The organism is Mucilaginibacter gilvus, assembly GCF_004054195.1.
GTDB classification, from domain to species: domain Bacteria; phylum Bacteroidota; class Bacteroidia; order Sphingobacteriales; family Sphingobacteriaceae; genus Mucilaginibacter; species Mucilaginibacter gilvus.
Genome location: NZ_SBIW01000007.1, coordinates 346,029 through 461,371 on the forward strand (window position 1 = coordinate 346,029; position 115,343 = coordinate 461,371).

Genomic DNA, 115,343 nt, shown 5'->3' on the forward strand with positions numbered 1-115,343 from the left:
AAGGCTTTCATTTATTTCCAGTTTTAATATGATACGCTTAATAAAGAAAATAGCCCTGTTTTTATTACCCCTTTTTATAATCAGCACCTGCTACTTACTTACCGACCCGTATAAAACGATTTATTCATATACGTACTATACTTCGTCTTACATGTTGCTTTCAAGAGGAAATGTTTCTACTATGGTTTTTCTGAAAAATCGGGACAGATACCATTACGATTCATTTATTTTTGGCAGTTCGCGTGCTACAGCATTTACCGCGAAAGAATGGTCTAAGTACCTTCCAGCTAAAAGCCAACCTTTTTCATTTGAAGCATGGAACGAAAACCTCTCATGCATCTACAAACGGCTTAAGTTATTGGATTCGTTAAACGTGCCAATAAAAAACACCCTGATAATACTCGATGTTGACCGTGCATTTGAATACTTTGGAGACATTACAGCCGACCACTACCTGATTAGGAACGATTCGAAATTTGAATACTACAAAAAGGACTATCTTTATTATGTAAAAACTCCCCATTTATTTATCAGCAGTGTGGATTATGCCATTTTTAAAAAGCAGCGCAGTTACATGAACGGTTTTGTTGGTATGAAAAATACTGATATCGACCCTATAAATAACGATTGGTTCCCGTTATCTGAGCAGGAGATACAACATGATACGGCGGCTTATTATAAAGACACGGAATGGAAATTTTATAAACGCCCAATTGTGCAGCAATATTCTTATGGACAACTTAACGCCAAGCAAATAAGCTATCTCATGAAAATTGCTGCCTTATTTCGCAAACACCACACGAATTACAAGATAGTTATAAGCCCTTTGTATAGCCAGAAACAGCTAAGCAAGCAAGATCTTCGTTTTATGAAAACAATTTTTAAAGCGGATAATGTTCACGACTACTCGGGCATCAATGCGATAACTAACAATCAGTTTAACTACTGTAATGATGTTATACATTATCGCAAAAAAGTAGGTAATATAATAATGAGGGAGTTATACAATAAAAGTGGCGAGGCATCGCCGTTTAAAGGTCAAATTGCTTTATTCAATTAATAATCTGCCAGCACATTAAACCCAACACCGGCAATTCCTTCTTTTTCCCATTCTGCCTGGCTGGTTTCGCGCGAGATCACGGCGCTGCTAAGCAGGCTTGCCGAAAACATAATACCGTGCCCGCGAGCGTTTATTATCCACTCCAGGCTCACAAAAAACTTATCATCTACCACTATAAAATAGGGTTCGAGGTCTACGGTGATTTTTTTGTCGCCCTTTTTTACGTTGACAAAAATACTTTGCAGTTGCAGGGGCTTATCGGGCAGCCCGCCTTTTACCGTATAAAAGTTGAGGCGAAGCTTTACCGAATCGGACACATCGCCGGCTATTGAAGCGTTGAATTGCTTAAGATAAGTTGGCGCACGCTTTATTTTAATGATCGCGCCGATCTCGTTACCCAACTTATTGCTGGTGAACCCGGCGTTAGTGGATTGCGAATGCGTGGTATTACCCAATACAACCTGTTTCCATTTGTGGTTGGTAACGCGCACCTCTTTTATTTCGCGCAGGTCGGGCTGCAGGTTAGTAGTTTTATAAGTGCTGTAGCCTTTTATGAGATCGGCAATTAAAAACGATTGCGGGCGATAGCCGACCATCGAAATACGCAAGCTATCAGCATCATGGCCGGTTAACGCAATACTATATTTACCGTCTGTATCAGAAACGGTACCCGTCGCCTTGCCAATAATGCCCACATTAACGTAGGGCAGTAACTGGTTGGTTTTCGCATCTTTTACAATGCCTTCAAATAGCTGTGCGTTTGCAAAAAAACTAAACGAAGAAAACAAGCAAACAAAAAATAAATACTTCATACCTGCAAGTCGGATAAAAACAGCCATTAGTTATGCCTATACGTACATTTCTTCGCGTTGTTTCTGTACCACATCGCTGTTAATATACTCGTCGTAAGTCATTAGCTTATCAATTACGCCGCCCGGTGTTAACTCTATAACTCGGTTAGCAACGGTTTCTACCAACTCATGATCCCTTGAGGTAAATAGGATAGTGCCACGAAAGTCTTTTAAGCCATTATTAAGCGCTGTGATCGATTCCAGGTCGAGGTGATTGGTTGGTTCATCAAACAACAAAAGATTGGCTTGTTGCAGCATCATGCGGCTAAACATGCAACGCATCTTCTCGCCACCCGAGAGCACGTTGCTTTTCTTCAATACTTCCTCGCCGCTAAACAGCATCCGTCCTAAAAATCCGCGGATAAACTGGTCATCCTTTTCACCGGGCGAGTATTCGCGCAACCAGTCGATCAGGTTCATATCCTTGCCCTTAAAGTATTCGGCGTTGTCAATAGGGATATCGGCAGCGTTAATGGTAACGCCCCATTTAAAGGTGCCTTTGTAATCGGTATCGCGGCCGGTTAAAATATCGTACAAGGCCGATGTAGCCAAACTGTTGTTGGAAAGGATGGCAATTTTATCGCCTTTGTTCACCAACAGGTTTATATTAGAGAACAGCAATTCGCCGTTGAGGCTTTTGCTTAGTTTCTCAACTTGCAATATCTGGTCGCCTGCCTCACGGCCAAGGTTATTGAAGATGATGCCCGGATACTTACGGTTTGATGGCTGTATCTCATCCAGATTTATCTTATCCAAAGCCTTTTTGCGGCTGGTAGCTTGTTTTGATTTTGACGCGTTGGCGCTAAAACGACGGATAAATTCCTGCAGTTCTTTTACGCGGTCTTCGGTCTTCTTATTCTGGTCGCTGCGTTGTTTCAGCGCCAGTTGGCTCGATTCGTACCAAAAGGTATAGTTACCGGTATAGATGGTCATTTTAGAGAAGTCGATATCCACCACGTGGGTACAAACGGTATCCAGAAAGTGCCTGTCGTGCGATACTACCAAAACAATGGCCTCGTAAGATGCCAGGAAATCTTCCAGCCAGGTAACGGTGTGGATATCCAAATCGTTGGTTGGCTCATCCAGCAGCAAAATATCGGGTTTACCAAACAAAGCCTGCGCTAATAACACACGCACTTTTTGGGTGTTATCCAAATCTTTAACCAGTTGATAGTGAAATTGCTCTTTAATGCCCAAATTGCTTAGCAGGGTAGCGGCATTGCTTTCGGCGTTCCAGCCATCCATTTCTGCAAAAAGATTTTCCAGTTCGCCGGCGCGTTCGCCGTCGGCATCGGTAAAATCCTCTTTCATGTAAATGGCGTCTTTTTCCTTCATTACGGCGTACATCTCTTTGTGCCCCATCATAACGGTTTCCAAAACAGTATACTCATCAAAAGCATAGTGGTTTTGACTCAGCACGGCCATACGTTCACCGGGCGTAAAACTCACCGAACCGCTGGATGGATCGATCTCTTTTGATAATATTTTTAAAAAGGTTGACTTACCCGCGCCGTTTGCGCCGATTATACCATAACAGTTGCCCTGTGTAAACTTAAGATTGACGTCTTCGAACAGCGTGCGTTTGCCATAACGAAGGGATAGATTAGAAACCGTGATCATTGCACTTATAATTTCCGCAAAAATACGGTTAAATACTTAATTTATTAGCATGAAAATACGTAGTGTATTGCTAACATGAAGGGATTTTAAACGGTGTGAATAGTACACTTTTAATTTCCGTAAAAATTTGGCTAAAAATCCTCGCATTTAGCATCAAATTCAGCTGTAGATTGCTAAGAAAAAAGTTTTTTAAGGTTCCGGCTGAAATTCCCCAAAAAGTGATATTTTGTGTGTAACTTATTACACAAATTACTCTTGATATTGAAAACTAAATGTATTTTTAGTCCGTTATTAAACACATAAACCAATCTACCTTTTTGGAACAACCTTTGACTTGTAATTTTAAGAGTGTACTTAATTTAAACCGATTTTATTTAAAAGTTATGGGATCTGTAATTATCTGTTTAGTTGTCATCAACATTGTGATGGCCTTGCGCAACAATCACGAACGAGAAGTATATTAATCTTATATAATACACTTTGTGCCCCCAAGCAAGCCCAAAGATCAGCTGAAAATCTCAGTTAGTCTTTGGGTTTCGTTTTCTGTAAGCTTTTGTAACGGGCCAGATGCCATCATCTTCATCAGCATATTTAAGTTTGCTGTTATAGTGAAGGTGGCTTCAGTATCGGTGCCGCTCTCGGCAAGCAGCCATTTCAATTCCATATCGAACGGTGGTTTTTCGGCAGGAATGATGATTATTTCGCGGTTGGTTATGCGGTTGTGTATCTTGAGGCTTAGCTTGGTGATGTTTTGGATCTCAAAACTCGCTAAATCAGCGTCAGATGTCCAGCCGATAACATTTTCTGGCATTAGTTTCCCGTGATTGCTCATATCTGCCAGGAACGCATATACTTCGCTTACGGGCTTTTTTAGGAGTACTTTGCTTTCAAATACGCTCATGTTTATTGTCCCCAGGTTGAAGGTTCTTCGCGCCATTTTTTTAGTACCGCTATATCGCTTTCAGAAATGTATTGTTTTTCTTCGGCGTATTTCAGCAAGGCACTGTAATTAGACAGCGTTACAAACGGGCATTTAGCATTTTTAAAATTCTCTTCAGCCAGGTCAAAACCATAGCTGAATATGGCGGCAAGGCCGGCAACATTATAACCTGCATCTCGAAGGGCGGCAACGGCCTGTAAACTGCTTTTACCTGTAGAGATAAGGTCCTCTATTACCACAACGCGTTTATCGGTTGATATTTCGCCCTCTATTAAACTACCGGTACCATGTTCTTTTGCTTTAGCGCGAACATAGATAAACGGCAAGCCTAATTCCTGCGCTACCAATGCACCCTGGGGAATCCCAGCGGTGGCAACACCGGCTATACAGCCCACGGCGCCAAATTTCTCTTGGATTACAGATGATAACTGCTGCCTGATATAGGTACGGATAGTTGGGAAAGAAAGGGTAATGCGGTTATCGCAGTAAATTGGCGATTTCCATCCAGAGGCCCATGTAAAAGGATTATTAGGTTGTAATTTTATTGCTTTAATTTGCAGCAGGAACTCGGCAACCTGCTGTTCGGTCTCACTATTGGTAAACATGGCTCAAAAATACAGAATTTATATTAACGAAAAAGTGATTTTGCTAACCGCTGAGGCGCCTGAGCAAACGGAAAAATTTCAACAGATTGATGCTGAGCATTTTGATCTGAAATTAATTTACCCATGGGTAGATAATCATCCCGGAGATTACTTTTACGTGCTAACGGATGACCCCAAAGATTTTCTTAAAAAAGCGACTAAAACCGTTAAGCTGGTTGAGGCAGCAGGCGGTTTGGTGCAGCATGAAGACGGCACCCATTTGTTCATCTATCGGAACGAAAAATGGGACCTGCCAAAAGGTAAAATAGAAAAAGGTGAGAAAACCAAAGTTGCCGCTGTGCGCGAGGTAGAAGAGGAATGCGGTATAAAAGTAACCAAGCTGGAAGACAAGATCTGCAAAACATACCACATGTACCAATGGAAAGGCAACACGGTGTTAAAGAAAACGCACTGGTATTTAATGAAACATAAAGGTAAAGCTAAACTGGTACCACAGATAGAAGAGGGCATCACCGCCGTGCGCTTTTTTAACCGCGAACAGGTGGCTGCCATTATTAGCAATACCTTTCCATCTATTATGGATGTATTAGAGAAAGCGGAGCTGATTAAAGAAAGGGAAGTGCCTCTTTAGGCATAAACTGGGTAACATCGCCATTGTAGCGGATAATTTCGCGCACGATGCTGGAGCTGATGGACGAGTAACCCGGCTTGCTCACAATAAAAATACTTTCTATTTCGGGCTCCAGGGCGTGGTTCATCTGGGCTATGGCTTTTTCGTATTCAAAATCGCTTACGGTACGTATGCCGCGGATCATATAATCGGCACCGATGCTTTTACAAAAATTGACGGTAAGGCCTTCGTACGCTATAACATGGATGCGCTCATCATGCGCGAAAACGGCCCGTAGCATATCTTCGCGCTTGCCCACGCTAAGCAGGCCCTGTTTATTGGTATTTACACCGATACCGATGTAAAGTTTATCAAACAGGCTTACACTTCTTTTTACAATATCTACGTGGGCCTTTGTAACAGGATCGAACGAACCGGGGAAGAGCGCAATTTTCATAAGCGGGATTTACGCAGGCAAATATAAGCGATACTTTATTACCCTTATTTTAATTTTTCTATGAAGCCATAATGCTTTGCCGGGGTTTTGCCATCGGGTATTTGGTTAAAGGCCTGGTAAACTACATACGCTTTATCTTCGTCAATTCCTTTAAATGTGTCGCCAATAACTTTCTGTATCGCATTGTTCTCTACTTTCAGGGCAACTGTATCGGCAAGGTTTATAGCCGATTGGTATTTAATGATGGGGTATACGCCTTTGTACTGGTCTTCACCCAAAAACTGCGGACTGATAGCAAAAACCTTTGGCGCAGTTTTCACCCGCGTTAGGCTTACCGGGAATTTATATTTGGTGTTGGCCTCGTCAAGCATTTTGTTATAGAAGGCTTGCATTTGGGTTTCCACTTTATAGGTAAGGTATTTATCGCCGGGCGCCCTTAACTCGGCCGCCATAAACATCGTATTGGCCGCATCAATTATGCTGCCCTTATCATAAAGCTTTAATGCCTCAGCGTAATAATCGGGTGCGGCTTTGCCGAGGATGGTATACTCACCAACATGCAGGATGTTTATCTTCCAGCCATCGTCATACTTACCATAAATAGCCAGTATCATACAGTTTACCGAAAGGTCTTTGGGTGCCAGCAGTGATGCATACATCTCCTTATTTAAGGCTGTATAGGTAAGTGTGTAATCGTTATTGTTACCCTTATTGGATGGCAGCACGACATTGATACCCGTAGTAGTATTTTTTGTGTAATACTCATCTATAACATCATAATCCGCAGCCTGGAATGACTCGCCTACAGCACTAATAATGGTATCAATTTTTGCGCCCGTTTGTGCAAGCAGCGCGGGCGACATTAGTTGTTTCCCGGAAGCTGCATCCTTAGCCATGAAGGCTTGGAAAAGTTTTTTGTTCAGCGCGTGGATCTCGGTGCGTACGCTCTCGTCTATATGGTCGTTAGCCCAGGTTCGGTTGCCGCCGAGATGGCAGCTTTGACAAAAGATACAGGTTATAAAGGTAAATAAAATGAGGGCAAAGCTTTTTTTCATTGCTGAGTTAGATGTGTTACAATAAAGAAATGAAAAAAACAGTTGCGATGCTAATCTTTTTACATAAATGGTATCAAACCTCTGTCGCGTTCAAAATATCATCCAGCTTATAATATACCTTTAGTCCCAAATCTTCCGCAAACTTCACATCGCCATCGGCGCCTTTTGATTCGCCTTCTATCCTTAAAATTGCATCGCAGCGGGTAATTAAACGGCGGGCGATGGGATAGGAGATCTCCTCGTAAATTTCATCACCGGCATACTTGCAGCCTGCTTGGTTTAGTAAGGGCAATGCAAACCACTCGCCAATGATAGGAATATGCCCGGCACGGAATAAGGGCAGCGCGACTTCTTCCATGCGTTGTAAATTTTGCGCCATCAGGGTGGGGTCGTCATTTGTGCCGGAGCGATAGGGGCCTGCGATAAGGATGGTTAAGGATTTTTTCATGGAAGTAAATTATTGATCTGTGCGTATTGTAAAAGCATTATGGTCTTGGCATCGCGGATCTCCCCGGTTTTGATTATGGCCAAAGCATCCGCAAAGGGGAGTTCCATCACCTCAATGTTCTCGTGCTCATCAGCGGCGCCACCACCATCGTTAACCTTCATCCCGCTGGCGTATTCTGCAACAAAAAAGTACAATATCTCGGTAACCGAACCGGGCGACATATACACTTCAAATACCTTTTGTACCGATGATAGTTTGTACCCGGTCTCCTCTTCCGTTTCCCGCCTGATGCATTCCTCTGGGTTATCATCATCCAGTAAACCCGCGCAGCACTCTATCATCATACCACCCTCATTTCCATTAATATAAGTAGGTATCCTAAACTGTTTGGTGAGTATTACGGTGCCTTGTACAGGGTTGTAAAGCAAGATGGTTGCACCGTTGCCGCGGTCGTACGCCTCCCGTACCTGGGTAATGGTGGTGCCATCATTTTGCGTGGCCTCAAAGGTGAGCTTCCTGAGCGTGTACCAGTTATCGGAAAGTATTTCGTTTTTAAGTATATTGATATTTTTCATCTATAAATTGAACAATAATGATTGATATTGATTATATTTGAACAAATAAGGCAAAATAAAATGAACTTTCAAAAAAGGAAGCAAAAAATATTGGCAGGGCTTGAAAAACAGGGGGAGGTAGATATAAAAAAACTGGCTACAGAGCTGGCCGTCTCAGAGATCACCGTCCGGCGCGACCTGAACCAACTGGCTGCCGACGGGCTGCTTTACCGTACACACGGTGGAGCTGTTAAGGTAAATCCAAACGAAAAGCCGCACACCTTTGCCAACAAAACCGCGCAGAACGCGGCAGTAAAAGATGCCATTTGCCGTGTAGCCGCAGCGCAGATACAGGATGGAGATATCATTTTTATGGATTGCGGCAGCACTGTTTTTCGCTTGTGCCAGTTCATTAAAAACAAGAAGATAAAGGTGATAACAAACTCATTACCTGTAATCTATGAGCTACAGGAGAGCGCTGTGAGTCTCAATATTATAGGAGGGGAGCTTGATGGCGACCGGCAAGCCATACACGGCACAACCGCCAACGAGCACATTGCCAGATACAGAGCCACTAAAGCGTTTTTAGGGGTGGATGGGATTTCTGTTAACGGCCTTTTTGCCAACAGCGAAAAAGAGGCGGGTATTACCACCGCCTTTGCTACCCAAAGTGCCTATACCTATATGCTGTGCGACTCGGCTAAGATAGGCAAGGAAACCTATCTTAACTTTGCTGCGCTCGATCTGATCAACGCCATAATAACCAACGCCCCACAGGAAAAACTGGCCGGATTTGAAGAGCAGGGAATTACGATATTCCACGCAAAGTGATCTTATCGATCAAATAACAAACGCGTTGTTCCCTGCTTTCAATGCATACTGTTTTGCCTTCCAAACCAGGATACCTGTGGTGGCTTTTGGCAGACTGATGTTGATCTTCCATTTACCGTTTTCCAATTTATAACCGGCGGCAACCTTACCATTGGGATGCGGGATATCACCGCTGATATTGGTGAGCGTTCCCAAATGTGGTTCTATCTTAACTTTACTAAAACCCGGCGCATCGCTGTCTATCCCCAATACTGTCCTGAAAAATTCGATATTAGGACTTGCACCCCAGGCATGGCAATCTGATCTTGAGGTGTTAACATCAGAATATTCGGCCCAGGTAGTAAGGCCCATGGCCATATTTTCGCGGTAGATGCCCAGCCAATTCATGTAATCGTTACCCAAACCGGCCTTCACCAACGCCTGATTGAGGTAATACTTGAAGTAAACCGAGCATTGGGTTAAGCTGGTATCTTTCAATAAGCCATTTGCCACGACTTGCATGGTAGTGCCGCTAACCATACCGGTGAGTATAGCCAATGAGTTGGCATGCTGCGAGTAAGCCCTTTTACCTATGTTATCGGCATATAAGTTTTTAGCAGCAACCCAATATTTGCGCTGTATGGTAGCCTTTAATTGTGTAGCTTTTTGGTTGTATAGTTTGGCATAATCGGCCAGGCCAATTTTTGCTTCCATGTCTGCCGCCCATTGGTATGCTAACAGTAACTGCAGATCGTAAATGGCAGCACTGCCATCCTTGCCGTTTATACCGCCGGCCATATTGCCCGCCCAGTCCACAAAGGCCCAATACGGGGTGTCTTTTAGCGAACCATCGGCTTGCTGATACTTGCTGAAAAAATCCAGCACGCCACGTTCGCCGAGGAGTTTGTTCCTGATGAACTCGTTATCGCCGCGGTACATCCAGTAATCGTGCAGCATCCCAATATACCATAACGAGAACGGCGAGATCACCTGGGTGCCGCGCGATGGGTAGCAGCTGGCGGTAACGCCTTCGGGTAAGCGCGAATGATCCATCTGGTTGAGGGCGTTCCGTGCCAGCCGGTCGTCGCTGGTGTTGTAGTACGATACCATGGCTTGTATGCGGGTATCGCCAATGTATTGCAGCTGCTCGTAATATGGGCAGTCGGTATACGTTTCCCAGGCATTGAGCCTGGCCGTAAGCCAGCCGATATCCAGCATTTTGGTCATTTCGGTATTGTCGGTATTCAACACGGCGGTGCGTTTAAAGGGATAGCCCGTAAAAGTGCCGTAGAGGTCATCAATAACCAACGGCTCATCCTTGGTTCTAACAATGAGCCTGATGTACCGGTACGTACGAAAGTTCAACGTAGTGAACGATTGCCCCGCACTACCGTCTGCGGTAAGGCTGTCTATCCTCGCCACAAAATCTTTTCCATCCACATCATTGCGGTTACCTTTAATAACGCCGTTACTGCCTTTTTTGTAGAGCGATTCCGCATAGCCGAGAGAGATCCCGGCATCTTTACCGCCGCTAAAGTTTAAGGTAACGTAAGCATTTGTTAAAAAGGTTTGGTCGAGTATTAAGGTTGCGAGGGTGTTTGCCGGAATAGTCACAGGTGCTTTTTCCGCGGGAAAGGCAGCCGGAGCATTTATACCAACCGCACGGCGCACTTTAACAAGGCGCTGGTAAACCATATCCCGCGCCGGGAGCGACGAGGGCACCAACGCCCATTCTATTCCCCATGCGGTTCCCTTGGCTCTTCCATCGACCAGTTTAGAGGTGCATGGCCATGCGGTGTCATCAAACGAAGTAGCTGTCCAGTCGCCTTTAACTGCCCTGTTCAAATCTACCATCTCGCCTTTGCTGGCGGCAAAAAAGTACCCGGGCACGGGCTGATGGCCTATATCACGGATGCCTTTCCAGGTATCATTCGTATTAAGTATTTCCTCCGCTGGTGAATTTCCTTGCAAAATAAAGCCTGTACGCACGCTGATCTGCGCCGCCGGACTATAATTAGCCTCGTTCCAAACCAGCGCCGCTATGGTGTTTTTTCCCGCCGAGAGATAAGGGGCGAGGTCTACCGTTTCATAGTTCCAGTAATAAGTATCGCCGCGTGCAGGGCCCAGCGAAACCAGCTTACCGTTCACATACAACTTATAGCGGTTATCTGCCGATACGTGCACAATGAATGAACCCGGCTTGGAAGCCAGTTCAATATTCTTCCTGAAATAGAAAACGCCGTAGCTGGTACCGTTATCGCCCTGCGCGGCTATCCAGTAAGCGTGCCACTGTTTAGGGGCAACGGGTGTACCGACTGTTTGTGCAGCAGCGAATTGAACCGAAAAAGCGAATAATAGTAATGTAAAAAAGGCTCTCATGGAGATTATGAATTGGATTGACAATAATAAGAAAAGATTTGATAAATCGATTTAGCAAAATGAAAATATTTTTTAGTCTGAAACAAAATTCATTGTATTAGGTCGTTTTCAGAATAATACGTCTATATAATTTCCGAGAAATGATCGCTTAAACCTTTACACTGATTTTGGCTAAAGCCAACTTTATGTATTACACAATCCGTCCCCTAAAGAGGACGGCAATAAATGTAGAAATAAACTTTTTTTAAATCATTGCCGTTCGGCTTTATCCAACGTTTGAATAAAGGCCAAAGAATTGGCTTTAGCCGAAAATTAGCTTTCCTGAAATGCATAGAAAAGCGTTCTGTTTTCTAAAATTCTAATTCTCCGCTTCCGTTACCCTAAAAAACGAAAAAGAAGAATGCCCGTACTTACGTTGCTCTACAAAAGCAGGGTGGTTGCTCAGGTTTTGCATAGATTGGTGTTCTACAATAAGCAAACCATCTGGTTTCAGCAGGTTTTTGGCGAAAACTATTTTGGGGATCTCGGGGATCTTATTGAGGTCATAAGGCGGATCGGCAAATATGAGGTCGTATTGCTCAGTTTCCATATCGAGGTACTTAAACACGTCGGCTTTAAAGGTTTGCACTTGCGTTAAGCCATGCTGGCGGGTGGTATCCTTCAAGTAAAAAACGCATTGCTGGCTACGGTCTACACTGGTTACCTGCGCGGCACCGCGCGAGGCAAATTCCATGGAGATGTTCCCCGTGCCGCTAAAAAGGTCGAGCACGGTGATATCTTCAAACTCAATCTGATTGAGCAGGATGTTGAAGAGCGCCTCCTTGGCCATATCGGTAGTTGGGCGTACGGGCAGATTCTTTGGTGGATTAAGCCGCAGTCCCTTTAGTTTTCCTCCGATGATGCGCATAGCGATAAAGCAGCAAGGCTGAGTATTTTATGTGGAACAACCTGCTCGGGCAGTACAAGTACTTTGGTATCGTTTATTTTAACCTTGCCAAAAAACTCTGCCAAATAGGTAAAACTTTTATCAGAAGCATTTACGTCACCGCTCAGCACCAGCGTGAGGCTCTCGGGACTCATGCCCAGTTCATCGGCGACAAAAGCGGCGAAATAAGCCAGCTCTTCGTGATTTTTATAGGAGAACAGGTTGTAAAAACGCAGCTTATTGTAGGTGAAATTTAGTATCTCTACCGTGCCGTTCTCAATATTGAGGTAAAGATCCGTACTGGTAGGGTAGTTGTTGGCAACGGCGGTTATCCAGCCTTTTGCACGGTATACGATGGTTTCGTTCTCAAACACCCCCTGTGCGGCAGACGCGGTTTGGTCAACCTTATAAATAATGGTATTTTTGCTATCCAGGGGCTGCGCGTAAACACGGTCGGTTTCGGCAACATCCAGCAGGCGGGCAATGTTGGCGGCATACTCGTTATCAAACAGTGCCTCCGGCATCAGGGTAAAAGCACCGGATGTTAAGCCGGTAATAACCTGTTTGTAGTTGGCCGTTAAAATCTCCTCCAATTCCTGTGGGTTAGCTAATTCGCCAAGCGGGCAATTTTCGGCCCAGGCCAAAAGCTTCTTTTTATGGGCAATAGCGTAACTAAAGCTATGCGGATCAACTTGTAATAACAAATTGTAGTTAGCGGCCTCGCTAAGGCTCAATTGCTCGTCGGTGTATTTATAGTTATGCTCGCTCATGCAGGTTTAACAAAAGTAATATTTTTTCGCAGTACTTAAATAGGATAGTTTTGGGAGAATTTTGCGAGAATCAACTTGTAGTTATAAAATCTAATGGGCTTTGGAAGGGTAATTCATTGCCATGTTATCTTCATCTTTAAAGTACGTCGGGGGCTTAGGTACCATCAGGGTGAATCTTTTTATGCTCACGTTCAATGTAATCATCGTGTCGCATTTTAGCCAAAAATTTCACTTTTGCTTTTTCGACACTATCTGTAAATTTGGTGGGTAAAAGTGATCTTAAATCTTGACCCTTACTATTTAATATCTTAAAAGTCCTACCTGAATCCTGAACAAAAGTTTTTGATGGTTGTGTCTTATAAGCATTTACTAAAATATCATTAACGAGTTTTTTCCAGATAAATTTATCCGCAGCCTGCGTAAATGCTACACTATCATTTATAAATTGCAATGTATCAATATCTTTTTCCCCAGCCATAGCCGAATCCAGATTTAGTTGAATCTTATCATCAATATATAATTTATAAGAATATAATTTTTGATTTTTGATTTTGGGTTTCTCTCCATTACATCCGCATATCATTAAAAGGACAACAGAAGCAATCGAGGATATAAGAATGTTTACGTGGTTCATTCTGCCAATATAAATAAAGCCCCTCATCTTTCATAAGGGGCCCAATGTCACATCAACTTCTTAATTAGCTTACCTAAACCACCATGTGGTCTATCAGATATTTGAGTTAATGCAGATGCGGCAACCGATTTGATCTCATTCCAAAGTTGAGAAGTCATTACCTAAGGCATGTTCATTGTAAGTAAATTAGAAGCTTTTCTTGCCACTAATCCTGATGTAAATTCAGATAAATTCATGTTAAAATATGCAGTTTTTATTATAACTACATACAAATTTACACAATAAAAGAACGTGTTTTTGTTACGTTAATTAGTGTAAAAATTCACCATTAAAAGCTTTCAGAAAAATATTTTCCTCTTTAAAAGTAGTTTTAAATTTGGATTCCAGATAATATTTTTTCGCAGTACTTAATTAAGATACTTATCAGCATTTTTGCCCCGTGCCCGCATCAGAACAAATATCCGCATCCTTCCCGCATCAGCCTAATGCCCAGCAGGCCGAACTGTTTGGCAAGCTGCACCGCTTTCTGTTAAGCGATGATGGCAACGAGTGCTTTATCCTGCGTGGCTACGCCGGTACGGGTAAAACAACCGTGGTGGGGGCACTGGTGAATTCATTAAGGGCTTATGAATATAAGTCGGTACTGTTGGCACCCACGGGCCGGGCCGCCAAGGTGATCACCAATTACAGCGGGCGGAAGGCTTTTACCATCCATAAGCGCATCTATCGAAAAAAATCTGCAGTGAATATGGATGAGGCCTTTAAACTGAACGACAACCTGCAAACCAATACGCTTTTTATTGTAGATGAGGCCTCCATGATCTCTGATGAAGGCGGCAGCTTTAGCGGCTCCACCTTATTGCAGGACCTGGTAAGCTACGTGTACAACGGCCGTAACTGTAAACTGATGCTGGTTGGCGATACCGCGCAGCTGCCGCCCGTTGGATCGATAGATAGCCCGGCGCTGGATGCTAAACTGATGAAGGATAAATTTATTATGGCTATACACAGTTACGAACTGACCGATGTATTACGCCAGCAGCGGGAGTCAGGTATCTTATACAACGTAACCGAAGTGCGCGATATCATCCGCCGCGAGGAAGAGGAATATCCGCAAATTGTTACCGATGGCTTTAAAGACGTGATCCGAATGACCGGCGCCGACCTGGAAGAAGAGTTAAGCACCGCTTATCACAAATATGGTTATGATGGTACGCTTATCATTTGCCGCAGTAACAAAAACGCCAATCAATATAACATGCAGATCCGCAACCGTATTTTAATGCGGGAGGAAGAACTCACCGGCGGCGACCAACTGATGGTCGTCCGTAACAACTACTTTTGGCTGCAAACCGAGGAGGAGGGCAGTACCGCCTTCATCGCCAATGGCGATATAGTGAAATTGCGCAAGGTGCGCCGCATGGAAGAAATGTACGGTTTTCGCTTCGCGGATGTGCAGCTGGAGTTTATTGATTATGCCGACGACCCGGTTTTGGATTGCAAGATCCTGATAGATACACTGTACTCGGAAGCACCGGCCTTGACGCCCGATAACCAAAAACGCCTGTACCTGGAGGTGATGAAAGATTATGAGCACATTCACAACAAACGCGAAAAACACGAACAATTAAAGCTAAACCCATATTACAACGCCCTACAGGTGAAATTCGCGTACGCCATCACCTGCCACAAAGCCCAGGGTGGCCAATGGGAAGCCGTTTTTGTAGACCAGGGCTACCTCACCGAAGAAATGGTAAACACCGATTTCCTCCGCTGGTTCTACACCGCCTGCACCCGAGCAACCGAAAAATTGTATTTGGTGAATTTTAACGAGAAGTTCTTTTTTGGTTCATAGTCGATGGTTGATAGATCATAGTGAGCACGGTAATTCGTCTATGAACCATGAACTATCATCTATGAACTAAAACCTACTCCACCTGCGGCAATTCTATCGTAAACATACTGCCTTGGCCTTCTATGCTTTGCACGTATATTTTGCCGTTGTGGCTCTCTACTATCTGCTTCACAATGCTGAGCCCGATGCCGGTAGATTGCTCGCCGTTTAAGCCGGTACGACCCGCGCCGCTGAAACGGTCGAAAATTTTAGGCAGCATTTCTTTGGGGATGCCTAAGCCGTGGTCAATTACTTTGATAATAACGCGTTCTTTTATCCTGTTGAGATGGATCTCCACCTTATCGTTCTCCTTAGAAAATTTAAGCGCGTTGCTCATCAGGTTATCAATCACCCTCGGGAATTTCTCGTGGTTGATCATCACGTGAACGGCCTTAATGTCGCTCATAAGCACTACGTTATTTTTACATTTTTGATGTATGTGCCAGATGTTTACAATCCCTTGCAGCATTTGGTTAAGTTCGGTACGGCGGGTATCAAAATCGGCTTCACCATCGTTGCGCGCGGCTTCCAGCAGGTCGTCAATAATGGTACGTGCCTTCACGCAGCTTTCGCGCATCATGTTCAGGTTATCCTGGGTGTCTTCATCTATATCCTCCAGTTCCATCATCATCGCCAGCGATTCTACCGCGGCAATAGGGTTACGCAGATCGTGCGCTACGGTTCCCAATACCTGGTTTTTAAAGATATTAGCTTTTTCAATAACTGTATTCTTCTCGCGGATCTCAACGATCTGCAGGTAGTAGCTCGCCTTGTAGGAGAAGAAGTAACGCGACGTTAAAAAGAAGCCCGCCGCCAATATCATGGATATCATCTGGTTATAGGTCATCTCGGTAGCATCGGCCTGCGCGTGGAAAAGTAGTATGGTAAACAACAGCTCAATACTCATCAGCAACACCACTGTCTCATAATACTCAAACACAAAAAGTACGCTCACCATACTTAATGCCAGCAGGTAAAGGGTAAGTGCGTTGCTTGGGTCGGCAGTGGCAATAAAGCTGGAGTACATGCCGCAGATAATAATATAAAGCGAAAACGAGAATACAAACAATGCCATTACGGCCGTACCTTTTTTGGTTGCCTGGAAAGTGTTGATGAGCAGGTGGCTGGCGAGGTAAAAGAAGGGGGTAACAATAATATAGATCCAGTTGGTAAAGCTAAATTCGGGGAAGTTTTGCGCCTTAGTTAAGCTTTCCGGGAAAATGTGATAAAGAACCCTAAGGATAAGGTTCAGGATCAGGAAAATAAAGCTTGCGGTACGCACCCCCAGCAAATTCTGGTACGTATAATAATTGCGATAAGCATTAGCATACCTGGCCGGTAATTTAGAAAAAAAGTGAGTATCCAAGGTTTAATTAGTAAGGGTTCTCCAAAAGTACCATTTTGTAATCAAAAATAATATTTTCCGTTTAAAGCAATACAATATGGCCGATTATGAACATACTGGTTGTCAAAATGACCGAACGCAGCAAATTTAAATGTCAAATTTTCCTGAACGCATCCGTGGCAATAGTTTTGAGCCTACCTTGATACCATGAATTTCAACAATTTTACCATAAAAGCACAGGAGGCCGTGCAAAAGGCATCCGAAATTGCAACCGGCAACCAGCAGCAGGCCATAGAGACCGCGCACCTGCTAAAAGGGCTGCTTTTGGTTGATGAAAACGTAATAACCTACCTGCTTAAAAAGCTGAACGTTAACCTGAATAGGTTAAACGAAACGCTCGACGCGCAGATAGCATCGTTCCCAAAAGTGAGCGGGAGCAATGTATACCTGTCGTCGGCAGTGAACGGCGCTTTACAAAAAGCGCAATCATATCTTAAAGAATTTAAAGACGAATTTGTATCGGTAGAGCATTTATTGCTGGGCGTATTGGCTGCCGGCGATAAAATAGCATCGGCATTAAAAGATTTCGGCGTAAACGAAAAAGACCTGAAAAAGGCCATCGTAGAATTGCGCGGCAGTAATAAAGTTACAGACCAAAACGCCGAAGCTACCTACAACGCGCTTAACAAATATGCCCGCGACCTGAACGAATACGCAGAAAGCGGCAAGCTTGACCCGGTGATCGGCCGCGACGAGGAGATCCGCCGCGTGATCCAGATCTTATCGCGCCGTACCAAAAACAACCCGATACTGATTGGTGAACCCGGCGTTGGTAAAACCGCCATTGCCGAGGGTATTGCTTTCCGGATCATTAAAGGAGACGTGCCCGAAAGCCTGAAAACAAAAACCGTTTTCTCGCTGGACATGGGCGCGTTGATAGCCGGAGCCAAGTATAAAGGCGAGTTTGAAGAACGTTTGAAAGCCGTTATTAAAGAGGTTATCCAAAGCGATGGGGAGATCATCCTTTTCATCGATGAGATTCACACCCTCGTTGGTGCAGGTGGTGGCGAAGGTGCCATGGATGCGGCCAACATATTAAAGCCGGCCTTAGCCCGTGGCGAATTAAGGGCCATTGGTGCAACAACCTTGAACGAGTATCAAAAATATGTAGAGAAGGATAAAGCGCTCGAGCGCCGTTTCCAAAAGGTGATGGTGGGCGAGCCGGATACTGCCGACGCCATTTCCATTTTGCGTGGCTTAAAAGAACGTTACGAGGCACACCACAAGGTGCGTATCCGCGATGAAGCCATTATTGCTTCGGTGGAAATGTCGCAACGCTATATATCCGACAGGTTTTTGCCTGATAAAGCTATCGACCTGATGGATGAAGCCGCCTCTAAACTACGTTTGGAGATGGATTCGGTACCGGAAGCGGTGGATGAACTGGAACGCCGCATTATGCAGTTGGAAATTGAACGCGAAGCCATTAAACGTGAAAAAGACGACCGCAAAGTTGCCGAACTAAGCGAAGAAATTGCCAACCTGTCTGCCCAGCGCGATTCGCTTCGGGCCAAATGGCAGGGCGAAAAAGACATTGTAGATGGTATTAACCTTAAGGTTGAACAGATAGAGAATTACAAACTGGAAGCCGAGCAGGCCGAACGTGCCGGCGACTATGGTAAAGTAGCAGAATTGCGCTACGGTACCATTGTACAGGCGCAACAGGAAGTCGAAAAGCTAAAAGCCGCCCTTGCCGAAAATGACGACGACAGCCGGATGCTGAAAGAGGAAGTTACCGCCGATGATATTGCCGGCGTTGTAAGCCGCTGGACAGGCATCCCGGTAAGCAAAATGATCCAGAGCGAGCGCGAAAAATTGCTGCACCTGGAAGAAGAACTGCACAAACGCGTAGCAGGCCAAGAGGAAGCCATAGAAGCCATCAGCGATGCTATACGCCGCAGTCGTGCCGGCTTACAGGATAAGCGCAAGCCTATAGGCTCGTTCATTTTCCTGGGCACTACAGGTGTTGGTAAAACAGAACTGGCCAAGGCTTTAGCCGAGTATTTGTTTAACGATGAGAACTCGCTGGTGCGGATAGATATGAGTGAGTACCAGGAACGCCATTCGGTTTCACGATTGATAGGCGCGCCTCCGGGCTATGTGGGTTATGATGAAGGCGGGCAGTTAACCGAGGCCGTACGTCGCAAACCTTACAGCGTGGTATTGCTGGATGAGATAGAAAAAGCGCATCCGGATGTATTCAACATCCTGCTGCAGGTTTTAGACGATGGGCATTTAACCGATAACAAGGGCCGCGTGGTAAACTTTAAGAACACCATCATCATCATGACCTCCAACATCGGCTCTAACATTATCCAGGAAAACTTCCAGGATTTGGACGACAAGAACCGCGATGAGGTGATCGCCAAAACGAAGAGCGACTTGTTCAACGTGTTGCGCGCCACCATCCGCCCCGAGTTTTTGAACCGGATAGACGAGATCATCATGTTTACCCCGCTCAGTCGCGACGAGATAACCGACATTGTGAAACTGCAGTTTAAACAATTGCAAAACACACTGGCCGAACTGGGCATCACTATAGAAGCATCGGAAGACGCTTTGGATTGGCTGGCCCAACTGGGTTACGATCCGCAATTTGGCGCAAGGCCATTGAAACGGGTAATACAGAAAAAAATAATGAACGAACTGTCGAAACAGATCCTGTCCGGTGCAGTAGATCGCGACAGCAAGATAAAACTGGATATGTTTGATAACAACTTTGTGTTCATGAATTCGTGAGGAGGGTTGTGAGTGGTGAATAGTGAATGGTGAGTGAGTAGAACGCAAAGTTCAAAATAAGTTCAGCATAGAGAGCTGCCCGTGAGGGCGGCTCTTTTTTTGTATAGCGCAGTTTATTTGTACATTTATATTAATGAAACCTATAACCTTATTAGCGATAACAGTCTGTTTGTTCACTGCCTGCCAACAAAAGCCCAAAGCTAATTCAGCCAAGCAGCCTTACGAGTTAGTTATTAATCAAGATCAGATTCCTACCGTGAGTGATATAACATCACCTTATCAAATAGAAACGTTCAGAGGCATAACAGTTCCAATAACCCTCATGAACAACAGCAACGATACGTTAAAATATGTTAATATGAGTTGCTCGAGCGACGAGATTTTCTCCACCAACACAGATAGGGTAGTGCTGTTTAGGCATGGTTGCGAAAAAAATGTACTCGAAGTTCATAGTGTACCGCCGCATCAATCAGAAAATATCAGAATTGTTTTAGTCGTTGGAAAACGGTCTAAGGGCAAGGAAAGAATTAGGGTAGGTATGTGTTTAGTTCTTGTTAAGAAGAATAACTCATGGCCATCGTTTGAGGATATTTCACAGCATAGAGGCGAGACCATTTGGTCTAACAAGGTTCAAATCCCCTAACCCCTACGCCAGCACCTCATTCTCTACCGCTTCCAGCTTTTTAACGGGTTCGCGGCGCAGGAACATATAGGCGAGGGCTATTACGGTAATGCCCGCCGTGGCGTAGATAATGAAGGGCACTTCGGCTATCACATTCTTATAGTACCAGCCGGCAACCAATGCTCCAAGTCCGATACCTGCTTCCAGCGACATATACATGGTGGCTATGGCCTTGCCGCGGTGGCTGGGCTGGCTCATATCAATCGTCCAGGCGTTGAGGGCGGGAGAGAGTATACCCTGCGATATACCATAAAGCACAGCGCCAATCATTAAACCGGCAATCGTATGCGCATAAGCCACTACGGCAAGCGCCAGTACAAGTATCACCAGCCCGATTTTAATAACTACCAAACGCCCGTATTTATCAGATACCTTGCCAGCAACAAAACGGATGACGAGCGACGCGATGGTGAACACCATAAAAAACAGGCCTTTATTGGGGATGCCGAGGTGATGGCTCCAATCGGGTATAAGCGTTAATATGGCACCATACGACATATAGGATAACAGTGTTACGATAGCCGCAGGCAAAACTTCCACAGCGATGATATCATTGCGGGAGATCTTAAACATATTCAAGTTCAAGCGCTGCCTGTTCTTAAGGGTTTCGCGCATATTCATGAGGATCACAATCGATGCCAAGGCAAAAACTGAGGACGTATAAAAAAGGGTGTTCAGCGAATGTGATATCCGTATAACGCTGCCAATGTACGGGCCTATAGCCATGCCTGTGCTAAAGCAAATGCCGTGCATGCCCAGGGCTTCGCCCCAGCGTTCGCGGGGCACTATATCTGCCACGTAGGCTGCAGTGGCTGTGGGCTTAAACCCGGTGGAAAACCCATGCAATAAACGTAGAAATAACAAGCCCGATACAGTACTGAGCACCGGGTATAAAAAACCGCAGGCAAAACAAACAATGGAGCCCACCGCCATAACGGGTACACGGCCAAGCCTATCGGTAAGCCGCCCGCTAAAGGGGCGCGAGATACCGGCAGTTAGCGTAAACAACGCTACTAAAAGCCCTTTGTTTACATCTTTGCCGCCGTGCAGGCCATGGAGGTAGGCCGGCAACTCAGGGATCAGCATATTATAACTCGCGGAAAACAAAAGCGAACTGAGGCAAACCAACCCGAAATGGATATTATAAATAGGATTTGCGGATTTAGTCATTAAACTTTATACGTGTAAGGGCCCGCAATTTAACCTTTCTGTTTATTATTGACGATTGAAATTGAATACACTTATTTCACGAATTAGGACTAATTTCACAAAGTGGGGATCCGTATTGCAGTAAAATTCGTGAAATTCGGTTTAATCCTTGAAAATTATTGCCTAATAAAAAACGCCCCTGCTTTTGGCAGAGGCGTTCACCATTATCACAATACCAATTATTGCAAAAACACGTAGGTTTTTTGGCCGAATTCGTTATAAACACTCAATTGTTTGGTAACCACTTTGTTGTTTGATGTTACCGCCATAGTGTAGGTACCAAAGGGCAATTGCGACAGGTTGTAACCTTTTTCTGTCGACTGTTTGCTTGACAGGTAATCGGTCATTACTTCGTTGTTATCCTTATCGTAAAATTTCACGTAAGCGCGGCCTGTTGTTGCTTTTTGGATGCTAACGCCTATTACTAAGTTTTTAGAGGATGCCTGTACGGTTATTTCGTCTTGTGCGGTTTCGGTTTTAGCAGGAGTTGCAGCAAAAACGCTTGTGCTTACTAATAATAAAAGGGCTGCTAATTTGATTGAATTTTTCATGATATTTTTTGAATTTTGATTGCTAAATAAATTGTTTTCGTTTGTTTCAATACCCAAAACAACAACAATAAATTCAACCCCAAAAACTAAATAGACCACCACGGGGAATATATAGACGTACTGCCGATAACACTCGTTAAAGCCTAATTATCAGCATTTATGGTAAGAAATTGGGTTTGTCGACTGCTTTTAGCGGTTTGTCGGGCGGGAGCAAGGGCTGGTCGAATTTAGAGCGATTTTCGCCGGCGGTGGATGCAAAAAAGCCGGATATGTTTTTACATCCGGCTTTCCATATTCTTATACAATAATTTACAACTTAGTGCCTTGCCCGTTTTTTGAGCACGCCACCGGCGGCTTCTTTTATAGTGCTGGTGAAGATAAAGGCTTTAGGGTCTATCTCGTGTACCAGGTTGCGCAGGCGCCTTACCTCTAACCGGGTTATTACGGTAAAAACAATATCTACCGGCTGGCTAATGTCGAAACTATCCTTTAAAAAACCACGCTCGCCTTTGTATACGGTTATCCCACGGCCAAGCTCCATCACCAAACGTTCTTTTACAAACTCGCTCTGGGCCGATATAATGGTTACTCCGGTGTATTCCTCCAGGCCTTCTATAACAAAGCTGATGGTTTTTGATGCCGTGTAATATGTCATAATAGAATATAATGCCGTTGGCAAGCTTATTTCAAAGGCTGCAATAAGAAAGATGATGATATTGATACCGAGGATGATCTCGCTGATGGTAAAACTGATCCGCTTGCCGGTGTAAAGCGCCAAAACCTCTATACCATCTAACGCGCAACCACCGCGAATGGCCAAGCCAACACCTATTCCCATAAATACCCCACCAAATATTGATACCAGTAATTTATCGGATGTAATATCGGTTGGGTAAGGCATAAACTGCAGGCATAACCCAAGCATTATAATGGCCGCAAGCGTTTTGGCCGCAAAGGTTTTATTTACCTGGTAAGCACCCATAATAATAAAGGGAATGTTGGCCAGTACAATAACCACCGCGATGTTAAAATGGTAAAGTTCGTGCAGCAAAAGGCTCATCCCGGTTACACCGCCATCAAAAAACTGGTTGGGGATAAGGAAACTTTTAAGCGCGAACCCGCAAAAAAGGATGCCTGCCAAAGTATATGCTATATCTGTTGCCCAATGCTTTATATCAGTGCTTTTCATTCAGTGTGCTGGTTTTCAGTAGCTTTTTATGGTAATGCTTAAAACATAAACCTGCGCCTTTATGCCAGCGCTTGTGCTTAGTTTTATGGGCTAAGATATTAAATGTTTACTTGTTTGCCCCCTTAAGTTTGCTTTTTCATAAATTAGAAAAATATAGTTTGCCGCAGTGCTTATTGGGCCCGCCGCATTTGATATTTACCATATTAATTAGTTAATTAACCAATTAATTAAAACCAATTCTTTCTGATGAAGAGACCTTTGTTGATGGTGTTGCTGCTTGCCATTTGCTTTTACAGCAAGGCGCAAACTTCTCATGTTTATTTTGATAAGCTGGATATCAAAAAGGGGCTGCCCGAATCGTATGTGCGATCGATGGTGGAGGATAGCGAAGGTTATATGTGGATAGCCACGCAAAACGGGCTGGTACGTTACGATGGGTATAACTATAAAGTTTACAACCTGGGCAGCGATAAGCTTAATGTTGGAGCCGTAACCAATGTGCTAAGCATTGCCAAAGGCGGTGATAACAGCCTTTGGGTTAGCGTAACAGCTAACGGGCTGTTTAAGTACAATAGGGCTAAAGATAGTTTCGACCAGTTTGTTTACCCGCCCGGTAGCACTTATCAGTATTTTGGTATAAGGTTTATAGATAACGATGGAAACGTTTGGGGCAATGTGAAGGATATGAACGGGGTGAGCATTGCCAAATTTAGCCCTCAAACTAAAAAGTACGAGTTTTTTGGGAATAAAGTGAAAGGCAACAACCATATTGACGCCGACCTAGTGATGAACGTTCAAAAAACTGCCGACGGTAAAATATGGATAGGTACCACTAATGGTTTATTTAACTACATGGGGCCGGGCAGGCCATTTAAAGCTTACCTGTCTACTACCGACACCTCTAAAATGATTGGCGCGAACCCCGTTTATGAGGCACCCTCGCAGCCCGGGCTTTTATGGATGAACCTTTTTCATGGCAACAACCTCGACCTAAGAGTGAGTTGTTTCGATACAAAAACAGGTAAGATCATCAAAGCGTACCACGCGTCAAAAAGCCCGGATAGTATTTTAGATGCCGGTATAAACACTATTTATGAAGATAAAAAGCAGCGTTTGTGGTTTTGTACCGAAACGGGGCTGTCAAAATTGGATAGGCAAACCGGTAAGTTCACCAATTATTTAACCAACGACACCGCGATAACGCAGTTAAGCAGAATTGTAGAAGATAAAAACGGTAAACTGTGGATCTCTCCATTAAGCAGCTTGCTCTACTTCGACCCGGAGACGGCGCATTTTGAATATTACAAGCCCAAACTTGCACAACCTGGCGCTTTAATATCCAGCGATGTTACCGTAAAACTGGTAGACCGCGCCAATAACTTATGGCTTGGATTTGGGTACGGGGGCGTAAACAAAATAAGCAAGGTAAAAAGCGCTTTTGATTATATTGCACAGAGTAAAGATAACCTTAACGGTTATCCGGGTGGTTCGGCGCACATTGTTTCTTCTACCAAACTGCACACAAAAATCAAGACCACTAAAGGCATATTTAACTGGGATACCGTTACCGGGCGTTTTACTAAACTCTACAGCGCCTTACCCGGGCAGGTGATTAACAATGTTTGGGAAAATGGCAATATACTTTATATCGGCACCACTACAGGGTTTGTGGTTTACAATGTTGCAACCGGTTCAAAAGTAACTTACCGCAACAACCCCGCAGATGCCTCAAGTATACCCGGTGATTTTATATCCACTGTTTACCAGGATCATACCGGCGCGGTTTGGATGGCCATAAATGATAAAGGAGGCCTTGGTGTTTGTTCCTTTGAGCCAACCACAAAAAAATTCACCAGGTACCCCTTTCACAGCGACTTTCACAACCCATTTAAAGTTAACGATGGCGCGTTGGACGATTCGCGTGCAATTGTCATCTATGAGGATATGCAAAATACGCTCTGGGTGGGCACCAACTCGGGCAGTTTGAATAAATTCGACCGCAAAACCGGCAAGTTTTTCTCATACCTCAATACACAAAACAAAAAAATGACCTGCGTATCCGAGATATTTGAAGACCGGGCAGGCAGGCTGTGGGTGGGTACTTACCAATCGGGCCTGTTCGAGTTCGACCGAAAAAAGGGTACCTATACCCGGCAGATAGACGAAAAGTCCGGTCTGTTATATAACGGCATCATTGGTATAAAAGAAGATTCAGCAGGCCACATATGGATAGGCACCGATAGGGGGCTTACACGTTTAGAACCTAAAACCATGGTGCTTAGAAATTATAAGCTGGATGATATACTCCCCGGAGCAGAACGATCCCACCTGGAAGCCAGCAATTTGGCCGACAGTCGTTTTGTGTTATCAACCAGTAATGGGCTTGTCTTGTTTAACCCTAAGGGCCTTGATGATGACGAGTATCCACCTGTGGTACATATTGAAAGCATCAGATATAACAGCCCCGGTACAAACGATAGCCTTGCCACGCAAACCCTAACTTACGGGCTTGGCAAATTGGAGCTTGCCCATAACCAAAACAGTGTTCAGTTTAACTACATAGCATTGCATTACGAAAACCCGGCGGCCAACACCTACGCCTATATGCTGGAGGGTTACGATAAACAATGGGTACAGGCGGGCACCAGCCGTACAGTAACTTATAACAACTTGCCGGCAGGCATCTATACATTTAAGGTAAAGGCCGCCAATAGCTCCGGCGTATGGGATGAAAAGGGAGACAGCATTGTAGTGGTTATTAATCCGCCGTGGTGGTTTGCCTGGTGGGCATTGGTGCTTTACGCGGTACTTTTGGGTGCAGCCATTTACGCTTATGTACAATACAGATCGCGGCTGCTAAAAGAAGAGAACCAACTGCTGGAAGAAAAAGTACAGGAGCGAACTGATGAACTACAAGTTGTTAATAAAGAATTAAGCGAGCAGCAGTTAGAGATCACCTCGCAGCGCGATCAGCTGGCAGCAACCGTAAACGAACTGAAAGCGGCGCAACAGCAGCTTATTCAATCAGAAAAACTGGCATCGCTGGGCGAACTTACCGCCGGCATAGCTCACGAGATACAAAACCCGCTGAATTTTGTAAACAACTTCTCTGAGGTTAGCATTGAGCTTGCGATAGAAATGAAACAGGAACTGCGCAGCGGTAGTAAAAAGGAGGCTCTATCCCTTGCCGATGACATTGTACTGAACCTCGAAAAGATAGTCCTCCACGGCAAACGCGCGGACGGCATTGTTAAAAATATGCTGCAGCACAGCCGCACCAATACCGGCGAAAAGCACGAAACAGATATGAATGCTTTGGTTGACGAGTACCTGCGCCTAAGCTATCACGGCCTGCGTGCCAAGGATAAAAACTTCAATTCGGATATGGTGCTCGATCTTGACCCGGAGCTGCCAAAACTAAAGATTATACCACAGGATATTGGCCGGGTGATGCTCAACTTGTTCAATAACGCGTTTTATGCCGTGCAGCTGAAAAAGAAAACGGGGGGCAAAAAGTACAAGCCGCTGGTGGAGGTATCAACCAGTTTGTTTACCCCGCCGAAGGGCAAAAGCGAGATCCGCATCTACGTGAAAGATAACGGCAATGGCATCCCTGAAGCTAACAAAGAAAAAATAATGCAGCCATTTTTCACAACCAAGCCCGCAGGCGAGGGCACCGGGCTGGGCCTATCATTAAGTTACGATATTGTAGTAAAAGGCCACCGCGGCAAAATGGATATGAGCAGTAAAGAAGGGGAGTATACCGAGTTTACTATACACTTGCCTGTAGCGTAAAGGCAATTAACTTAGGTGGTTGCAAATATTGGCCGTGCCTATGGCACTCACGAGTATGTATCTGCGCTTCGCAACAGATTAGAATCCGTTGTTACAAAATGTACCGGGCCGATGGCCCTACAAAAAAAAGAAGGGAGAAGAGGTAAACAATGCCAATAATAATGTAGATAGCGTTCGGAGCTATTACCCGGTAGTTAGGTTTGACACCATCGAGTCTGGGCCTTACGCAGCAGATTATTCTATGTTCACCAGTAATCCAAGTGCATACGAACTTTGGGAAAAGGTACCAGTGGTATATGATCCGAATAACCACAAAAATTTTATGATAGATAATCTTAACTCCAGAATGATGATGTGGATAGCTATTTTAGTCGGCTTCTGCCTATCGTTAGGGTCAGTTATTTACTACATCCTCGATCCCGACAGTTACATCCGTTTTTAATAATTTGCTTTTATTGCTATCTTCCAACCATGAAAAAACTTTTGCTCCCGTTGTTACTGTTATCTGTTTTAAAACTTTCGGCACAGGATGTGGAGAAGATCCACCGGAAAGCTATCTTAATTGATACCCATAACGATATCATCTCCAATGAACTCATTACCGGCAACGATGCCGGTAAACTACAGGCCACCGGTAATTTCGACCTGGTACGCGCCAAAACCGGGGGGCTGGATGTACAGGTTTTCTCCATCTGGTGTGGCGACCAGTATGGAAATGGTACCGCCTATGCCTACGCTAACCGGGAGATAGATTCGCTGCACGCGCTCATCAACCGCAACCCGGATAAAATGATGCTGGTTACCAATGCTAAAGAACTAAAAAAGGCCGTTAAGCAAAAGAAATTGGCTGCCATGGTTGGCGTAGAAGGCGGCCACATGATAGAGGACAGGCTTGATTATATAGATAGCCTGGTGAAACGCGGTATGTGCTACCTCACCCTCACCTGGAACAACAGCACCAGCTGGGCAACCTCGGCACGTGATGAAACCCTGCATGGCGATACGCTGCAACACAAAGGCCTAACCGAACTGGGTAAGCAAATTATACATAAACTGAACGACGCGGGGGTAATGATAGATCTCTCACACCCCGGCGAGCAAACCTTTAAAGATGTGATGGCGATAACCACCAAGCCGGTTATCGCGTCGCACAGTTGCGTGTATGCATTAAACCCGCACCGTCGTAACCTTAAAGATTACCAACTAAAAGCCATTGCAGATAACGGGGGGGTGGTGTTCATCAATTTCTACAGCGGTTTTATTGATAGTACCTACGAGGGCAAACACGCCGCTTTTATGGCCCGTCACAAGCCACAATTTGATTCCCTGCGGGTGATCTATAAAGATTACGATCTCGCCAGTATCCGCCTCAACGAACTGAATAAAACAGAGGCCGACCAGCTGCGCCCGCCGCTGAGCATGCTTATCAAACACATTAATTATATGGTGAAAATGATGGGCGCAGACCACGTAGGCATCGGGTCAGATTTCGACGGTGCCGAATCTTACCCGTTAGGGTTGGATAGCGTTACCGATTACCCCAAAATCACCACAGAGCTGTTCAAAATAGGCTACTCTAAAAAGGATGTGGAAAAAATACTGGGCGGTAATTTTATTAGAGTATTAAAGGCCAATAAGGGGAAATAGCTTATTGCCAACATCAGCATTGCATCGTGGATAAGTTTTACGGATAGTTGACCGTCCCCACCCGTCTTTTTATTAAATTCGCATCATAATTTCAGAAAGAAAATAAAATGTCACAAGATACTGAACACGTTAAATGTTTAATTATAGGCTCCGGCCCGGCAGGTTATACTGCGGCAATATATGCCTCGCGCGCCGATCTTAAACCAGTAATGTATACTGGTATGCTGGCCGGTGGGCAGCTTACCCAAACTACCGATGTAGAGAACTTTCCCGGTTACCCGGATGGTATTATGGGCCCCGAAATGATGGAGGATTTCCGTAAACAGGCAGAGCGTTTGGGTACCGATATCCGCTTCGGTTACGTAAGCTCGGTTGATTTTTCGTCATTACCGCATAAAGTGGTGGTTGATGAAAGCAGAACCATTTTAGCCGATACGGTTATTATTTCTACCGGTGCCTCTGCGAAATGGCTGGGCCTGGAGTCTGAACAAAAATATAGCGGCTTTGGTGTTTCCGCTTGTGCGGTATGCGACGGTTTCTTTTTTAAGGGGGAGGACGTAGCTATCGTTGGAGCAGGGGATACCGCCGCCGAAGAAGCTACCTACCTTGCAAAATTAGCCCGTAAGGTGTATATGATCGTTCGCCGCGATGAGTTCCGCGCGTCAAAAGCAATGATGCACCGCGTGTTGAATACAGCTAACATCGAGATACTTTATAATACCGATACCACCGAGATATTAGGCGATGGCCAAAGCGTTAACGGCGTAAAGGTTTGCAATAACGTAACCAACGAAACCACTGTTTTAGACGTAACCGGTTTCTTTGTCGCCATAGGCCATAAGCCAAATACAGATATTTTTAGGGGGGTGATCCATATGGATGAAACAGGTTATATTTTAACCCGCCCCGGTTCTACAGAAACCAACGTAGAAGGCGTGTTCTGCTGCGGCGACGCACAGGATCATATCTATCGCCAGGCAGTAACTGCTGCGGGCACGGGCTGTATGGCCGCTATTGATGCAGAACGTTATTTGGCTGCTAAAGAGCACGTGGTAACGGCGTAGTTTAGAATAAAGATTAAGAGAAAATAGAAAAGGCGCTTATTTGGTAAGCGCCTTTATTATTGGTGAATAAATCTTTCGCCTTTGAACTCAAAACTACCCCTCCATACTTTTTGCCGATTCTTCCACCTTCTTGGCCAGATCTTCTTTAAAGGCTTTGAGGTTAGCTACGATGTATTCATCAGCTGTAGATAATATCTGTGCGGCCAATATTCCGGCGTTCTTAGCAGCGTTGAGCGCTACAGTGGCAACAGGTATACCATTTGGCATTTGAAGGATGCTGAGGATTGAATCCCATCCATCGATAGAATTGCTTGATTTTACAGGGACGCCAATTACGGGTAAATGTGTAAGTGATGCCACCATCCCCGGCAAATGCGCGGCACCACCGGCACCGGCTATAATTACTTTAATACCACGATCGGCAGCGGCGCGGGCGTAGCTAAACATACGGTCGGGCGTGCGGTGGGCAGATACTACGGTCATTTCATAGTCTACACCCAGTTCCTTTAAAACATCCGCGGCATCCTGCATAATTACAAGGTCGGATTTGCTGCCCATGATGATGGCTATTTTTGCTTGGCTCATAATTTAGTCGTATTATATATCGTTCCGATATGTTTGTGCTTCTTTTTTTGAATTTCGATAAATGATTTTTTTCAGTAGAAAAACAATTGCCAGGCCAATACCCACAGGTATACAGATAACCATTAGTACACCGATTAGGTAGCCCGTTTTATGGCCCAGTTCTGTTGCATTTTCCGACACTATACTGTCGTCCGGGATAGTAACTTTGAAAGAGTTAAAATAGGCATTAATTTTACTATCGTTCCGTTTTAAGCTATCTAACGACCAAAGAGAAAGATTGACAAGCGTGTCGTTAAAGAAAACCAGCCTATTATAATTATACATTTTTTTACCGGATTGCTTCAACGTATATAAATATTCTACGCCCTCCAGGCTATCTACCAAAACATTCTTTTTGTAAATTAATTTTGCTTTGGTGCTTTCTAAGCTTCCTTCAATAAAGGCATTGTAAAATTTATAATTTACGCTATCTGTAAAAAGGTCCTTTAATGATTTTTTTATTCGCGATACCTGCACTATGTACGATTCGCTTTCGCCCCGGTAATAATATACTAATGTTTCTGCTGATAAAGATTTAAGCTTAGGGGTATCCGGAAAACTTATCCTTGCAATGTTTTTTAAATTCTGAACGTACTTAAGCTGGCAAAAGGCGGCGATGGACGTTAGTAAAAAAACAAGGATCAGGATTATTCGTTTCATTAAAATTAGGCTATCACCTTCAGCGTCTCCTGCACAAATCTCGCTTTTTCTATCGCTTTTTCCCGGTCGTTATCAATAATAGTAACATGCCCCATTTTACGGAAGGGCTTGGTTAAGGCTTTGCCATAAAGGTGTACGTATACGCCGGGGCATTTTAATATCTTCTCTATTCCCTGGTAAACGGCAGGGCCTTCATAACCGGCTTCGCCCAAAACATTTACCATAATGGCATTGCTCAGGCAGGCGGTATCGCCCAGTGGCTGGTTAAATATAGCACGCAGGTGTTGTTCAAATTGCGACACCACATTACCTTCTATACTCTGGTGGCCGCTGTTATGCGGGCGGGGTGCCAGTTCGTTCACCAATATTTTGCCGTGTTTATCAAGAAACATCTCAACCGCCAATAAACCCACAATATTCAGGGTTTCGGCAATTTTTTTGGCGATGCTTTCGGCTTCCTGCTGTACTTCGAATGGTAGGGTAGATGGCGATATTAAAAACTCTACCAGGTTGGCTTCGGGGTTAAACTCCATCTCCACCAGCGGGAAGGTTTTTACTTCACCGCTTTCGTTACGCGCCACTATTACGCCAATTTCTTTTTCAAAGTCTATCATACGCTCTACCAGACTCGGCTCGGTAAAAGCGCCGGCAAGGTAGCTTTCGTCTAATACTTTATAAACTCCTTTGCCATCGTAACCATCCCTGCGGAGCTTTTGAATATAGGGGAACGGGATATGGCTTTCTTTTAATTGCTGTGCCGACGCGATGATCTGGAACTCGGCAGTGGGGATCTCGTTCTCTTTAAAGAACTGCTTTTGCAGACCCTTATCCTGGATCAAGCGGATAATGCGCGATTGCGGGTAAACAGCAACGCCTTCTTTCTCCAACTGCTCCAGTGCATCTACATTAACCTTTTCTATCTCTATGGTAAGCAGATCTACCTTTTTGCCAAAGTTGTAAACGGTTTCGTAATCGCTAAGCGAACCTATTACAAACTCGTTGCACAGCTTGCGGCAGGGTGCTTCGCGGTCGGGGTCTAAAACCTTAACGGTAACATTGTAATTAATGGCCTGCTGTATCAGCATGCGGCCAAGCTGGCCCCCGCCTAAAATCCCTAATCGTAAATCGCCGTAGAATGCTTTCATAGTTTGCGCAAATTTAGCCTAAATGTTTTAAAAGGAACGTAAGCGTATCACAATATAGCAATTTGTTTGTATTAATAATGGCCTTAGGAAGCGTAACAATAAGCTATGCATACATAGATAATAGCCTTTAAAACCGTACCTTTGCGCCGTTTTTAATATAATATACTTTTTCTATGAAAACCAAAATAGCAGTTGCAAAAGGCGATGGTATAGGCCCCGAGATAATGGCCGCCGTGCTTAGGATATTTGATGCAGCAAACGTACAGCTCGAATATGAGTATGTGGAGATGGGCAAATCATACTTCGATGCAGGCCACTCTACCGGGATGACCGCCGCCGCAAAGGAAACTATCGAGCGCCTGGGCTTATTATTTAAAGGCCCAATGGAAACCCCAAAAGGTAAAGGCGTAAAAAGCATCAACGTAACCGCCCGTAAAGTGTGGAATACTTACGCAAACCAGCGCGATTTTCGCTCGCTGAACGGGGTAGATACCGTTTTCTCTAAAGCAGGCATTCCTATTAACTTAACCATCGTTCGCGAAAATATTGAAGATACCTACGGAGGTATTGAGCACTTGCTTACCAGCGATGTAGCTGTCGGTCGCCGTATCATCACCCGCCCGGGTTCTGCCCAAGTAATCCGCTACGCTTTTGAAATGGCGCGCCGTAAGGGTTACACCAAACTGGCTTGCGGCCACAAGGCCAACATTATGAAATTAACGGACGGCCTTTTCCTGGAAACTTTCCAGGAGATTGCTAAAGAATACCCGGATATCGAATCATCAGATATTATTGTTGATGACCTGTGTATGAAACTGGTTTCGCGCCCGGAAATGTTCCAGGCCATCGTTTTAACCAACCTGCAGGGCGATATCGTATCAGATCTTTGCGCCGGTTTAGTCGGTGGCCTTGGCTTTGCGCCGTCTGCTAATATTGGCGACAATATCTCCATCTTCGAGGCAGTGCACGGCACCGCGCCGGATATTGCAGGCCGTGGCGTTGCTAACCCAACTGCTTTGTTATTATCAGGTATACTGATGCTGCGCTATTTAGGTGCTACAACCGTAGCTGCGAGCATTGAAAATGCATTGTTATATACTTTAGAACAAGGCATTCACACAGGTGATTTTGGAGACCGCTCTACACCATCTGCCGATACCAATACATTTGCTGATGCCATTATTGCCAACCTTGGCCAATTGCCACAAAAAGGCGTGGTAATAGCTCAGCCCGATTTTGAGGTGAAAGCTAACCATGATCACCCGCTTAAAAACAAATTAACCGTGAGCACCAACGTGCAGGAAGAGATGGTTGGAGTAGATGTTTTCGTAGAGTCGAACGCGCAACCTACCGAACTGGCCGAACTAGCAAAACGCAAGTCAACCGATAACTTTCAATTGGTAATGATCTCTAACCGGGGTACCCAGGTATGGCCTACCGGCTCTATTTTTACCGAATTGGTGAACGAGTACCGGATGCGTTTTGAAAAGAAAGACGGCACTACCATTACCCAAAAAGAGATCCTGCACATCGCGGCAGAGCTTTCCGAAGATTTTAAAGTGTGCTCGGTAGAGTTTCTGATGAAATTCGACGGTAAGATTGGCTATACTTTGGCGCAAGGACAATAGTTTAGAATCAAGATTTAAGAATCAAGAGATAAGACAGAATGAAAAATATAAACGCTCTGCTGGTAACGGTGGGGCATTTTTTTGTGGGTTTTATTTCGGGATACTTTCGGTATATTTATAGCACCAATTATAACTGCCATCCCACGGCAATTAACCTGTAACCATGAATATGAAATTCGCCATTCAAAAATTCTGCGGTTTAATGTTGTTTTTGCTGATATCAGCTACGACCTTCGCGCAGCAAACTTTAACAATAGGGGGTACGGTAAGCGATGATAAAGGGGCGATACCCGGCGCTACCGTATTTTTAACCGGCACCAAATTTATGATGGCCACCAACGCCACCGGCGATTTCAAATTCTCCAAAGTGCCGCCCGGCAATTATTCGCTCATTGTAAAAATGCTGGGTTTCGAACCATTTTTAAAACAAATGATGGTGGGCGACGCCAACGTGACGATTAATGTTTTGCTGAAAGAAAGTACATCACAGCTGGCTGAGGTTGTAATTAGGCCTAACAGTAAGGATTGGTATAAAAACCTGGAATTGTTTAAAGCGCAGTTTTTGGGCGAGAACGACAATGCCAAACAATGCAAAATTATGAACGCTGAAGTGTTGGCGCTTAACTACGATAAAGATACACGCATACTTAAAGCAAGCGCCGAAGATTTGTTAAAAATTGAGAACAAAGCCCTTGGTTACCGGATCACCTACCTTCTGGTGAATTTTCAGTTTGATACCCGCAAAAATACCGTGGTTTACCAGGGCTACCCATCATTTGAAAATATGACAGGCACCACCGGGGAGGAGGCTGCCTGGAACGAAAAGCGTGCCGGGGCCTACGAGGGTTCGATACAGCATTTTATCAGTTCGTTATACAACAATAATACAAAACAGCAGGGCTTTGTTGTTTACGAGCTGGCTAAGTGGACACCGGGCGGCAGCGGTTACTTTACCCATGCCGATTCTACCGTCCGTAAAAGACGGGTGGAGTTGGATACTATGCTTACCACCATGAACCAAAATTATAAGAAACTTGGCTTTAATAAGCCTTTATTTGTGGTGTATCTGAAAAAGCGGGAGGACACGCAATACCAGGCACATGGCTATAGCCTAAGCAAGCTGTACCAGGATAAACGCCTGGATGATGGACAAACATCCATTATTAACCTGCAAGCACCAACGGTTATCATAGATGCCAAAGGTGCTTTCTACAAACCACAGGACTTATTTTTTGAAGGCTATATGGGCTGGCAAAAAGTGGCTAATTTAACCCCGTTTGGGTTCAATTTGAAGACAGGAGGTTAGAGGTCAGAGATTAGTTATTATTCTAACCTCTAAACACTATTCGCTTTTATAAAGCACCCCTGCTTTCTCTGCAGATACTTTAATACCTTTTATCATGGCCGAGCTGAAACCGTTATGCTCCATTTCGTTAAGGCCGGCTATGGTGCAGCCTTTTGGCGAGGTTACTTTATCAATTTCCTGTTCCGGGTGTGAGGCAAGTTGCAAGAGCAGGTCGGCAGCGCCTTTTGCGGTTTGTGCCGCCATTCTAAGCGCGTCGTGCGCGTGGAAACCTATCTCGGTACCACCCTGCGATGCCGCGCGGATAGAACGCAGGAAGAAGGCAATACCGCAGGCGCAAAGCGCGGTAGCGCTGGTCATCAGTTCTTCGTTGATCTGGATAGTAACGCCAACGGTATCAAATAACGATTTTACCAGGCTGACGTTCGCATCCGAAGCGGTATCGGTAGCAATGCAGGTCATGCTTTGGCCAATGGCAATGGCGGTGTTCGGCATAGCGCGGATCACCTGCACATCTAAAGCAAGTTGCTTGCGAATGTCCGCACAGCTTACGCCCGAGACAACGGATATCAGCAGGTGTTTGCTTTCTTGTGTAGCGGGTTGTATCTCGTCCAGTAATTTATTTAACTGTTGCGGCAGAATTGCTAAAACCACAATATCAGCCTTACTAACCGCGTCTGCGTTATTTGCAGTTACGTTATACCCCTCGGCTGCCAAAGCGGCCAGGGCCCCGGTGTTGCGGCGTGTTAGTGTAATTTGCTGCGGGGTAAATATGCCCGCTTTTACTAATCCCTTAGCGAGGGCCAAACCAATGTTTCCGCTGCCTAATACGGCTATATGCTGTTGTGTATTCATCTTATTTGCTTAAACGTGTACCAAATCCCTTTTTATTTTCCAATTGCCCAAGGTCGTTCGAATGGCCGATAATAACCGCTTTAACGCCACATGAGATGGCTGTAAAAGCGTTATCAAGCTTTGGCAGCATGCCACTGTGGATCACCTTTTCCATTTTTAATTTCTCGTAACGTTCCGGGTCTATCTCTCTTATCAGCGAATCTTCATCATTAATATCCATTAGCACCCCTTTCTTTTCAAAGCAATAGATTAGTGTAGTTTCATACCTGCCAGATAGCGCTACCGCCAGTGCCGAAGCAATGGTATCGGCATTGGTGTTGAGCATTTGGCCTTCACCATCGTGCGTTAAGGCGCAAAAAACGGGTGTGAAACCACCATCAAGCAGTTTACTGAGATTTTCCGGGTTGATGGAGCCTTCGAAAAGATCACCCACAAAACCATAGTCTATCGTTTTAACCGGTCGTTTTTTGGCACGGATAAAATCACCGTCGGCACCGGTAAGCCCGATGGCGTTAGTGCCATAACGTTGCAGTTGAGCTACAATGTTTTTGTTGATGAGCCCACCATATACCATGGTCACGATGCGTAGCGTGTCGATGTCGGTAATGCGGCGGCCATCAACCATCTGCGCTTCAATACCCATGCTTTCGCCAATTTGTGTGGCCACCTTACCGCCGCCGTGTACCAGGATCTTGCAGCCTTTTAGAGCCGTAAAATCCTTCAGGAAACGGTGCAGATTCTCCGAATTATCAATAACGTTGCCGCCAATTTTTATGATGTGCAGGGCTTGCATGGTATTATATATAAGTTCGATGGCAATAATAGGGATTTTTTAGGGGATAGGGAAGAGTTGTTACCGCGTAGGTGATTTAACCACAGAGGACGCAGAGGTTGAAAGAGCTTTTTGAGTGACTACGAATTTTATGAATGAGCAAATTTAATACTAACAAATCCTACTACTTTTTAATTCGTTACAAAGCAAAAAAATCGTGTTCAGTCATCACATGCTAAAGCTTCTTATTTCACTCTGCGGCTCTCTGCGAAACCTCTGCGTACTCTGTGGTTAAATAATAAACCATGTAATATGGCACCTGATTGTAAAGTATTACTCCCATTGTCAATTACTTGCGAATTGTAACTGTAAAATCAATTATATAACTTAAAATATAGTTGTAGAACTGAAAACTAAGTTATATATTTGGTTTATGGAAGAGTTAACCCGTACCGAAGAACGCGTAATGCAAATTTTATGGAAGCTGAAGAAGGCGTTTGTAAAGGATATTATTGATGCGCTGCCGGATGAACCGAAGCCGCCGTACAACACCATATCATCGGTAGTGCGGCTGCTGGAGAAAAAGGGATATGTGGATTATAAAGCCTATGGCAAAACGTATGAATACTTCCCGGCCATTAGTAAAGCGGAATACCGGAAGGAATCGTTCAAAAAAATGTTCACCGGATATTTTGATAATTCGGCGGAGAGCCTTTTATCCTTCATGGTGAAAGAGCAAAAGCTGAGCGACGCGGATATCAAAAAAATTCAGGAAATGATCGAAAAAAACACCAAAAAATGAAAACATTCATCTACTTGCTGCAGGTATCGGCGTGTACCGGTATTTTCTACTCATTCTACTTCCTGTTTTTAAGGAGGCTAACATTCTTTACCCTAAACCGTTGGTATTTGCTGGCCACCCTGTTAATGAGCTTTGTAATACCCGCGCTAACATTTAAGGTTGATACGGTGCAGCCTTTGCCCATTATGGAGCCGGTAATGTATATGCAGAACATACAGCAGATAGTGCCGGCTGTGCAAATAGTAACAGGTAATGATGCCGCCGCTAAGCAGGAGTTTGATTGGATGAATGCCTCGCGCATCACTTACGTTTGTATAGCAGTTTTATCATTAACGCATTTGTTATTCACTCTTGTCGCTTTCTTCCTGCGGGCAAGAAGCAAAAGACTGATGGAAATTGGCAATGTAAAGGTTATCAAAGCCGGTAAAAAAGGTGGTAACAGTTCCTTCCTTAACGTGATATTTATAAATGATGATGAACTGGAGCCGGAAGAGGTGAAGCAAATTATTGCCCATGAATTGCTGCATGTAAAGTTTATACACTCTGCCGACAGGATAATTGCGCGGGTGGTACAAATTGGCTTGTGGTTTAACCCATTTGCCTACCTGTACATGCGTTCGATAGAAGAGAACCACGAATTTGAGGTAGACCGTATTGCCGCGGGAGAAGATGAAAAAGGGCTTTACGCGCAGTTGCTGTTTAAGCTGGCGGTATCAGGCCGTGGCTACCTGTTCCATAGTTTTAGTAAAGTGCCGCTTAAAAAGCGCATAGCCATGTTATTTCACAAACCAACATCCAATATGAAAAGAATTATTTACCTGCTTATTTTGCCCGTATTGCTGATAAGCTGCCTGGCATTTGCCAACTTACGATCTGATGAAAAATTGAGCGTAGTGGACGATCTGAGCTCATTGGGTAAACACCCTCTTGTGGTTATCGACGGAAAAGAATACAACGACGATATGCTTTACAAGATTGGGGGCAAGTGTGTATTGGGCATAAGCACTTTTAACCCGCCCGTTGTTAAACCTCAATATGTAAAATATGGCGATAAAATTAAAGACGGGCTGGTGATCATTAGCACCAAAAACCATCAGATCACTTATCAAACAGCCATTGAGCGGGAAAATCTTGCGAAAAAGGCGAATATCCCGCGTAACCAGTTTTATAAGAGATTAAAGCTAAAAAAAGAGGATGGGAGCGGGTTTGATAAGTGTGTGATCCGTTTACCTTCCGGTGGCGGCATGACTACCGACCTGAAAACCGACGAAAGCATCGTATTTATTGCCGACGGTAAGGTTTTTACTGAGCGGGAAGTAAACCAGGTAGAAGACTATGTAAAAACACATAAGTTTTACAGCTGGACAGCTGGCGAAACAGAAAAATACAACGGTAATGCCGATAAGGATATTAGTGTGTATGCAAATTATTTCGCTTTCCTGAGCAGAACAGGCGATACCACAGTTGGCATTAATAAATATCGCCAAAAAGTAATGCGAAATGGTAAACGGGTACTCCCAAACCATAAAACGTTTGATGATTATAATAACTCTGATAAAGGAAAACAAGATAAGGCAGCTTCCGAAAAGGTATTGGGAAAGACGCTCATTTTTAAAGTGCTTGGAACGATAGACACCAGCTATCATAATATGTTTGCCGGTAAGCTTAAGGGCTACAAGGTAACGCAGGGAAACGATGAGTATGTTTTGCAAGCAGGAGGGAAGTACCATGCCATAGACGGCTCACTACAGCCGGGAGACGAAGTAGAGGTTAAAGTGCAGATGTGTTTGTATGGTCCCGATTCTCCCCTGATCATTTCTCCGGAAATGGTTACTAAAAGTGGCAAACTTATCTATCAGGCTGAAATGGAGAAAGCATTGGAATACGCATTTCTTTATGAAGCCAATCGTGTTCGTTTTACCGATGGAAAAGTAACCGGTGTGCAGAAATACGCCAACGGTAACTGGAAAAGCGCCGTATTGCAGGTAGCGAACGGTTACAGGATAAAGTTCAACTTAAAACCGTCGGCGCCGGCTATAAAGAGCATCGCCGCCGGCGACCATGTATGGCTGCGTTTTGTGCATGAGATGAAAACAGGCGCAAAAGAGTACACAGTTAACGATTGGGTAGCCTTAAGTAACAAAGTGAAAGACTACGGTGTTAAAAACCCTGAATACTTTTATAAGTATTATGAAAAAATATAAATAGTTCTACTATCGAAAACAGAGCCGCAGAATTACCCTCTGCAGCTTTTTTTTTGCACCACATAATTTGCTAAAAAATATTGCCATTAAAAACACATATTTAGCTTGGGCTGTTACAGCTACACACAAACCGGCCGTTTTATAAGTACTTTGCGGTCTGTAACATGCAGCTATGGATAAAAATAAAAACGCTAAACCACGTGTATTAATTATTGGCGGCGGTTTTGCCGGTGTACAATTGGCAAAGAATTTAAAAAATGCCCCGGTTGAGGTTTTACTGCTCGATAAACACAACTATCATACCTTTCAACCGCTACTTTACCAGGTGGCAACGGGTGCAATTGAAGGCGATTCGATAGGCTTTCCTATCAGAAGGATCTTCAGCAGGCAAAAGAATTTTACCTTCCATTTGGCCGAAGTGCAGAAGATAGATACCGAAGCGAGAATTGTAACGGCCAACATAGGCGATATTCATTACGATTACCTGGTGATAGCCACCGGGGCAAATACCAATTACTTCGGTAATAAAGAACTCGAGCATTATACGCTCCCCATGAAAAATATTGCGGAGGCGCTAAACGTGCGCAGCCTCATCATCCAGAATTTGGAAAAGGCTTTGGTAACTGTTGACGAGGCCGAACGCGAAGCGCTGCTCACCTTTGTGGTGGTTGGCGGTGGGCCGACGGGGGTAGAGCTCTCCGGTGCTATCGCGGAACTGCGGAAATATATTCTTTGCAAAGATTACCCCGGCCTTTGCGATAAAGACATGAAAGTATATTTGGTGGAGGGGAAAGATAGGGTGCTGGGTGCCATGTCTGAACAGGCATCAATAAAAGCTAAAAAATTCCTCACTGATATTGGCATTACCATTTACAATGGCGTACACGTTTCCAGCTACAACGGCGATATTTTAAAAATTGATAATGGTGTTGATATTAAAACCCGCAGCGTTTTTTGGGCCGCCGGCGTACGCGGCGAAATGCCCGAAGGGCTATTGTCCGAAGCCATTGCCAAAGGCGGCCGTATCCAAACCGATGAGATAAACCGGGTAACGGGGTATGAAAATATATTTGCTATAGGCGATGTTTCTTCTGTGGTAAGCGAAGCCAATCCCAACGGCTTCCCTGGTGTAGCGCAGGTTGCGCTACAGCAAGGTAAATGTTTGGCCAGTAATTTGTTATGTATCATCAATAACAAGCCCACCGCGCCCTTTAACTACAATGATTTGGGGACGATGGCCACCATTGGCCGTAATAAAGCTGTTGCCGATCTGAAGCATTGGCACTTTCAGGGTTTTTTTGCCTGGTTCCTGTGGATGTTTGTACACTTGCTCTCGCTCGCCGGGTTTAGCAACAAGTCCATTGTGTTTTTTAACTGGGCCGTTAATTACCTCACCCGTAACAGCGATAACAGGCTGGTTATCCATTCGTTCGATACCAACACCATGATGACCGATCCCGTGGCGAAATAATAAAACTATTTACACATTCCTATGGTTGTAGCATTTAACCACAAAATATGCACCTGTTTCTCGTCATAGCGCTGCTGGTAATTGTAAGCGCCTTATATTCTTACATCAACGCCCGGTTTTTAAAACTGCCGGGCACTATAGGTATCATGGCGCTGGCCATCATCGGCTCGATCCTCACCATTGCGGTAGATAATCTTGACCCTAAGATAGCGCGATACCTTACCCTGCTCGCCAAAAACATCAATTTTTCTACCACGGTACTAAATATTATGCTGGGTTTCCTGCTGTTTGCCAGCGCGTTTAATTTGAATGTACGTAAGCTTAAGCGCGAGATGCGCCCGGTGCTCATATTAAGTACTTTGGGTGTAATACTTTCCACTGCTGTATTTGGTACATTACTTTATTACGTCGTCGGTTTAATTGATATAAAAATCCCTTACGTTTACTGCCTGCTGTTTGGCGCCTTGGTATCACCTACAGATCCGGTGGCCGTAGGGGCCATAATAAGAGGTTCTAAGCTGCCATCCAGCCTGGAGACGATCATATCAGGGGAGTCTTTATTTAACGACGGTGTAGGGCTCGTTTTGTTTATTACTTTGTTGGAGATAACCCGTACCGGGCCAGAAAACATAGATCTTGCAAAGGCTGTGATGATATTTGTGCAAGAGGTATTCGGCGGTCTGGCACTCGGGGCTGTAACGGGGTTTTTGGCTTATCGGCTTATGCTGTCCATCAAGGATTTCCAAACCATTGTATTGGTGTCGCTTGCGTTGGTGATGATCAATTCCGTGGTTGCTGAGATGCTTCATCTCTCCATTCCCTTATCCGTGGTTACAGCAGGGTTATTGACCGGTGGCAGATCTATCAATGCCGATAACAAGGAGCATTCGCACGAAGCGCTGGAAAGTTTCTGGAACCTGATAGATGAAATGTTAAACACCATGCTCATTGTAATGATAGGGTTGCAGATGGTGAATTTGCCCTATATCAAAAATTATTACCTCACCGGCGCTATCGGAATAGTGCTGCTCTTGATCGCCCGATGGCTGAGTATAGCGCTTCCGCTAACTTTCCTAAGGCGCTCATTAAATGTAAGTTATAGCAATGTGAATATACTCACCTGGGCAGGAGTGAGGGGCGGTATCACCATAGCCTTAGCGCTGGCATTGCCGGCATCTCCCTATCGCCATTTTATCCTTTCAGGAAGTTATTTTATTGTGATATTCTCCATCATCGTGCAGGGGTTAACGTTGAACAGAGTGATCAATGCGTCGTATAGAAGTAAGGATTGAGGCGACCGGAGGTGTTAATAGTAGAGCATCACTTCCTTTCCCACATCGTCGTTGCGAGGTACGAAGCAATCTCTAAACAGGACAAGTCCGCCGGGCATGTCACCTACTTACCTATCGGGAGGTTGCTTCGTGCCTCGCAATGACGGTTGGGGACAATCGGCACAGCGGGGGATTAATCCTTCAACCCAGCCATATATCCCGCAATGTCCTTCTCGTTCTGATCTGCAGAACCCCTAAACGATTTAACAATATTCTCACGCTCTACCTCAGTTCTATTTTGACTCAGCTTCTTTTTACCCTGGATGTCTTCAACGACAATTTCGAACCCGACAATCCCGTTCATCATCTTAAACTTATAGTCATCAGGCAATTGCGCCCATTGCTTTAAGTAATTGGCCTCGTAAAAACCGATCATCTTTTCCAGTAATTTGGCTACTTCGGCCTTGTCTTCTATCAAATTCGCTTTGCCATAAGCGTGTACCGCAAGATAATTCCAGGTGGGTACGTTAAGTTCCTTTTCGTAATTGGATGGGGAGATGTATGCGTGAGGCTCGGTGAATATTACCAGCGAGGTCTCGTTAAAAACAGCTTCGGATTGTAGGTTAGTCTTAGCAAAATGGGAGATTAAAACCAATGTGCCTTCCCGTTGCTCAATCAAAAAAGGCAGGTGCGTTGCCTGTGGTAAGCCGTCCATATTCGTCACGATAGTGGCGAAGCTGTACTTCTGCATGAACCTTATAATCTCTTTACCATCAGTTATTTGAAAATATTTTGGCGTATACATAGGAGTAGAATCAAGAGTTAGAACCAAGAGACAAGACAGAATAAAAAGCAGTACGGTTACAGCGCTTCCAGCATCTGTTTCAGCACTGCCTGGGCAGCCCAAACACGGTTACCTGCTTCGTGGATCACTACGGATCTATCACTGTCTAATATTTCGGATGATAGTTCCAGGTCGCGGCGTACAGGCAGGCAATGCATTACTTTTGCGGTTGGCGCTTCTTTCAGTTTATCCAGTGTGAGCATCCAATCTTCATTACCCGGCAGAATTTTGCCATAAGGCTCGTAGGCCGACCAATTCTTCACATAAATAAAGTCGGCATCCTTTATCGCTTCATCCTGGTTATGGGTAATGGTTGCACCATTGGTGAATTCCTTAGAAAGCTCATATCCAGCCGGCTGAGCGATCACGAAATCTACATCGCCCTTGCACATCCATTCGGCAAAAGAATTGGGTACAGCCTGCGGCAGGGGCTTTATATGTGGTGCCCAGGTTAACACTACCTTGGGGCGGTCGTTAGTTTTAAGTTCTTCAATAGTTACCAAATCAGCAAGGCTTTGCAAAGGGTGGCGCGTAGCCGATTCCAGGCTCACTACCGGTACTTTACAAAACTCCACAAACTTGTTGAAGATCATCTCGCTATAATCTTCCTCGCGGTTTTTTAAACCTGGGAAAGAGCGTACGCCAATAATATCCGAATATTCGCCCATTACGCCGGCTGCTTCGCGGATATGCTCTACAGTGGTGCCGTTCATAATCACTCCATCCTGCAATTCCAGCGCCCAGCCTTCCTTATCAATGTTAAGCACAATAACATTCATACCCAAATTCTGACCGGCCTTTTGGGTGCTGATACGGGTACGCAGGCTTGGGTTTAAAAAAACGAGGCACAGGGTTTTATTCTCGCCGAGGTGCTTATGGGCAAAAGGGTTTTGTTTCAGCTGCAATGCTTCGGCAACCAGTTGTTGCACATCGCTAACGTCATTAACAGAAGTAAATAATTTCATCGCCTCGTTTTTGCCTCAGCTTACATCCCTTTAAAGGAGAGGGATTAGGCTGAGTTGTTTTATTATATTTATGAATTTTTCAATGTTGTTGCAAACGCTTCCAGGAACCTGTCGGCATAAGCTTTTGTTAAATTAAGTGCAGGTAAAAGCCTCACAACGTTTTGTTTAGCTTCTCCTGTAAATATCTGGTGCTTAAACAGCAGCTCTTTTTTTACGTTCGATAGTTCGGCAGGCAGGTCGATGCCTATCATCAAACCGCGTCCTCTAACTTCCTTTACTTTGTCGAACTTCTTTAATTCTTCGATGAGGTAGCCGCCTATTTCGGCAGCGTTTTGCATCAGGTTATCCTGTTCAATGGTTTCCAAAACAGCTAATGCAGCTGCACAAGCCAAATGATTACCACCAAAGGTAGTGCCGAGTTCGCCGTACCATGGTTTTATTTTTGGCGATATAATGATACCCCCAACCGGGAAGCCATTTCCCATGCCTTTTGCCATTGAATAGATATCGGCATCAATACCCGCAAGATCATGCGAGAAAAATTTACCTGTCCGTCCGTATCCACATTGTACGCTATCGGCAACAAATACCGCGTTATGCTCATCGCAAAGTGTACGTATCTTTTGAAGGAATGGCAGTGGTGCAACCTGTATGCCGCCAACGCCCTGTATACCTTCGATGATCACGGAGGAAATTTGGTTATTTAAAAACGCTTGCTCCAACGCTGCTTCATCTGCCCATGGCAGAAATATAACGTTATCGGTTTCATTTATAGGGGCAACTATTTTTGGGTTATCAGTAACGGCAACAGCCAATGAGGTACGACCATGGAAAGCATTTTTGAAGGCGATAACCTTCTTTTTGCCATTGTAAAACGAAGCCAGTTTTAGGGCGTTCTCATTTGCTTCCGCACCCGAATTGCAAAGGAACAGCTGGTAATCTTCTTTGCCGGCTACTTTACCCAGCTTTTCTGCCAGTTGTTTTTGTAAAGGGATCTCTATAGAGTTGGAATAAAAGCCAATCTGGTGCAGCTGATCTTCCAAACGCTTTACGTAATGAGGATGGGTGTGCCCGATGGAAATAACAGCATGGCCGCCGTAAAGGTCCAGGTATTCGGTGCCTTTGTCGTCATAAACAAGGCTACCCAGGCCTTTAACAATATTGATTGGGTTGATAGGATATACGTCGAATAAATTCATTTTTTAAAGATAATTGGATGATAACTTAATTGATTAACAAATGGTGCTAATGCGGCGATGGGCTTAAAAACCGATCGCCTTAAGTCGTAATCCTGCGCGCTCATCCAAACCAAACATCAGGTTCATGTTTTGAACCGCCTGCCCGGAAGCGCCTTTAAGTAAATTATCCATAATGCTGATAAGGAATATTTTATTATCGTGTTTCTTAACCTGAACAAAGCACTTGTTGGTATTGATGATCTGTTTCAGGTCGATATCCTTATTGGTAACATGCGTAAATGCATGCCCGGCGTAATACTCCTTATAAAGCTGTAAAGCCTCCGCTTCGGACAGATCGCTTTCAGTGTATATAGAAGCGATGATCCCCCTTGTAAAGTCGCCACGGTACGGAACAAAGTTTACGGCTTCAGCAAAGCCCGGTTGTAATTGCTTAAGTGACTGGCCGATCTCGTTTAAATGCTGATGGCTAAATGATTTGTAAACAGAAAGGTTATCGTTTCTCCAGGTGAAGTGTGTGGTAGGAGACAAGCTTTGCCCCGCACCGGTTGAACCGGTTGTAGCAGTGACGTGTACCTCATGCGTAAGCAGGCCTTTTGATGCAAGCGGCAACAGGCCCAATTGCAAACAGGTAGCAAAACAACCCGGGTTGGCAATGTTATCTGCCGACTTGATGGCCTCGCGATTCAGTTCCGGCAAACCGTATACAAAGTTCTTATTTTTTAATTTTGAATTTTGACTTAACCTGAAATCCTGGCTCAGGTCAATTACCTTAATATTATTAGGGATCTCGTTAGCCTCTAAAAACTTTTTAGCATCGCCGTGCCCAACGCACAGGAACAATACATCAATAGCGTTAGAAAGCTCTGAAGCAAACTGCAGGTCGGTATCGCCAAACAGGTCCGTGTGTACATCGTAAACATGCTTGCCGGCACTGCTGGTGCTGTGCACAAATACAATATCCACATGGGGATGGTTGATGAGGATCCGCAGCATTTCGCCGCCGGTATAGCCCGCACCGCCAACAATGCCTGCGCGAATTTTAGAGGTTGATTCTGTCATTTTTTGTAGATGGTGTAGAGTACAAAATAAATTCCAGGTCGCTGCTTTCTTTGTTGGCTATAAAGTGCTTCTGACCGGGTTTAATTTCGATGCCCTGTTCGGGTTTTAAAATGCTGATTTCGCCATCGATAGAGAATGTTGCCCGCCCTTTCAGTATAAAAAAGAACTGCGATGCCGTTTCGTGAAAATGCAATTGCTCGGCTGTATCCGGCGGCATCAGTTCCTGTTTAATGGATAATGCCTCGGCATCAACATAATTCCAGCCGTAGCAATCATCGCCCCAGCGGTAATGACTTAAACATTCGCTCCGCGAGAAAACCGGGTTACTCATTGATGCCGTTCACTTTATGGTAGATCATTACCTGGTTACCAAAGATCTTAGAGAAGCCCTTAACGTCTTCGCCGCTCCAGGCGTTGTTCATTTCGCCGTAGCTGCCAAACTTGTTCGACATCAGGTCGTGATCCGATTCGATACCCACCACCTGGAAACGGTAAGGGTTCAGTTGTACAAATACTTTGCCGCTAATGTTCTTCTGCGTATCAGTAAGGAAGGCCTCCATATTGCGCATAATAGGGTCGTGGAACTGCCCTTCGTGCAGCCAGTTGCCGTAGAACATCGATAGCTGGTCTTTCCACGAAAGCTGCCATTTTGTTAGCGCGTGTTTTTCCAGCGTGTGGTGCGCTTTGATGATCACCATTGGTGCCGCAGCCTCAAAACCTACGCGGCCCTTAATACCGATGATGGTATCGCCCACGTGGATGTCCCTGCCAACACCGTAAGGCTGGGCAATAGCCTGCAATGCCTGTATGGCTTTAGTAGGATGATCGTATTTATCATCATCGATACCAACCAATTCGCCTTTTTCAAAAGTAAGGGTGACATCACGGGTGCCGGTCTCAGTAACCTGTGTTGGCCATGCTTCCTCAGGCAAGCCCAAATTAGACGTTAAAGTTTCTTTACCACCTACGGATGTTCCCCAGATACCTTTGTTGATTGAGTACTTCGCTTTTTCGAAGTTCATCTCCACGCCTTGTTTCTTGAGGTATTCAATTTCCGCTTCGCGACTTAGTTTAAGGTCGCGGATAGGGGTGATGATTTTTACTTCAGGCACCAATATATTGAATATCATATCAAAACGCACCTGGTCGTTACCGGCACCTGTGCTGCCATGGGCAACGTACTCGGCACCAATTTCTTTGGCATAGTTTGCAATAGCTGTCGCCTGGCTTACACGCTCGGCACTAACCGACAGTGGGTAGGTGTTGTTTTTCAATACATTACCGTATATCAAAAAGCGCACGCAGGTGTTGTAGAAGTTCTCGGTCTCATCAACCACATGGTGGCTGGTAACACCCATTTGGTAAGCACGTTCTTCAACGCCTTTGAGTTCTTCATCGCTAAAACCACCGGTGTTTACAATTACAGAGTGTACTTCGTAACCCTGGTCGCGGGTTAAATAAATGCAGCAAAATGAGGTGTCTAACCCACCGCTGTATGCTAAAACTACTTTTTTCTTTGCCATTTTTTCTATTTGTAGAGCCGCGATACTTCGCGGCTTTAACAATTTGTATTAATATCTAATAAAACGCGAAGTATCGCGTCTCTACAGTTTTCTTAATTGAATTCGAACGCCATTACGTGCTCAAGCCGTTTTTTAATTGCGGCTTCTATACGTTCCAGCAAAGTCGCCTTGTGCGTAATTTTTTGCATCTTTTCCTCGTACTGTTTTTGTACCTCGGCAGGGTCGAACAGCATGGCGGTACACATGCAGTTTTTACGCCCTTTGGCCGTAAGGATGTCGAAGTTTACACAGCTGGTACAGCCTTTCCAAAAGTTCTCGTCCTGTGTCAGTTCAGAGTAAGTTACCGGCTCGTAACCCAGCTCTGAGTTTATCTTCATAACGGCAAGCCCGGTAGTTAATCCGAAGATCTTGGCTTCGGGGTATTTTTGGCGCGAAAGGCCGAATATCTTTTGTTTAATAGCCTTAGCCAAACCTGCCTTGCGGTAGATAGGGTTTACAATAAGGCCAGAATTGGCCACGAAATCGCCGTGGCTCCAGGTTTCTATGTAGCAGAAACCTGCCCAGGTGCCGTCTTTATGCAAAGCGATAACAGCTTTGCCTTCCAGCATTTTATTTGCGACATACTCTGGCGAGCGCTGCGCGATACCTGTACCGCGTGCCTTTGCCGATTCTGCCATTTCATCGCAAATCATCGGTGCAAAGTCGGCGTGTTGTGCCGTGGCTACCTGTATGTCAAAATCTTGTATGGTCATTATAATAGAGAATTACCGTTAAATTATTGGCTGTTTAAGCCATAAATAATTAGAGGGACTTTGGTTAAAGAAGTTTAATAACGCTTCTTTTAGGGCGGGAGAACTAAAACCTAATTCACACGCGCGGGATGAAAACCCGTCGTCGGCTGGGGGAGAAGAGCAAAACAAACGAAACTAAAGCAGCAGCAACCGGAGCAAATATTGCCCTGGCAACCGTCATGTTTGAGTTTTTTGTATTCATTATGGATGAATTTAATGCTTTTAATTTTTGTGCAAATTATTGCATAATAATTTACTTATGCAAGAAAAAACTTTGATTATGATTTTCAGGTGGGAATTAAGCCATCCAATTTACCGGGGATAGGCAATTCCATCGGAAAATGCCGTCTTGCCGTAAATTTTTTATGCTTGATAATCAAGGTGTAGGTGAGCATTTTGGCAATTTTAACAATTTATTAACCTCAAACGCATCATTTTTCTATCTTTGCGCCGGGGTAAGTCTTTTACGGCCAGCTCCTCTTGAACTCCCCCAGGGTGGGAACACAGCAAGGGTAGAGAGTTGAGCGGCGCGATAAAAGTAGCTTACCCTTTTTTATGCCCAAATTTTTCCAAAGGGGCAATTTTCGGTATCCAAACCCACCGATATTCATCATTCAAAATTCATTCTTCTACCTAAACTAATTATCTTCGCACCATGCTCGATATACTCATCATTGGTGCCGGCCCTATCGGTTTGGCTTGCGGCCTTGCAGCACAAAAGGCAGGGCTTAGCTTTGTTATCATCGAAAAAGGCTGCCTGGTAAATTCGCTGTACAATTATCCCGCCACCATGATGTTCTTCTCCACCAGCGAACGGCTGGAGATCGGCGGTGTACCCTTCGTCAGCCTCAACAAACAACCTAACCGCAACGAAGCCCTGGAGTACTACCGCCGCGTAGCGCTTGATAATAAGCTGCCCATTAGCCTTTTTGAAGAAATTACCGATATAAAAGGCGGTGCGGATGGCTACACCATCACGAGCGATAAGCAAACCTACCAGGCAAGAAAGGTGATCCTGAGTACCGGGTTTTACGATATTGCCGTAAACCTCGACATCCCCGGTGAAGACCTGCCCAAAGTAAAACACTATTATAAAGACCCGCACTACTACGCCATGCAAAACATTGTAGTGGTTGGCAGCAGCAACTCCGCTATCGATGTTGCTTTAGAAACCTTCCGCAAAGGCGCACACGTTACGTTGGTAGTACGTGGCCCTGAAGTAAGCAGCCGGGTAAAATACTGGGTTAGACCCGATATTATTAACCGCATCAAAGAGGGGAGCATTACCGCCCACTTTAACTCCAGCCTGGCGGCGGTGCGCCAAACCGAAGTGGATATCCAAACACCCGAAGGACTCTTAACTATTCCCAACGATTTTGTAATGGCGATGACGGGCTATAAACCCAATTTCGACTTTTTGGCTAAACTGGGCATCAACCTCACCGAAGATAAATTCATCCCCCAATACAACCCTAATACCATGGAAACCAACCTGCCCGGCATGTACCTTGCCGGCGTAGTTTGCGGCGGGCTGGATACCCACCTCTGGTTCATCGAAAATTCCCGCATCCATGCCGAGATGATCATTGGCGATATAGTAGCGAAAGGGAAGTGAGAATTTGATAAATTACCTTTATCATTCTGAGCGATAGCGAAGAATCTGTTATACGCCCTGCATAGCCGATGGGCGGTTCAATTTGTGGTTTTAAAATAATTTCACCTGTTTCCTCGCCGCTATCTCTGCCTTTGCTTGCTGCAGTTCCCTCCATGTGTTTTTACCGGCAAACCCGGCTGTGTTTTTAAACGGGATAGTTTTATACGTCTCCCATTTGCCATGCGTGGTGCCAAAGCTTTCGCGCTGTAATATTTTTAGTTCGGAGATCCAGAAGGGCTCCTGTAGCTTTTTGTGTTTAAAGTTTGGCCATAGCTTATTGAAATCCGCTTCCGGAATGTTCCTCACTACCGTAATATGGGGCAGCACCGCTTTTTTTACGTTGAGATTTTTGCGCAACAGGGAAAACCAGTTTTCCATAGCCGGAGTGCTGCGGACATAAGCGTAGATGGTGTTTTTGCTGTGCAAATGCTCAAAGTGCTTAAACCCATCCATGTGCAGCAATACGGGGGGCATAGCCTGCAGGGTGCTTTCCATCCGCTCAAAGGCGGTGTCTATCATGTAAGGCTTTTGGCGCTCCAGTTGGTTGATGGTGATATGCGCGGGGGAGTTCATACTGCCAAAATCGCCAATGTATTTTACCGACGCTTTTTTATAGCGTGCTACCTCGTGCCTGATGGTCTCGGGCGGTGTAAGCAGGAAGAGGTAGTCGGCGTAGCCAGTCATTTTGTTGTCGTTTTTGTTTGTTCAGGGGGGCACCTACGGAGCCAAATATTGTATTTCGTATTGTCTATAAACAGGGGGCTACGCTGTAGCCTAAGTGCAATTTCAAATGTTGACCGTACGTAATTACCAAAAACACATATTATCCCAGTCATCAAATATTCCATCCGTTTTCACGCTCCGGTAGGAGCATCGTGTTTATAGTATTCAATGAAAATCCTCCCCGGCTCCGGAGGTGCCACCTGTTATCCGCTTTTCAAATGATTTTTATTTTATCACCACAAAATTGCTAATTATTTTAGTATTTCAAATTATATTTTCATATTTGTGAATGGATGCTCAACGGCATATTGTACATATCGATCTCGACTCTTTCTTCGTATCCGTAGAGCGGAAATTCAACCCTTCGCTCATCGGCAAGGCAGTTATCATTGGCGGCTCGGCAGACAGGGGCGTGGTGGCATCGTGCAGTTACGAGGCGCGTGCTTTTGGCGTACACAGTGCCATGCCCACAAGGCAGGCGCTTAAACTTTGCCCGCATGCTATTGTGATCCACGGTACCCATGGGCGCTATAGCGACGCTTCAAGGCAGGTTACCGAGATCATTCATCGCTCTGTGCCATTGTATCAGAAAACCTCGGTAGATGAGTTTTATATCGACCTGAGCGGTATGGAACGTTTCCACAACCCGTACCAACTGGCTACCGACTTGCGGCAACGGGTGATCAGCGAAACAGGGTTGCCTATTTCCTTCGGGATGGCATCGGGCCGTACGGTGGCTAAAATGGCTACCAACCAGGCAAAACCAAACGGACAGCTATGGATAAAAGCAGGAGAGGAGAAGGCTTTTTTAGCGCCTCTAAACATCCGCAAAATACCGGGACTGGGCGAGCATACCTGTCAAAAACTGTATCAATACGGTATCGAAAAAATCGGCGACCTGCAAAAGGTGAACATCAAGTTCCTGGAGGCGGTTTTCGGCAAAGCGGGCACTTACATCTACAATAAAGCCAACGGTATTGACGATGCCGAGATCGTTTCTCACACAGGCCGCAAATCCATCTCCACCGAAACCACTTTCCACAACGATGTGAAAGACATCCGCACGCTGGAAAACACCCTCGTAAGCATGACCGAAGAACTCGCCGGCAAGCTGCGCCGCGAAAACAAGGTAAGCAGTTGCCTCGCCATTAAAATACGCTATGCCAATTTCGAAACGCATACCCAACAGCAGAAGATTCCGCTTACTGCTGCCGAGCACATCCTGATCCCAGGTATTAAAAATCTCCTCAAAAAAGCATGGAACCAGCACCGTCCCATACGGCTAATAGGAGTTAGACTGAGCGACCTGTGTACCGGCAGCTACCAGATAAACTTGTTTGAGGATAATGAGGAACGAATCAGACTATACCAGGCCATGGATCATATCAACTTCAGATACGGAGATAAAACCATTTGCAGGGCCGCGGGAATGGAGATTGGAGCAAGGACGTTTAATCCGTTTATAAAAGGCTAACCGGGACTAAGCGGATTTATGCGATTAGGGGATTTTGATTTGCATGATGCAGAGGATTCTCAAGCATGACAAACAGGATATATGTGATCTGCACATTTGAAATCTGCAAACCCGCATATCTACATCAACTCTTTCCGCATCAGCAAATCGGTTTGTTCATCCTGGCCAAGCATAAATTTGTGGTTGCTGAATGCCTCGAAGCCATTGCTTTGGTAAAAACGGATGGCACCGGTATTGTGCTCCCATACGCCAAGCCAGAGGTATGTGCATTTGGCATCTAAGGCGGTTTGGATAGCAAAATCTATCAGTTGCTTGCCGATTTGCTGCCCCTGGTATTCTTTAGAAACGTAAATACGCTCCACTTCGAGGCCATCCGCGTCTTGAAATTCGGTTTGGGCGTTGTGATAGTTGAGTTTGATGTATCCGGAAGGTTCACCATCAATCATAGCGAAAAAGAAGTGCGAATCGGGGTTGGCCAATTGTTGATCAAAACTTTGCAGCGTGAATGCTTTGGAAGCAAATACTTCCATATCCGCAGGGTTGTTGAGGTGCGCGAAAGCATCGAAAAAAGTTCGGCGGCTTAACTCCAGCAGACGGACGGACAGATGGGGTGTTACTCTTTTTATGTCAACAGGCATCGCCTAAAAATGCGCTAATTAAATTGTTCCTGCAAGCGCACCAGGCGGTCTATCATCAGGTTCAGTTTCTCCTGTTCACTCGCAAATATGCGTCCTTTTAAATAAAAGGTACAAAACAATAACCATGCTGCGGTAAGCCCGTATGCGGCTAACTTAAATTGGGTGGAGGCGCTTTGCAGTACTTCAAAAAAGTACAGCGTTAGGCCTACGCTCAGCAGTAAAACATATAAATAATACATCCAGCCGTAAATAGTGGCACGGCTTCTCTGGTATTCTTTTAGGCTCTGTAAATAGGAGGAAGGATCGATGGTAAGGTCCTGTTTGTGAATAAGACGATAATCGCGTATCATCATCAGTACATAAATTACCATAGTTGATAGTATAACGGCTATGCCGGCATAGGTTACCCAGGAATGGAACACAAAAAAAAGCATCACCATTGAAATACCGAATAAGGCCAGCAACATGCCCGTAATACTCCAAAAAAGGTTGCGCGTTAAGCTGCTCATCCCTTTTTTTACCTGTTTCAGCACTTCGTCTACCGCAACCGGCTCAAGTTTTGGCTGTCCCTGCCAAACCATCAATAAATGATCAAAGTCTTTCATAATGGTTGTATAATTCGGTTAATTTTTGTTTAATACGATATATCTTCACTCTCAAATTCCCTTCTGATATACCCGAAACATCTGCTATTTCGGGATACGGCACTTCATCAAGTACCAACGTTATTATTATTCTTTCCGATTCCTCCAGCTTAGATATACACTTGTACAGCAAAGCAACCTGTTCGTTCTTTTCAGAGAACTCCTCGCGTTTGTTTTCAGCCATTAGTGGGGTCAGCTCATCCTTAGCCTGCCGTTTTTCCGACCGCAGGTAGGTTAAGCACGTATTCACCGCTATGCGGTAGATCCAGGTTGATATCAGCGCCTGGTTACGAAACTTGTGTAAATTTTGCCAAACCTTTAAAAAGGTCTCCTGTAGCAGGTCGTTAGCGGCATCATCGTCACCAGTGTAACCATAGCACAAATGGAAAATTTTCTTTGAATTGGCTTCGTATACCTTCCGGAAAGCTTCTTCTTTATTATCGGCCACTTGTTAATAGTTTAGTAGTTTTTGAAAGTTTGACGAAGGTAGGGGGTAAATGTTACAACAGGTAACTTTTTTTATTTATCCAGGTGAGTTTAGCTTCGGCGTTATCAAGCAGGGCGTTATAATCCTGGCTGTAATCAAACTGCAGGTCCTCGTGCAGCTTACCAATTAAGCCTTTTACTTTCTCCAGTTGCCGGGTGAATATCAGGCGGATAGGCTTGTAAGATGTTTGGCGGATAACATATTGCAGGTAGTTTTGGCAAAAGTTTAGCAATAGCTCAATCTCGGCCGGTTTTGTGCCGATGAATTTGGTATACTTTGTCAGCATTTTTAATATTTTGCGCAGCCCCTTGGCTGTAAAATAGCTTTGTGCGGGCAGTTGGCTAAACATAAAACCTGCTTCGGCTTTAATGCTTTCTATAAAATCATGCTCGTTATTCGCCTCGAAGAGGAGGTAAGCCAGCAATTCTTTATTTTCCTTTTTATAGCGTACCAGCCGCAAGGCCAGTTCGGCAAGCTGCTCTTGCGGCAAGTGCTGCAACTCTTTTTTTATTTGTTGTAATCCGTAGGTGGTTATGCTCATATTAAACTTTCTGCAACATAGTAAATTTTGTAGTTTAGCGGCACTGATCGTAACCAAATGCAAAAAAACAAACTCACCTTGTATATTTTTATAGCGCTTGTACTGGGTGTTATAGCCGGCTATATATACAATGCTACGGTAATAAATGCCATTAACACCAAAATGAGTGTTGCCGAAGCGCAGATAAAAACCATAGACCTGCAAATAGCAGCTGCCAAAGATACCACAACCGCCGATTTTAAGGCCCTTAAAACACAACGCACAGCGCAGGCAAAAGTTCGCAAGGAAAGTGATACTGCACGCGAGGATAAGCTGGTTGGCTTTACCGTGCTGAGTGACATCTTCCTGAGGCTTATAAAAATGATAGTAGCGCCGCTTGTATTTACCACGCTGGTGGTAGGGGTAGCCAAGGTCGGCGATATTAAATCGGTAGGGCGTATTGGCGGTAAAACGCTGCTTTGGTTTTTGAGCGCAACGCTGGTATCCTTACTGCTGGGCATGGTGCTGGTTAACTTTTTTAAGCCAGGCGAGGCGATGCATTTGCCATTACCGGATGCCAACCTGAGCACAGGTATCCAAAAAACAGCGCTTTCGCTGCGCGATTTCATCGGCCACGTTTTCCCGAAAAGTTTTATTGAGGCTATGGCCAATAACGAGATATTGCAGATCGTAGTGTTCTCGCTGTTCTTCGGCGTAGCAACCGCAGCCATTGGCGAACCGGGCCTTATCGTGATAAAAGCTTTAGACGCTATTGCCCATGTGATATTAAAAATAACCGGCTATGTAATGCAACTGGCTCCATTAGCCGTATTTGGCGCTATAACAGCTATTATTGCCAAACAAGGTTTAGGCATCCTATCCACCTATGCCATATTTATAGGCGAGTTTTATTTTTCACTGCTGATATTATGGACAGTAATTGTGCTGGCAGGTTTTGCGGTATTGCAGAAGCGCGCGTTTAATTTGGTTGGTAGGATCAAAGATGCCATGCTTATCGCGTTCAGTACCTCAACCAGTGAAGCGGCTTATCCCAAAGTATTATTAGAATTAGAGCGTTTTGGCTGTAATAACAAGATAGTGAGCTTTGTACTGCCATTGGGCTATTCCTTTAACCTGGATGGCTCTATGATGTACATGACCTTCGCATCGTTGTTTTTGGCGCAATCGTATGGTATTCACCTTAGCTTTAGTCAGCAATTATCTATGTTGCTGGTGCTGATGCTTACCAGTAAGGGTATTGCGGGCGTACCGCGCGCGTCGCTGGTGGTTATCGCGGGTACAATATCTTTGTTTAATATCCCTGAAGCCGGCCTTGCTTTGCTGATCGGTATAGATCCTTTATTAGACATGGGACGCTCTGCGACAAACGTATTGGGTAACGCTATGGCGACTGCCGTGGTAAGCAAATGGGAGAACGAGCTGAACCCTGCACAGATAATAGATGAAAATAATTCGGATTTAGATTTGTAATGCCGAATTTTGCCGCCCATACGTAATTCACTAATTAACATGAGCGCTCTTAAATCTAAAAAAATATTCCTTATCCTTAGTATTGTTGTGCCTTTTTTACTGTACTGCTTTTATTACTACGGCATGATGGTGAAAAACGCTCCTTATAAATTCTCGGAGTTTCAGTCTATGCAGTTTGAGTTTGGTTACAAAGACCGCCTGTTAAATAAATACGATTCTAAAACCGGCGACTACCAGTATCTAACCCGCAAAGATTCGTTAGTGAAGATGAATATGCGCCTAACTAATGACGACCTGCTATACCTGCACCGCAAAGCCGCCGAACTGGGTTTCTGGGATTTCCCGGCGAATGAGTTAAGTGAGGACAGCACAGCGCATGTGCCACGCTATATCATAACCTTCACTTACAAGCGTAAAACCAAGCGTATTGTGTTTGATGGTGATTATAGCGGCCCCGAAAAACTGGTAGATGCCAACCAGCGCCTGATAAAAGAGATCCAAAGCAGGTTGGGCGATGCCGAACAGCGATTGAAAAAATAATGAACACGAATTTCACGAATGAGGCGAATTTCACGAATTTGTTTTCGCTATTGCTTTTTATATTTATAAGCACTATATTTGCACCTCAAAATTTAAAACAATAATTAATCAACAATGTACGCAATAGTAAGTATAGCCGGGCAACAATTTAAAGTTGCGAAAGACCAGCAGATCTTTGTACACCGTTTACAAGGAGATGAAGGCGCTAATATTGAATTTGACAATGTGTTGTTAGCAGAAAACGAAGGCAGCTTTAAGTTAGGTTCAGACCTGGCAGGCGCTAAAGTATCGGCTAAGATCGTGTCTCATTTAAAAGGTGACAAAGTAATTATCTTCAAAAAGAAAAGAAGAAAAGGTTACCAGAAGAAAAATGGCCACCGCCAACAATTTACCAAGATAGAGATCACCGGTATCACATTATAATTAAATTTTAAACCGCCCCGACTTTGTTGGGACACAAAAAGAAATTAAGAAATGGCACACAAAAAAGGGGCCGGTAGTTCAAGAAACGGCCGCGAATCACATAGCAAGCGTTTAGGTATCAAAATTTTTGGTGGCCAGCCTGCAATTGCTGGTAACATCATCGTTCGTCAGCGTGGTACCAAGCACAACCCGGGTTTAAACGTAGGTATTGGTAAAGACCATACTCTGTTTGCTTTAATTGCAGGCAATGTAGTATTTAAAAAGAAAGCAGATAACCGTTCATACGTTTCTGTTATTCCTTTTGAAGTTGCACCTGTAGCTGAAGATGCAGCACCTGCACCTACTGTTAAAGCAGAAGCTAAAGCGGTAAAAGTTGCTGCACCTGTTGCAGAAGTTGAAGTTGCTGAAGAAGCACCTAAAGCTAAAAAAGCACCTAAAGCTAAAAAAGAAGAAGCTGCTGATACCGAAGAAGCCGCTGCTGAATAATTAGCAACATGATAAATAGAAAAGCCCTGTATCGAAAGATACGGGGCTTTTTGTTGAGGCAATTTGTTGATTAGTATTTTTTTGCCGAACTTAAAGGCCACATGCTGTACAAAGAATACCTGCCTCATCCACGGTTGCGCAAATACATAGAATGCTACTGGAAGTTTGTAATAGCGCCAAGTGCCCATAACAGCAGTAACGAGCCCTTGAGCCACGTATTCCCACCGGATGGCAGCTGTACTTTATTATTCCTCAATATGGCCTCGTTTCATCACAAAGGGGTGGTGTTTGTAGGGCCTACAACAATTATTAAAGAAATACCCCTGTTTGCAAACTCCATTACTGCAGGCGTGCGTTTAAAGCCAGGCTGCTCTCCATGGCTTAATAAGGTGGATGTAGGCACTATAATAAACAACGCTATACAATATCAACCTTACGACATTAACGAATGGCAACAAGATTTTTTGCAACAACTGAGTTTAGATTTTGACGAGCCTCAAGTGTTAGATAAAATCTTACTTAAAATAGAGGCCGAAAATAAGTTTGAACCGGATGACCGCGTGCTAAAAGCCGTCGACTTTATCATCGCCGGAAATGGGCAAGTTACGTTGCCGGAGATTGCCGCCGCGAGTTGTGTGAGTCCGCGCCAGTTACAACGTTTATTTACAACACAAACTGGTATCAGTATAAAACAATTTTGCCAGTTAAGACGCCTGCGTAAAGCTATTATAGACCTGCATGTGCAGCACCGTACTTACCCCGAAATGGTGACCGACCGCGGCTTCGCCGACCAGGCGCATTATTATAAATCTTTTAAAAAGGTTGCCGGGTACGACATTCGCAAATTTATAGGTTACATTGGCCAGATAGAACACATTATGGTTTAGTAAAATGTCGTAATTGTACAATACATTTCGGCATTGGGTAAATATTTTTGAAGAAAAAAAAATATGACAAAATTTTCAACCTTAACCGCTGCGCTGCTTTTAATATCAGTAGCCTGCTTTTCGCAATCAACAGAAACCGACGCTACCGCAAAAAAAGAGGTAAGCAAACTTGCATTCATCGCCGGTAAATGGGCTGGCAAAGGCTGGATGATGATGCAGAGTGGAAGAGAAAGCTTCGACCAAACCGAAAACGTACAAATGAAACTGGATAGCACTATTGTGCTGATAGAGGGGTTAGGCAAAGCAAACGGGAAGGTGATACACAACGCGCTGGCCATGATCACATCAAACAAAGACGGCGGTTACACTTTTCGTTCTTACCTGGCAACAGGCCGTGAGGGACAGTTTAAAGCCGAGCTTATCGGCAGTAAATTACACTGGTACCCAGCCGAAAACATGCGCTACATTATAGAACTGAACGACAAAGGCCAATGGTTTGAAACCGGCGAAATGAACCGCGACGGCAAATGGTTTAAATTCTTTGAAATGACGCTGGATAAGGTGAAGTAAATAAGAAGATGCTGAATAATTTTAGCAACATGATAATATCGAAAAGCCCTGTATCGAAAGATGCGGGGCTTTTTTGTGTTACTGTTTGTAGTAAAGGTCTTTATATCCTATTCTTCAGAAGCCGTCATTAAGCAACTTACAGCCGATGAGTACTTACTTCTAACAGGTTTTCCCTTATTATAACCAGTGGTCCACTTAACACTTTTTATCTGTTTTAAAAATTGCGAAGCTATATCTTTATTGCCTCTTATGATACGCTCATGCGTGATCGTTCCATTTTTTTCGACAACGAATTCTACTGCTATTCTGGTGTCAAAGCTGGAAGGAATGGGTTTCGGTACTCTAATTTTTTTTAAGAAGTCTATCGATAACTTGTTTTCTGCACCGGGGTATTCAGGTGGAATTTCTGTGTAACTGTAGATAATAGTGTCAGGCTTAGATTGCGCCTTCAAAATCACAGGAAGTAACAGTAAACAAAAAAACACATTCCTCATTATAATATCTTTATTCGTAAACCACCCTCTTAAAATACCATCCATCAGCATCAACCAAGGGCATGGTTTTGCTGGTGATGCTTACACCCTTATCAGTTACGGTTATATGCTGTACACCAGCATCGGTAGTGATATCAAGTGGTAGTGGCATACTGATATTATCCAGTTTTACGAGGTATTTGCCATCCTGCCGTTGCGGGGTAACGCTTATCTGCAGCTTATCCGTAGTACGCAGGTACATATCAAACAGTGGCTTTAGGCTTTTGCCATAGGCTGCGCTGAAGTACTGCTCCACATCGTCGGTATTGTTGAGGTTGTTATAGGTATGTTTAGGGTCGGTAGCGAAACCTTTGAGGGTAGGGAAGAATAGGCTGTCGCCCATTACGTAATTCAGGGTGTGCATAAAGAACGCGCCCTTGCTGTAGATATCGCCGTTATAGGCCGATTCTTCATCGATATCCTTACCCAAAACAATAGGTTGTTTGTTTTGAATCCCCTTTAACGTTTTTTGGAATAGCTTGATATAAGCCGGCTTGCCTGCAAACTCCAAAGTGAACAATGCGTCGGCGTAGCTGCCGATACCTTCGTGGATCCAGTAGTCTGCCCAGTCGATGGCGGTTACTTTGTTACCCCACCATTCGTGGCCAAATTCGTGGTGCAGCAGCCAATCGTAATCCTGGCTTCCCACGCGTACGTATTTGAATTTGTTGCCGTAGGCCACCATGCTTTGGTGCTCCATGCCTAAATGAGGTGTTTCTACCAATCCCACTTTCTCCTTTGCCCATGGGTATTCGCCAAAGTATTTTTCTTTTTCGTTGATGGTTACCTCAAACATATCCATTAGTTTATTGGCTTTATCGGCATGTTCTTTTAAAACATAGAATTGGATAGGTACCGTGTTGCCTGCAACGCTTTTGTAGGTGCGTTGCACCAGCTTATAGTCGCCTACGTTGAACAGGATGCTATAGTTATTGATGGTATAATTGGTTTTCCAATGGAAGGTGCTTTTAGTGCCATTGTTAGATTGCTTAACAAGTAAGCCCGGGCCTGCAACTACCAAGCCTTTTGGTACAGTGATAATGAGGTCAATACCTTCGTTTGGCTCGTCAGACGGGTGGTCTTTACAAGGAAAATAAACTTTGCCGCCGGTGCCTTCGGCAGTGATAGCCAGCCAGTTGTGCCCGGTGCTGTCGCGCGTAAAGGTAAACCCATCATCCCATGGCGGGCGTACAGCGATGTGCGGCTTGCCACCATACACCACTTTTACGCTGGTTTTGCCTGCGGCAAGTTCTTTTACCGTATTTACAGTGATCATGTTGTTTTTGTAAACGAACGGCTCTTTTTTACCGTTTACCAAAACAGCGCTTACTTTCAACGAATCCAGCAGATCGAACAGCAATACGTGAGTAGGCTGTGCCAATATTAAATCAATAGTCGCATAACCGTCTATGGATTTTTGTTCGAAATTTACATCCAGTGCGATGGTATAATGCCGGATATCCATATTGGCTTGTTCAGGTTTTAACTTGCCACCGGATGTGAGTTTGGTTTGGGCAGAAGCAAAAAAGGAGGTAGCGCATAACAAGGCGGTTAGATAAAGCTTTGTTTTCATGTATCGTAACTTATTATTTTAAACTGAATACAATAGGCAATGACATCCGATAACGTTCCTGTTTACTGCCCTGTGCCGTGAGTTTTCGCCCTGGCATCCAGTGTGGCGCACTTTCCACAACGCATATAGCTTCATTGTCATATTCCTTACTTAAGGATTTTTTAACCTTAAGCCCCGACAAGTTACCATTTCTTTCTACAGCAAATTCCAATACAACTTTACCCTCCAGTTTAGGCCCCGGTGGCCATTTTAGGTTTTTCTTTATAAAAACAATAAATGCTGCCTGCCCGCCGGGAAAAGTCGGATATATGTCAATACCTTCGCTGTCGGGATATATCAGCTTGCCGGTTTTGGCAAAATTGGTGTTTGGCTCGATTTTGAGCTGAGTTGACTGCGCAAAAACTATTGTCGTTGCAAATAACCCCATCAACAAAAATAAAGCCCTTTTCATACCCTAAATATACTAATATTCCCTCACCAGCAAGCCGTCGGCAAAATCGCGGAGATATTGCTTGCTATCTTCGGGCAGGTTGATCTGCTCCAGGGCTTTAAAGGCTTTTTCGGCGTAGGCCTGCATTTCATCTTCGGCATACTGGCGCACGTTGGCCTTATTGTAAATTTCGGTAACAGCAGTTACTTTTTCGGCGTTATCAAATGTGGTGAAAGTTATCCAGCGTTGGAGTTCTTCTGCATCGCTACCTTTAACTAACTGCAAAGCCTTTATCAACAGGTAGGTTTTTTTGTTGGAGATAATGTCGCCGCCAACCTGTTTGCCAAATTTTACCGGGTCACCATAAACGTCCAATATATCATCCTGCAGTTGGAACGCGATACCAAGGTTCACACCAAAATCGGAGAGCAGTTCCGCGTCTTTTTCATCCGCTTCACCTATCAATGCGCCTATTTTTAACGCACCACCAAGCACCACAGCCGTCTTCAGGCGAATCATGTTGATATATTCGTCTATGCCGATATTGCTGCTGGTCTCAAAGGTCATATCCAATTGCTGGCCTTCGCAAACACCTACAGCGGTTTCGTTAAAAATGTCCAGCACCCGGCGCAGGATGTTATCGCGCACCTGCATCATTAGCTTGTAGCCTTCTATCAACATTACGTCGCCGCTAAGGATGGCCACATTCTGGTTCCATTTTTCGTGTACGGTAGCCCGGCCACGGCGGATAGGGGCATTGTCCATAATATCATCATGCATCAGCGTAAAGTTATGGAACACCTCTATGGCAAGGGCAGGGGGCAGAGCCGCTTCCACATCGCCGCCAAACAAATCACAGGCCATCAGTAACAAGGCCGGGCGCATCCGTTTGCCGCCGATGGATAAAATATAACTTATAGGCTCGTACAGTTCGGCCGGGTAGGCCGGGTACTTCAGTTGCTCTACCGAGGTCGCTATAAGCGCTTGCAGGTCTTCGAGTTTCCTCATTTGGGGGTTAATTGGTAATTGGGCTAAATAATTATTCACTCAATCACTAATTCACTAAATCAATAATTAATTAACTAACGAAAAATCTATTTGCTTCTTGGTCAAGTCGACATTTTTTACGCGGATAGCAACTTCATCGCCAAGCTGGTAAACCTTCTTTTTACGTTGGCCTATGATGGCGTAGTTCTTCTCATCCAAAGTATAAAAATCATCGCTGATATCGCGCAGGCGAATCATACCCTCGCATTTGTTCTCGATGATCTCCACATACATACCCCATTCGGTAACGCCCGAGATGATGCCGGTAAATACGTTGCCCACCTGGTCTTTAAGGTATTCGGCCTGTTTGTATTTAACCGATGAGCGCTCTGCATCCGCCGCTTTCTTCTCCATTTGCGAGCTGTGCTTGCAAAGCTCTTCGTAATGGTCGCCGTTTACACTTTGGCCGCCATTAAGGTAATGAAACAACAGGCGGTGCACCATCACATCCGGGTATCGGCGAATAGGCGAGGTGAAGTGCGTATAATGATCAAACGCCAAACCGTAGTGGCTTGATGTTTTGGTAGTATAAATAGCCTTAGCCATACTGCGGATGGCCAAATGGGTAAGTACGTTCTGCTCTTTTTTGCCTTCCACATCCTCCATTAAAAAATTGAGCGATTTGGCGGTTTCCTTATCGCTTTTGGTGTTGATCTTATACCCAAACCTTGCGGCAAACTGCGCGAAGTTGGCCAGCGCATCGGGTTTAGGGGAATCGTGCGCGCGGTAAACAAAGGTATACTTATGCTTGCCTTTACCCATTTTGCTTACATATTCGGCCACTTTTTTATTGGCCAAAAGCATAAAGTCTTCTATCAACTTGTGCGCGTCCTTACGTTCTTTTACATAAACGCCGGTTGGCTTGCCGGTTTCGTCCAGCTTGAATTTCACCTCGGTAGTTTCAAAACTGATGGCACCATTTTTAAATTTACGGTCGCGCAGTTTGTAGGCGAGGGCGTTCAGCTGTTCAATTTCTTCCACGTAATCGCCGGTTTTAGTTTCTATCACGTCCTGCACTTCTTCGTAGGTAAAGCGCCTGTCGCTATGGATAACGGTTTTGCCGAACCATTGCTCAATAATGTTAGCGTTCTCGTCCATTTCAAAAACAGCCGCGAAGCAAAGCTTATCTTCTTTTGGACGCAACGAGCAAAGTCCGTTGGAAAGCCTTTCGGGCAGCATCGGTATTACCCTGTCTACCAGATAAACGGAGGTTCCGCGTTCATAAGCTTCCTTATCCAAAGCCGAATCGGGGATGATATAGTGCGATACATCGGCAATATGTACACCTACTTCATAGTTGCCGTTATCCAGTTTTTTGTACGAGATAGCATCATCAAAATCCTTTGCATCAAATGGGTCTATAGTGATAGTAAGCGTGTTACGGAAATCCTTGCGTTTGGCAATTTCGTCTGCAGAGATCTCCGCTGGAATTTCTTCTGCATCCTTCTCCACTTCGGCAGGGAAAGAAAGCGGGAACCCGTATTCCGCCAGGATGGCGTTCATCTCGGTGTCGTTCTCGCCCTGGTTACCCAACACGTGTTTTATACGACCGATGGGGTTTTTAGCGCCGGCAGGCCAGTCGGTAATTTCGGCGATTGCTTTTATCCCGTTCTTAGCGCCGTTAAGATCGCTGATGGGAATAAAAATATCGTGCATCATCTTGCGGTCGTCGGGAATGAAAAAGGCGAAGCGCTCAGAGAGTTTTACAATACCGGTAAACTCCATTTTGTTGCGCTGCAATATCTCTATCACCTCGCCTTCCTGGCGTTTGCCTTTGCTGGCGGAGTACACGTACACTTTTACACGGTCGCCATTGAGCGCGTTCCTCAGTTTGCGGGGTGCTACAAAAATATCAGTTTCGGCGGGGTCGTCGGTAACGATGAACGCGGAGCCATCGTTGGTAAGATCAACCTTGCCTTCAACGAAGGTCTTTAGTTCCAGCAGTTGGAATTTGCCGGGGGTGATCTCTTTTAGGACACCTTTGAAGGCTTCATCCTTCAGCACATCAAAAATCACATCCCGTGCGTCAGGGTCGCGTACATTTAGCTTGGCCGAAACCTGCTTATGATTGAGTGGCGTATTGCCATTTTGTTCGAATATATCCAGCACCATTTGCGTAAGTACCTGGTTGATAGATGAATTGCCTTTTTTTTTCTTTTTAGACATAGGTATAACTAATGCGCTAAGATACGGAAAGAACTGTTAAGGAGGATTATCGATTTTATTTGAATGAGGTAATTTTTTAAACGCAGAGGCCGCAGAGGAAGGAGATTGTCGACAAGGCAACGCAAATCTTACCGAATCATATGCATTGGCAATAATAATCAGTTTGGTCTTATGTAATCCTCACTCTCCAAAGAATTGAATAATCTTTTTTTTTCTTCAAAATACAGTTATTCAGGCAGTTTTAGTTTGGGCTAAAAAGTCAATTCTGGGGTTCATCTTGTTAAAGATCGCGGTGATATAAAAGTATGGCAAAACGGCTAATAAATTAAATCTTACCTTCTCATCCCACAATCGTTATACAATCCTCCGCAATCAACGCCTCCCCGCGATACCTCCGAATCAACTGCGCTGTCGCGATCACATCTTTTTGGCAATAGGTGCAAATGCGGGGCAGGTCGTTTTCTACCCAGTAAACGTGACCAACCTGGCTACCGTCGATATCGTCTTTGGAAGTTGGGATATTAAAGATGGCGGTGAGCAGGTTTAGTGAGGTATAGTTTTTATAGTCGCCGAATTTCCAGAGTTCCATGGTGTCCAGGTGGTTTATTTCCCATGGTTTTTTGCCTGCTATCTGCAAATGCGGTGGGAATGGTACGCCGTTGATAAGCATCCGGCGGCAGATGTACGGGAAATCGAACTCCTTGCCATTATGCGCGCAAAGGATAATGCTGGGCGGCTGACTGCTTAGCATCTTGCTAAAATCCATCAGGAGTTCTTTTTCCTCATGCCCTGCAAAAGATTTTACCCGCAGACCTGTCTTTTTCCCGTTCAGAAAGATACCAACAGAGATACATACGATCTTGCCGAACTCTGCCCAGATAGAGGCACGCCCGTAAAATGCTTCCGGGGTTTCGTCCTTACGCTGATATTGAGATTTTGCTGCCCACAGTTCCTGCAAATGTTCGGGCACCTCATCATGTGTGGCATATTGCGGCACGGTTTCTATATCCAAAACCATCAGGTTACCCAGGTCGTATTGTTCAAGCATCGTTTGTTGTTATTAATGAACACGAATTTCACGAATTAAGCGAAATTTCACTAAACATAGCTTTTAATTAGTCTCCAAACGCAAATCACTTATGTAAATCGTTCACCTGTCCTGCGGGAGAAACAAAGTATTGCGTCTCTACATTAAAGAAAATCGTGTTAAATTGTTCAATCCTTAAATCGTGTTTATTTATTTTTATCAAGTACCTCAAAGTTTGTGCTGATGGTATTGCCCGAGGCATCAACCAGCGTCAGTTTATGTTTACCTGCCGACGGGTTTAGCGCCACCTGGTGAAAGGTGTTGGTTTCGCCTACATATTTATCATCGAGGTGCCAGAATATTTTGATACCGGGTTGCCGGTGCGCCGCATTAAAAACCACCCGGCCACGCTTGCCGTCGGACTCCAGCGGCACATATATTTTAGCGTTCTCTTTAGGATATATCAACTCCATCGGGTTACCGTAGTCAGCTTCGCCGCAGCTGGCTTTAAAGGGCGGCAGCACATGGTACTGGTAATTTTTGGTTTTGTAATAGTACTCCATAGATGGTGGCAATACAAACCAACTTTTGTTCACCATATTTTCCGGCAGTTCGCAACTACCCGTCACCTGGTAATGTTCATCAGGCGAAAGATGTACCAAACGGTGCCACGGACAGGCGGCAGCCTTTAACCCGGTTTTCGGTACAAATTGCTCAGTCGTATTATTACAATACTGCCCGGCGCGGTAACCGCTTTCTTTACACACGCTTATCTTCACCATTTCGCCCATAGGCATATTAAACCAATCCCGTGCGGCAGGCAGTAAACGGAAGATTTCAAAAAGGGCAGGGGCTGCGGTATTAATGCCCGTTAAGCCGGGGCGACCCTCGCCATCGGTATTACCCACCCAAACGCCTACCACATATTTAGGGGTAATGCCAATGGCCCAGCCATCGCGAAAGCCAAAACTGGTGCCCGTTTTCCAGGCGATCCGCTGGGTAGAACTGAACTGCTGCCAAAGCATTTCGTCGCCGGGGCGCATTACTTCTTCCATGGCCTGCAAAGCGTAATAGAGCGATCCTGCGTCCAGCAAGCCATTTTTCTCCAACGCCAGTTCTTCTTTGGGGGCTAATGTATAAACGGGATGATGGTAGTCGGCGGCATTGTATTTGCCGCGGTACTTATCATAATGGTTAAGCACCCGCGCCATGCCTGCATAAATGCCGGTAAGTTCCCAGAGCGTATTTTCGCCGCCGCCTAAAATGAGCGAGAGGCCGTAGTGGTCGGCAGGTTGTTTTAATGTGGTAACGCCGGCCTTTTTCATCATATCATAAAAACGTTCGTACTTGTATTGCTGCAGCATTTTCACTGCAGGCACGTTAAGCGAGCGTGATAAAGCGTTGGAAGCAGGCACCGCGCCATCATAACTCAGGTCGAAATTCTCGGGGTGATAGCCCGCTATCTGCGTGGGCACATCGGCAATCAAACTGTTGGGCAGTATCAACCCATCGTGAATCATGGATGCGTATAGCAACGGTTTTAGCGTACTCCCCGGGCTGCGCGGCGCATTCACCACATCCACATCGCTCTCCATTTCGGGGTCTTCGCGATGCGATATATTGCCGGCGTAGGCGAGGGTTGCACCGGTTTCTACATCTAATACAACCGCGGCGATATTATTAATGTCGTTAGCTTTTAAAACCTGGTGATGCTGTTCTAAAATATCCGCGACCTGTTGTTGCAGACTGGTTTTTATAGTAGTGGTTATCCGGGTTAGCCCTTGTTGTTTATTTTTATAATCGGCTTTAAAGCGCTGCAAAAGATGCGGCGCAATTTGGGGCAGGGCAACGGGCTTTTCGGGCACGGGTTCAAACGCGGCAAGTTTGGCGGTTGTGCTATCAATGATGCCTTGTTTATATAGCCTGTTGAGCAGCAGGTTGCGTTTTTTAAGCAGGATAAGTCTGTTTTTACCCGGATGCACCAGCGATGGTGAATTTGGCAGTACCGCCAGTGCGGCCATTTCACCCCAGGAGAGTTTATCCGGGCCTCGACCAAAGTACCTCCACGATGCTGCATCCAGTCCAATAACATTGCTGCCGAATGGCGCGTTGCTGGCATACATAGCCAATATTTCCTTTTTGCTGTAACCCATCTCCAGGCGAAGGGCCATGAAAATTTCACCTATTTTGTTGAGGATAGTGCGTTTATGCCGGGTAGAAAGTCGCATTACCTGCATAGTAAGTGTACTGCCGCCGCTGGTAACCCTGCCGGTGTGGATGTTTTGCCGGATGGCTCTTCCAAAAGCCAAGGCGTCAAAGCCGGGGTGGTGTTCAAAACGCTTATCCTCAAAGGCGATGATGCATTGTTTGAATTTTTCGGGCACGCTATCGTTGTAGGGGAAACGCCATTGTCCGTCGGCTGCTATAGATGCGCCTAAGAGCTGGCCGGCATCGTCGTCTATCACAAAAGATGTAGGGCTGCTAAACAAGGGGCGGGACAGGCAAAGCGCAAACCAAAGGCTTAAAGCCAATAAAATGGCTGTTATTATAATTACTTTTGGCTTTTTAAATTGATTTTTGAGGTACTGTAGTCGTGGTTGCATTAAAGCCCGGCGTTTTAAATCCAGCCTGAAAATAGGTAAAATATAAATAATTACTCCGCTTATCATTTATAAATTGGCAGATATATTCAAGTTTAAGCAGTTCGATATAAACCAAAGCGGCTGCGCCATGAAGGTAAATACCGACGGCGTTTTGCTTGGCGCTTTAGCCCATGCGCCCGAACCTCAAAATATATTGGATATTGGCACGGGAACAGGTGTGATAGCCCTGATGCTGGCGCAGCGGTTTATAAACGCTGATATAAATGCAGTTGAAATAGACGAAGCCGCTGCTAAAACAGCGAACGAAAACTTTAAGGTTTCAAAATTTGCAAATCGGTTAGCACTGTTTGCATCGGGGTTTGAGGAGTATTTTAACGCCAATACTGAAAAACGATACGACCTCATTGTATCAAATCCGCCCTTCTTTTTAAATTCGCTGGCATCGCCGGGCGCAAAAAAAACACTTGCGAAGCATACGGAAGAGATTTTTTTTGAGAAGTTTATCCAAGATGTATCTAAGCATTTAACAGATGATGGTCTTTGCGCCATGATATTGCCTTTGCCGACGGCTAATTTTGTGAAAGTATTATTGGCCGAACTTGGGTTGTACCTGAAGACGATCGTCAGCATAAAGTCCTTTGCCGAATCTATCCCGCACAGGGAGATCATTACCTTTGGGCGATTGCAAGCTATGGTTGATGAAACTGACGTAGTTATTTACGATGAACCTAGAGTGTATTCCGCAGGTTATCAGCTGGCATTAAAGGAGTTTTTAACAATATTTTAATATAAATCCGAAATTGAAAATCCGACATCCGAAATCAATATGACTCGCATTGGCCTGATATCCGATACCCACAGCTACCTCGACTCCGCCGTTTTTAAGCATTTTGATACTTGCGACGAGATCTGGCACGTGGGCGATTTCGGTACGCTGGAACTTGCTGATCAACTCGCCGCGTTTAAACCGTTAAAAGGTGTTTACGGCAATATTGATGGTGCCGACATTCGGCAGGTCTACCCCGAACATCTTCGTTTTAAATGCGAAGCCGTAGATGTATGGATGACGCATATTGGTGGCTACCCGGATAAATACAGCCCTGCAGTGAGGAAGGATATTTACCTAAACCCGCCGATGTTGTTCATCAGCGGGCACTCGCATATCCTCAAAGTTATCTACGATAAAAAGATCAGCTGCCTCCACTTAAACCCCGGCGCGGCAGGCAAACAGGGCTGGCAAAAGGTACGCACTCTAATGCGTTTCAGCATAACCGAAGATAAGGTACAAGGGATGGATGTAATTGAGTTGGGGGCGAAGTAGCCTTTAGTCCATGGACCATAGTCGATAGTCCATGGTGAAAAGATATAAAATTCTGCTATAGTCTATTGTACATAGACTATGACAAATTAATCAACCTAATTTTGCTGCCTCTGCTTCAAAAACAGAATCTATCAATAACTCTCTTTGTTTACCGGCTGCTACGGCTAATACGTCGCAACGCTCGTTTTCGGGGTGGCCGTTGTGGCCGCGAACCCATACAAAACGAACCTGGTGCATTTTACTGATGGTAAGGTATCTCAGCCAAAGGTCTTTATTCTTTTTACCCGCGAAGCCTTTTGCAACCCAGCCCTGCAACCAGCGCTTCTCTATAGAATCGATAACGTATTTACTGTCGGAATAAATAGTAACCTGCTGGTTGGGAGATTTGATAGCTTCCAGTCCGCTGATAACGGCCAGCAGTTCCATGCGGTTATTAGTAGTTTTACGAAAGCCAGCCGACAGCTCCTTGTAATGAGCACCTGACCGCAAAATAACCCCATAACCACCCGGCCCCGGGTTCCCGCTGGATGCACCGTCTGTATAAATCTCGATCATTGTGCAAATATAGTAAAGCCTATGAGGCTCTAAAGTGGTGTTTTAATTTGCCAGTTTAAATGCGTTTTAATAAAGGACTTACCTTTGCGCAAAAATTCGTAAAACGTTGTTCTTGCCTAAACTTGCCGCGTCCCGGAAATCCGCAGCTTTCCATACAGACCCGTAAATAACCAATAAAGTTGGTTCCATTGGGCTCATTTAAAAATATCGCATCTACGCAATCTTCCCCCGTGAGTTGTAAGGAGTAGGCTGCGCCGCCACTAATATTGTCCTTATGGAGATAATCGGCAGCCAACTCCAAAGCGGGCTCGTTATAAATTTCAAGGCAATCATTCATGTAGTCTTTCCAATCATCAGAAGATACGTATTCAACAAGATCATCCAGGCTGGCTATTTGTATAGGGTCGGCTTCATCCCATAGCAAATCGGGGGAAGACTCATAATCCCAGGCAAAATTACAGCCAGCTACGGCTTTGTAAAACATTTTTAATGACAAGGGCACTTTGCCAAATTCGGCAACTGCCGTGTCAAGTAGGGTAAGAAGTTTATCGGTACCCGGAAGAGGCGCTACTAATGGTTTATCGGAGTTTGAATTAAACTCTGTTTTAAAGCAGTAACCAATGGTCGCCAACTCCTGTTGAATCAGGTTGAGGTTATAAGCAACCCGTTCAAAAGTTTCGGTGAGCACCGCTATTACGTCGTCAAAATGTTCATTGCTGAAGGCTCCCTGTTTTAAGTTGCAGATATCGGCGTATACAGATTTCCCGTCTTCGCCGTTTAGGTATCGCTCAATAAGTGTCCGCATGGTTCAAAGTTAAAACTCTGACTATATTAATGAAAATATGTTAAGTAGGTTGCTTGCAACAAATTTAGCGAAACTACCATGAACTATGAACCATCATCTATCAACTAACCTTCTTTACCTTCAACCTCAGCGAATTCCCAATTACAATAACATCGCTAAATGCCATGGCCAGCGCACCTACCATCGGGTTCAGGAAACCTAAAGCTGCAACGGGGATAGCAATAATGTTGTAAGCGAATGCCCAAAAAAGGTTTTGTTTAATGGTGAGTAGGGTATGCCTGCTGATCTGCAAAAATTTCACTACCGATTGCAAATCAGTATTCAGCAAGATAACTTTGGCTGATTGGATGGCAATATGGCTGGCATCGTTCATAGATACGCCTACATCGGCTTGGGTGAGGGCAGGGGCATCGTTTATACCGTCGCCTATCATAATGGTTTTGCCTTTTTTACGGTAAATATCTACCACGCTTAACTTTTCGTCGGGTAGTTTTTCGGAGTGTACATCAATAATACCTAATGTTTTTGCCACCGAAGCGCAGCGGCTGGCCTTATCGCCACTCAGAAGGATAGGTTTTATCCCCATCTTTTTTAACTGGACAATCAAATTCGCAGCGTCCGGTTTAATGGTATCTTCAATGGCTATCTGTGCAATCAACACCTGGTTTTTGTATAATGCAAGGTTAAAATTGTCGTTGTCGCTCAGTTTTGCGGTGCCCAAAAAGTAGTTGTTGCCTTCCACATCTTCGGCGCGCATACCAAGGCCTTTTTCTTCTGCAACAGATCTCAATATCACTTTTTGTTTGGCCAGACCGCTTAATCCGTTCACTAAGGATTTTGCTATCGGGTGGTTAGAGCGCTCTTCAATGGCAACAATAGCTCCACGCACGCTCTCCATGTTTTGTCCCTCGGCTACCTCAATATCTTTTATGCTGAATTTGCCCGTGGTAAGCGTTCCCGTTTTATCAAATATTACAAATTTGGTGTTAGCAACCGCTTCAATAGTGTCGCCCCCTTTTATCAGAATTCCGTTTTTTGCCGCGCGGCCAAGGCCAACCATTACGGCGGTAGGTGTTGCCAAACCCATAGCGCAAGGGCAGGAAATCACCAACACGGCAATGGCATGCATTACGCTACCTTGCATGCCGACATTGGTAGCGAAGTAAGTTATAATAAAGGTTAGCAGAGCAATCACTAAAACAACGGGTACAAATATGGCTGCGACTTTATCGCCCAGTTTTTGTACAGGCGGTTTTGCCGCCTGCGCTCTTTTCATCAGATCGATGATCTGCGAGAGCGTGCTGTTACTGCCCACTTTGGTGGCCATTATTTTGATGTTACCTTCCAGCACTATCGTGCCGCCTATAATGGTATCGTACTTCTTTTTTTGCACCGGGATGCTTTCGCCGGTTATCATCGCCTCGTTGATGGATGCCTCCCCGGATAGTACTTCACCGTCTACTGGTACCTGGTCGCCCTCGTTCACCTGTAGCGTATCGCCGGCTATCACATCTTTTGCATTGATTATTTCAATGCCATCTTTAGTAACCCTGCTGGCGTTCACCTGCTGAAATTTCATCAGGTCTTTCACCGCGGAGGTGGTTTGGTTTACGCTGCGTTTCTCCAGCACATTACCCAAAAGTACCAGGGTAATGATGGTTGCGCAGGTTTCGTAAAACAAATAATGCACGCCTAAATTTTGCACGGTACCAACCAGGCTATAAATAAATGCCGATGTAGAACCGATAAAAATGAGCACATCCATATTGGGTACACCACCTTTAACAGAACTGTAGGCACTTTTACCAAAATGAAAACATCCCACTAAAAACACAGGGAGGCACAATATTAATTGTACAACAGGATTATGCAAAAAGTGCCAGGGGAACAGCATGTGTAGCAAAAGCGGGGCTGTAAACAGCGCGCAGAAGGTAAATTTGTTCTCTACCTTATCATAAAATGGGGTTTTATGAGTGGCAATATCGTCGACTACATGAAAACCTAAATTTTCTATATCCGTGATTATTCCCGGTAGGAGGGACTGGTCGGCAGTAGAAAATTTTACTTCTTCGGAAGCAAAGCTCACCAATACATTTTGCAGTCCTTTCTTTTCCAATAACTTATGGATGCTCATTGCGCAGTTATTGCAATGCATTCCCGTTACGTTCAATTCCACCAGTTGCTCCGCCATGATGTACAAATTTACCCTTTAAATAGAACTGTTCTAAATAAATAGGGTAAGGCGATTGTAATTTTAAAAAAGCTTTGCAAATTCCCGCCGAATTTCTATTTTTGCACTCCCAACAAAGACGGTAGATGTAGCTCAGTTGGTTAGAGCATCGGTTTGTGGTACCGAGGGTCGTGGGTTCGAGCCCCATCATTTACCCTTAAAGCCTCTCATGAAAATGAGAGGCTTTTTTGTTTATGGCCATATAATAAGAGTGGTGCGATGAATACCGACCACATTCGGAGTTTAATTTTAGCAACCAATAACATCGCGCTCCACATCCTCGATAGTTGTGATTTGCCTTTATTCTTTAAACAACTAATATTTGCAACAACTGAGTGAGCAATACATTAAACGTGTGCCGGTTTTTAGTAAGCGTATTTTTTCCGGTGAAAGCTTTTACAGGGTCGTTATTGTTTTCCTGCAATACGAGAGATATTATATAAGCGTTTATATGAATTTGTCGGGAAAGGGGAAAGAGGCGTTTCTAATCTTGATAAAAACCCCATCTGGCTGAATGAATCCAGCAAAATTGCTATTAAACGGGTAACTATAAGCGGTGTGAAATGCTGAACCACTTCATTTAAAAAAGATCATCATGGGCATATTTGTTAGATAAGTTTAACTTAATACCCATAATGCAAGAATGTTTTTTGAACTATTATTTCCGCTCTACTTCCTTCTCCACTTTTTCTGCTTCTGCTTTTTCCAGTTTGATGCTTTGCCTTAGCAGGGCAAACAGGCTCATGTATACATTTGCTATCCATATTACCGCGAAACCGGCAAGCAGGTAGCCGCGCCAATCTGTAAGTAAAAGTTTATAATGGGTGAGGAAAATGAATAGTACTGTTATGTAGTGGCTGAAGCAATATTCGCAGGTAAAGAGGTAAAAGAATTTTCGTTCGATTAATGATTTGCCGTTTTTACAACGCCTGGCGCAAAATTCGCGCGGCTCGCGGAACACTTCTTCGTGCGTAACCGTCCAGGTAACGCAGGCAATAGGTAGCGGCAGTAAAAAAAGCCACGCAAGCTGTTCGATAAGATTCATAGCAACTGAACATCAGCATAGTAAATAAGTTTGCATTGGCTTTGTTAAGGTATTCGAACTCACCTGTGAATATGTACAATGTTCGGATAACACTAACTCAGATACTCCCACCCACTTTGATATCCGCCGCACTGTTCGGCATATTTTACCATATCGGCATAAAATGGAAGGCGGGTGATAGTAGCGCTATCGCCAATAATCACCAGTTTTTTTCGGGCGCGGGTCATGGCTACGTTCATCCTGCGGATATCCGACAGGAAACCTATCGCGCCTTCGGTATTGCTCCTGGCCATGCTGATATATACCACGTCGCGCTCTTGTCCCTGGAAACTATCAATGGTATTAATACTTATTTTATCCGTGTGGATATACAAAGGAGAAGCCTCAAACAGTTCTTTCAACAACCTCACCTGGCTTTTGTAAGGGGATATAATGGCAATAGAAGGGAAATCTGCGTGATGTTTTGTTAGTTTTTCGGCAAGCGCATCCAAATGCTTCAATACAAATGCAGCCTCATCCGGGTTCACCGTGCTGGTTCCATCGGCTTTTTCATCAAAGCCACAGCCTGCAGTATCTACAAAACTCATGGGTATATCACCGTTAAATAAAAGGCGGTTGGCTACAGACGCGTTGGCTTTTAAACGGTTGCCGTAAAACGCTGCCGAAGAAAAACCCATGATAGCCTCGTTCATGCGGTATTGTTCTTCCAATAGCGTAACCGCGCCGGGGTGAAGAATGGCAGATTTTTCTAACAGCGTAGTGTTTAGTCCTTTTTTTGCCGCAGCATCCGATTTAATGGTGGGGGCTAACTGGAAATGGTCGCCGGCCATGATAACCTTCTCTGCCTTTAATATCGGGATCCAGCAGGCGGGTTCCAGTGCCTGGCCTGCCTCGTCTATCACAACCGTATTGTATCGCTTATCGCGGACGGTATGGTGGTTACAGCCAACAAGGGTAGCTGTAATTACCTGTGCTTTTTCCACCAGGTCGTCAATGATGAATTGTTCAATTTTGCCTACATCTTTTATAATGCGGTGCGCTTCATCAAATAATGCTTTGCGTTGATCGCGCTCGCGTTTGCCAAAGCTGCGTTTATACTGATGCGCCATGTTTTTATAGCCCGCGGCTTGCTTTTTTAACTGCTTCGCATCTTTCATATAGCTGTGTGCCGCCATTTTGCTATCGAGGGTTAAAGCGGTCAGCTTTTCAGACACCCTGGCGGGGTTGCCTATCCGCAGTACATTCAGCCCTTCTATGGCCAGTTTCTCGCTCAGCAGATCTACCGCTGTGTTGCTGGGCGCAACTACCAGTATTTGTTTTTCGTTTTGTTGGATGAGGTGTTTTATGGCCTGTACAATAGTGGTGGTTTTGCCCGTACCGGGCGGGCCGTGCACAACCGCAAGCTCATTCGCCGAGAGGATTTGCTGCACGGATGCGGCTTGTGATGTATTTAAATTTCCCGGTGTTACCTGGTTTATTTCTGCTGAAAATGTTGGGTCATTTTTACCCGTTAAAACGCGGATAAGTTTACCCTCGGGCTTATCGCTTAACACGGATGCTTGTTTTAAAGCGTCCTGCATTTCGTCATAGCTGTTGTTATCAAAAAGCAATTCCACACCCAGTTTACCATCGCGGCACCAGTCGGGCAGTTCATCTGTAAATAGGGTGATCTTCAGCCTGTCGCCGCCCTGGTAGGCGATGGTGCCTTCCACACGGTCAGTACCGGCATTGTGGTTAGAGAATAGTACCGCCGGTGCGCCAAACCTGAATTGATGCGAAAGGTCTTTATGCGTGGTCCGTTCCAATTCAACCATTATGTAATCACCACGACCTGGCTCAGAGCCGCGAATGGCGATAGGGTACCAAGTGATGCCGGCTGCGCGCCTATCCGTAACGGAGCTGCTTTGGGTGAGTTTTAAATAAGCGTCCCGGTCTTCTTCACGTTCGGTTTTTAGTAGTTGTAGCAGGTTTTTAAAATAGTCCATCGGCGCAAAGGTAATTAAACCGTTGTTGCAATCCCCAATTGAGGCAGATACCCATAGCGAAACGCGTTAACAACCGAGTGTGGTGTAAGTACACTTACAATGTCGTTTGTCGGAAATGGCATTGCTTCCTTATATCCACTTGGTAACCATCGATACAATTGCTTATCAGCCAAAAGATAAGCTTCATCCGCTATTTCAATAAAAGTACCATCTGGCAAATCATTAATATCAGCTTCAAAAGTTACTTTGCTATTGTCGCGGTTTATCCGTTCGCTTTGCAATATTTCATCTATTTTTCCGATCAGTACATTCGCCGGGAAAGCATATTCAGGGTTTCCCGCCAGCCAGGCTGCCTTAAAGCGTTTGGCATCCTCACGGCGGCATTCAAAGCAAGGGCGGTGGCCGGCAGAGAACGCCGTTGCCTCGTCCAGGAAGAATAATTCGGTCCACAGGTTTGGCCCCATTATTTCGCGGTGCCGGCCTTTAAACTGCAGTAGGCAAATAATCCAGGCCTGGTGTTTAAAGGGCCTCAGGATAGTTTTGCCCGTGTTATGCAGTTGGCCACGGTTACCCAGCCAGGCGCCACGGGCACTTGTTTTAATAATGTCGCCCTTGGGGTTTACGCGATTTTGTAGCATTGTTAATTATAATTTACAGATAAGCCGTATTATTTTTAAACACCAGCAATATACTAAATAAATTAGTATTAGCTTTGCCGTTATCATGAGCACGATGAACCCGGCAATGCAGCTGGCAAACGACTACCTGGAAAGTACAAACACCATTGTGTTTTTAACTGGGAAGGCCGGCACCGGTAAAACCACCTTTTTACAGCAGCTTAGGCAAACGTCAAAAAAAAAATTAGCGATAGCGGCACCTACCGGAGTGGCCGCCATAAACGCTGGTGGAATGACCATTCACTCGCTGTTCCAGATTCCGTTTGGGCCACTTATTCCAGCAGGTAATGATAGCCCCGAACTGCATTATAACGACGAAAAAAAAGAGCTTTTAGGCAGCCTGGAGCTGCTGATCATTGATGAGGTGAGTATGGTGCGGCCAGATGTACTCGACCAGATAGATCTCATCCTACGAAACATTAAAGGCTCGCCTTACCCGTTCGGAGGGGTGCAATTACTACTCATTGGCGATCTTTCGCAACTAAGTCCTATCATCCGCGAGGAAGAATGGCGGATCTTGAACCGCTATTACAAAACGCCGTATTTTTTCAGCAGCCTGGTGATGCAAAAGGCGAGTTATGTGCGGATAGAGCTGGATCATGTATACCGCCAAAAAGAACAGGCTTTTGTAGATATACTTAACGAGGTGCGGAATCAAAGCATCAGTCCGCAAAATTTAGCGCTTCTGAATGCCCGTCACCAGCCTGGTTTCCGCCCTACAGCCGAAGAGCCCTATATTACTTTAACAACCCATAACAGCATCGCGCAGCAACTGAATAATGAATTTGTAGAAGCGCTGGCCGGTGAAGAATATGAATTTACCGCCACCATACGCGGCGATTTCCCAAGGGATGCTTATCCTACAGAAACTAACCTGAAGCTAAAAATCGGAGCGCAGGTAATGTTTGTTAAAAATGATGGCTCCGCCGAAAAGTTATTTTATAATGGCAAAATAGGAATGGTAACCCGGATAGAAGGTAGCACCGTTTTTGTACAAAGCGGACACGAAAGCCGGGAAATAGCGGTGGAGGCGGTGGAGTGGAACAACGTGAAATACCAAATGGAGGAGGAGCAGATCAACGAAACCAATGCCGGTAGTTTCGCGCAGATCCCGCTAAAGCTGGCCTGGTCTATCACCATACATAAGAGCCAGGGACTGAGTTTTGATAAAGCCATTATAGATGTTTCGGAAGCGTTTGCTCACGGGCAGGCGTATGTTGCGCTGAGCAGGTGCCGAACGCTGTCGGGCATGGTGCTGCGCAATCCTATATCTGCTCAAAATATTATAGGCGACCCGGCTGTCGCACATTTTAATAAAAGCGCAGAAGCCATTAAACCAGATGGTCTCAGCCTGGAACGCGATAAGGAACGGTACCGGCATTTCCTGCTGGCGGAGTTATTTAATTTCAACGGCTTAAAAACGGGTATAAAAGCTCTTGAATTTTTGGTACCTGGCCTGCAGCAGGATGTGTTAGAGGTAGCAGAAAAGTTTATGCGGCGGTCTGAAGTTGTTGACGCCGACAGGATCCAGAAAGCCGCTGCTTATTTCCTGGACAAACTAACCCAGGCTACCGAAAGTCTGCACCGGCAGATGCCCGGCTTTATCGGTCAATCGGTAGAAAAAGCAGCTAAAACAGATAAATTGATGCAATGGATAATGGCCAGGATAGGGTTGATGGCCTATTTTTCGAAAGCGATTTTTACAGGCGATGCCTACCTGGAGCAAAAGAAAACAGCCCATGCGGGGGCAATGGCAGATAAATCGCGCTCTTATCTAAAGGCGCTTAACGCTAAACCCAATGAAGATTTTTATGTACAGTTGCTTGCCTGGCGCGATACAAGGGCTGCAAACGACCGGGTAATGCCAAGTATGGTGCTGTCTGAGCAGGCTGCCGCCACCGTTGCCGAAAAGCTACCAGCTACGCTAAAGGCGCTTAGCAGCATCAAAGGTATTGGCCCGCAAAAGGCAAGCCTCTATGGATCAGATCTAATCACCATGATCAGGGTTTATCAGCAAGAACTGGCAGGCATAGATACAGAGCAGGGTAGTTTTTTTTAACTAAACCGTTTTATTGCTCACGCTATTTTATGCTTTTTAGGTACTTATGCCTCTATGGTTTTATAAAGTGCTGGCTTTAAGAGCCCTCATTGCCTACTTTTCATCAACTTGTAATATTTTTTTTGATTTTGCCAACCAGCACGGCTGTTTCAGCAAAAAGTCGTATTTTTAAACCATCTTATCGTCGTAAATAGGAGCAGAGGCAAATAATTAATAAAAAGCGTATGAGCAGCATCCATAATAAAGATATCGGCACAAAACAAAAAGCGCTTGCCATTAACCTCGACCCAACAATTTACGGCTCCTTTGCCGAAATTGGCGCGGGACAAGACGTTGCCGCAAATTTCTTCAAAGCAGGCGCATCATCGGGCACCATAGCCAAAACGATGTCGGCCTATGATATGATCTTCTCCGATGCTATTTACGGCGCACAACAAGGGAAACGATACGTTACCGAGAACCGTCTGATATCTATGCTGGAGCGTGAATACGGCTTGCTGATAGAGCGTTTAGAAGAGCAACGCGGCCATAATACTACCTTTTTTGCATTTGCAGACACCGCTTCGGCGCTTAACTATCATAAAACAAACGATGGCCACGGCTGGATGGGCGTTCGTTTTCAGATGGAGCCAAACGGCCAGTTTAATGATGTGGTGCTGCACGTAAAATTACTGGATAACGATAATAACCTGCAACAGCAGGCGGTAGGTATATTGGGCGTTAACCTCATATACGCCTGTTTTCATTATAACGATAACCCTTCGGTGTTTTTGCTTTCGCTGATGGATGAGCTGTCCAAAGAACGCATCCAGATAGATATGATCCGTTTTGAGGGGCCAAACTTTACAAAGGTAGATAACCGACTGATGAGTTTGCACCTGGTGAAATACGGTTTTTCTGATGCGGCAGTATTCGGCCCGGATGGTAAAAATCTGCAGCCATCAGAGGTTTTATATAAAAAACACATTGTGGTGATCCGCGGTCGTTTCAGACCCATTATTAATGTGCATTTGGATATGCTGCACACCGGCGTGAAGCAATTTATGCAGGAACCCGATGTGGATAAGGAAAACGTAATAGTGGTTACCGAGCTAACCTTGCAGGCTCTCAAAGAACGTAATGCCGACGATTCCGCCGAAATTGACGAGAAAGACTTTTTGGATAGGGTGGATATCCTTTGCTCGCTTGGGCAAACAGTACTCATATCCAACTTCCACGAATATTATAAATTGGTGGCCTATCTGTCTAAGATCACCAAACTGAAAATGGGGGTGGTGCTGGGTTATCCCAACCTGGAATACATTTTCTCTGAAGAACATTATAAAGACCTTGCCGGCGGCATCCTCGAATCCTTCGCAACGCTGTTTAGCCGTAAAGTAAAGCTGTTCATCTACCCAACCCTGCGCGATGGGGTGATTTGGAACTGCCTGCGCTTTTACCCACCACCACATTTGATAGATCTTTATCGCTACCTGATAGCCAATAATAAGATAGAAGACATTAGGCACTATAAAGAAAGCAACCTGCACGTACAAACGGACCGGGTGCTGGAACTGATCAAAGAAGGAGCTCCCGGTTGGGAGGAGTTTGTGCCAAACGAAGTAGCCGCAATGATAAAAGACCGCTGCCTGTTTGGCTACCATTGCGATGTGCCTGTGGTTGCACCCGAAACCATCTCTGGCGTAGATAAACAGATCAGCGAAGCGTAATTCAGATCAGGATTTCTTTCATTCCTTATTCCGCGCTTGGATAAACCAGTTGCGCCAGCCATACCTTATAAAACGAATTTACACTTCCGTTACCTGCCGATGCATAATCGCAAAGCGTTACGCTTACGGGCGGAACGCCATTCTCGGTGTAAGACTCGGGGATGAAGCCAGCTTTGTATAGCATCAGTATGTCATCTCCGGTGGTATTGGGGACTTCGCTGAGTACAATATAGCCGCCCGCTTCTTTTACTGGCTTTAAAACGGCTTCTATTGCAGGGCCGCCAAAGCGGACATCTCGTGCTAAAACAATAGGGCCACGCATAATAGCAATGCTGTGGGCAGGGGTGAGGGTTTCTATCACCCGGCCACGCATATCCAGTTCAAGTAATATTTTGTCGCCATTGCTCCATTTGCGTTTTATTTTGGCGTTGGTACCGGGCTGCAGGTTTGTAATTGCTTCGCCATTTACGCTTAACCGGGTGTTTTTACTCCATGCGGGGATCCGTATGGCTATCTCCATCTCTTCGGGTTCGTTAGCCGTTAATTCTATTTCAACAGTGCCAGACCTTGGATAGGTGGTATGCTGATTAAATGTTATCTCGCTGCCATTTACGGGTTTAAGTGTAAAGGCTCCATCAGCAAAATAATTTATCGCTACACCCTTTGAGGTTCCGGTAACCATCTGCGGAAGGATAGTAAAAAGCCCTCTGGGCCCGCTGGCTTCGCAACAATTCAGGCCCATACCGCATTGTTCGCTGCCGGCCAGGCGCTGTCCGTTTAATGGTGTGTACTTGGCCCAATTGGCCCCGTGTCCGTTCATGGAACCTAAAAGGGCGTTATAATAAGTGCGCTCCGCCTCGTCAGCGTATTTGGCTTCGCCGGTAAGGCGCAATAACTGGCCGCATAGTTTTAGCCAGGTAACAGTTACGCAAGTTTCCTGATAGTGGTTTATAGGTGTGCTTTGCAGCGCTTTACCGCCAAACCACATTTCGGTAGACGCGCCGGAGCCCGCTATATTGATCTCGGTATCACGAATGTTCGCCCAAACATCTTCCACCGCTTTTTTATAGGCAGGGTTGCGGGTAATGCGGTATAGTTCCAGCAAACCCTCATAGCACGACATCATTTCGTAGGCTTTCTGCCCTTGCTCCGGGCTATACCAGTTTTTTGGTCGTGGAAAACGTTCGCTCACATTTACGTTTGCCTTGCTTATCAGTTGCGGCCCGTCGGGTGTTTCCCATTGGCGAACGATCTCTAAGGCAAAATTAAGATATTTTTTATTGTTAGTGCAGTTATAAAGCAGGCAAATTGGCTCCAGTACTGATGAGGCCGCCATACCGCGGTAGTTCCCTTTGTTTACAATTAGGCCATCCTTTTTATTCAATTCACTGATGAGATTATCGGCTATTTTTTTCGCGCCGTTAAGGCTCTTTTTATCCCACGTAGCACCGTAATAATCCAATAGCCCCAACATGCAGTATTTACGGCCCCATATATCCCATTCCTCTAAACGGTGCGCATCGGCATAGTTGCCGATGTAGCCATCAGGAGCTTGGGTAGCCAATAAACCGGTAACTGCCTTGTCCAGTGCTTTTCTTAATTTAACATTCCGGTTGTATTTGTAGGCCATTACTGCAGATGTAAGCCATTTACCCCAAAATTCGCTTTGCCATTGGCGGGTTTCGGTACGGTGTTCGGTTTTAAAGGGGGCTATCAATCCGTCTACATCCTGCGCAAGTATACGGTTGTCTACAGATTCCTGCATGCGGTTGCCGAGGTAACCATTCAGGTGGACGCCCATTGGTGACCATTGTGCATCAGGACGCGGCAATAGGGCCGCCGGCTGTGCGCAAACGCGGGCACCTAAAAAATAAAATACGGCGGGCAGGCACCAGTTAATTATATTAAATTTTTGCATGAGTGTCGGGTTAAAGCATTGGTTAGGATATAAGATTTCTGCTGCCCTAATTTATATGTTTTTTATCAAAATGGCTCAATGTTAAGTTAGCGCCGCTCTTGTAAATAATTATTAAATAATTGTTAAATGTTGATCGGGCTGTCGCGAAAGCGAATTTAGTGCCGTATTATTGATTAAACACGCCTGTTATGAGATACGCTACCCTTACCCGTTTTTCCTTATTGCTTGTTGTCGTAATGATCAGCATCAGTTCCTGCAAAAAATCCGGCACTGTGCCGAAATCATTATTGGGTACCTGGAACGAGCCGGCATTCCCATCTGGATTTAGCAGGAGCGTGAGCTTTTACAGCGATGGTAAATTTGCTGCCGTATTTACGGCATACCCAAATCCGCTGTCTGGAGGCAGCTCATCCACCATTACTACAAGTTACACAGGCACGTTTACTGTTAAAGGCGATAGTTTGCTAAGCAATATTACAACCATGGCGGAACAAGAAAATACAAATACGCCGGTTACATCTCCGTCTAACCAAAAACTATACGAGTACGCTACCTTTAAAGTAAGCGGCAATACGCTGATGTTAAAGTATACTACCTATCCCGCAGATGCCCCGGTTGCCACCGAAGCCAAATTTACAAGGTTCCTGCCCGATTAAAACGAAACCCAATATGCAAACGAAAAATTTGGTTAACCTGTTTTTGATTAAAAATTGGTAATAAATATATTAGCTTTTATGAAAGCCGCCAAAACCCCACAACCGCTTGCAAATACCGCCCAAGTAGACGCGTTTATGCAAAAACTCGGGCAACCGATGAAGGATGTGCTACAGGCTTTAAGAGAAATAATTCTGGCTGCTGATAGCGAAGTAGGAGAGCACATCAAATGGAACGCGCCGAGTTTTTTGTATACCGGTGAAATGGCTTCTTTCAATCCCAAAGAATATAAGCGCCACATCATCGTATCAAATTTTTTTAAGCAGGATTGTATCCGGTTGGTTTTCCCAAGTGGTTTTTTGTTGAACGATACATCTGGAATGCTGGAAGGCGATTATGCCGATGGGCGCAGAGTTGCCCTTTTTTTTAACATGCAGGATGTCGAATCCCGCAAAATCGCGTTGCAGCACTTCATCAAAAACTGGATCTCGCTTTTGGATATTTAACTTGATCTGGTTTGTATCCCCCGATTTTTTTCAGTCACAAATGCGTTACACATATTAAATTACTTGTTAAATACATTAATCAGCAAGTGAAATTTATTAATATTAGCGTTTACGTAAGCCTCTTTTAGTTAAGAGCTGTCCGATATTGCTTAACAAACAGAAATACAAATGATTAGATTTTTAAAAAGTGCGTTAATGGTGCCCTCGCTGGCATTTATGGCGCTTGCAGCCACCGCGCAAACAGCGGTAGGGCCAAAGCTGGTGGAGAAAGTAACCCGCAAGGGCACCGAACTGGTGATCCCTTATGAAAAATATGTATTGCCAAATGGCTTAACCATTATATTGGCAGAAGACCACTCCGACCCATTAGTGCATGTAGATGTAACCTACCACGTAGGTTCGGCACGCGAGGAAATTGGTAAATCTGGTTTCGCGCACTTTTTTGAGCACATGATGTTCCAGGGAAGCGAGCACGTTGGCAATGGCGACCACTTTAAGATCATCACCGAAGCGGGTGGCACCCTAAACGGATCCACCAACCGCGACCGTACCAATTATTACGAAACTGTACCAGCCAACCAGCTCGAAAAAATGCTTTGGCTGGAATCTGACCGTATGGGCTTTTTGCTGGATTCGGTAACGCAGCGCAAATTTGAAGTGCAACGTGCTACGGTAAAGAATGAGCGCGGCCAAAACTATGATAACCGCCCTTATGGCCTGGCCAGCGAAGTAACTTCTAAAAACCTGTATCCTTACGGGCACCCATACTCGTGGTTAACCATCGGCTACATTGAAGAACTGAATAAAGTGGGAGTTAACGATCTGAAAAACTTCTTTTTAAGATGGTATGGCCCAAATAACGCAACCATCTCTATTGGTGGCGATATCAACGCGAAACAAACATTAGCCTGGGTTCAAAAGTATTTCGGCGGCATCCCGCGGGGCCCTGTTGTTAAAAACGCGTCGTTCCCGGCACCGGTTTTAACGGCAGACAGGTATGTTTCTTATGTAGATAACTATGCCAAACTGCCTTTACTTTCTGTTACCTATCCCGGCGTCAAAATTTATAGTAAGGATATGTCCCCGCTGGATGCTTTATCTGAGATCATTGGCCAGGGCCGTAACTCTATCTTTTATAAAAACTTTGTAAAAACACGTAAGGCTGCGCAGGCCTCCATGAGTTCGTCCAATACTGAACTTGCGGGTGAGATCACCATCCGTGTATTGCCATTCCCGGGACAAACCTTGGCCGACGCCCAAAAACTGGTTGCCGAATCACTTACGGAGTTTGAAAAAACCGGCGTAACCGACGATGCACTCACCCGTTTTAAAGCAAGCGCCGAAGCAAATGCGATTAATGATTTAGCGAGCGTAAGCGGCAAGGTGTCTAACCTGGCGCAGGCACAATACCTCACCGGCAACCCTAACCAGGTAGGTCGTGAACTGGCTGATATCCGCGCTGTAACTAAAGAAGATGTAATGCGTGTTTACAATCAATACATCAAAGGTAAACCAGCTGTTATTCTAAGTGTATTGCCAAAAGGCGGTACCATTGTAGCTGCAGCAGCCGATAATTATACCGTAAACACTGCTGGCTACAAAGCGCCTGATTATGGTTACAACGGCTTGGTTTACAAAAAAGCCAAGGATGATTTTAACCGTACCGTTAAACCGGGCGTGGGTCCAAACCCATCTATCAAAGTTCCGGCTATCTGGAGCGCTACCACAGCAAATGGCATCCAGATCATCGGCACCCAAAACAGCGAGATCCCTTCTGTATCGATGCAAATGTCTATAAAAGGCGGTGGCATGTACGCGGTTAGCAACCCGGCTAAAGCGGGGGTGGCAGGCCTTGTTGCGCGGATGATGAACGAGGACACCAAAAATTACACTGCCGAGCAATTTAACTCAGAGCTTGATAAGTTAGGCAGCAATATTTCTATTTTTGCGGGTAGCGAAGAGATTGCGGTAAGTGTATCATCGCTCACCAAAAACCTGCCTAAAACGATGGTGTTATTACAGGAACGCCTGTATAACCCTAAGTTTACACAGGATGCTTTAGACCGTATTAAAAAACAAACCTTAGAAGGTTTTAAACAGGCAAAAACACAACCGGCGGGTGTTGCATCAACCGTTTACAACAAAATACTTTACGGCACCGATAACGTGCGCACTTATTCAACCGGTGGTAATGAGGAAACTGTTGCGGCTATCACCCTGCAGGATGTGCAGGATTATTACGACAAATACTTCACCCCGTCGCAAACCAAAATTGTGATCGTTGGTGATGTTAACGAAGGTACCGCAAGGGGTAACCTGGCGTTCCTGAATACCTGGGCAGATAAAAAAGTTTCTATCCCTACCCCGGCAGAAGGTAAAACCTTTGAGAAAACAACCCTTTATTTGGTTGATATCCCTAACGCTGCCCAATCGGAGATCCGTATTGGTTATTTAGATAAGCTGAATTACAATGCAACCGGTGATTACTATAAACTGGGCATTGCGAATTATATTTTAGGCGGCGCGTTCAACAGCCACATTAACCTTAACCTTCGCGAGAAAAAAGGTTGGACCTATGGTGCGCGTTCGGGCTTTAGCTCAAGCAAAAACGGCGGCGATTTTACTGCTTCGGCGGGTGTATTGGCTACCGCTACAGATAGTTCTGTTGTGGAATTTATGAAGGAGATTCGCAATTACCGGGCAAATGGTATTACGCCGGATGAATTGAAGTTTACCCAAACTTCAATCGGTCAAAGTGATGCACGCAGGTACGAAACCAACGGACAAAAAGCAGCGTTCCTATCGCGCATATTGGAGTACAACCTGAAACCAACTTATGTTGACGAGCAGAACAAGATCCTTTCTACAATTACCCAGGCAGAGGTAAACCAGCTTGCAGCCAAATACTTAAATACCGATAACATGGTTATTCTGGTAGTAGGCGACAAGACAAAGATATTACCGGGCCTGCAAAAATTAGGTTACCCCATTGTAGAACTTGATGCCGATGGTAAGCCAAAGCAATAAGTAAACGCATTATAATAGTAACGAGGCTGTATCATAAAAGGATACGGCCTCGTTTTGTTTTCAGGTCAGTTTTCTTGAGAAAAAGTTTTAAATTTTGGCTGCTTTCAATCCCATTAATTATTGGCTCAGGTTTCTTTTTGTCTCTGTTTTGTTTTTTATAAATGGTGTTTTTGCTGATAACAAGGAAATTGAATTAAAGCTGGCTATTAATGATAGATACTACTCACCTCGTTATGGAAGGTAAATACCAGGAATTAAGCAAGTCAATAAAAATTGGTGTTGATGATGCCGAATTGTTTGATAGCTCGCGATTCGTAATTTAAAAATGAAAAAAGGTGCGTTTGGCTATTATATAATTACAGGCGAGAAATTAACAAATTAGCCATCTCTCTTACCCATGCTTATTTAATGTTAACAAATGTTAACAGATACAGCTGGTTGCTTTTGGGCAAATTACTTTTACCTTAAGCAACCAAAATCATGAAAAAGAAACTTTACATCGTATTATTTTTAACCACTATTTTACTCGCCGGTATTATAGCCCTCCAGCTTTACTGGACCTTTACTGCCTATAAACTGAACAAAGAAAAATTTGATGGCGACATCAATATCGCTATGCAGCGCGCGCTGCATAGCTGCAAAAAAGATTATTTCGATTCCATTAGGGTGGTGATGATAAAACGCTTGTCGGAACCGCATACGCATATCAAAATTGATACAGCCCGTAACCGGCAAGGTATGTTTATCTGGATCTCAAATAGATATCTGCGTTCCAACGAGCCTTACCAAACTACTATCCCCGTTTTTAATCATTACCGGCAACAAATAAATCACCAGGCAACCGTACCGGAGGTAATAACAGAAATGTCGTTCTACGTGCCCTCCATGTTAGACCAGGTAACACTGGTATTGGGGATGGAAGATGTATCTTCCAACTGGAAAAAAGTTGAGGCATACGTAAAGGCGCATAGCGAAATCCCGCGCGATAGTATTTTTGCACAAACCAATATTGTGCAAAGAGGTACGTATGGCTACCCTCCTAATTACAGGCAGGCGGATAGCATAAAACTTCACCGTTATTTTAAAGAGGCTATGCGCAAGCTGCATCCCAAAAATCGCCGGAGCGGTGATTTTAGCATGGTGTGGTCTGACAAGCCGATACCGGCAAATGATTTCGATCCTCATCATGTGGAACAACTCCGATATAGTGAAACCGAACAATTCACCTACAGATATCACGGCTTCTTGTTTTTGCAGCATACCGACAAAAATGCTTTATATGTACGCGTGGTGTATGACAGGGCACAGGTAGGCATATTGAGCGAGATGGTACTGATACTGTGCCTGTCGGGATTCCTTATCGTGTTTACTAAATTTTGTTTGTTCTATATTATCCTTACCATAGTTAAGCAAAAGAAGCTAACGGAGCTAAAGGACGATTTCATCAACAACATGACGCATGAACTGAAAACCCCTATAGCCACCATCACCGTTGCTATTGAAGGCCTACAGAAGTTTAATGGGTTAAACGACCCTGAAAAAACCCAACGCTACCTGCAAACCTCGCGCAATGAGCTAAGCCGGCTGGACGGGTTGGTAACAAAGGTGCTCAACATAGCCGCTTTCGAAAGTAAAAAGATTGTATTGGCGAAGGAGAGAATAGCTATTGACGAACTGATGAATGAGTTGATAGAAGCAGAAAAACAAAAAACAGCCAAGGAGGTAAGCATCAGCTACATCAATAGTGATGGGATTAAGGAGATAGAGGCGGATAAAATGCATTTGCGTAACATCATGCTTAACCTGGTAGATAACGCTATCAAATACGCAACCGAACCCGTAGATATAAAAATAAGCCTGACAAGACATAACAAATACGCCGTGTTTTCGATAAAGGATAATGGTATGGGAATCCCCGCGAGGCATATTAAGCACATTTTTGATAAATTTCACCGCGTACCGGCCGGCAACGTACACAATGTAAAAGGAACCGGCCTGGGGCTGAACTATGTTAAATACATTGCAGAGGCCCATGGCGGCAAAGTAGCCGTTACCAGTAAAATGAATAAAGGAAGTGAGTTTACAGTATCTATCCCAATTAAAAATGGATAAAATAAAGGTTCTATTAGCCGAGGACGAGTTGGCGCTGGCCCACATCGTACGCGAAAGTTTGGAGGAATCGGGCTTTGAGGTGTTGCTTTGCGCTAATGGCGAGCAGGCCTTGCAAAAGTATAATGAACATAGGCCCGATATTTTAGCGCTGGACGTGATGATGCCCAAAATGGACGGTTTCGAGCTGGCCAGGAAGATCCGCGAGGCGGATAAAACAACGCCAATTATTTTCCTTACCGCAAAATCGCAGCCCAAGGATGTGGTGGCCGGTTTTGAGAGTGGTGCGAATGATTACCTCAAGAAACCCTTTAGCGTAGAGGAGCTGATCGTACGGATGAAGGTATTATTGAGCCATAATCGGCTCCTTGCCCGCAAAGTGTCCGAAAGGCCGGCAAATGAGCAGTATCAGATAAGCAACCTGTATTTTAACCCGGCAAAAAACACGCTGCAGCAGGGCATCAACACCTGGCCGATAACCGCGCGTGAAAGTGATATTTTAAAGTTGCTTTGCAAAAGCGGCCACGAAGTACTGCCCCGCAAAACCCTGCTGGATACCGTTTGGGGAGATGATAGCTTTTTCAACGCCCGCAGCCTGGATGTGTTCATCACCAAGCTGCGCCGCCATCTCGCCGCCGATCCTAACATCCAGATCATCAATATAAGAGGAGTGGGGTATAAGCTGGTGTGGTGATTGAGTTGGATTTCGGACTTCGGATTTTCGATTTCGGACTTTTTGTTTAGTTCTTTAAATAGTAAAAGTGACTTTCGTCGCTTTTACTATTTAGTCCTCCCCATGTCATTGCTGTAAGGGAAGCGCAGCGACGAGAGATCTTGTATGCCCTGCTTGTCTACGCCCTGCCTGTCGGCGACTTGTGTGGTCCGAATGCATGGCGTCTAAGATTTTTCTTCGCCCTACCGCTCTTTCCCGGCCCGCCGCTCATCGAAAACATTGGGAATAAATGATGGGTTTTAAAGTGCGTTCGCAATAAACGGCGTTTTTCTTACAAATTCATCGCTGCTCAATTGCGCTATCATCCATTTACCCAAGCTCGATGCGCTGATGAAATCGCCGGGGCAATCCAGCAGGCTGGTTACTACTTCGGGCACCTCGTCGGTTTGCTGGATCATGGGGAGGCGAACAAGTGTCCAATCGAGCGGGGTGGCAGCGAGTACTTCGTATTCCACTTGTTTATCGGCGGTAGTCTTGGGATAGTTCTGGTACATCCATTCGGTGCCGAATTTTGTTTTAGGGCCCTTGCTGTCGAAGGGCGTATCTACGTTTAAGCCGGTGGTGCTGAAGTACCGGCGGACGCCCCGCTCGCCCATTGCTTTTAAGATCTTGGTGGTTACATCGCTAAAAACGGGTGGCTCACCTGCTGGCTGCCCAACGGTGCTGATGATGACGCTGCAACCTGTTAATAAAGTTAGCAGGGCGTTGTAGTCGCGCGCATCGCCTTTTATAAGTTCTATAAGCGGGTTGTCAATTTGCAAATTCTCCGGTTTGCGGTGAAGGAATTTAACGGGGATATTTTGGGCTGTTAATTGCTTAACAAGATATTTGCCGGCCTTACCGGTACCGCCAATTACGGCAACTTTTATGTTTGATTGCATGGTGTTCTTTATAAAAAAGGATATAATAAATTGGTTTATGCCTTTTGAGGCACAAGAGATACACTGCCATTTAAAGGCAATGCAAATGGGTGGGATATTTTATAAAGAGATTTTAATGAAATAAAGATAAACACGATTAATGGATTTAACGATTAATACGAATTCTTTATTTGTAAAAGGATGTTATTAACGCGGTGGTAAGGTTAAGAAAACCGCGATAGGGATAGCAACGGAAACCCCGGAATGGGGTGATGCTTCTATCAGCAATGCGGAATGAGGAGTTGCAGTGCAGAGCCCGGGCCGCAGGCATCACTATAAAGTTGTCTGAACTCGAATTTTTCGAATTAAAGAGAAATTGAAATGATAATAGTTATTTCGAGGCATTCAACCATATAACTTAATCAATAACAATTCTAAATAATATATATCCCCTGTAATAAACATTATTAGCTCAGCGTTTTGTATTTTTGTATCCCGGTTTACGTATAGATCAAAGCATGAAGAAAAGTTCGATTTTTGGCCTCATTGTAATAGCCATTGCTATAGCGGTTATTATTAGTGTTTACTCAAGCACAAGTAGTTACGGTAATTTTAACGATGCTAAGAAGAGCAGCAGCGAATTAAAGGTTGTTGGCCGCCTTAATAAACAAAAAGAATTGCATTACGATGCCATAAAGGATGCCAACTACTTTTCGTTCTACATGCGCGATACCGTGGGTAACGAATGTAAGGTAGTATTCACCGGTACCAAGCCCGAAGATTTTGAACGCTCTGAGCAAATTGTGCTTACCGGTAAAATGATAGGCAACGAATTCCATGCCTCCAATATCCTGATGAAATGCCCCTCTAAATACACCCAGGACAAGTTAGAAACTAAAGAATACAAGGCCAAACAGGCCAGCATATAACCAATTTTAATGGATACAGTTTTTAAAGGCGAGCACCTTTTACCGGGGCAAATAGGCCAGTTTTTTCTCGTTCTCGCTTTCGGGGCGGCACTTCTATCGTTCATCAGTTATTATTTTTCAACTACAGATGATGCCGGCAAACCCGGCGGTACCTGGCAAAAGCTTGGTCGTATAGGTTTTTATATCAACTCGGTATCCATATTAGGTATCGGCACATGCTTATTCTATATCATTTATAATCACTTTTTCGAGTACCATTACGTTTGGGCATATACCTCCAAAACGTTGCCGGTACGCTATATCATCTCCGCCTTTTGGAACGGACAGGAGGGTGGCTTTTTGCTTTGGATCTTTTGGCAGGCCGTATTAGGTTTTATACTGATCTGGAAGGCTGGTACCTGGGAGCGCCCGGTGATGACGGTTGTCGCCCTGTCGCAGGTAACGCTGGCTACTATGGTTTTGGGTGTCAACGTTTTGGGTGTACATTTAGGCAGTTCGCCGTTTTTGCTGCTGCGGGATTTTATGTCGGAAGCTCCGATATTTAAAAGTGCCGATTACCTTTCTTTTATAAAAGACGGGCAAGGCATGGTGCCATCCCTGCAAAACTACTGGATGATCATTCACCCGCCAACCTTGTTTTTGGGTTTCGCCTCAATGGTGGTGCCTTTTGCCTACGCGGTTGCCGGCCTTTGGCAAAAACGCTATAAAGACTGGGTAGCACCGTCTATCCCCTACGCGCTGTTTGCTTGTATGATATTGGGCACAGGAGTGGTAATGGGCTCGTTCTGGGCTTATGAATCGTTAAACTTTGGCGGCTTTTGGGCATGGGATCCGGTAGAGAACGCCTCTATCTTTCCATGGATCACCATGGTTGCGGCTGTACACGTACTTATCGTATATAAAAACACCGGTCATTCCTATTTCACAGCAACGTTTTTAATGCTCATCAGCTTTGTACTGGTTTGGTACTCATCATTCCTGAACCGTAGCGGTATTTTAGGCGATACTTCGGTACACTCCTTTACAGATCTGGGGATGTTTTGGCAACTGGTTACCGGTATATTGATCTTTTTTGTGATGTCGGTTTGGCTGCTTGTAAGCCGCTGGAAGGAATTGCCGATCACCAAAAAAGACGAAGAAACCTACTCCCGCGAGTTTTGGATGTTTGTAGGCGCGGTATTCCTGGGGCTATCCTGCTTCCATTTGTTGGTGGTAACGTCGGTGCCCGTGTGGAACGCCATGTTCGGTTTAAACATTGCGCCACCTGCTGAAAAAGCCAGAATGATCCATTACAATATTATCCAGTCGTCGTTTGTATTTGTGATAACTATATTGACGGCCTTCACCCAGTTCCTGAAATATAAAAAGACCGACGTAACCAAGTTTTTTATCACCACAGCCGTATACCTGGTGTTTTCGATATTGATAACCGCGCTGGTGGTTTACGCCACAGGCCTTTACAAGCTAAACTTTGTATTTGTACTGGTGATGTGCGGCTCTATCTATTCGGTTATTGCCAACGGTAAAGTATTGGCTGATGCCTTTAAAGGTAAATTTAAGCTGGCCGGCTCGGCAGTGGCGCATATTGGTTTTGGTTTGCTGATGATAGGCGCGCTGATATCTGCGGGTACCAGCACGGTAATATCCATCAACAATACCGGTGAAAGCTATTCTGCCGAGTTTGCCAAAGACGAAAACCCACGCGAAAATATTTTGGTATACCGTAACGAGCCACAAAAAATGGGCGACTACACAGTTACCTATTTAGGCGACTCGCTGAACCTGCCCGATCACTTTTATAAAGTGAACTATCGCCGGGTGGATGCCGCAGGCAAAGTGGCCGAAGATTTTACCCTGTACCCTAAAGTACAGGTAAATAAAGGCTCACTGGCTTCATCGCCGGATACCAGGCACTACCTGTTCCACGATCTGTACACGCACATCACCATGACCAACTCGGCAAGTACCAGTGAGGAAAAAGGTGTGGCAGGCGAGGAAGAAGCCGCTAAAGACGATAGCAAAGACTACGAACCCGCAGTACCACACGAAGTAGCCGTAGGCGATACCGTCCGTTTCCGCGAGGGGTATATGGTACTAAAACAACTGAATAACGGTGTTAAACTGCAAAACATAGCAGCAAGCGAAGTATTAGTATCTGTTGGTGCCGAACTGGAAATTGTAACGCACGGTAAAACCTATCATACCGCACCGGTTTACATGCTGAAGAAAAATGGTGGTGTGTTTGATTTCCCTACTAAGGTGGAAGAGGCCGGCTTAAAACTGCAGTTCACTAAAATTATCCCGGATAAAAAGAAGATAGAGATAGCGGTTTATCAGCAGCCCGAGAGTGCTAAAAAGTACATTGTAATGCGCGCAATTAAATTCCCATATATCAATTTCTTTTGGGCGGGTACCATTATTATGGTTATCGGTTTCTTCCTTTCGATATTAAGGCGGAATAAGGAAGTTAAGGCGGTGAAGGCGGTATAAGTAAATCAAATCGTATATTTAGCCATGCGTAGCACCCTTCGTTCCACCTTGTGTGTTTTATTTGTTGCCGTGGCATTTGCTGCCTGCACCCAACAACCGGAAAAACCTGCTGTAGATAAAAAGGCACAATCAGAAACTCTGATACAGGAACACTTTAGGTACTTGAACGACCACGACCTGAAAGGCATAGTTGGCCAGTATTCGCCAAAGGCTAATATCACATCGAGCGATTGGAAAGGTATGGCAACCGGCCCAGAAGGCGCGGACCAGATCTTTCACCTCGAGTTTTACGTATCGCCGGATGCCAAGTACCTGGTTGATAAAGTGATCAATACCGACTCTACCGTAGTTGTAGAATACGATGTGATCGGCTTAAAAGATAAAACCAACGGCGGTGTACGGTACGATGTGCGCAAATGCAGCATCTTCCGCATCGACGATAAAAATAAAATAAGCGGCGAGGCCACCTACGCCAATGCTATGGCTTACCATAACGGCAACTAAATAGTAAAGAGGCTGTATCATAATTCAATTGGTGCCGCCTTTTTATTTGACTATTATAATGTTAGTGCGGACGGTGTTTTGTTCCCTGTGTTGAATATTTAGATTATAACCCAATTAACAGCTATACACAAACAAAAAAGCTTCCACATGGCTGCAATAGCTTCCAAAAACAAAGCCGCATCATTTGGATTGTGATACGGCTTCTTTTTTATGGGGATTTATGAAGTTGGCTTCCGGTGTACCGAATATAATTTTCAAATTTAACCCTTGAACCTTGTAATTGCACCTCGTTAGCGGCTTCTTTCCTAAAATCAATCGGCTCAAGGCCGGTGGCTGCCTACCATACCACGTTAATAACTATATATTCAATTTCTGGCGAGGTCTTCGCATGCCTTCGAAACGATATCCAAACTTTGGTAGCTTCTACCAAGCTTGCTGATATTGATATTTAAAGCTTCTGATAATTCTGCAATCAAAAACCCAACGTTATCAATAATCTCGTTTTGTAATTTTGAGTAAAACTGCCAGTGAGAAACTGAACGTGTACGATGGTTTAACACATCTTCTCTTATCCGGTCGAGCCATACTACCTTCCTTATCATGGCATCCTGTGAGAACTACCTTCACTTTTAATTAAATCCTGTACGTGTTGCTTTGTAAGCCTTTTGGGTTTAATTGTTTTTGCTTTATCATTTGATAAAAAAGAACCTTGTTATAAATATAAAGTAAAAAACGTTTAAAGAAACACCGTGTTTTCACCCGCGACACTTCCGTGTTTTGCCGCTTGTAATATTCCTTTAAGTTGTTGAAATTTATACTTCTTTACATCCAACCTAATTAAAAACCTGTATGCCAGTTGGTTCAGCCGCTGGTATGCGTAAAACCTTTACTATCATGAAAACAAAATTTGGCTTCACCCTGCTAACCATCGCAGAATTTGATGCCTGGCTTACCAGCCTGCATTTGGCCCGCACCATTTTAACCGTGCAGGAGCATCATACCTACAGCCCATCGTACAGCCAGTTTAATGGCAACAACCACTTCGAATTGCAGCAGGGTATGAAAAACTACCATGTAACGCACAACGGTTGGAGCGATATCGCACAGCAATTCACCACCTTCCCGGATGGTACCATCATGACGGGGCGGCCCATGGAAGCTACGCCTGCCTGCATCCTGGGCCAAAATGCCCACGCCGTTTGTATAGAGAACCTGGGCAATTTTGATACCGGCGGCGATGCCATGACCATCGCCCAGCGCGATACCATTATACAAATGACGGCCAAGCTTTGCACTCGTTTTAATATCCCGGTAAACGATACCGGCGTGGTTTACCACCATTGGTTTAACCTAAGCACCGGTGAACGCAACAACGGCACAAAAAATAATAAAACCTGCCCGGGGACAAATTTCTTTGGCGGCAATACGGTAGCAAACGCTCTGGCCAATTTTTTGCCCCTGGTAGCCGCTGCAGGTCAACCGCCGGTTCCGCCTGCTCCACCGGCTAATGTGCTGCTTAAATATATTTGCGTTACGGCAACCACTTTAAATATTCGCACCGGTCCAAACGCAACCAGCGCTAAAGCAGCCGCACCCGCCATATTGGGTTCTATTTTACGGGTTTACCAGCAAAGCAATGGCTGGTATAAAATATCGGCAAGCCAAAACCAATGGGTTGCAGCGCAATTTACCGCCGTGGTAACCAGGGCTACGGTTACAGCCACTTCGCTTAATGCCCGCAGCGGGCCGGGCACTGGTTTCCCTAAAATAGGTACTTACGTAAAAGGGCAGGAGCTATTTATAGAGAAGGAAGAGAACAAATGGTGCAAAATAAGCATGGATAGCAAATGGGTAAGTAAAGACTTTTTATCGTTTGTATAAAATGGAAACCGCAATAAAAGAGAAGGTAAGGAAACGAATTATTACCTGCAGCGACGGCACCTGGAACAAACCCGGTGACATTGATGGCGGCGTAGGCATTACCACCAATGTGCAAAAGATATTTGAGGGCATTTGTAACGAGGATGGGGAGGGTATTAAGCAAATAAAATATTACGATCAGGGCGTGGGCTCTACAGGCAGCAAACTGCGGCGTATTATTGATGGTGCCACCGGGTACGGGCTGGACGAGAATATCCTGGATGCCTACAAATTCATCATTTGGAATTATGAACAGGGGGATGAGATCTACCTGTTTGGTTTTAGCAGGGGCGCGTACACGGCCCGCAGCCTTGCCGGGATTATCCGCAAAGTGGGGTTGTTAAAAAACAACGACCTTAAACGCATTAAGGAAGCGTATGCTTTGTACCGCGATACCAGCATTAAGCCGGATGACGGTGACGCTATTAAATTCCGTGACATGTATAGCCAGCCTAACGCTAATGTGAAATTTATAGGCGTGTGGGATACGGTTGGTTCCTTAGGTATTCCGTTTATGGTGATGCAGAACAAAAGCAAGTACCAGTTTCATGATACTACGCTGAGCAGCCACGTAGATTTTGCCTATCATGCCCTCGCTGTAGACGAGCAACGAAAAAACTTTATGCCCACTTTGTGGCGGGAGAGCGAGAATTTAGCTGATAAAAACCCCAATCAAAAAATGGAACAGCGCTGGTTTCCGGGCGTTCACTCCAATATTGGGGGCGGATATCCCAAGGCTGGTTTAAGCGACGTAGCGTTGAAGTGGATGATGGATAAGGCTGCGGAAACCGGCCTTGCTTTCGAAAAAAAATACCTGGACGAGAAAATAAAGCCCAATGATGCCGATATGCTTTATAACTCCAATAAATTCCCTTTTTCGCTTTTAGGGAGACACGTGCGGGCAATTAAGGAGTTGCCGGACAGCAACGAGACCGTTGATAAATCGGTATTTGAACGTATGTTGCTGGATTTCAGGCCCGACCCATTGTATAAGCCGGCCAATGTAAAATCAATACATCAATATTCTACAAACGCTTCATCGGGGTAACACCAAAGCCAGCGTTCGCCGGGCTGGGCAGATGCTATTACGGGGTGCTGCGTGGCGTGGTAATGCTTGGTCATGTGCTGGTTTACCGATTGATCGCAGCAAAGGGTTACGCCGCAGGTTTGGCAGGTACGCAGGTGAAACCAGGTTTGGTTGTGCTTGATGCATTCCTCGCAAACCTGTTCGTCGCTTAGTTTTACCTGTGTGATGGCCTGTAGGTGTTGGCAAAGATTAGGGTCGTTCATGAATGAAATGTTATGCCTATAAAGATAATAATTGTACCGGTAAATTGCTTGCTACCCATGAAACGTCCCGATGGGACGAATAGAGTGAATTATACCCCATCGGGATACCTTATGGGTAGAAAAATAAAGAAGCACAAAGGCGTTCCATCGGAACGCTTTATGGGTTAAGTCGTTCACGGTTAACTATGCTTAGAGAACAACCTATAAAATAATATGATGCTCCAAATATTCCTAAAACGTTTTAATAAAATTCCACCGAATTGAAAAAATGCTAATTATATTAGTATTTTTGATTGGTATGAATGAGGAGCGGATAACGGAAAAGTTGAACATATTGGCGGATGCAGCCAAGTATGATGTATCGTGCGCGAGCAGCGGCAGCAAACGCAAAAACGAAAACAAGGGGTTGGGGAATGCCAGTAATGGTATTTGCCATTCGTATACCGAGGATGGGCGATGTGTGTCGCTCCTTAAAATTCTGCTGACCAACCATTGTATTTTCGATTGCGCTTATTGCGTGTCGCGCAAGAACAATGATATTAAACGTGCTGCTTTTACCGTGCAGGAAGTGGTGGACCTTACCATCAATTTTTATCGCCGCAATTACATAGAGGGGCTATTCCTCAGCTCGGGTATTTTTAAAGATGCCGATTACACCATGGAACGGTTGGTACGCGTGGCCAAAAAGCTGCGTACCGAACATAACTTTAACGGTTATATTCACCTCAAATCTATTCCGGGAGCCAGCGATGAATTGATGAACGAAGCAGGCCTGTATGCCGACCGGCTGAGCGTGAACCTGGAGATGCCTACCGAGGCTGGCCTGAAGCTGTTAGCGCCTGATAAGAATCAGCAGGATATGATCAAACCGATGGGCTACCTCAAGAATGCCATCATTAAGCACACTGAAGAAAAGAAGCTGTTTAAAAAAGCACCGCTTTTTGCCCCGGCCGGACAGAGCACTCAGATGATCATTGGCGCCACGCCAGAGAATGACAGTGAAGTGTTGCATTCTGCTAATTACTTTTATAAGAACTTTAAGCTGAAACGGGTTTATTACTCGGGTTATGTACCCGTACTTGCGGATAGCCGGTTGCCCGCTCTTAATACCGCGGTACCGATGGTGCGCGAGAATCGGCTGTACCAAGCTGATTGGCTGATGCGATTTTATGGTTTTAAAGTAAACGAGATAGTAAACACTGCCCAGCCGCATCTCGACCTGGATATTGACCCTAAGCTGGGCTGGGCGATTCGTAATATGCAGGCCTTCCCGGTTGATGTTAATAAGGCCGATCTGCAAATGATCCTGCGCGTGCCTGGGATTGGATTGCTATCGGCACAAAAAATTGTAAGCGCGCGCAGGTTTGGTAAACTGAATTGGGATCATATGAAAAAAATGGGAGTGAGCCTTAACCGGGCCAAATACTTTGTTACCTGTAACAGCAACGAATTTGAACGGCGCGATCTTACGGGGAGTAACATCAAACAGTTTATTCTGGCTACCTCGCAAAGCAAGTATTTAAAAAACACCCAAACCCAATTGAACCTGTTTTAACATGGCGACTACCACCTTAATATATGATGGAACTTTTGAGGGACTGCTAAGCGCGGTGTTTGAAGTGTATACGCACCGGCTGCAAACCGTAAATCTCCATGCCGGCGAATGGCTTACCAGCGCTTTGTTTGAGGATGTAATAAAGGTGGTAACAGATGAAACCCGCGCGGCAAGGGTGCTAAAAGGCTTGAAGGAACGCGTCTCGCACATTGGCGTGCAGCGTTTGTATGCCGCCCATTTGGCTGGGATGGTGGGGGAGGACCTCAATCTGCTGGGATATATAAGATACGCATTTGATTCACCGATGAATATTGAAGAGGATTATGGTAACAGATATGTAGTCCGTGTATCTGAACTGGTGCGCATGGTGAGGCGCGAAAAGCATAGGATGGAGGCCTTTGTGCGCTTTCAGCAATTAACAGATGGTACCTTTTACGCCGCTATAGAACCGGATTTCAACGTGTTGCCGCTGCTTATCCGCCATTTTAAAAGCCGCTATGCCGATCAGAAATGGATCATCTACGACATAAAACGCAAATATGGTCTGTTTTACGACCTGCACGATGTGCAATTTATCAACCTCGATTTCTCCGATGATAACAAAGCAGCCAACGTTATGGCCTCTTTCAGCGAGGAGGAGGGCATTTACCAGCAACTTTGGAAGAATTATTTTAATAGCGTAAACATCGCTTCGCGCAAAAATACCAAGCTCCATGTACGCCATATGCCCAAGCGATATTGGAAGCATTTAACCGAAAAAATTTGAGTTCTCGGTTTTTTACGCATTTTGGAAATTAAGAAAGACCATTGTTTTTTTGGATTTGCCTAATTGTTTGTTAATAAGAGTATTGAGGGGTTGATGTGAACGAGCTATTTAATGCATTCATAATCAATATTTGACGAATGTTAATAACTATTGATTTGATGTTAATAAAGTGTTAATAAGAATATGTAAAAAACTTTAAAAAATACTTGACACGTATGGGTAAAAGTTCCGATATTGTAATTATCAAGAACGACGTACTTTGACAGCCTTACAGGATTACAGAAACTAAAACGGGCGAACCTTCGGGGGAGCTAAAGTTTAGGGAAGTGCCTGAGTCATATTAAGAAGAAAGAAGCGAAAGCAAAACTGCTTCGGAATTGATTAAAGGGGTATTATGGGTGTTGCAAAACTTTACGGAGAACGGCATCGAAATAATGGCCTCGAAGCAATCAGCGTTAGCAAACAATGGTATAACTTGGTTCTCTAAGAATAAAGATACATCAGCGTTGCACGGATAACGACAGAGTCGACTTCCCCTCGGGAGGATGGCGAGTTCAAAGGTCTGCAAGTATGCCCTAACCGGCTTCCGCAAGGAAAATGGATAGATCAGCGCTACAGGCGGCATTGAAGGAGAGGCCTCCGCAAGGAGACTGACAAAGTCTGCATCAGGTGCCAACATTTGAGATATCAGTATTCGCAGGAATAATGGTACATCAGCGTTAGCAATTAACAAAGAGGAGATCGGGCCGGTTAATTTTACACAAAACTTGGTGCTCACGGGTGGCTATGGTCAGCCGAGGAGTTAGGAAACGGGAGTCAATTCGCAAGAGTAGGCTTCCGTTTTCCTGTTTAAGGGGACTTTTTTATTTTTAGTTGATGCCTAAATCAAAAGCCAATAAAAACAATACCAATCTTATAACTGTAAATGACTGTTTAACAACAGATCAATTCCTGATACTTTACAGTGAAGAATTCCCCAACCTCGAATCTGAAATATATGACGAGGGTTGCCGGGATTTGATTTATGTGCAAATTGGCTTGTTAAGCAACTATATAAATGAATGCATTAAAGAGGGTGCGATAAAAGAGGTAAGACGCGCGTTTATCTTTTTCGAACGGATTGTAAACCGCGTTAACTCAGAAGTGGAAAACGCATTTTATGTTTCTTTTCTGGAACATATTAAAATGGGAGGCGATTCTGAAAACGCGGTAGCTTCGAGGAAGCTTTTAAATCCTAAATACCTTGAAATATGGCGCGGGTTGAACGAACTAATGTTTCCCGATAAAATCGCCGGGACAAAGAAGAAAAAAAGCCCAGATAAGTCAACAAGAATCAAAATAAAGCGCTAAGAAACTCTGTTGTCCCTTTTACCTTCTTCACCTTTTCTCAATCAAAATCCTTAATTTAGCCTTTGATGAATAAGGATAATACAGATAAGGCCGATCGGAAAAAGAAAATATTTGTGCTGGATACCTCCGTTATCCTATATGATCACAACGCTTTTGAGAACTTCCACGAACATGATGTGGCTATCCCCATACAGGTATTGGAAGAGCTGGATAATATGAAAAGCGGCAACGATACCCGCAATTTTGAGGCACGCAGTTTTATCCGGCTGATGGATGATATCTCCCGGAACCAGCTCATAAACCAGTGGATGCCGCTCAATGGCAAAAGCAAGGGCAGCTTTAAGGTGATTATGGATGTAAAGAACAGCAGCGCCGACGCCGAAGAAGTCTTTGGATCTGAAAAAATAGACCACCGCATATTAAACGCTGCTCTTGGTGTGCAGTTTGAAAACCCCGATAAAAAGGTGATCCTGGTATCAAAGGATATCTGCCTGCGCCTGAAAGCTAAAGCGCTTAATATTTATGCCGAGGATTACGAAACCGGTAAGGTTAAAAATATCGACGAGTTATATAGCGGCAAAACCGTACTTAACAGAGTTACCGAGAAGCTGATGGGCAAGCTCAATAAAAGCGACAGCCTCCCTGTAGAGGATTTTGATATCCAACCCCAAAGCAACCAGTTTTTTGTACTGAACAGCAAGAATGGCACCGCATCCGCCTTCTATAATAAACAAAGCGGCCAGGTAGAAAAAGTTACCGAGCAGCCTGTGCTTAACATCTACCCAAAAAACTTAGAGCAGGCCTTTGCCATACACGCCCTGCTGCATCCCGATATTAAACTGGTTACCATACAAGGCAACGCCGGCACGGGCAAAACGCTGCTGGCCTTAGCCAGCGCGCTGGAGCAACGTAAGCATTACCGACAGATCTTTGTTACACGCCCTATAGTGCCCCTTAGTAATAAGGACATCGGCTTTTTACCGGGCGACGTAAAATCGAAGATCGACCCCTACATGGCGCCTATCTGGGATAACCTCAAATTTATTAAAGACCAGTTTGCTGACGATGAGAAAATGCAAAACAAGATAGACGAGCTGGTATCCAACGATAAAATTTCCATCACCCCGTTAGCTTTCATCCGCGGGCGCACCCTTGCCAAAATATTTTTTATTGTAGACGAGGCGCAGAACTTAACCCCGCACGAGGTTAAAACCATCATCTCCCGCGCCGGCGAAAACAGTAAATTCGTATTCACCGGGGATATTTACCAGATAGATACCCCATATTTGGATGCAGAGAGTAACGGCCTGTCGTACCTGATAGATAAGGCAAAAGGACACCCGCTTTACGCGCATATCACCCTGCAAAAAGGGGAGCGTAGTGAGTTGGCTAATTTGGCAACGGAGTTATTGTAGACACAACGAGCGTGAGCCAAGATTACCGCCGCCTTACCCCGCGCGTGATTGCGAGGCACGAAGCAATCTCCCGATAGACTGGTAGACAACATGCGTTACGGCTTGTCTTTGTACAGATTACTTCGTGCCTCGCAATTGACGATGTAGCTGTTTTCATTTGCATATCTGCACATCTTCTTCTGCACATCCAACTCCTATCTCAAAATATTCTCCGTCACCTTCGCTATATCCACCGTTATTTTATTGATAAAGCCCAGCTGTTCCTTCATCAGCACATCCTCTGCTGATAGGGGGGCGGGCACCACATCTGCGGTTTTTACTGCCTCTGCAGGTTTTGCAGGAGCCTCAATAGTCTCCCCGCTTAGCTTTTTACCGGTTTCCTTCAATACGGCTATGCTTCGTTTTACCAATTTCAGCGCATCTGCATGGGGTTGTTGCGGGCCAGTACGGATAATGGTTGAAGCAATATTGGCCGTGTAAGAGGCCAGGATATGGTTCAGCACCACAAATTTGTGAATATCCTTTATATTACGCTGCTTGCTTTTGGGTTCGGAGGTCATGCGCTCGAAGGTGGCAGATAAGTTGGCCGAGTTCACAAACACATCCTTTCGGGCCAGTTTATAATCGGTAATTAATACCGGTTTGCCGGCAATACTCTCCGATACCTTTTGCAGGTAGCTGATATTGGCAGTGATCACAGCTTTCAAGTCGTGCTGGATCTGTTGAAACTCCCAGGTAGGGAAAATTACGTAGCTGGCAATAAAAGCGATAGTAGAGCCAATTACCGTATCAATAATGCGTTCCTGCGCTACATTTAGTAAACCTACGCCGAGGAATTTGAAAAGAATAAGCACATAAGGCGTCATCAATATCACGCTTACTACGTAGTTGAGCCTTAAAAAGCTATAGGTGCCAATCATAAACACCACCAAAAAAATAAACTGAGCTGTTTTATCGGGGATAAAATTTAAGATCAATATACCTACAGCGCCGCCAGCTATGGTACCAATAAGGCGCTGGTAATTGCGCTGTTTGGACAGGCTGAACCCAGGCTTCAATATCACAATAATAGTAAGCAGTACCCAATAACTGTGCCCGCCAAGGGATAAGTTCTTAGCCGTTATAAAACCTATCAAACAAACCAGCGATACCCGTAGCGCGTGTTTAAACGTGGCCGAATCCAGGCTGATGTTATCCCGAAAAATGTGAGGGGCAAAATCCTGGTGGGTTACAAATTTGGAGTATTCTACCTCGCGGGTATCATTCAGCAGCATATCCGATGCTTTAGAATGGTAGTACTTATAAATATTGCCAATGCCTTTGGCCACATCGCGCAGGTTGATCAGGATCTTCTTTAGCACCAGGTTGCTGCTTTCTTTATCCTCTGCGCCTACTTCGTCTATCTTTTGTTTAAGCAGTTCCAGCTTATGATTCAAATTACTCAGCTTCTCGGGGCGGGTGTTGGCCAGTACGGCAAAGCCAATGTTGTCCAGATCGTCGGCCACGGTATGCAAAAAATCAGCTATCTCACTTAGTACCCCGGTATGCGCGTACTTCTCGCGGATGTGGCGGTAATCATAGTGGGTAGCCATTATCTGCTCAAACATATCCACCAGATCTATAAAGGTGAGTACCAAGATTCTGCTTGCCCCGGTAGATTCCTTCACCATCAGCCTGCTTTTAAAAAGCATCTCGCGTACGGCATCCTGGTGGTTGCTTACCGATATTTGCTGTAGCACCAGCCTGCGGTAATTATCATCTATATCAGTCTCGGGCCGGTAAAAATCGGCCTTTAAGCGTAAAAAACGCGCCACATCGGCCACATTCTCGCCAAGGGTTTGCTGCGCCGCACGATAGGGTCGTATACCAAAAAAAACCAGGCTAAAGATCATATACCAAAGCCCGCCGGCCAAAATGGTAGCGCAAAATATAGGCAGATCGGGCGGGGGGATGGCTTTATCCATCATAAATATCATTACCAGCAGGGCAGAGGTGCCTACTGCCGCGGCCCGGTTGCCATAAACCATAAGCATACTAAACAGGAAAGAAAATACGGTGATCTCCAGCCCAAGCGTATACACGTTAAGCCGTGCGTACCCTGTTATTAACGATATCACCAATAGCAGGCCGTTGCCAATAGCCATGGCATTACGCTTATGCTGCACAGGGCCGGGACTATCTATAGCGGAGATACACAGCGCACCCAACGACATAGTGAGCCCCAGCTCAAAATCGCCAAACTGCAGCGCCAGCAACGACGGGACCAAAATACCGGCAGAAATGCGCAACCCGTCAGAAAAATACTGGCTGTAAAAAAAGCTTTTTATTTCTCTTTTGTGGCTATTCATGAGGTGGTTTTGGGCGGGATATTTTCGCGTTTGCAAATTTAAACAAATAAAATTGCCATCACTTGCAATAACCATAATTGCATTAAAAAGGATTATCTGTTATTAATTATTCAGATTTTAGCATAATTTAATTTTAGATAGTTAAATTCACGCCAAAATACCGGGCAATCGGTATTAAGTAAATTTTGCCAAACCTGTTTTATTATGCCAACAACCCTAAGGCTCAGTCAGAGAGAAACAACATTTAATCAGGAAGTTGTAACCCGTTTTGAGTTATACAACAGCTTGTTTCAAACCCTGCCTTTTTACCAGGTAAAGGATACCGGTATCTTACTACCCTTCTTTAGCTCACATTGTGAAAAGGGAGCGGCGGCAGAATTATCGCCTACGGAGATCATCGAATCGTTTTTTAAGAACTACGTACCGGGTATCGACCACCGCGAGCAGATCAACCGCATGTTCCGTTTTATTCAATATATAGAACGGCAGGTGGTTTTGTTTGATGCCATAGAAGATTCGTCTTTTGGTACCCTTGGCCGTACAGATGATACCGGCCCGCTACAAAGTATGGTACAGCAGGCTACCTCTAACGAGGAGGCTCGCAAACAGATCAGCAAGCAATTAAAGGATTTTTCGTTGCGTTTGGTACTTACCGCGCACCCAACTCAGTTTTACCCGGGTACCGTCCTGGGGATCATGACAGACCTGATAGGGGCCCTTAAAGCCAACGATATCCCCGAGATAAATACTTTACTGCAACAATTGGGTAAAACCCCTTTCTTTAATAAAACGTCGCCAACTCCTGTAGATGAAGCGGTTAGCCTGGTTTGGTTTTTAGAGAACGTGTTTTACCACGCGCTATCGGGCATCCAGTCTAAATTGGAGCAGGAATTTGATATGGAGGGCAACAACCCGGTTTTGGAGCTTGGCTTTTGGCCAGGCGGCGACCGCGACGGCAACCCCAATGTAACCACGCAAAGCACCCGTGAGGTAGCTGTTTTGCTGCGCAAGCACATCTTCCGTTGTTACTACCGAGATTTCAGGGTGCTTAAACGCCGCATCACCTTCCGTGGTTTTGCTGATAATATCTCCAAACTGGAAAAATTGCTTTACGATAACGCCTTTAACGAACAGGAAAACCCCAAGGATCTGCAGACGGAAATGCTCGACATTTTAAAGTCGATGCGCGAAACACTGGTGACCAGCCACGATAGCCTTTTTGTGGATATTGTAGGTGATATGATCCAGAAGGTACAGCTATTCGGCTCGTACTTCGCAACGTTGGATATCAGGCAGGACAGCCGTGTGCTGCGCAGTGTTTTTGATTACGGTACCAAGAAAATATACACTGGCGCACCAAAAGGCTACGCCGAAATGGATGAAGCAGCCAAGTTAAAAACCCTGCCGTTTACCGAGGCGGATTTTGTTTGCCCTGCCGATGCCGACGACATGACCCGCGATACCCTGGATACCATCCGCCTGATGAGGCAGATCCAGGAAAGCAACGGCGTGAAAGGCTGCCAGCGCTTCATCATCAGCAATTGCCAGCAGGCATCTGATATTTTGCAGCTGATAGACCTGTTCTTGTGGAGCGGCTGGAAAAAAGATAAACTTACCGTAGATTTTATGCCACTGTTTGAGACCGTTAACGATCTGATACACGCCGGCGATGTAATGGAGACACTTTATACCCATCCATTCTATAAAAAACATTTAAAGAGCCGTGGCAACAGGCAAACCATAATGCTTGGCTTTAGCGACAGCACCAAGGATGGCGGATACCTGATGGCTAACTGGAGTATTTATAAAGCTAAAGTAGAGCTTACCGCCATTGCCCGCAAACACGGTATCGACCTGGCCTTTTTTGATGGCAGGGGTGGCCCGCCGGCACGTGGTGGTGGTAAAACCCACCGTTTTTACGCGTCGATGGGTAAAGAGATAGCGAATGATCATATCGAGCTGACCATACAGGGGCAAACTGTAAGTTCGCAGTACGGTTCAGTGGAAACTGCAAGGTTTAATACCGAGCAGTTGATCAATGCCGGGATCATCTCCGCATTACACCCGAACCATAAAGACCTGCTGGACCACAAGCACAAGGCGCTGATAGCCGAAATGGCAGAAGCAAGCCATGGCTTATTCCTTGCCCTGCGCGAGCATCCCTTGTTTGTAGAGTACCTGGAAAAATTTAGTCCGCTTAAATTACTATCGCATATTAACATAAGCAGCCGCCCAACCAAGCGTAACGCGTCGGCCAAGTTAAAGCTCGAAGACCTGCGCGCCATTAGTTTTGTAACTTCGTGGAGCCAACTAAAGCAAAGTATCCCGGGTTTTTACGGCGTGGGTACAGCGTTGAAGAAAATGAAAGACGGCGGTAGCTGGGAAGAAGTGAAAGAGCTTTACCAAAATTCAGGCTTCTTTAAAACGATGCTGGATAACTGTATGATGTCGATGTCTAAATCCGATTTCCGGGTTACCGCTTATTTAGAGAAGGACAAAAAATTCGGTAAATTCTGGATTAGCTTGAAAGACGAGTTTGAACTAACCAAATCGCTGTTGCTGGAATTGACAGGTATGGCGGTGCTGATGGAAGAGTCACCGGTGGAACGCCGTTCGATAGCCATCCGAGAAAAGATCGTACTGCCATTGGTTATAGTGCAACACTATGCGCTTCAATGCCTAAATAATACTAAGGATGAAGAACTTATCGGCATCTATAATAAGCTGGTGATACGCACAGTATACGGTATTGTGAACGCGGGGAGGAATTTGGCGTAACGCTAAATCACCTATGCTGCGATTAATTGAAGGCTTGCGGGAATTAAATCTTGGCACGCCTTTTTTGTTTTCCTGTCTAAGGTCAATTTGCTTTGTCTGACTTGTCCTGAAATAGGTTTACATAATAAAAAGTGTTTCATTCCGAAAATTTGGCATCTTTGTAAAAGAATGTTAAGTAACTTATAATGAATTATTTATAAACGTTACCTAACGAATAGGGGTGTTCCAAAGCGTTTCACTAAAAACTGTAAGATGTTGATTATCAATATTAATTTAAAAATGAGTGTGCCACATTTAAAAGTGGAACACCTAATGACGATTTCTCGTTTCGGCCCGAATAACGCTTTATATATGTATTTATACCCAAACCTTTACCTATGAAAACGAGAACTATCCAATGAATCATATTGATCATTTTGCTATTGATTATCATCGGATTCGTTTTGTTAGACCATTATGTTTTCTGGTTGTTTGACATTCGCGGTTCGTAAATCATCAAAAACCGTTTAATTTAATCGCGCATAGGAAAAGGACTAAACCTCTCCTAACCGCGTTAGGGACAGCATCGAAAACCCCAAATAAAGTGCCGCTCTATTAGCTGCGCGTAGTGAGGAGTTGCAGCGTATGGCACGGGCCGAAGGCAACGCCATAATTATTTGTCGATTAGACTTTTACTTCTAACCCGCCAGCTCGTTTTCTTAAAAGGAAATATTATCAGCCTATTGTAAAATAAATTCCTGTTTTTATAAACAGGAATGGCTTATGTTTGTTAACCCAATTACAGACTTAAGATTATATAATGAAACAACTGGCCAGCATAGCGTTTATAGTGATCGTATTTTTCTTTGTACACGGTTGCAACGAGAACCGGAAGGCCCGCAATTTTAACAACGGTATAGATGCCGAAGCGCAGAACTTTATTAGCAAAAGTATAGAGGGCGGCAACGCGGAAGTAAAGCTGTCGCAATTGGCTTTAAAACAATCGAAAAACCAAGCTGTTATTGACTACGCCAAGATGTTGATTGCCGAACATATTGATGCTGGCAAAGAGTTAAAGAACATAGCTGTAAACCAATCTGCCAGCGTGCCCGATACCCTAACAAAAGCGCATACCCTGGCGATGGAAAGCCTTGCTAAGAAAACAGGGGAAGCTTTTGATAAAGACTATATACAAGCCATGGTGGAAGACCATGAACAAACCATAGCGGTATTTAAAACTGTAACCGGTAACCCAAATAAAAAATTAACTGCTTTTGCTGATAAAACCCTGCCGAAGTTAAAGGAACATCTGAAAAAGGCCAACGATATTTGCGCGGCTTTAAAATAGGCTCAATTGCTGTTTTACGGGTGGCTTTGTTTTACTCATTACAGTGCGCCCACCATACATCCAGGATTCAGCGCGTTCTTTTTCTATCACTTTGTCGAAATCAGCGTTGGGAGTAAAATCTTTTTCGGCAGCCTGCGCTATATTGGTTAAGCGCCTAATGGCCTCATTTTTTTCGTTATTACCTATTTTGCCTTATGAATAGCCATTTGCAGTGTGCAGATGGTTTCATCATAAACTTTGGTAGGCACCGGGAAGGGGTGACCATCCTTGCCTCCATGGGCGAAGCTAAACCGGGCGGGGTCATTAAACCGGGACAGCCATAAAACCGTGCCCAGCCGCTTCAGATCTACATCTTTTGCCCGCACATCGTGATGATTCGGCATCACCAGCTTGCTTATTTCCTTCAGCATGCGTTCGGGCGGTTCGGCGGCAATTTGCATCACCCCGTTACGGCTGGCCGCTGCGGCGCTGTCGGTCATATTTAAAATTAAACCGTTGTTTTTACCATAGATACTGGTATGCGGATCGTCCACAAAACTTGTCAGCTGTTCCGAATGCCAGTGGTAACGGCGGGTGGTGTTGCTGGCATCGCTCATACCTTGTTGTACCACAGCCCATTTGCCGGTATCGCTCAAAATAAAATTGTGCGTGTAAAGTTGGAAACCATCCTGTATAGCGGTATTATCTACCTTGGCACTTACCTTGCTGCATTTTACCAGATAATTACCATCGAGCCCGGTACGGCTGCCAATTTCTATCAACTCCTGCGGTGTGTTTTTGCTGTGACGGCCCTTGCCGCCACAAATGTAAATATCCAGTTCGCGGCTGTGCGGGTTGATGGCTTTTTTGAGCGCGCCCATCACCGAGGTCGTGATGCCTGAGGAATGCCAGTCCATCCCCATTACCGAGCCAAGGCTTTGGAACCAGAAGGGATCGCTGAGGCGGCGGAGCACTTCATCCTTGCCATAATCGAGTACGATATTTTCCACCACCGCCAAACCGAGCCTGGCCATACGCTCGGCAAGCCAGGCCGGCACATGGCCGTAGTGCAATGGCATATCTGCAAACCCTGATTTTTTCATACTAACAAAATTAGTATTTTTTAAGACAAAAAAGCGTAATTTTTGCCCGAAAAAGTCCTTTTTTTTTGAAATTTTGGCAAGTAAAAATGGCGGGTTTTGCTCTTTTGGAACCTTACACTTCAAACGCGTATTTGGCATTGCTCCAAAATTCATCCAGCGCAATTATGCGTGGTTTAAAAAAGGAGATAAGTTTTGGCCAGTCTTCCCTTTGGAAAATACTCACCTGATTTAGTTCAATATAGATGCGGCTGACGATTTTGCCGTACTCGTCCGTAGTGTGAAGCTGCCATTCCCATTCCTCCTGCAGTACGTTGTGCAACAGCGCTTTATAGGTGGTGAATTGCTCAAAGAACAGTTCCTGTAATTCGGTATCCGGGTGGCTTATCTCTATAGCGATACCCGCTAACTTGTTATCTGCCTGCATTTTAAAGTAAATATGCTTAACCCCGGTTTTATAATTGATCCAATTGGTACGCAGGCCATCAGCAGGCATCACCGGCCCCATGTACTGGCCAAAAGCCGTCCAGAACGCTTGTTTTAGTTGAGATGCCTGGTCTTTAGAGTACATAAACTAACAGCAGGTTTGTATTATTTGTGTTGCGGCAAAAATAGCTTAATATTTCGCGTCCCAAAATCGCACCGATTATTTACTTTAGCGAAACCATACGAAATACCTGCTATGAAATATCTTTTACTATTCCTACTGTTGCCAGTAATGGCGCTCGCGCAAAAAGCTCCAAAACCTTACGGGCCGCTACCAACCAAGGGCCAGATACAATGGCAGGAAACTGGCATGTACTGCATAATTCACTTTGGCCCAACTACTTATATGAATAAGGAGTGGGGTTATGGTAATGAAGGCGCCAGCGTTGTAAACCCAACAGAGTTTAGCGCCATGCAGATAGTAGGTGCGGCAAAAGCAGGCGGATTTAAGGGCATAGTTGTGGTAGCCAAACACCACGACGGTTTTTGCCTGTGGCCAACTAAAACAACAACGTACAATATTTCCAATAGTCCATACAAAAACGGTAAGGGCGATATAGTAGGGGAATACAAAGCCGCCTGCGAAAAGCTGGGCATGAAAATGGGTGTATACTGCTCGCCCTGGGACAGGAACAATGCCCTTTACGGCAAGCCCGAGTATGTAACCAAGGTTTACCGCCAGCAATTAAAGGAACTTTATACTCAATACGGTCCGCTGTTTATATCGTGGCACGATGGGGCCAATGGGGGCGATGGCTATTATGGAGGAGCGAAGGAAGTTCGTACTATAGACCGCTCTACTTACTACGGATGGGAGACTACCTGGGGCATTACGCGTAAGCTGCAGCCTAATGCGGCCATTTTTGGCGATGTAGGCCCCGATGTACGCTGGGTGGGCAACGAGAAAGGGCAGGCTGGCGAAACCAGCTGGGCAACTTACACACCGCACGCGCCGGAAGAAGGCAAAAAGCCCGGAAATGGTTTTGTGAAAGATTATGAAGGTACCGAAGGCCACCGCGATGGCAAATATTGGATGCCTGCCGAGTGTGATGTTTCATTGCGCCCGGGATGGTTTTACCATAAAACACAGGACGATTCGGTAAAAAGTCCGCATGATCTGATGGATATTTACCTGCAAAGCGTAGGCAGAGGGGCCAGCTTGGATCTGGGTTTATCGCCCGATAAAACTGGTAGATTGAACGAGCATGATGTAAAGTCGCTGGCGGAATTTGGGCGCTTACTGGAATGGACCTTCAGTGAAAATTTGGCTAAGGGCGCTAAATTAACTGCAAGCAATACACGCAGTGGTGAAAAGGTGAAATTTACCGCCGCCAATTTATTGGATAACGACAGGTATAGCTATTGGGCAACCGAAGATAATTTAAAAACGCCGCAGCTGATACTTAATATGCATGAACCTAAAGAGTTTAATATCATTAGGTTAAGGGAAAATATTAAGCTGGGACAACGTATTGAGGGATTGGCCATTGACGCCTGGCAGAATGGTGGCTGGAAGCAAATAGCTACGGCTACCAGTATAGGTGGCAACAGGCTGATTAAACTACCGAAAAACATTACGGCGCAAAAAGTAAGGTTGCGGATAACCAAATCGCCGGTTTGTATTGCCCTGAGCGATTTTGGACTTTACAAGTATGTTAATTTTCCGCCGCCACTTATAAAACCGGAATAAAAGAATTTCTTAATCCCATCAACGTCTTTTTAAATGCTGAATGACCTAAATAAAGAAGTTGAATAAAATCTTGAATTATAACTGAATGAAAAAAATGAATTTTAAAAAAACAGCCTTATTAGCGCTATTAGCTATTTCTGCAACAAAAATATCGGCCCAGTCAAAAGAACTGTTTGATGCTGCCGTAAAGCCTCAATTGATCTCAAAAACATTTGCCTTTACAGAAGGGCCCGCGGTGGATAAAAAAGGCAATATCTTTTTTACCGATCAGCCTAATAATACAATTTGGGAGTATAAAACCGATGGACAGCTTGTTTTATACATGGAAAATGCGGGCCGCGCAAACGGCACCTACGTGGATAAAAAAGGTAACCTTATTGTTTGCGCCGATGAGCACGATGAGCTTTGGTTGGTGAAGAATGGCAAAAAGAAGAAAGTGCTGCTGGGCGATTATAAGGGTAAATTATTAAATGGCCCCAATGATCTGTGGATACACCCGAACGGAGATATTTACTTTACCGACCCATACTACCAACGTCCATGGTGGACCCGCACCAAACCCGACCAGGACGGCCAAAAGGTTTATTACCTGCCCAAAGGAAAAACAGAAGCTATTATGCTGGAAGACAGCCTTAGACAGCCGAATGGTATAGTAGGTTCACCGGACGGTAAGTTTTTATATGTGGCGGATATTCGTGGCAACAAAATTTACAAATACGATATAAAAGAAGATGGCACGTTAAGCGGCAGGAGGGTATTTACCGATAAAGGCGCGGATGGCATTACGCTGGACGAACGCGGCAACCTTTACCTTGCCGGCAATGGGGTTACGGTGTTTGATCCGCAAGGCGTGCAAATAGCCCATATTGATGTGCCCGAACCATGGTCGGCCAACCTTTGCTTTGGTGGCAAGAACAGGGATGTATTGTTTATTACCGCTTCTAAAGCTATTTACACCATGCAAATGAAGGTGAGGGGGGTGGAGTAGGTTAGTTCATGGTTTATAGATCATAGTACATGACCGGATGCTCCTTCGTACTCATTGTGTAGCAGCTATGAACCATCAACTATAACCCATTAACCAACTACTGTTTGCGCTGTGCTTTTTCCCAAATGGCGCTTTGTTTTGTGGTGAAGTAGCGGATGATGCCTGCTAAAACGGCGTAATTCATCACACAAAAGTAATAGGGCACAAACAGTGCTTTTACACGGATGTGCCTTTTCTCCATAATAAAGCCAAGGAAGGCCAGCAGGTAAAAGAATACCTGCCCGGCAAACAGGAGTTGATATATCAGGCCCTGCCCGGCAAAGGCCAGTGCTAAATTGGTGATGAAGGCCAATATCAAAAAGAACGGGGTAACCGTCCAGCGTAAAACGCGGTGGCTTACGTATTGAAAAGATAGCAGTGGGTACTTAAACGATAATAGTAAAGGCAGCAACCGCAGTATAGATTGCATGCCACCGGCAGCAATGCGTATTTTGCGTTTCAGCTCTTCGCTAACGTTTTCTGATGCCGTCTCCAGGGCGTAAGCTTCCGGCTCGTAAATAATTCGAAAGCCTTTTGCGGCTATCAGCATCGATATCATAAAATCATCTAAAACGGTATCCGGCTCTACATCCTGGTACAAATTGCGGCGTACACTAAACAATTCGCCAGCAGCCCCCACAACCGAGTATAATTCCGAATCCCATTTTTTAAGGGCAGATTCATACTTCCAGTAAAACCCTTCGCCTGCGGCGCTGGCATCTGCATTGGTGTCTATTTGTACACGTTTCTCCCCGGCAACACAACCAACCGTTGCATCGGCGTAATGGCGGCAGATCCGTTTCATGGCATCTGCGTTTAAAAAAGTGTTGGCATCGGTGAATACCACGGCTTCGGTGGTAACATATTCCATTGCGCGATGTACGGCGGCAATTTTACCGGCACGTTCTGGCCGGTGAAGTAATTGTATTTGCGGGTATTGCGCTATAATTTCGGTCGTCCTGTCAGATGAGCCATCGGTAACAAAAACAAATTTAAGCTTACCGGCAGGGTAGTTAAGCGCCAAACTGTTAGCAATTTTCTCAGCAATAAAATGTTCTTCGTTGTAAGCGGCCACAACCAGGGTACACTCTGGTAACAGTTCGTCGGCAATGTCGGTAACCACTTTACGGCCTTTTAGGGCGCGCTTTATTTTGATAATGATAAATAGCAGTATACCGTAGCCAACAAATGTGTAGAAGGCGATAAACAGGCTCAGCCAAAATGTGATCGTCATGAAATTTTGTTTATGGTGTACCCCAATTCGGTGCTGG

Annotated in this window: 102 protein-coding genes, 1 tRNA gene and 1 other RNA gene (2 of these 104 cut by a window edge); 50 read left to right on the forward strand and 54 right to left on the reverse strand. The window is 44.8% G+C overall.

From position 1 onward, the window contains the following. A protein-coding gene (locus EPL05_RS15820) for an MBOAT family O-acyltransferase (protein WP_243837307.1) crosses the window boundary here: on the forward strand, positions 1-27 show its 3' portion. It extends 1,323 nt beyond the left edge of the window; the window shows 27 of its 1,350 coding nt (coding positions 1,324-1,350); its start codon lies beyond the left edge, outside the window; it ends in the stop codon at positions 25-27. A 124-nt stretch (positions 28-151) separates the two neighbouring features. Then, positions 152-1,060: a hypothetical protein gene (locus tag EPL05_RS15825; RefSeq protein ID WP_128534946.1), complete on the forward strand. Its 909-nt coding sequence runs from the start codon at positions 152-154 to the stop codon at positions 1,058-1,060. On the opposite strand, the gene EPL05_RS15830 is transcribed toward EPL05_RS15825, so the two are convergent. From EPL05_RS15830 to pyrE, 4 genes are all read right to left on the reverse strand, one after another. Further along, a complete protein-coding gene (locus tag EPL05_RS15830; protein WP_166727727.1) occupies positions 1,057-1,872 on the reverse strand; it encodes a carboxypeptidase-like regulatory domain-containing protein in 816 nt (271 codons plus the stop codon). The genes EPL05_RS15825 and EPL05_RS15830 overlap by 4 nt on opposite strands. Before the next feature lie 36 nt (positions 1,873-1,908). After that, positions 1,909-3,531 (reverse strand): ABC-F family ATP-binding cassette domain-containing protein, encoded by a 1,623-nt coding sequence (locus tag EPL05_RS15835; RefSeq protein WP_128534948.1) that lies wholly within the window; start codon positions 3,529-3,531, stop codon positions 1,909-1,911. Between the two features lie 505 nt (positions 3,532-4,036). After that, positions 4,037-4,432: an SRPBCC family protein gene (locus EPL05_RS15840; protein WP_128534949.1), complete on the reverse strand. Its 396-nt coding sequence runs from the start codon at positions 4,430-4,432 to the stop codon at positions 4,037-4,039. Positions 4,433-4,434: 2 nt separating this feature from the next. Next, positions 4,435-5,076, reverse strand: a complete 642-nt coding sequence (gene pyrE / locus EPL05_RS15845; protein ID WP_128534950.1) for an orotate phosphoribosyltransferase — start codon at positions 5,074-5,076, stop codon at positions 4,435-4,437. Here pyrE and EPL05_RS15850 point away from each other — a divergent pair. Continuing rightward, the gene (locus EPL05_RS15850) at positions 5,075-5,707 is read left to right on the forward strand and encodes an NUDIX hydrolase (RefSeq protein ID WP_128534951.1); all 633 of its coding nucleotides are present in this window, start codon (positions 5,075-5,077) and stop codon (positions 5,705-5,707) included. The genes pyrE and EPL05_RS15850 overlap by 2 nt on opposite strands. Here EPL05_RS15850 and coaD read toward each other — a convergent pair. The 4 genes from coaD to nudK all read right to left on the reverse strand — a co-directional run bounded on the left by coaD (position 5,682) and on the right by nudK (position 8,221). After that, a complete protein-coding gene (coaD, locus tag EPL05_RS15855; RefSeq protein WP_128534952.1) occupies positions 5,682-6,143 on the reverse strand; it encodes a pantetheine-phosphate adenylyltransferase in 462 nt (153 codons plus the stop codon). The genes EPL05_RS15850 and coaD overlap by 26 nt on opposite strands. A 44-nt stretch (positions 6,144-6,187) precedes the next feature. After that, a complete protein-coding gene (locus tag EPL05_RS15860) occupies positions 6,188-7,198 on the reverse strand; it encodes a hypothetical protein (protein ID WP_128534953.1) in 1,011 nt (336 codons plus the stop codon). A gap of 73 nt (positions 7,199-7,271) precedes the next feature. Beyond that, entirely contained in the window at positions 7,272-7,646 is a 375-nt protein-coding gene (locus EPL05_RS15865) for a DUF4406 domain-containing protein (RefSeq protein WP_128534954.1), read from the reverse strand. Then, positions 7,643-8,221 carry a GDP-mannose pyrophosphatase NudK gene (gene nudK / locus EPL05_RS15870; protein WP_128534955.1) on the reverse strand — a complete coding sequence of 193 codons (579 nt, stop codon included), beginning with the start codon at positions 8,219-8,221 and terminating at the stop codon, positions 7,643-7,645. Before nudK ends, EPL05_RS15865 begins: the two co-directional genes overlap by 4 nt. 60 nt (positions 8,222-8,281) lie before the next feature. On the opposite strand from nudK, the gene EPL05_RS15875 reads away from it, so the two are divergent. After that, positions 8,282-9,031 carry a DeoR/GlpR family DNA-binding transcription regulator gene (locus EPL05_RS15875; protein ID WP_128534956.1) on the forward strand — a complete coding sequence of 250 codons (750 nt, stop codon included), beginning with the start codon at positions 8,282-8,284 and terminating at the stop codon, positions 9,029-9,031. Between the two features lie 9 nt (positions 9,032-9,040). On the opposite strand, the gene EPL05_RS15880 is transcribed toward EPL05_RS15875, so the two are convergent. From EPL05_RS15880 to EPL05_RS15895, 4 genes are all read right to left on the reverse strand, one after another. After that, positions 9,041-11,389: an alpha-L-rhamnosidase-related protein gene (locus EPL05_RS15880; RefSeq protein ID WP_128534957.1), complete on the reverse strand. Its 2,349-nt coding sequence runs from the start codon at positions 11,387-11,389 to the stop codon at positions 9,041-9,043. 358 nt (positions 11,390-11,747) lie between these two features. Continuing rightward, positions 11,748-12,296 (reverse strand): 16S rRNA (guanine(966)-N(2))-methyltransferase RsmD, encoded by a 549-nt coding sequence (rsmD, locus tag EPL05_RS15885; RefSeq protein WP_128534958.1) that lies wholly within the window; start codon positions 12,294-12,296, stop codon positions 11,748-11,750. Continuing rightward, complete coding sequence (locus EPL05_RS15890) at positions 12,272-13,084, reverse strand: DUF3822 family protein (RefSeq protein ID WP_128534959.1); 813 nt, start codon at positions 13,082-13,084, stop codon at positions 12,272-12,274. Before EPL05_RS15890 ends, rsmD begins: the two co-directional genes overlap by 25 nt. A 154-nt stretch (positions 13,085-13,238) precedes the next feature. Continuing rightward, positions 13,239-13,718, reverse strand: a complete 480-nt coding sequence (locus EPL05_RS15895; protein ID WP_128534960.1) for a hypothetical protein — start codon at positions 13,716-13,718, stop codon at positions 13,239-13,241. A 439-nt stretch (positions 13,719-14,157) separates the two neighbouring features. Here EPL05_RS15895 and EPL05_RS15900 point away from each other — a divergent pair, with 439 nt between their 5' ends. Beyond that, entirely contained in the window at positions 14,158-15,573 is a 1,416-nt protein-coding gene (locus tag EPL05_RS15900) for an ATP-dependent DNA helicase (RefSeq protein ID WP_128534961.1), read from the forward strand. A 73-nt stretch (positions 15,574-15,646) separates the two neighbouring features. Here the strand turns inward: EPL05_RS15900 and EPL05_RS15905 are convergent, their stop codons facing one another. Continuing rightward, on the reverse strand, positions 15,647-16,978 hold the full coding sequence (locus EPL05_RS15905; RefSeq protein ID WP_128534962.1) for a sensor histidine kinase: 1,332 nt from the start codon (positions 16,976-16,978) through the stop codon (positions 15,647-15,649). 186 nt (positions 16,979-17,164) lie between these two features. Between EPL05_RS15905 and clpB the strand changes: the two genes are divergently transcribed. Both clpB and EPL05_RS15915 read left to right on the forward strand, forming a co-directional pair. Further along, positions 17,165-19,756, forward strand: coding sequence for an ATP-dependent chaperone ClpB (clpB, locus tag EPL05_RS15910; RefSeq protein ID WP_128534963.1), 2,592 nt, complete (start codon positions 17,165-17,167; stop codon positions 19,754-19,756). A gap of 133 nt (positions 19,757-19,889) precedes the next feature. Beyond that, positions 19,890-20,399 (forward strand): hypothetical protein, encoded by a 510-nt coding sequence (locus tag EPL05_RS15915; protein ID WP_128534964.1) that lies wholly within the window; start codon positions 19,890-19,892, stop codon positions 20,397-20,399. Between the two features lie 3 nt (positions 20,400-20,402). Here the strand turns inward: EPL05_RS15915 and EPL05_RS15920 are convergent, their stop codons facing one another. The 3 genes from EPL05_RS15920 to EPL05_RS15930 all read right to left on the reverse strand — a co-directional run bounded on the left by EPL05_RS15920 (position 20,403) and on the right by EPL05_RS15930 (position 23,387). Continuing rightward, positions 20,403-21,608, reverse strand: coding sequence for an MFS transporter (locus tag EPL05_RS15920; protein WP_128534965.1), 1,206 nt, complete (start codon positions 21,606-21,608; stop codon positions 20,403-20,405). 218 nt (positions 21,609-21,826) lie between these two features. Beyond that, positions 21,827-22,198 carry a hypothetical protein gene (locus tag EPL05_RS15925; protein WP_128534966.1) on the reverse strand — a complete coding sequence of 124 codons (372 nt, stop codon included), beginning with the start codon at positions 22,196-22,198 and terminating at the stop codon, positions 21,827-21,829. Between the two features lie 316 nt (positions 22,199-22,514). Next, positions 22,515-23,387 carry a YitT family protein gene (locus EPL05_RS15930; RefSeq protein ID WP_128534967.1) on the reverse strand — a complete coding sequence of 291 codons (873 nt, stop codon included), beginning with the start codon at positions 23,385-23,387 and terminating at the stop codon, positions 22,515-22,517. Positions 23,388-23,633: 246 nt separating this feature from the next. On the opposite strand from EPL05_RS15930, the gene EPL05_RS15935 reads away from it, so the two are divergent. The 4 genes from EPL05_RS15935 (at position 23,634) to trxB (ending at position 29,893) form a co-directional block, all read left to right on the forward strand. Beyond that, positions 23,634-27,182, forward strand: a complete 3,549-nt coding sequence (locus EPL05_RS15935; protein ID WP_128534968.1) for a sensor histidine kinase — start codon at positions 23,634-23,636, stop codon at positions 27,180-27,182. 88 nt (positions 27,183-27,270) lie between these two features. Next, entirely contained in the window at positions 27,271-27,624 is a 354-nt protein-coding gene (locus EPL05_RS15940) for a DUF3592 domain-containing protein (protein ID WP_128534969.1), read from the forward strand. A 29-nt stretch (positions 27,625-27,653) separates the two neighbouring features. Next, entirely contained in the window at positions 27,654-28,829 is a 1,176-nt protein-coding gene (locus EPL05_RS15945; protein ID WP_128534970.1) for a dipeptidase, read from the forward strand. A 107-nt stretch (positions 28,830-28,936) separates the two neighbouring features. Beyond that, the gene (gene trxB, locus EPL05_RS15950; protein WP_128534971.1) at positions 28,937-29,893 is read left to right on the forward strand and encodes a thioredoxin-disulfide reductase; all 957 of its coding nucleotides are present in this window, start codon (positions 28,937-28,939) and stop codon (positions 29,891-29,893) included. A gap of 93 nt (positions 29,894-29,986) precedes the next feature. Here the strand turns inward: trxB and purE are convergent, their stop codons facing one another. From purE to EPL05_RS15965, 3 genes are read right to left on the reverse strand one after another with little or no spacing between them, the layout of a single operon-like run. After that, the gene (purE, locus tag EPL05_RS15955) at positions 29,987-30,478 is read right to left on the reverse strand and encodes a 5-(carboxyamino)imidazole ribonucleotide mutase (RefSeq protein WP_128534972.1); all 492 of its coding nucleotides are present in this window, start codon (positions 30,476-30,478) and stop codon (positions 29,987-29,989) included. Positions 30,479-30,490: 12 nt separating this feature from the next. Then, positions 30,491-31,177: a hypothetical protein gene (locus EPL05_RS15960; protein WP_128534973.1), complete on the reverse strand. Its 687-nt coding sequence runs from the start codon at positions 31,175-31,177 to the stop codon at positions 30,491-30,493. Between the two features lie 5 nt (positions 31,178-31,182). Next, positions 31,183-32,322, reverse strand: a complete 1,140-nt coding sequence (locus EPL05_RS15965; protein WP_128534974.1) for a 5-(carboxyamino)imidazole ribonucleotide synthase — start codon at positions 32,320-32,322, stop codon at positions 31,183-31,185. 173 nt (positions 32,323-32,495) lie between these two features. On the opposite strand from EPL05_RS15965, the gene EPL05_RS15970 reads away from it, so the two are divergent. Beyond that, complete coding sequence (locus EPL05_RS15970) at positions 32,496-33,950, forward strand: NADP-dependent isocitrate dehydrogenase (protein WP_128534975.1); 1,455 nt, start codon at positions 32,496-32,498, stop codon at positions 33,948-33,950. Positions 33,951-34,113: 163 nt separating this feature from the next. Beyond that, positions 34,114-35,256, forward strand: coding sequence for a carboxypeptidase-like regulatory domain-containing protein (locus tag EPL05_RS15975; RefSeq protein WP_128534976.1), 1,143 nt, complete (start codon positions 34,114-34,116; stop codon positions 35,254-35,256). A 36-nt stretch (positions 35,257-35,292) separates the two neighbouring features. Here the strand turns inward: EPL05_RS15975 and proC are convergent, their stop codons facing one another. Together proC and argB are read right to left on the reverse strand one after the other, a co-directional pair. Further along, positions 35,293-36,108 (reverse strand): pyrroline-5-carboxylate reductase, encoded by an 816-nt coding sequence (gene proC, locus EPL05_RS15980; RefSeq protein ID WP_128534977.1) that lies wholly within the window; start codon positions 36,106-36,108, stop codon positions 35,293-35,295. Between the two features lies 1 nt (position 36,109). After that, positions 36,110-36,901, reverse strand: coding sequence for an acetylglutamate kinase (gene argB, locus EPL05_RS15985; RefSeq protein ID WP_128534978.1), 792 nt, complete (start codon positions 36,899-36,901; stop codon positions 36,110-36,112). 412 nt (positions 36,902-37,313) lie between these two features. Here argB and EPL05_RS15990 point away from each other — a divergent pair, with 412 nt between their 5' ends. From EPL05_RS15990 to EPL05_RS16005, 4 genes are all read left to right on the forward strand, one after another. Continuing rightward, entirely contained in the window at positions 37,314-37,682 is a 369-nt protein-coding gene (locus tag EPL05_RS15990) for a BlaI/MecI/CopY family transcriptional regulator (protein WP_128534979.1), read from the forward strand. After that, positions 37,679-39,886 (forward strand): M56 family metallopeptidase, encoded by a 2,208-nt coding sequence (locus tag EPL05_RS15995; protein WP_128534980.1) that lies wholly within the window; start codon positions 37,679-37,681, stop codon positions 39,884-39,886. The genes EPL05_RS15990 and EPL05_RS15995 overlap by 4 nt, the downstream gene beginning before the upstream one ends. Before the next feature lie 172 nt (positions 39,887-40,058). Continuing rightward, positions 40,059-41,357: an NAD(P)/FAD-dependent oxidoreductase gene (locus EPL05_RS16000; protein WP_128534981.1), complete on the forward strand. Its 1,299-nt coding sequence runs from the start codon at positions 40,059-40,061 to the stop codon at positions 41,355-41,357. Between the two features lie 47 nt (positions 41,358-41,404). Beyond that, the gene (locus EPL05_RS16005; RefSeq protein WP_128534982.1) at positions 41,405-42,649 is read left to right on the forward strand and encodes a cation:proton antiporter; all 1,245 of its coding nucleotides are present in this window, start codon (positions 41,405-41,407) and stop codon (positions 42,647-42,649) included. 172 nt (positions 42,650-42,821) lie between these two features. Here EPL05_RS16005 and EPL05_RS16010 read toward each other — a convergent pair whose 3' ends face one another. The 7 genes from EPL05_RS16010 to EPL05_RS16040 all read right to left on the reverse strand — a co-directional run bounded on the left by EPL05_RS16010 (position 42,822) and on the right by EPL05_RS16040 (position 48,970). Next, entirely contained in the window at positions 42,822-43,433 is a 612-nt protein-coding gene (locus EPL05_RS16010; RefSeq protein ID WP_128534983.1) for an FMN-binding negative transcriptional regulator, read from the reverse strand. 56 nt (positions 43,434-43,489) lie between these two features. Then, the gene (locus EPL05_RS16015; RefSeq protein ID WP_128534984.1) at positions 43,490-44,437 is read right to left on the reverse strand and encodes a Rossmann-fold NAD(P)-binding domain-containing protein; all 948 of its coding nucleotides are present in this window, start codon (positions 44,435-44,437) and stop codon (positions 43,490-43,492) included. Positions 44,438-44,505: 68 nt separating this feature from the next. After that, positions 44,506-45,636, reverse strand: coding sequence for an aspartate aminotransferase family protein (locus tag EPL05_RS16020; protein ID WP_128534985.1), 1,131 nt, complete (start codon positions 45,634-45,636; stop codon positions 44,506-44,508). A gap of 63 nt (positions 45,637-45,699) precedes the next feature. Next, on the reverse strand, positions 45,700-46,695 hold the full coding sequence (gene argC, locus EPL05_RS16025) for an N-acetyl-gamma-glutamyl-phosphate reductase (RefSeq protein ID WP_128534986.1): 996 nt from the start codon (positions 46,693-46,695) through the stop codon (positions 45,700-45,702). Then, positions 46,676-47,026, reverse strand: a complete 351-nt coding sequence (locus tag EPL05_RS16030) for a cupin domain-containing protein (RefSeq protein WP_128534987.1) — start codon at positions 47,024-47,026, stop codon at positions 46,676-46,678. The genes argC and EPL05_RS16030 overlap by 20 nt, the downstream gene beginning before the upstream one ends. Then, complete coding sequence (argG, locus tag EPL05_RS16035) at positions 47,019-48,218, reverse strand: argininosuccinate synthase (protein WP_128534988.1); 1,200 nt, start codon at positions 48,216-48,218, stop codon at positions 47,019-47,021. The genes EPL05_RS16030 and argG overlap by 8 nt, the downstream gene beginning before the upstream one ends. A gap of 92 nt (positions 48,219-48,310) precedes the next feature. Next, positions 48,311-48,970: a GNAT family N-acetyltransferase gene (locus EPL05_RS16040; protein ID WP_128534989.1), complete on the reverse strand. Its 660-nt coding sequence runs from the start codon at positions 48,968-48,970 to the stop codon at positions 48,311-48,313. A gap of 128 nt (positions 48,971-49,098) precedes the next feature. Here EPL05_RS16040 and EPL05_RS16045 point away from each other — a divergent pair, with 128 nt between their 5' ends. The 3 genes from EPL05_RS16045 (at position 49,099) to EPL05_RS16055 (ending at position 50,624) form a co-directional block, all read left to right on the forward strand. Continuing rightward, positions 49,099-49,287, forward strand: coding sequence for a hypothetical protein (locus EPL05_RS16045; protein WP_128534990.1), 189 nt, complete (start codon positions 49,099-49,101; stop codon positions 49,285-49,287). Between the two features lie 175 nt (positions 49,288-49,462). Next, positions 49,463-49,561, forward strand: an RNA gene (gene ffs / locus EPL05_RS16050) — signal recognition particle sRNA small type. A 103-nt stretch (positions 49,562-49,664) separates the two neighbouring features. Next, positions 49,665-50,624 (forward strand): YpdA family putative bacillithiol disulfide reductase, encoded by a 960-nt coding sequence (locus EPL05_RS16055; RefSeq protein ID WP_128534991.1) that lies wholly within the window; start codon positions 49,665-49,667, stop codon positions 50,622-50,624. A 90-nt stretch (positions 50,625-50,714) separates the two neighbouring features. Here the strand turns inward: EPL05_RS16055 and EPL05_RS16060 are convergent, their stop codons facing one another. After that, positions 50,715-51,347, reverse strand: a complete 633-nt coding sequence (locus EPL05_RS16060) for a 2'-5' RNA ligase family protein (RefSeq protein ID WP_128534992.1) — start codon at positions 51,345-51,347, stop codon at positions 50,715-50,717. A gap of 328 nt (positions 51,348-51,675) precedes the next feature. Here EPL05_RS16060 and dinB point away from each other — a divergent pair, with 328 nt between their 5' ends. Next, the gene (dinB, locus tag EPL05_RS16065; protein ID WP_128534993.1) at positions 51,676-52,860 is read left to right on the forward strand and encodes a DNA polymerase IV; all 1,185 of its coding nucleotides are present in this window, start codon (positions 51,676-51,678) and stop codon (positions 52,858-52,860) included. A gap of 119 nt (positions 52,861-52,979) precedes the next feature. Here dinB and EPL05_RS16070 read toward each other — a convergent pair whose 3' ends face one another. The 4 genes from EPL05_RS16070 to EPL05_RS16085 are packed head-to-tail and all read right to left on the reverse strand — an operon-like array spanning position 52,980 to position 55,170. Continuing rightward, a complete protein-coding gene (locus EPL05_RS16070; protein ID WP_128534994.1) occupies positions 52,980-53,498 on the reverse strand; it encodes a GNAT family N-acetyltransferase in 519 nt (172 codons plus the stop codon). A gap of 14 nt (positions 53,499-53,512) precedes the next feature. Further along, entirely contained in the window at positions 53,513-54,103 is a 591-nt protein-coding gene (locus EPL05_RS16075) for a hypothetical protein (protein ID WP_128534995.1), read from the reverse strand. Next, positions 54,090-54,590: an RNA polymerase sigma factor gene (locus tag EPL05_RS16080; protein ID WP_128534996.1), complete on the reverse strand. Its 501-nt coding sequence runs from the start codon at positions 54,588-54,590 to the stop codon at positions 54,090-54,092. The genes EPL05_RS16075 and EPL05_RS16080 overlap by 14 nt, the downstream gene beginning before the upstream one ends. A 52-nt stretch (positions 54,591-54,642) precedes the next feature. Next, positions 54,643-55,170 (reverse strand): hypothetical protein, encoded by a 528-nt coding sequence (locus EPL05_RS16085; protein WP_128534997.1) that lies wholly within the window; start codon positions 55,168-55,170, stop codon positions 54,643-54,645. 57 nt (positions 55,171-55,227) lie between these two features. Between EPL05_RS16085 and EPL05_RS16090 the strand changes: the two genes are divergently transcribed. The 6 genes from EPL05_RS16090 to EPL05_RS16115 all read left to right on the forward strand — a co-directional run bounded on the left by EPL05_RS16090 (position 55,228) and on the right by EPL05_RS16115 (position 59,546). Next, on the forward strand, positions 55,228-56,640 hold the full coding sequence (locus EPL05_RS16090) for a dicarboxylate/amino acid:cation symporter (protein ID WP_128534998.1): 1,413 nt from the start codon (positions 55,228-55,230) through the stop codon (positions 56,638-56,640). A 39-nt stretch (positions 56,641-56,679) separates the two neighbouring features. Beyond that, positions 56,680-57,180 carry a hypothetical protein gene (locus tag EPL05_RS16095; RefSeq protein ID WP_128534999.1) on the forward strand — a complete coding sequence of 167 codons (501 nt, stop codon included), beginning with the start codon at positions 56,680-56,682 and terminating at the stop codon, positions 57,178-57,180. Between the two features lie 114 nt (positions 57,181-57,294). Then, a complete protein-coding gene (gene rplU, locus EPL05_RS16100) occupies positions 57,295-57,603 on the forward strand; it encodes a 50S ribosomal protein L21 (RefSeq protein WP_128535000.1) in 309 nt (102 codons plus the stop codon). A 51-nt stretch (positions 57,604-57,654) separates the two neighbouring features. Continuing rightward, positions 57,655-58,089: a 50S ribosomal protein L27 gene (rpmA, locus tag EPL05_RS16105; RefSeq protein WP_128535001.1), complete on the forward strand. Its 435-nt coding sequence runs from the start codon at positions 57,655-57,657 to the stop codon at positions 58,087-58,089. Between the two features lie 101 nt (positions 58,090-58,190). After that, positions 58,191-58,976: a helix-turn-helix domain-containing protein gene (locus tag EPL05_RS16110; RefSeq protein WP_128535002.1), complete on the forward strand. Its 786-nt coding sequence runs from the start codon at positions 58,191-58,193 to the stop codon at positions 58,974-58,976. Between the two features lie 63 nt (positions 58,977-59,039). Further along, positions 59,040-59,546, forward strand: coding sequence for a hypothetical protein (locus EPL05_RS16115; RefSeq protein WP_128535003.1), 507 nt, complete (start codon positions 59,040-59,042; stop codon positions 59,544-59,546). A gap of 107 nt (positions 59,547-59,653) precedes the next feature. Here the strand turns inward: EPL05_RS16115 and EPL05_RS16120 are convergent, their stop codons facing one another. The 7 genes from EPL05_RS16120 to pbpC all read right to left on the reverse strand — a co-directional run bounded on the left by EPL05_RS16120 (position 59,654) and on the right by pbpC (position 68,925). Then, complete coding sequence (locus EPL05_RS16120) at positions 59,654-60,085, reverse strand: energy transducer TonB (RefSeq protein ID WP_128535004.1); 432 nt, start codon at positions 60,083-60,085, stop codon at positions 59,654-59,656. Continuing rightward, on the reverse strand, positions 60,051-61,652 hold the full coding sequence (locus EPL05_RS16125; RefSeq protein WP_128535005.1) for a M1 family metallopeptidase: 1,602 nt from the start codon (positions 61,650-61,652) through the stop codon (positions 60,051-60,053). Before EPL05_RS16125 ends, EPL05_RS16120 begins: the two co-directional genes overlap by 35 nt. 13 nt (positions 61,653-61,665) lie before the next feature. After that, positions 61,666-62,103: an energy transducer TonB family protein gene (locus tag EPL05_RS16130; protein ID WP_128535006.1), complete on the reverse strand. Its 438-nt coding sequence runs from the start codon at positions 62,101-62,103 to the stop codon at positions 61,666-61,668. A gap of 12 nt (positions 62,104-62,115) precedes the next feature. Further along, positions 62,116-63,090 carry a polyprenyl synthetase family protein gene (locus EPL05_RS16135; RefSeq protein ID WP_128535007.1) on the reverse strand — a complete coding sequence of 325 codons (975 nt, stop codon included), beginning with the start codon at positions 63,088-63,090 and terminating at the stop codon, positions 62,116-62,118. 66 nt (positions 63,091-63,156) lie between these two features. Further along, the gene (rnr, locus tag EPL05_RS16140; RefSeq protein ID WP_128535008.1) at positions 63,157-65,295 is read right to left on the reverse strand and encodes a ribonuclease R; all 2,139 of its coding nucleotides are present in this window, start codon (positions 65,293-65,295) and stop codon (positions 63,157-63,159) included. A gap of 340 nt (positions 65,296-65,635) precedes the next feature. Continuing rightward, entirely contained in the window at positions 65,636-66,343 is a 708-nt protein-coding gene (locus tag EPL05_RS16145) for a 3'-5' exonuclease (protein ID WP_128535009.1), read from the reverse strand. 185 nt (positions 66,344-66,528) lie between these two features. Beyond that, complete coding sequence (pbpC, locus tag EPL05_RS16150; RefSeq protein WP_128535010.1) at positions 66,529-68,925, reverse strand: penicillin-binding protein 1C; 2,397 nt, start codon at positions 68,923-68,925, stop codon at positions 66,529-66,531. A 73-nt stretch (positions 68,926-68,998) separates the two neighbouring features. On the opposite strand from pbpC, the gene EPL05_RS16155 reads away from it, so the two are divergent. Both EPL05_RS16155 and EPL05_RS16160 read left to right on the forward strand, forming a co-directional pair. After that, a complete protein-coding gene (locus tag EPL05_RS16155) occupies positions 68,999-69,712 on the forward strand; it encodes a tRNA1(Val) (adenine(37)-N6)-methyltransferase (RefSeq protein ID WP_128535011.1) in 714 nt (237 codons plus the stop codon). A 39-nt stretch (positions 69,713-69,751) separates the two neighbouring features. Next, entirely contained in the window at positions 69,752-70,246 is a 495-nt protein-coding gene (locus EPL05_RS16160) for a metallophosphoesterase family protein (RefSeq protein WP_128535012.1), read from the forward strand. A 90-nt stretch (positions 70,247-70,336) separates the two neighbouring features. Here EPL05_RS16160 and rnhA read toward each other — a convergent pair whose 3' ends face one another. From rnhA to EPL05_RS16175, 3 genes are all read right to left on the reverse strand, one after another. Next, positions 70,337-70,801 (reverse strand): ribonuclease HI, encoded by a 465-nt coding sequence (gene rnhA / locus EPL05_RS16165; RefSeq protein WP_128535013.1) that lies wholly within the window; start codon positions 70,799-70,801, stop codon positions 70,337-70,339. A gap of 55 nt (positions 70,802-70,856) precedes the next feature. Further along, positions 70,857-71,606 (reverse strand): hypothetical protein, encoded by a 750-nt coding sequence (locus EPL05_RS16170; protein ID WP_128535014.1) that lies wholly within the window; start codon positions 71,604-71,606, stop codon positions 70,857-70,859. Between the two features lie 100 nt (positions 71,607-71,706). Continuing rightward, entirely contained in the window at positions 71,707-73,797 is a 2,091-nt protein-coding gene (locus tag EPL05_RS16175) for a heavy metal translocating P-type ATPase (protein ID WP_128535015.1), read from the reverse strand. A gap of 121 nt (positions 73,798-73,918) precedes the next feature. Between EPL05_RS16175 and EPL05_RS16180 the strand changes: the two genes are divergently transcribed. Further along, positions 73,919-73,992 (forward strand) — tRNA-His (locus EPL05_RS16180). Positions 73,993-74,494: 502 nt separating this feature from the next. On the opposite strand, the gene EPL05_RS16185 is transcribed toward EPL05_RS16180, so the two are convergent. From EPL05_RS16185 to EPL05_RS16195, 3 genes are all read right to left on the reverse strand, one after another. Beyond that, positions 74,495-74,881 carry a hypothetical protein gene (locus EPL05_RS16185; protein WP_128535016.1) on the reverse strand — a complete coding sequence of 129 codons (387 nt, stop codon included), beginning with the start codon at positions 74,879-74,881 and terminating at the stop codon, positions 74,495-74,497. Positions 74,882-74,973: 92 nt separating this feature from the next. Next, a complete protein-coding gene (locus tag EPL05_RS16190; RefSeq protein WP_128535017.1) occupies positions 74,974-76,866 on the reverse strand; it encodes an AAA domain-containing protein in 1,893 nt (630 codons plus the stop codon). Positions 76,867-76,880: 14 nt separating this feature from the next. Then, a complete protein-coding gene (locus EPL05_RS16195) occupies positions 76,881-77,504 on the reverse strand; it encodes a hypothetical protein (protein WP_128535018.1) in 624 nt (207 codons plus the stop codon). Positions 77,505-77,589: 85 nt separating this feature from the next. On the opposite strand from EPL05_RS16195, the gene EPL05_RS16200 reads away from it, so the two are divergent. Both EPL05_RS16200 and EPL05_RS16205 read left to right on the forward strand, forming a co-directional pair. Next, a complete protein-coding gene (locus EPL05_RS16200; RefSeq protein ID WP_128535019.1) occupies positions 77,590-79,602 on the forward strand; it encodes an AAA family ATPase in 2,013 nt (670 codons plus the stop codon). 224 nt (positions 79,603-79,826) lie between these two features. Further along, complete coding sequence (locus tag EPL05_RS16205) at positions 79,827-81,311, forward strand: TonB-dependent receptor (RefSeq protein WP_128535020.1); 1,485 nt, start codon at positions 79,827-79,829, stop codon at positions 81,309-81,311. A 25-nt stretch (positions 81,312-81,336) separates the two neighbouring features. On the opposite strand, the gene EPL05_RS16210 is transcribed toward EPL05_RS16205, so the two are convergent. Next, positions 81,337-83,229, reverse strand: a complete 1,893-nt coding sequence (locus tag EPL05_RS16210; protein WP_208394767.1) for a glycoside hydrolase family 127 protein — start codon at positions 83,227-83,229, stop codon at positions 81,337-81,339. Positions 83,230-83,417: 188 nt separating this feature from the next. Between EPL05_RS16210 and EPL05_RS16215 the strand changes: the two genes are divergently transcribed. The 5 genes from EPL05_RS16215 (at position 83,418) to EPL05_RS16235 (ending at position 90,219) form a co-directional block, all read left to right on the forward strand. Continuing rightward, positions 83,418-83,885 (forward strand): hypothetical protein, encoded by a 468-nt coding sequence (locus EPL05_RS16215; RefSeq protein WP_128535021.1) that lies wholly within the window; start codon positions 83,418-83,420, stop codon positions 83,883-83,885. Between the two features lie 78 nt (positions 83,886-83,963). Next, positions 83,964-84,389, forward strand: coding sequence for a DUF1801 domain-containing protein (locus EPL05_RS16220; RefSeq protein WP_128535022.1), 426 nt, complete (start codon positions 83,964-83,966; stop codon positions 84,387-84,389). Between the two features lie 168 nt (positions 84,390-84,557). Then, on the forward strand, positions 84,558-87,416 hold the full coding sequence (locus EPL05_RS16225; protein WP_128535023.1) for a M16 family metallopeptidase: 2,859 nt from the start codon (positions 84,558-84,560) through the stop codon (positions 87,414-87,416). 480 nt (positions 87,417-87,896) lie between these two features. Further along, the gene (locus tag EPL05_RS16230; protein WP_128535024.1) at positions 87,897-89,528 is read left to right on the forward strand and encodes a sensor histidine kinase; all 1,632 of its coding nucleotides are present in this window, start codon (positions 87,897-87,899) and stop codon (positions 89,526-89,528) included. Next, positions 89,521-90,219 (forward strand): response regulator transcription factor, encoded by a 699-nt coding sequence (locus tag EPL05_RS16235; protein WP_128535025.1) that lies wholly within the window; start codon positions 89,521-89,523, stop codon positions 90,217-90,219. Before EPL05_RS16230 ends, EPL05_RS16235 begins: the two co-directional genes overlap by 8 nt. Before the next feature lie 278 nt (positions 90,220-90,497). Here EPL05_RS16235 and EPL05_RS16240 read toward each other — a convergent pair whose 3' ends face one another. Continuing rightward, entirely contained in the window at positions 90,498-91,139 is a 642-nt protein-coding gene (locus EPL05_RS16240) for an NAD(P)-dependent oxidoreductase (protein ID WP_128535026.1), read from the reverse strand. Between the two features lie 497 nt (positions 91,140-91,636). Between EPL05_RS16240 and EPL05_RS16245 the strand changes: the two genes are divergently transcribed. The 5 genes from EPL05_RS16245 to EPL05_RS16265 all read left to right on the forward strand — a co-directional run bounded on the left by EPL05_RS16245 (position 91,637) and on the right by EPL05_RS16265 (position 98,009). Continuing rightward, complete coding sequence (locus EPL05_RS16245; RefSeq protein WP_128535027.1) at positions 91,637-92,047, forward strand: cytochrome c maturation protein CcmE domain-containing protein; 411 nt, start codon at positions 91,637-91,639, stop codon at positions 92,045-92,047. Positions 92,048-92,056: 9 nt separating this feature from the next. Next, positions 92,057-94,537 carry a cytochrome c biogenesis protein CcsA gene (gene ccsA / locus EPL05_RS16250; protein ID WP_128535028.1) on the forward strand — a complete coding sequence of 827 codons (2,481 nt, stop codon included), beginning with the start codon at positions 92,057-92,059 and terminating at the stop codon, positions 94,535-94,537. A 24-nt stretch (positions 94,538-94,561) separates the two neighbouring features. After that, entirely contained in the window at positions 94,562-95,041 is a 480-nt protein-coding gene (locus tag EPL05_RS16255) for a nuclear transport factor 2 family protein (protein ID WP_128535029.1), read from the forward strand. Between the two features lie 894 nt (positions 95,042-95,935). Next, a complete protein-coding gene (locus EPL05_RS16260) occupies positions 95,936-96,922 on the forward strand; it encodes an SH3 domain-containing protein (RefSeq protein WP_128535030.1) in 987 nt (328 codons plus the stop codon). Between the two features lies 1 nt (position 96,923). Continuing rightward, positions 96,924-98,009: a DUF2235 domain-containing protein gene (locus tag EPL05_RS16265; protein WP_128535031.1), complete on the forward strand. Its 1,086-nt coding sequence runs from the start codon at positions 96,924-96,926 to the stop codon at positions 98,007-98,009. Here EPL05_RS16265 and EPL05_RS16270 read toward each other — a convergent pair. Beyond that, positions 97,979-98,251 carry a UBP-type zinc finger domain-containing protein gene (locus EPL05_RS16270; protein WP_128535032.1) on the reverse strand — a complete coding sequence of 91 codons (273 nt, stop codon included), beginning with the start codon at positions 98,249-98,251 and terminating at the stop codon, positions 97,979-97,981. The genes EPL05_RS16265 and EPL05_RS16270 overlap by 31 nt on opposite strands. Before the next feature lie 268 nt (positions 98,252-98,519). Between EPL05_RS16270 and EPL05_RS16275 the strand changes: the two genes are divergently transcribed. The 4 genes from EPL05_RS16275 to EPL05_RS16290 all read left to right on the forward strand — a co-directional run bounded on the left by EPL05_RS16275 (position 98,520) and on the right by EPL05_RS16290 (position 103,337). Next, a complete protein-coding gene (locus EPL05_RS16275; protein ID WP_243837309.1) occupies positions 98,520-99,806 on the forward strand; it encodes a putative DNA modification/repair radical SAM protein in 1,287 nt (428 codons plus the stop codon). A 1-nt stretch (position 99,807) separates the two neighbouring features. Beyond that, positions 99,808-100,572, forward strand: coding sequence for a TIGR03915 family putative DNA repair protein (locus EPL05_RS16280; protein ID WP_128535033.1), 765 nt, complete (start codon positions 99,808-99,810; stop codon positions 100,570-100,572). An 876-nt stretch (positions 100,573-101,448) separates the two neighbouring features. Then, positions 101,449-101,922, forward strand: coding sequence for a DUF7674 family protein (locus tag EPL05_RS16285; protein ID WP_128535034.1), 474 nt, complete (start codon positions 101,449-101,451; stop codon positions 101,920-101,922). Positions 101,923-101,987: 65 nt separating this feature from the next. Next, on the forward strand, positions 101,988-103,337 hold the full coding sequence (locus tag EPL05_RS16290) for a PhoH family protein (protein WP_128535035.1): 1,350 nt from the start codon (positions 101,988-101,990) through the stop codon (positions 103,335-103,337). Positions 103,338-103,531: 194 nt separating this feature from the next. Here EPL05_RS16290 and EPL05_RS16295 read toward each other — a convergent pair whose 3' ends face one another. Further along, positions 103,532-105,685, reverse strand: coding sequence for an FUSC family protein (locus EPL05_RS16295; protein ID WP_128535036.1), 2,154 nt, complete (start codon positions 105,683-105,685; stop codon positions 103,532-103,534). Between the two features lie 204 nt (positions 105,686-105,889). Here EPL05_RS16295 and EPL05_RS16300 point away from each other — a divergent pair, with 204 nt between their 5' ends. Beyond that, entirely contained in the window at positions 105,890-108,463 is a 2,574-nt protein-coding gene (locus tag EPL05_RS16300; protein WP_128535037.1) for a phosphoenolpyruvate carboxylase, read from the forward strand. Between the two features lie 799 nt (positions 108,464-109,262). After that, the gene (locus EPL05_RS16305) at positions 109,263-109,790 is read left to right on the forward strand and encodes a DUF4142 domain-containing protein (protein WP_128535038.1); all 528 of its coding nucleotides are present in this window, start codon (positions 109,263-109,265) and stop codon (positions 109,788-109,790) included. A 182-nt stretch (positions 109,791-109,972) separates the two neighbouring features. Here the strand turns inward: EPL05_RS16305 and EPL05_RS16310 are convergent, their stop codons facing one another. Together EPL05_RS16310 and EPL05_RS16315 are read right to left on the reverse strand one after the other, a co-directional pair. Then, entirely contained in the window at positions 109,973-110,872 is a 900-nt protein-coding gene (locus tag EPL05_RS16310) for a DUF763 domain-containing protein (protein ID WP_243837310.1), read from the reverse strand. Between the two features lie 112 nt (positions 110,873-110,984). Beyond that, entirely contained in the window at positions 110,985-111,440 is a 456-nt protein-coding gene (locus EPL05_RS16315) for a DUF4268 domain-containing protein (RefSeq protein WP_128535039.1), read from the reverse strand. A gap of 111 nt (positions 111,441-111,551) precedes the next feature. Between EPL05_RS16315 and EPL05_RS16320 the strand changes: the two genes are divergently transcribed. Beyond that, on the forward strand, positions 111,552-113,045 hold the full coding sequence (locus EPL05_RS16320; protein ID WP_128535040.1) for an alpha-L-fucosidase: 1,494 nt from the start codon (positions 111,552-111,554) through the stop codon (positions 113,043-113,045). Between the two features lie 85 nt (positions 113,046-113,130). Then, positions 113,131-114,033 carry an SMP-30/gluconolactonase/LRE family protein gene (locus tag EPL05_RS16325; RefSeq protein ID WP_128535041.1) on the forward strand — a complete coding sequence of 301 codons (903 nt, stop codon included), beginning with the start codon at positions 113,131-113,133 and terminating at the stop codon, positions 114,031-114,033. 97 nt (positions 114,034-114,130) lie between these two features. Here EPL05_RS16325 and EPL05_RS16330 read toward each other — a convergent pair whose 3' ends face one another. Together EPL05_RS16330 and EPL05_RS16335 are read right to left on the reverse strand one after the other, a co-directional pair. After that, positions 114,131-115,306, reverse strand: a complete 1,176-nt coding sequence (locus EPL05_RS16330) for a glycosyltransferase family 2 protein (RefSeq protein ID WP_128535042.1) — start codon at positions 115,304-115,306, stop codon at positions 114,131-114,133. Then, a protein-coding gene (locus EPL05_RS16335; protein ID WP_128535043.1) for a glycosyltransferase family 2 protein crosses the window boundary here: on the reverse strand, positions 115,303-115,343 show its 3' end. The gene runs 883 nt beyond the window's last position; 41 of the gene's 924 nt are visible here — the last part of the coding sequence; the start codon falls outside the window, past its right edge — the gene reads right to left on this strand; the stop codon is at positions 115,303-115,305. The genes EPL05_RS16330 and EPL05_RS16335 overlap by 4 nt, the downstream gene beginning before the upstream one ends.

What these genes read in the sequence shown, in the direction of transcription:
- EPL05_RS16055 (WP_128534991.1), top strand. Translation starts at nt 49,665, where the DNA reads ATGCTCGATATACTCATCATTGGTGCCGGCCCTATCGGTTTGGCTTGC.
- EPL05_RS16175 (WP_128535015.1), bottom strand. Translation starts at nt 73,797, where the DNA reads ATGGCGGAGCAACTGGTGGAATTGAACGTAACGGGAATGCATTGCAAT.
- EPL05_RS16000 (WP_128534981.1), top strand. Translation starts at nt 40,059, where the DNA reads ATGGATAAAAATAAAAACGCTAAACCACGTGTATTAATTATTGGCGGC.
- EPL05_RS16040 (WP_128534989.1), bottom strand. Translation starts at nt 48,970, where the DNA reads ATGACCATACAAGATTTTGACATACAGGTAGCCACGGCACAACACGCC.
- EPL05_RS15990 (WP_128534979.1), top strand. Translation starts at nt 37,314, where the DNA reads ATGGAAGAGTTAACCCGTACCGAAGAACGCGTAATGCAAATTTTATGG.
- EPL05_RS16005 (WP_128534982.1), top strand. Translation starts at nt 41,405, where the DNA reads ATGCACCTGTTTCTCGTCATAGCGCTGCTGGTAATTGTAAGCGCCTTA.
- coaD (WP_128534952.1), bottom strand. Translation starts at nt 6,143, where the DNA reads ATGAAAATTGCGCTCTTCCCCGGTTCGTTCGATCCTGTTACAAAGGCC.
- EPL05_RS16275 (WP_243837309.1), top strand. Translation starts at nt 98,520, where the DNA reads ATGCTAATTATATTAGTATTTTTGATTGGTATGAATGAGGAGCGGATA.
- EPL05_RS15920 (WP_128534965.1), bottom strand. Translation starts at nt 21,608, where the DNA reads ATGACTAAATCCGCAAATCCTATTTATAATATCCATTTCGGGTTGGTT.
- argB (WP_128534978.1), bottom strand. Translation starts at nt 36,901, where the DNA reads ATGCAAGCCCTGCACATCATAAAAATTGGCGGCAACGTTATTGATAAT.
- EPL05_RS16305 (WP_128535038.1), top strand. Translation starts at nt 109,263, where the DNA reads ATGAAACAACTGGCCAGCATAGCGTTTATAGTGATCGTATTTTTCTTT.
- EPL05_RS15965 (WP_128534974.1), bottom strand. Translation starts at nt 32,322, where the DNA reads ATGAAAGCATTCTACGGCGATTTACGATTAGGGATTTTAGGCGGGGGC.
- EPL05_RS16270 (WP_128535032.1), bottom strand. Translation starts at nt 98,251, where the DNA reads ATGAACGACCCTAATCTTTGCCAACACCTACAGGCCATCACACAGGTA.
- EPL05_RS16015 (WP_128534984.1), bottom strand. Translation starts at nt 44,437, where the DNA reads ATGAAATTATTTACTTCTGTTAATGACGTTAGCGATGTGCAACAACTG.
- EPL05_RS15935 (WP_128534968.1), top strand. Translation starts at nt 23,634, where the DNA reads ATGAAGAGACCTTTGTTGATGGTGTTGCTGCTTGCCATTTGCTTTTAC.
- EPL05_RS15840 (WP_128534949.1), bottom strand. Translation starts at nt 4,432, where the DNA reads ATGAGCGTATTTGAAAGCAAAGTACTCCTAAAAAAGCCCGTAAGCGAA.
- EPL05_RS16195 (WP_128535018.1), bottom strand. Translation starts at nt 77,504, where the DNA reads ATGCTACAAAATCGCGTAAACCCCAAGGGCGACATTATTAAAACAAGT.
- EPL05_RS16160 (WP_128535012.1), top strand. Translation starts at nt 69,752, where the DNA reads ATGACTCGCATTGGCCTGATATCCGATACCCACAGCTACCTCGACTCC.
- EPL05_RS16210 (WP_208394767.1), bottom strand. Translation starts at nt 83,229, where the DNA reads ATGCAAAAATTTAATATAATTAACTGGTGCCTGCCCGCCGTATTTTAT.
- EPL05_RS15970 (WP_128534975.1), top strand. Translation starts at nt 32,496, where the DNA reads ATGAAAACCAAAATAGCAGTTGCAAAAGGCGATGGTATAGGCCCCGAG.
- EPL05_RS16125 (WP_128535005.1), bottom strand. Translation starts at nt 61,652, where the DNA reads ATGAAAACAAAGCTTTATCTAACCGCCTTGTTATGCGCTACCTCCTTT.
- EPL05_RS15960 (WP_128534973.1), bottom strand. Translation starts at nt 31,177, where the DNA reads ATGAAACGAATAATCCTGATCCTTGTTTTTTTACTAACGTCCATCGCC.
- EPL05_RS16290 (WP_128535035.1), top strand. Translation starts at nt 101,988, where the DNA reads ATGAATAAGGATAATACAGATAAGGCCGATCGGAAAAAGAAAATATTT.
- EPL05_RS15865 (WP_128534954.1), bottom strand. Translation starts at nt 7,646, where the DNA reads ATGAAAAAATCCTTAACCATCCTTATCGCAGGCCCCTATCGCTCCGGC.
- EPL05_RS15860 (WP_128534953.1), bottom strand. Translation starts at nt 7,198, where the DNA reads ATGAAAAAAAGCTTTGCCCTCATTTTATTTACCTTTATAACCTGTATC.
- EPL05_RS15995 (WP_128534980.1), top strand. Translation starts at nt 37,679, where the DNA reads ATGAAAACATTCATCTACTTGCTGCAGGTATCGGCGTGTACCGGTATT.
- EPL05_RS15975 (WP_128534976.1), top strand. Translation starts at nt 34,114, where the DNA reads ATGAATATGAAATTCGCCATTCAAAAATTCTGCGGTTTAATGTTGTTT.
- EPL05_RS16310 (WP_243837310.1), bottom strand. Translation starts at nt 110,872, where the DNA reads ATGAAAAAATCAGGGTTTGCAGATATGCCATTGCACTACGGCCATGTG.
- argG (WP_128534988.1), bottom strand. Translation starts at nt 48,218, where the DNA reads ATGGCAAAGAAAAAAGTAGTTTTAGCATACAGCGGTGGGTTAGACACC.
- EPL05_RS16090 (WP_128534998.1), top strand. Translation starts at nt 55,228, where the DNA reads ATGCAAAAAAACAAACTCACCTTGTATATTTTTATAGCGCTTGTACTG.
- EPL05_RS16205 (WP_128535020.1), top strand. Translation starts at nt 79,827, where the DNA reads ATGAGCAGCATCCATAATAAAGATATCGGCACAAAACAAAAAGCGCTT.
- rsmD (WP_128534958.1), bottom strand. Translation starts at nt 12,296, where the DNA reads ATGCGCATCATCGGAGGAAAACTAAAGGGACTGCGGCTTAATCCACCA.
- EPL05_RS16130 (WP_128535006.1), bottom strand. Translation starts at nt 62,103, where the DNA reads ATGAAAAGGGCTTTATTTTTGTTGATGGGGTTATTTGCAACGACAATA.
- EPL05_RS16230 (WP_128535024.1), top strand. Translation starts at nt 87,897, where the DNA reads ATGAAAAAGAAACTTTACATCGTATTATTTTTAACCACTATTTTACTC.
- EPL05_RS16300 (WP_128535037.1), top strand. Translation starts at nt 105,890, where the DNA reads ATGCCAACAACCCTAAGGCTCAGTCAGAGAGAAACAACATTTAATCAG.
- EPL05_RS16315 (WP_128535039.1), bottom strand. Translation starts at nt 111,440, where the DNA reads ATGTACTCTAAAGACCAGGCATCTCAACTAAAACAAGCGTTCTGGACG.
- EPL05_RS16145 (WP_128535009.1), bottom strand. Translation starts at nt 66,343, where the DNA reads ATGCTTGAACAATACGACCTGGGTAACCTGATGGTTTTGGATATAGAA.
- argC (WP_128534986.1), bottom strand. Translation starts at nt 46,695, where the DNA reads ATGACAGAATCAACCTCTAAAATTCGCGCAGGCATTGTTGGCGGTGCG.
- EPL05_RS16280 (WP_128535033.1), top strand. Translation starts at nt 99,808, where the DNA reads ATGGCGACTACCACCTTAATATATGATGGAACTTTTGAGGGACTGCTA.
- EPL05_RS16325 (WP_128535041.1), top strand. Translation starts at nt 113,131, where the DNA reads ATGAAAAAAATGAATTTTAAAAAAACAGCCTTATTAGCGCTATTAGCT.
- pbpC (WP_128535010.1), bottom strand. Translation starts at nt 68,925, where the DNA reads ATGCAACCACGACTACAGTACCTCAAAAATCAATTTAAAAAGCCAAAA.
- EPL05_RS16060 (WP_128534992.1), bottom strand. Translation starts at nt 51,347, where the DNA reads ATGACTGGCTACGCCGACTACCTCTTCCTGCTTACACCGCCCGAGACC.
- EPL05_RS16170 (WP_128535014.1), bottom strand. Translation starts at nt 71,606, where the DNA reads ATGCGGACACTTATTGAGCGATACCTAAACGGCGAAGACGGGAAATCT.
- EPL05_RS16235 (WP_128535025.1), top strand. Translation starts at nt 89,521, where the DNA reads ATGGATAAAATAAAGGTTCTATTAGCCGAGGACGAGTTGGCGCTGGCC.
- EPL05_RS16020 (WP_128534985.1), bottom strand. Translation starts at nt 45,636, where the DNA reads ATGAATTTATTCGACGTATATCCTATCAACCCAATCAATATTGTTAAA.
- EPL05_RS16010 (WP_128534983.1), bottom strand. Translation starts at nt 43,433, where the DNA reads ATGTATACGCCAAAATATTTTCAAATAACTGATGGTAAAGAGATTATA.
- EPL05_RS16220 (WP_128535022.1), top strand. Translation starts at nt 83,964, where the DNA reads ATGAAAGCCGCCAAAACCCCACAACCGCTTGCAAATACCGCCCAAGTA.
- EPL05_RS15930 (WP_128534967.1), bottom strand. Translation starts at nt 23,387, where the DNA reads ATGAAAAGCACTGATATAAAGCATTGGGCAACAGATATAGCATATACT.
- EPL05_RS16085 (WP_128534997.1), bottom strand. Translation starts at nt 55,170, where the DNA reads ATGAGCATAACCACCTACGGATTACAACAAATAAAAAAAGAGTTGCAG.
- EPL05_RS16215 (WP_128535021.1), top strand. Translation starts at nt 83,418, where the DNA reads ATGAGATACGCTACCCTTACCCGTTTTTCCTTATTGCTTGTTGTCGTA.
- EPL05_RS16095 (WP_128534999.1), top strand. Translation starts at nt 56,680, where the DNA reads ATGAGCGCTCTTAAATCTAAAAAAATATTCCTTATCCTTAGTATTGTT.
- EPL05_RS15880 (WP_128534957.1), bottom strand. Translation starts at nt 11,389, where the DNA reads ATGAGAGCCTTTTTTACATTACTATTATTCGCTTTTTCGGTTCAATTC.
- EPL05_RS15875 (WP_128534956.1), top strand. Translation starts at nt 8,282, where the DNA reads ATGAACTTTCAAAAAAGGAAGCAAAAAATATTGGCAGGGCTTGAAAAA.
- EPL05_RS16245 (WP_128535027.1), top strand. Translation starts at nt 91,637, where the DNA reads ATGAAGAAAAGTTCGATTTTTGGCCTCATTGTAATAGCCATTGCTATA.
- EPL05_RS16045 (WP_128534990.1), top strand. Translation starts at nt 49,099, where the DNA reads ATGAAAACCCGTCGTCGGCTGGGGGAGAAGAGCAAAACAAACGAAACT.
- EPL05_RS15895 (WP_128534960.1), bottom strand. Translation starts at nt 13,718, where the DNA reads ATGAACCACGTAAACATTCTTATATCCTCGATTGCTTCTGTTGTCCTT.
- EPL05_RS15825 (WP_128534946.1), top strand. Translation starts at nt 152, where the DNA reads ATGTTGCTTTCAAGAGGAAATGTTTCTACTATGGTTTTTCTGAAAAAT.
- EPL05_RS16200 (WP_128535019.1), top strand. Translation starts at nt 77,590, where the DNA reads ATGAGCACGATGAACCCGGCAATGCAGCTGGCAAACGACTACCTGGAA.
- EPL05_RS16030 (WP_128534987.1), bottom strand. Translation starts at nt 47,026, where the DNA reads ATGAGTAACCCGGTTTTCTCGCGGAGCGAATGTTTAAGTCATTACCGC.
- EPL05_RS16110 (WP_128535002.1), top strand. Translation starts at nt 58,191, where the DNA reads ATGCTGTACAAAGAATACCTGCCTCATCCACGGTTGCGCAAATACATA.
- trxB (WP_128534971.1), top strand. Translation starts at nt 28,937, where the DNA reads ATGTCACAAGATACTGAACACGTTAAATGTTTAATTATAGGCTCCGGC.
- EPL05_RS16135 (WP_128535007.1), bottom strand. Translation starts at nt 63,090, where the DNA reads ATGAGGAAACTCGAAGACCTGCAAGCGCTTATAGCGACCTCGGTAGAG.
- EPL05_RS15890 (WP_128534959.1), bottom strand. Translation starts at nt 13,084, where the DNA reads ATGAGCGAGCATAACTATAAATACACCGACGAGCAATTGAGCCTTAGC.
- EPL05_RS15925 (WP_128534966.1), bottom strand. Translation starts at nt 22,198, where the DNA reads ATGAAAAATTCAATCAAATTAGCAGCCCTTTTATTATTAGTAAGCACA.
- EPL05_RS16225 (WP_128535023.1), top strand. Translation starts at nt 84,558, where the DNA reads ATGATTAGATTTTTAAAAAGTGCGTTAATGGTGCCCTCGCTGGCATTT.
- rplU (WP_128535000.1), top strand. Translation starts at nt 57,295, where the DNA reads ATGTACGCAATAGTAAGTATAGCCGGGCAACAATTTAAAGTTGCGAAA.
- EPL05_RS16240 (WP_128535026.1), bottom strand. Translation starts at nt 91,139, where the DNA reads ATGCAATCAAACATAAAAGTTGCCGTAATTGGCGGTACCGGTAAGGCC.
- purE (WP_128534972.1), bottom strand. Translation starts at nt 30,478, where the DNA reads ATGAGCCAAGCAAAAATAGCCATCATCATGGGCAGCAAATCCGACCTT.
- rnhA (WP_128535013.1), bottom strand. Translation starts at nt 70,801, where the DNA reads ATGATCGAGATTTATACAGACGGTGCATCCAGCGGGAACCCGGGGCCG.
- EPL05_RS15850 (WP_128534951.1), top strand. Translation starts at nt 5,075, where the DNA reads ATGGCTCAAAAATACAGAATTTATATTAACGAAAAAGTGATTTTGCTA.
- EPL05_RS16265 (WP_128535031.1), top strand. Translation starts at nt 96,924, where the DNA reads ATGGAAACCGCAATAAAAGAGAAGGTAAGGAAACGAATTATTACCTGC.
- EPL05_RS16120 (WP_128535004.1), bottom strand. Translation starts at nt 60,085, where the DNA reads ATGGATGGTATTTTAAGAGGGTGGTTTACGAATAAAGATATTATAATG.
- EPL05_RS16295 (WP_128535036.1), bottom strand. Translation starts at nt 105,685, where the DNA reads ATGAATAGCCACAAAAGAGAAATAAAAAGCTTTTTTTACAGCCAGTAT.
- clpB (WP_128534963.1), top strand. Translation starts at nt 17,165, where the DNA reads ATGAATTTCAACAATTTTACCATAAAAGCACAGGAGGCCGTGCAAAAG.
- EPL05_RS16255 (WP_128535029.1), top strand. Translation starts at nt 94,562, where the DNA reads ATGCGTAGCACCCTTCGTTCCACCTTGTGTGTTTTATTTGTTGCCGTG.
- nudK (WP_128534955.1), bottom strand. Translation starts at nt 8,221, where the DNA reads ATGAAAAATATCAATATACTTAAAAACGAAATACTTTCCGATAACTGG.
- dinB (WP_128534993.1), top strand. Translation starts at nt 51,676, where the DNA reads ATGGATGCTCAACGGCATATTGTACATATCGATCTCGACTCTTTCTTC.
- ccsA (WP_128535028.1), top strand. Translation starts at nt 92,057, where the DNA reads ATGGATACAGTTTTTAAAGGCGAGCACCTTTTACCGGGGCAAATAGGC.
- EPL05_RS16075 (WP_128534995.1), bottom strand. Translation starts at nt 54,103, where the DNA reads ATGAAAGACTTTGATCATTTATTGATGGTTTGGCAGGGACAGCCAAAA.
- EPL05_RS16190 (WP_128535017.1), bottom strand. Translation starts at nt 76,866, where the DNA reads ATGGACTATTTTAAAAACCTGCTACAACTACTAAAAACCGAACGTGAA.
- proC (WP_128534977.1), bottom strand. Translation starts at nt 36,108, where the DNA reads ATGAATACACAACAGCATATAGCCGTATTAGGCAGCGGAAACATTGGT.
- EPL05_RS16260 (WP_128535030.1), top strand. Translation starts at nt 95,936, where the DNA reads ATGAAAACAAAATTTGGCTTCACCCTGCTAACCATCGCAGAATTTGAT.
- pyrE (WP_128534950.1), bottom strand. Translation starts at nt 5,076, where the DNA reads ATGTTTACCAATAGTGAGACCGAACAGCAGGTTGCCGAGTTCCTGCTG.
- EPL05_RS16115 (WP_128535003.1), top strand. Translation starts at nt 59,040, where the DNA reads ATGACAAAATTTTCAACCTTAACCGCTGCGCTGCTTTTAATATCAGTA.
- EPL05_RS15915 (WP_128534964.1), top strand. Translation starts at nt 19,890, where the DNA reads ATGAAACCTATAACCTTATTAGCGATAACAGTCTGTTTGTTCACTGCC.
- EPL05_RS16330 (WP_128535042.1), bottom strand. Translation starts at nt 115,306, where the DNA reads ATGACGATCACATTTTGGCTGAGCCTGTTTATCGCCTTCTACACATTT.
- EPL05_RS16285 (WP_128535034.1), top strand. Translation starts at nt 101,449, where the DNA reads ATGCCTAAATCAAAAGCCAATAAAAACAATACCAATCTTATAACTGTA.
- EPL05_RS15830 (WP_166727727.1), bottom strand. Translation starts at nt 1,872, where the DNA reads ATGAAGTATTTATTTTTTGTTTGCTTGTTTTCTTCGTTTAGTTTTTTT.
- EPL05_RS16320 (WP_128535040.1), top strand. Translation starts at nt 111,552, where the DNA reads ATGAAATATCTTTTACTATTCCTACTGTTGCCAGTAATGGCGCTCGCG.
- EPL05_RS15945 (WP_128534970.1), top strand. Translation starts at nt 27,654, where the DNA reads ATGAAAAAACTTTTGCTCCCGTTGTTACTGTTATCTGTTTTAAAACTT.
- EPL05_RS16185 (WP_128535016.1), bottom strand. Translation starts at nt 74,881, where the DNA reads ATGAATCTTATCGAACAGCTTGCGTGGCTTTTTTTACTGCCGCTACCT.
- EPL05_RS16070 (WP_128534994.1), bottom strand. Translation starts at nt 53,498, where the DNA reads ATGCCTGTTGACATAAAAAGAGTAACACCCCATCTGTCCGTCCGTCTG.
- EPL05_RS15835 (WP_128534948.1), bottom strand. Translation starts at nt 3,531, where the DNA reads ATGATCACGGTTTCTAATCTATCCCTTCGTTATGGCAAACGCACGCTG.
- rpmA (WP_128535001.1), top strand. Translation starts at nt 57,655, where the DNA reads ATGGCACACAAAAAAGGGGCCGGTAGTTCAAGAAACGGCCGCGAATCA.
- rnr (WP_128535008.1), bottom strand. Translation starts at nt 65,295, where the DNA reads ATGTCTAAAAAGAAAAAAAAAGGCAATTCATCTATCAACCAGGTACTT.